The organism is Humitalea rosea (genome assembly GCF_003253705.1).
Taxonomy (GTDB): domain Bacteria; phylum Pseudomonadota; class Alphaproteobacteria; order Acetobacterales; family Acetobacteraceae; genus Humitalea; species Humitalea rosea.
Map to the genome: position 1 here is coordinate 55,681 of NZ_QKYU01000012.1, position 105,373 is coordinate 161,053.

The 105,373-nt window shown below is 69.8% G+C and carries 104 protein-coding genes, 1 tRNA gene and 1 riboswitch (1 of these 106 cut by a window edge); of the genes, 66 read left to right on the top strand and 39 right to left on the bottom strand.

The annotated features are described in order from the left end of the window. Together mmsB and C8P66_RS11770 are read left to right on the top strand one after the other, a co-directional pair. Positions 1 to 22 carry the end of a 3-hydroxyisobutyrate dehydrogenase gene (mmsB, locus tag C8P66_RS11765; RefSeq protein WP_111398462.1) on the top strand. It extends 848 nt beyond the left edge of the window, so only the last 22 of its 870 coding nucleotides appear in the window; its start codon lies off the left edge, out of view; the stop codon is at positions 20 to 22. Positions 23 to 74: 52 nt separating this feature from the next. Next, on the top strand, positions 75 to 1,412 hold the full coding sequence (locus C8P66_RS11770; protein WP_111398463.1) for an LLM class flavin-dependent oxidoreductase: 1,338 nt from the start codon (positions 75 to 77) through the stop codon (positions 1,410 to 1,412). Between the two features lie 25 nt (positions 1,413 to 1,437). Here C8P66_RS11770 and C8P66_RS11775 read toward each other — a convergent pair whose 3' ends face one another. The 3 genes from C8P66_RS11775 to tcuA are packed head-to-tail and all read right to left on the bottom strand — an operon-like array spanning position 1,438 to position 5,118. After that, positions 1,438 to 2,637 (bottom strand): alpha-hydroxy acid oxidase, encoded by a 1,200-nt coding sequence (locus C8P66_RS11775; RefSeq protein WP_111398464.1) that lies wholly within the window; start codon positions 2,635 to 2,637, stop codon positions 1,438 to 1,440. Next, positions 2,634 to 3,731 carry a tricarballylate utilization 4Fe-4S protein TcuB gene (gene tcuB / locus C8P66_RS11780; RefSeq protein ID WP_111398465.1) on the bottom strand — a complete coding sequence of 366 codons (1,098 nt, stop codon included), beginning with the start codon at positions 3,729 to 3,731 and terminating at the stop codon, positions 2,634 to 2,636. Before tcuB ends, C8P66_RS11775 begins: the two co-directional genes overlap by 4 nt. Continuing rightward, complete coding sequence (gene tcuA, locus C8P66_RS11785) at positions 3,718 to 5,118, bottom strand: FAD-dependent tricarballylate dehydrogenase TcuA (RefSeq protein WP_111398554.1); 1,401 nt, start codon at positions 5,116 to 5,118, stop codon at positions 3,718 to 3,720. The genes tcuB and tcuA overlap by 14 nt, the downstream gene beginning before the upstream one ends. Positions 5,119 to 5,238: 120 nt before the next feature. Between tcuA and C8P66_RS11790 the strand changes: the two genes are divergently transcribed. Further along, the gene (locus tag C8P66_RS11790) at positions 5,239 to 6,030 is read left to right on the top strand and encodes a class II aldolase/adducin family protein (RefSeq protein WP_211314123.1); all 792 of its coding nucleotides are present in this window, start codon (positions 5,239 to 5,241) and stop codon (positions 6,028 to 6,030) included. Continuing rightward, a complete protein-coding gene (locus tag C8P66_RS11795) occupies positions 6,020 to 6,508 on the top strand; it encodes an RNA pyrophosphohydrolase (protein WP_111398466.1) in 489 nt (162 codons plus the stop codon). Before C8P66_RS11790 ends, C8P66_RS11795 begins: the two co-directional genes overlap by 11 nt. Here the strand turns inward: C8P66_RS11795 and C8P66_RS11800 are convergent. Then, entirely contained in the window at positions 6,488 to 7,261 is a 774-nt protein-coding gene (locus C8P66_RS11800) for a 3'-5' exonuclease (RefSeq protein ID WP_111398467.1), read from the bottom strand. The genes C8P66_RS11795 and C8P66_RS11800 overlap by 21 nt on opposite strands. Before the next feature lie 45 nt (positions 7,262 to 7,306). Between C8P66_RS11800 and C8P66_RS11805 the strand changes: the two genes are divergently transcribed. From C8P66_RS11805 to acs, 3 genes are all read left to right on the top strand, one after another. Continuing rightward, positions 7,307 to 7,660 (top strand): DUF423 domain-containing protein, encoded by a 354-nt coding sequence (locus tag C8P66_RS11805; protein ID WP_111398468.1) that lies wholly within the window; start codon positions 7,307 to 7,309, stop codon positions 7,658 to 7,660. Continuing rightward, positions 7,657 to 8,580 (top strand): SAM-dependent methyltransferase, encoded by a 924-nt coding sequence (locus C8P66_RS11810; RefSeq protein WP_245903472.1) that lies wholly within the window; start codon positions 7,657 to 7,659, stop codon positions 8,578 to 8,580. Before C8P66_RS11805 ends, C8P66_RS11810 begins: the two co-directional genes overlap by 4 nt. A gap of 75 nt (positions 8,581 to 8,655) precedes the next feature. Continuing rightward, positions 8,656 to 10,587 (top strand): acetate--CoA ligase, encoded by a 1,932-nt coding sequence (gene acs, locus C8P66_RS11815; protein ID WP_111398469.1) that lies wholly within the window; start codon positions 8,656 to 8,658, stop codon positions 10,585 to 10,587. Positions 10,588 to 10,600: 13 nt separating this feature from the next. Here the strand turns inward: acs and C8P66_RS11820 are convergent, their stop codons facing one another. From C8P66_RS11820 to lipB, 6 genes are all read right to left on the bottom strand, one after another. Further along, positions 10,601 to 13,870, bottom strand: a complete 3,270-nt coding sequence (locus tag C8P66_RS11820) for a tetratricopeptide repeat protein (protein WP_111398470.1) — start codon at positions 13,868 to 13,870, stop codon at positions 10,601 to 10,603. A 275-nt stretch (positions 13,871 to 14,145) separates the two neighbouring features. Further along, positions 14,146 to 14,946, bottom strand: a complete 801-nt coding sequence (locus C8P66_RS11825; protein ID WP_111398471.1) for a carbohydrate ABC transporter permease — start codon at positions 14,944 to 14,946, stop codon at positions 14,146 to 14,148. Then, the gene (locus tag C8P66_RS11830) at positions 14,943 to 15,818 is read right to left on the bottom strand and encodes a carbohydrate ABC transporter permease (protein WP_111398472.1); all 876 of its coding nucleotides are present in this window, start codon (positions 15,816 to 15,818) and stop codon (positions 14,943 to 14,945) included. The genes C8P66_RS11825 and C8P66_RS11830 overlap by 4 nt, the downstream gene beginning before the upstream one ends. A 10-nt stretch (positions 15,819 to 15,828) precedes the next feature. Further along, on the bottom strand, positions 15,829 to 17,112 hold the full coding sequence (locus C8P66_RS11835) for an ABC transporter substrate-binding protein (protein WP_111398473.1): 1,284 nt from the start codon (positions 17,110 to 17,112) through the stop codon (positions 15,829 to 15,831). Continuing rightward, a complete protein-coding gene (locus tag C8P66_RS11840) occupies positions 17,109 to 18,236 on the bottom strand; it encodes an ABC transporter ATP-binding protein (RefSeq protein ID WP_111398474.1) in 1,128 nt (375 codons plus the stop codon). The genes C8P66_RS11835 and C8P66_RS11840 overlap by 4 nt, the downstream gene beginning before the upstream one ends. A 62-nt stretch (positions 18,237 to 18,298) precedes the next feature. Next, positions 18,299 to 18,958, bottom strand: a complete 660-nt coding sequence (gene lipB, locus C8P66_RS11845) for a lipoyl(octanoyl) transferase LipB (protein ID WP_408882092.1) — start codon at positions 18,956 to 18,958, stop codon at positions 18,299 to 18,301. A gap of 23 nt (positions 18,959 to 18,981) precedes the next feature. Between lipB and C8P66_RS11850 the strand changes: the two genes are divergently transcribed. The 9 genes from C8P66_RS11850 (at position 18,982) to C8P66_RS11890 (ending at position 27,842) form a co-directional block, all read left to right on the top strand. Next, positions 18,982 to 19,067, top strand: a tRNA-Leu gene (locus tag C8P66_RS11850). Positions 19,068 to 19,344: 277 nt separating this feature from the next. Further along, positions 19,345 to 20,652, top strand: a complete 1,308-nt coding sequence (locus C8P66_RS11855; RefSeq protein ID WP_158537222.1) for a pilus assembly protein TadG-related protein — start codon at positions 19,345 to 19,347, stop codon at positions 20,650 to 20,652. Then, positions 20,649 to 21,098: a TadE/TadG family type IV pilus assembly protein gene (locus C8P66_RS11860; protein WP_111398477.1), complete on the top strand. Its 450-nt coding sequence runs from the start codon at positions 20,649 to 20,651 to the stop codon at positions 21,096 to 21,098. Before C8P66_RS11855 ends, C8P66_RS11860 begins: the two co-directional genes overlap by 4 nt. A 74-nt stretch (positions 21,099 to 21,172) precedes the next feature. Beyond that, the gene (locus C8P66_RS11865) at positions 21,173 to 23,440 is read left to right on the top strand and encodes an NADP-dependent malic enzyme (RefSeq protein ID WP_111398478.1); all 2,268 of its coding nucleotides are present in this window, start codon (positions 21,173 to 21,175) and stop codon (positions 23,438 to 23,440) included. A 50-nt stretch (positions 23,441 to 23,490) separates the two neighbouring features. Then, the gene (locus tag C8P66_RS11870; protein ID WP_111398557.1) at positions 23,491 to 24,189 is read left to right on the top strand and encodes a vWA domain-containing protein; all 699 of its coding nucleotides are present in this window, start codon (positions 23,491 to 23,493) and stop codon (positions 24,187 to 24,189) included. Continuing rightward, positions 24,189 to 24,863 carry a J domain-containing protein gene (locus C8P66_RS11875; RefSeq protein WP_111398479.1) on the top strand — a complete coding sequence of 225 codons (675 nt, stop codon included), beginning with the start codon at positions 24,189 to 24,191 and terminating at the stop codon, positions 24,861 to 24,863. The genes C8P66_RS11870 and C8P66_RS11875 overlap by 1 nt, the downstream gene beginning before the upstream one ends. Positions 24,864 to 24,932: 69 nt before the next feature. Further along, positions 24,933 to 25,808 carry a UTP--glucose-1-phosphate uridylyltransferase GalU gene (gene galU, locus C8P66_RS11880; RefSeq protein ID WP_111398480.1) on the top strand — a complete coding sequence of 292 codons (876 nt, stop codon included), beginning with the start codon at positions 24,933 to 24,935 and terminating at the stop codon, positions 25,806 to 25,808. A gap of 54 nt (positions 25,809 to 25,862) precedes the next feature. After that, positions 25,863 to 27,275, top strand: a complete 1,413-nt coding sequence (pgmG, locus tag C8P66_RS11885) for a phosphoglucomutase/phosphomannomutase PgmG (RefSeq protein ID WP_111398481.1) — start codon at positions 25,863 to 25,865, stop codon at positions 27,273 to 27,275. Next, entirely contained in the window at positions 27,276 to 27,842 is a 567-nt protein-coding gene (locus tag C8P66_RS11890; RefSeq protein ID WP_111398482.1) for a GNAT family N-acetyltransferase, read from the top strand. 119 nt (positions 27,843 to 27,961) lie between these two features. On the opposite strand, the gene C8P66_RS24365 is transcribed toward C8P66_RS11890, so the two are convergent. From C8P66_RS24365 to xylF, 7 genes are all read right to left on the bottom strand, one after another. After that, the gene (locus tag C8P66_RS24365; protein WP_111398483.1) at positions 27,962 to 30,283 is read right to left on the bottom strand and encodes a methyl-accepting chemotaxis protein; all 2,322 of its coding nucleotides are present in this window, start codon (positions 30,281 to 30,283) and stop codon (positions 27,962 to 27,964) included. A gap of 65 nt (positions 30,284 to 30,348) precedes the next feature. Next, positions 30,349 to 31,164 carry an ABC transporter permease gene (locus C8P66_RS11900; RefSeq protein ID WP_342768014.1) on the bottom strand — a complete coding sequence of 272 codons (816 nt, stop codon included), beginning with the start codon at positions 31,162 to 31,164 and terminating at the stop codon, positions 30,349 to 30,351. Then, positions 31,161 to 31,913: an ABC transporter ATP-binding protein gene (locus C8P66_RS11905; RefSeq protein ID WP_245903450.1), complete on the bottom strand. Its 753-nt coding sequence runs from the start codon at positions 31,911 to 31,913 to the stop codon at positions 31,161 to 31,163. The genes C8P66_RS11900 and C8P66_RS11905 overlap by 4 nt, the downstream gene beginning before the upstream one ends. 43 nt (positions 31,914 to 31,956) lie before the next feature. Then, positions 31,957 to 32,691, bottom strand: a complete 735-nt coding sequence (locus C8P66_RS11910) for an SDR family NAD(P)-dependent oxidoreductase (RefSeq protein ID WP_111398485.1) — start codon at positions 32,689 to 32,691, stop codon at positions 31,957 to 31,959. Further along, on the bottom strand, positions 32,688 to 33,446 hold the full coding sequence (locus C8P66_RS11915) for an ATP-binding cassette domain-containing protein (protein WP_111398559.1): 759 nt from the start codon (positions 33,444 to 33,446) through the stop codon (positions 32,688 to 32,690). Before C8P66_RS11915 ends, C8P66_RS11910 begins: the two co-directional genes overlap by 4 nt. Further along, a complete protein-coding gene (locus C8P66_RS11920) occupies positions 33,443 to 34,642 on the bottom strand; it encodes a sugar ABC transporter permease (protein ID WP_245903451.1) in 1,200 nt (399 codons plus the stop codon). The genes C8P66_RS11915 and C8P66_RS11920 overlap by 4 nt, the downstream gene beginning before the upstream one ends. Before the next feature lie 8 nt (positions 34,643 to 34,650). Continuing rightward, positions 34,651 to 35,703: a D-xylose ABC transporter substrate-binding protein gene (xylF, locus tag C8P66_RS11925; RefSeq protein ID WP_245903453.1), complete on the bottom strand. Its 1,053-nt coding sequence runs from the start codon at positions 35,701 to 35,703 to the stop codon at positions 34,651 to 34,653. 180 nt (positions 35,704 to 35,883) lie between these two features. Between xylF and C8P66_RS11930 the strand changes: the two genes are divergently transcribed. Genes C8P66_RS11930 through C8P66_RS11940 form a run of 3 tightly spaced genes read left to right on the top strand, consistent with a single transcriptional unit; the run spans position 35,884 to position 37,999 of the window. After that, complete coding sequence (locus C8P66_RS11930; protein ID WP_158537223.1) at positions 35,884 to 36,828, top strand: cation diffusion facilitator family transporter; 945 nt, start codon at positions 35,884 to 35,886, stop codon at positions 36,826 to 36,828. Positions 36,829 to 36,880: 52 nt separating this feature from the next. Then, the gene (locus C8P66_RS11935; protein ID WP_111398487.1) at positions 36,881 to 37,519 is read left to right on the top strand and encodes a histidine phosphatase family protein; all 639 of its coding nucleotides are present in this window, start codon (positions 36,881 to 36,883) and stop codon (positions 37,517 to 37,519) included. A gap of 9 nt (positions 37,520 to 37,528) precedes the next feature. Then, positions 37,529 to 37,999: a P-loop NTPase family protein gene (locus C8P66_RS11940; RefSeq protein WP_111398488.1), complete on the top strand. Its 471-nt coding sequence runs from the start codon at positions 37,529 to 37,531 to the stop codon at positions 37,997 to 37,999. An 84-nt stretch (positions 38,000 to 38,083) separates the two neighbouring features. On the opposite strand, the gene C8P66_RS11945 is transcribed toward C8P66_RS11940, so the two are convergent. The 5 genes from C8P66_RS11945 to C8P66_RS11965 all read right to left on the bottom strand — a co-directional run bounded on the left by C8P66_RS11945 (position 38,084) and on the right by C8P66_RS11965 (position 42,627). After that, positions 38,084 to 38,899 carry a chromate resistance protein ChrB domain-containing protein gene (locus C8P66_RS11945; RefSeq protein WP_111398489.1) on the bottom strand — a complete coding sequence of 272 codons (816 nt, stop codon included), beginning with the start codon at positions 38,897 to 38,899 and terminating at the stop codon, positions 38,084 to 38,086. Positions 38,900 to 39,027: 128 nt separating this feature from the next. Beyond that, positions 39,028 to 39,855, bottom strand: coding sequence for an aldo/keto reductase (locus tag C8P66_RS11950; protein WP_111398490.1), 828 nt, complete (start codon positions 39,853 to 39,855; stop codon positions 39,028 to 39,030). A gap of 11 nt (positions 39,856 to 39,866) precedes the next feature. Then, on the bottom strand, positions 39,867 to 40,907 hold the full coding sequence (locus C8P66_RS11955; RefSeq protein WP_111398491.1) for a WD40 repeat domain-containing protein: 1,041 nt from the start codon (positions 40,905 to 40,907) through the stop codon (positions 39,867 to 39,869). Beyond that, positions 40,907 to 41,911 carry a CobW family GTP-binding protein gene (locus tag C8P66_RS11960; protein ID WP_111398492.1) on the bottom strand — a complete coding sequence of 335 codons (1,005 nt, stop codon included), beginning with the start codon at positions 41,909 to 41,911 and terminating at the stop codon, positions 40,907 to 40,909. The genes C8P66_RS11955 and C8P66_RS11960 overlap by 1 nt, the downstream gene beginning before the upstream one ends. A 98-nt stretch (positions 41,912 to 42,009) precedes the next feature. Beyond that, a complete protein-coding gene (locus C8P66_RS11965; protein ID WP_111398493.1) occupies positions 42,010 to 42,627 on the bottom strand; it encodes a Tat pathway signal protein in 618 nt (205 codons plus the stop codon). 597 nt (positions 42,628 to 43,224) lie between these two features. Further along, positions 43,225 to 43,328: riboswitch (TPP riboswitch) on the top strand. 114 nt (positions 43,329 to 43,442) lie between these two features. Here C8P66_RS11965 and C8P66_RS11975 point away from each other — a divergent pair. Further along, entirely contained in the window at positions 43,443 to 45,008 is a 1,566-nt protein-coding gene (locus C8P66_RS11975; protein WP_111398494.1) for an ABC transporter substrate-binding protein, read from the top strand. Positions 45,009 to 46,001: 993 nt separating this feature from the next. Here C8P66_RS11975 and C8P66_RS11980 read toward each other — a convergent pair. Beyond that, on the bottom strand, positions 46,002 to 46,661 hold the full coding sequence (locus tag C8P66_RS11980) for a YqgE/AlgH family protein (protein ID WP_111398495.1): 660 nt from the start codon (positions 46,659 to 46,661) through the stop codon (positions 46,002 to 46,004). 101 nt (positions 46,662 to 46,762) lie between these two features. On the opposite strand from C8P66_RS11980, the gene C8P66_RS11985 reads away from it, so the two are divergent. The 4 genes from C8P66_RS11985 to C8P66_RS12000 all read left to right on the top strand — a co-directional run bounded on the left by C8P66_RS11985 (position 46,763) and on the right by C8P66_RS12000 (position 49,488). Continuing rightward, positions 46,763 to 47,245, top strand: coding sequence for a peroxiredoxin (locus C8P66_RS11985; protein ID WP_111398496.1), 483 nt, complete (start codon positions 46,763 to 46,765; stop codon positions 47,243 to 47,245). An 8-nt stretch (positions 47,246 to 47,253) separates the two neighbouring features. Beyond that, positions 47,254 to 47,520, top strand: coding sequence for a hypothetical protein (locus C8P66_RS11990; protein WP_111398497.1), 267 nt, complete (start codon positions 47,254 to 47,256; stop codon positions 47,518 to 47,520). A gap of 112 nt (positions 47,521 to 47,632) precedes the next feature. Then, on the top strand, positions 47,633 to 48,022 hold the full coding sequence (locus tag C8P66_RS11995; RefSeq protein ID WP_158537224.1) for a response regulator: 390 nt from the start codon (positions 47,633 to 47,635) through the stop codon (positions 48,020 to 48,022). Continuing rightward, complete coding sequence (locus tag C8P66_RS12000) at positions 48,019 to 49,488, top strand: sensor histidine kinase (protein WP_111398499.1); 1,470 nt, start codon at positions 48,019 to 48,021, stop codon at positions 49,486 to 49,488. The genes C8P66_RS11995 and C8P66_RS12000 overlap by 4 nt, the downstream gene beginning before the upstream one ends. Before the next feature lie 7 nt (positions 49,489 to 49,495). On the opposite strand, the gene aroB is transcribed toward C8P66_RS12000, so the two are convergent. After that, a complete protein-coding gene (gene aroB / locus C8P66_RS12005) occupies positions 49,496 to 51,214 on the bottom strand; it encodes a 3-dehydroquinate synthase (RefSeq protein ID WP_245903455.1) in 1,719 nt (572 codons plus the stop codon). Positions 51,215 to 51,266: 52 nt separating this feature from the next. On the opposite strand from aroB, the gene C8P66_RS24000 reads away from it, so the two are divergent. Both C8P66_RS24000 and C8P66_RS12010 read left to right on the top strand, forming a co-directional pair. Beyond that, entirely contained in the window at positions 51,267 to 51,413 is a 147-nt protein-coding gene (locus C8P66_RS24000) for a hypothetical protein (protein WP_170141574.1), read from the top strand. A gap of 5 nt (positions 51,414 to 51,418) precedes the next feature. Continuing rightward, positions 51,419 to 52,321, top strand: a complete 903-nt coding sequence (locus C8P66_RS12010; protein ID WP_111398501.1) for a tyrosine recombinase — start codon at positions 51,419 to 51,421, stop codon at positions 52,319 to 52,321. Between the two features lie 176 nt (positions 52,322 to 52,497). Here the strand turns inward: C8P66_RS12010 and C8P66_RS12015 are convergent, their stop codons facing one another. After that, positions 52,498 to 52,920: a ketosteroid isomerase-related protein gene (locus tag C8P66_RS12015; RefSeq protein WP_111398502.1), complete on the bottom strand. Its 423-nt coding sequence runs from the start codon at positions 52,918 to 52,920 to the stop codon at positions 52,498 to 52,500. Between the two features lie 75 nt (positions 52,921 to 52,995). Between C8P66_RS12015 and C8P66_RS12020 the strand changes: the two genes are divergently transcribed. The 10 genes from C8P66_RS12020 to hisD all read left to right on the top strand — a co-directional run bounded on the left by C8P66_RS12020 (position 52,996) and on the right by hisD (position 64,353). Further along, the gene (locus tag C8P66_RS12020) at positions 52,996 to 53,877 is read left to right on the top strand and encodes a glycine--tRNA ligase subunit alpha (protein ID WP_111398503.1); all 882 of its coding nucleotides are present in this window, start codon (positions 52,996 to 52,998) and stop codon (positions 53,875 to 53,877) included. Beyond that, the gene (glyS, locus tag C8P66_RS12025; RefSeq protein ID WP_111398504.1) at positions 53,870 to 56,098 is read left to right on the top strand and encodes a glycine--tRNA ligase subunit beta; all 2,229 of its coding nucleotides are present in this window, start codon (positions 53,870 to 53,872) and stop codon (positions 56,096 to 56,098) included. Before C8P66_RS12020 ends, glyS begins: the two co-directional genes overlap by 8 nt. A 6-nt stretch (positions 56,099 to 56,104) precedes the next feature. Continuing rightward, the gene (gene ppdK, locus C8P66_RS12030) at positions 56,105 to 58,771 is read left to right on the top strand and encodes a pyruvate, phosphate dikinase (RefSeq protein ID WP_111398505.1); all 2,667 of its coding nucleotides are present in this window, start codon (positions 56,105 to 56,107) and stop codon (positions 58,769 to 58,771) included. Further along, on the top strand, positions 58,768 to 58,944 hold the full coding sequence (locus C8P66_RS23865; RefSeq protein WP_158537225.1) for a hypothetical protein: 177 nt from the start codon (positions 58,768 to 58,770) through the stop codon (positions 58,942 to 58,944). The genes ppdK and C8P66_RS23865 overlap by 4 nt, the downstream gene beginning before the upstream one ends. A 208-nt stretch (positions 58,945 to 59,152) precedes the next feature. Further along, on the top strand, positions 59,153 to 59,797 hold the full coding sequence (locus C8P66_RS23540) for a hypothetical protein (protein WP_146422831.1): 645 nt from the start codon (positions 59,153 to 59,155) through the stop codon (positions 59,795 to 59,797). Between the two features lie 142 nt (positions 59,798 to 59,939). Next, entirely contained in the window at positions 59,940 to 60,485 is a 546-nt protein-coding gene (locus C8P66_RS12035; protein ID WP_158537226.1) for a transposase, read from the top strand. A 72-nt stretch (positions 60,486 to 60,557) separates the two neighbouring features. Next, positions 60,558 to 61,112, top strand: coding sequence for a dCTP deaminase (gene dcd, locus C8P66_RS12040; protein ID WP_111398507.1), 555 nt, complete (start codon positions 60,558 to 60,560; stop codon positions 61,110 to 61,112). Next, on the top strand, positions 61,112 to 62,371 hold the full coding sequence (gene murA, locus C8P66_RS12045; protein WP_111398508.1) for a UDP-N-acetylglucosamine 1-carboxyvinyltransferase: 1,260 nt from the start codon (positions 61,112 to 61,114) through the stop codon (positions 62,369 to 62,371). Before dcd ends, murA begins: the two co-directional genes overlap by 1 nt. 3 nt (positions 62,372 to 62,374) lie before the next feature. Next, positions 62,375 to 63,067 carry an ATP phosphoribosyltransferase gene (gene hisG / locus C8P66_RS12050; protein ID WP_111398509.1) on the top strand — a complete coding sequence of 231 codons (693 nt, stop codon included), beginning with the start codon at positions 62,375 to 62,377 and terminating at the stop codon, positions 63,065 to 63,067. Further along, positions 63,064 to 64,353 (top strand): histidinol dehydrogenase, encoded by a 1,290-nt coding sequence (gene hisD, locus C8P66_RS12055; protein WP_111398510.1) that lies wholly within the window; start codon positions 63,064 to 63,066, stop codon positions 64,351 to 64,353. The genes hisG and hisD overlap by 4 nt, the downstream gene beginning before the upstream one ends. Here hisD and rsmI read toward each other — a convergent pair. After that, on the bottom strand, positions 64,350 to 65,246 hold the full coding sequence (gene rsmI, locus C8P66_RS12060) for a 16S rRNA (cytidine(1402)-2'-O)-methyltransferase (RefSeq protein ID WP_111398511.1): 897 nt from the start codon (positions 65,244 to 65,246) through the stop codon (positions 64,350 to 64,352). The two genes, hisD and rsmI, sit on opposite strands and share 4 nt — an antisense overlap. Positions 65,247 to 65,272: 26 nt before the next feature. Between rsmI and C8P66_RS12065 the strand changes: the two genes are divergently transcribed. The 4 genes from C8P66_RS12065 (at position 65,273) to C8P66_RS12080 (ending at position 69,098) form a co-directional block, all read left to right on the top strand. Beyond that, a complete protein-coding gene (locus tag C8P66_RS12065; RefSeq protein WP_111398512.1) occupies positions 65,273 to 66,403 on the top strand; it encodes a penicillin-binding protein activator in 1,131 nt (376 codons plus the stop codon). 17 nt (positions 66,404 to 66,420) lie between these two features. Beyond that, positions 66,421 to 67,800: an ATP-binding protein gene (locus tag C8P66_RS12070; protein WP_245903458.1), complete on the top strand. Its 1,380-nt coding sequence runs from the start codon at positions 66,421 to 66,423 to the stop codon at positions 67,798 to 67,800. An 81-nt stretch (positions 67,801 to 67,881) separates the two neighbouring features. Then, positions 67,882 to 68,454 carry an NADPH-dependent FMN reductase gene (locus C8P66_RS12075; RefSeq protein ID WP_111398514.1) on the top strand — a complete coding sequence of 191 codons (573 nt, stop codon included), beginning with the start codon at positions 67,882 to 67,884 and terminating at the stop codon, positions 68,452 to 68,454. Further along, positions 68,451 to 69,098, top strand: a complete 648-nt coding sequence (locus C8P66_RS12080; RefSeq protein ID WP_111398515.1) for a TetR/AcrR family transcriptional regulator — start codon at positions 68,451 to 68,453, stop codon at positions 69,096 to 69,098. Before C8P66_RS12075 ends, C8P66_RS12080 begins: the two co-directional genes overlap by 4 nt. Here the strand turns inward: C8P66_RS12080 and C8P66_RS12085 are convergent. Beyond that, positions 69,071 to 69,970 carry a hypothetical protein gene (locus C8P66_RS12085; RefSeq protein ID WP_146422835.1) on the bottom strand — a complete coding sequence of 300 codons (900 nt, stop codon included), beginning with the start codon at positions 69,968 to 69,970 and terminating at the stop codon, positions 69,071 to 69,073. The genes C8P66_RS12080 and C8P66_RS12085 overlap by 28 nt on opposite strands. Positions 69,971 to 70,332: 362 nt before the next feature. Between C8P66_RS12085 and C8P66_RS12090 the strand changes: the two genes are divergently transcribed. Genes C8P66_RS12090 through C8P66_RS12105 form a run of 4 tightly spaced genes read left to right on the top strand, consistent with a single transcriptional unit; the run spans position 70,333 to position 75,924 of the window. Then, positions 70,333 to 72,255 carry a polysaccharide biosynthesis protein gene (locus C8P66_RS12090; protein WP_111398517.1) on the top strand — a complete coding sequence of 641 codons (1,923 nt, stop codon included), beginning with the start codon at positions 70,333 to 70,335 and terminating at the stop codon, positions 72,253 to 72,255. After that, positions 72,233 to 73,618, top strand: coding sequence for a nucleotide sugar dehydrogenase (locus tag C8P66_RS12095; RefSeq protein ID WP_245903460.1), 1,386 nt, complete (start codon positions 72,233 to 72,235; stop codon positions 73,616 to 73,618). The genes C8P66_RS12090 and C8P66_RS12095 overlap by 23 nt, the downstream gene beginning before the upstream one ends. Positions 73,619 to 73,637: 19 nt before the next feature. Beyond that, positions 73,638 to 74,798, top strand: a complete 1,161-nt coding sequence (locus C8P66_RS12100) for a DegT/DnrJ/EryC1/StrS family aminotransferase (RefSeq protein ID WP_111398518.1) — start codon at positions 73,638 to 73,640, stop codon at positions 74,796 to 74,798. Between the two features lie 58 nt (positions 74,799 to 74,856). Next, positions 74,857 to 75,924, top strand: a complete 1,068-nt coding sequence (locus tag C8P66_RS12105; RefSeq protein ID WP_245903461.1) for a trypsin-like peptidase domain-containing protein — start codon at positions 74,857 to 74,859, stop codon at positions 75,922 to 75,924. Positions 75,925 to 75,933: 9 nt separating this feature from the next. Here C8P66_RS12105 and C8P66_RS12110 read toward each other — a convergent pair whose 3' ends face one another. The 5 genes from C8P66_RS12110 to C8P66_RS12130 all read right to left on the bottom strand — a co-directional run bounded on the left by C8P66_RS12110 (position 75,934) and on the right by C8P66_RS12130 (position 79,374). After that, complete coding sequence (locus tag C8P66_RS12110; protein WP_111398520.1) at positions 75,934 to 76,908, bottom strand: NAD-dependent epimerase/dehydratase family protein; 975 nt, start codon at positions 76,906 to 76,908, stop codon at positions 75,934 to 75,936. Between the two features lie 209 nt (positions 76,909 to 77,117). Continuing rightward, positions 77,118 to 77,447, bottom strand: a complete 330-nt coding sequence (locus C8P66_RS12115) for a hypothetical protein (protein ID WP_111398521.1) — start codon at positions 77,445 to 77,447, stop codon at positions 77,118 to 77,120. A 64-nt stretch (positions 77,448 to 77,511) separates the two neighbouring features. Next, the gene (locus C8P66_RS12120) at positions 77,512 to 78,360 is read right to left on the bottom strand and encodes an anti-sigma factor family protein (protein WP_146422837.1); all 849 of its coding nucleotides are present in this window, start codon (positions 78,358 to 78,360) and stop codon (positions 77,512 to 77,514) included. Further along, the gene (locus tag C8P66_RS12125) at positions 78,360 to 78,905 is read right to left on the bottom strand and encodes a sigma-70 family RNA polymerase sigma factor (protein ID WP_111398523.1); all 546 of its coding nucleotides are present in this window, start codon (positions 78,903 to 78,905) and stop codon (positions 78,360 to 78,362) included. Before C8P66_RS12125 ends, C8P66_RS12120 begins: the two co-directional genes overlap by 1 nt. A gap of 10 nt (positions 78,906 to 78,915) precedes the next feature. Continuing rightward, positions 78,916 to 79,374: a nuclear transport factor 2 family protein gene (locus C8P66_RS12130; protein WP_111398524.1), complete on the bottom strand. Its 459-nt coding sequence runs from the start codon at positions 79,372 to 79,374 to the stop codon at positions 78,916 to 78,918. Between the two features lie 208 nt (positions 79,375 to 79,582). Here C8P66_RS12130 and C8P66_RS12135 point away from each other — a divergent pair, with 208 nt between their 5' ends. Next, on the top strand, positions 79,583 to 80,020 hold the full coding sequence (locus C8P66_RS12135; protein ID WP_111398525.1) for a DUF305 domain-containing protein: 438 nt from the start codon (positions 79,583 to 79,585) through the stop codon (positions 80,018 to 80,020). A 10-nt stretch (positions 80,021 to 80,030) separates the two neighbouring features. Continuing rightward, positions 80,031 to 81,470 carry a YncE family protein gene (locus tag C8P66_RS12140; RefSeq protein ID WP_111398526.1) on the top strand — a complete coding sequence of 480 codons (1,440 nt, stop codon included), beginning with the start codon at positions 80,031 to 80,033 and terminating at the stop codon, positions 81,468 to 81,470. Between the two features lie 398 nt (positions 81,471 to 81,868). Here the strand turns inward: C8P66_RS12140 and C8P66_RS12145 are convergent, their stop codons facing one another. Further along, positions 81,869 to 82,168, bottom strand: a complete 300-nt coding sequence (locus C8P66_RS12145; RefSeq protein WP_158537227.1) for an integrase core domain-containing protein — start codon at positions 82,166 to 82,168, stop codon at positions 81,869 to 81,871. 166 nt (positions 82,169 to 82,334) lie between these two features. Continuing rightward, positions 82,335 to 83,327 (bottom strand): hydroxymethylbilane synthase, encoded by a 993-nt coding sequence (hemC, locus tag C8P66_RS12150; RefSeq protein ID WP_245903463.1) that lies wholly within the window; start codon positions 83,325 to 83,327, stop codon positions 82,335 to 82,337. 80 nt (positions 83,328 to 83,407) lie between these two features. Here hemC and tsaD point away from each other — a divergent pair, with 80 nt between their 5' ends. The 9 genes from tsaD to phoB all read left to right on the top strand — a co-directional run bounded on the left by tsaD (position 83,408) and on the right by phoB (position 91,771). Next, positions 83,408 to 84,451, top strand: a complete 1,044-nt coding sequence (tsaD, locus tag C8P66_RS12155) for a tRNA (adenosine(37)-N6)-threonylcarbamoyltransferase complex transferase subunit TsaD (protein ID WP_111398529.1) — start codon at positions 83,408 to 83,410, stop codon at positions 84,449 to 84,451. After that, positions 84,448 to 85,272, top strand: coding sequence for a 23S rRNA (adenine(2030)-N(6))-methyltransferase RlmJ (locus C8P66_RS12160; RefSeq protein ID WP_111398530.1), 825 nt, complete (start codon positions 84,448 to 84,450; stop codon positions 85,270 to 85,272). Before tsaD ends, C8P66_RS12160 begins: the two co-directional genes overlap by 4 nt. Then, positions 85,269 to 86,240: an NAD(P)H-dependent glycerol-3-phosphate dehydrogenase gene (locus C8P66_RS12165; protein WP_111398531.1), complete on the top strand. Its 972-nt coding sequence runs from the start codon at positions 85,269 to 85,271 to the stop codon at positions 86,238 to 86,240. Before C8P66_RS12160 ends, C8P66_RS12165 begins: the two co-directional genes overlap by 4 nt. Before the next feature lie 139 nt (positions 86,241 to 86,379). After that, complete coding sequence (gene pstS, locus C8P66_RS12170; RefSeq protein WP_111398532.1) at positions 86,380 to 87,426, top strand: phosphate ABC transporter substrate-binding protein PstS; 1,047 nt, start codon at positions 86,380 to 86,382, stop codon at positions 87,424 to 87,426. A gap of 80 nt (positions 87,427 to 87,506) precedes the next feature. Further along, positions 87,507 to 88,490, top strand: coding sequence for a phosphate ABC transporter permease subunit PstC (gene pstC, locus C8P66_RS12175; RefSeq protein WP_211314124.1), 984 nt, complete (start codon positions 87,507 to 87,509; stop codon positions 88,488 to 88,490). 16 nt (positions 88,491 to 88,506) lie between these two features. Then, the gene (pstA, locus tag C8P66_RS12180; RefSeq protein ID WP_111398533.1) at positions 88,507 to 89,403 is read left to right on the top strand and encodes a phosphate ABC transporter permease PstA; all 897 of its coding nucleotides are present in this window, start codon (positions 88,507 to 88,509) and stop codon (positions 89,401 to 89,403) included. Positions 89,404 to 89,519: 116 nt separating this feature from the next. Continuing rightward, a complete protein-coding gene (gene pstB / locus C8P66_RS12185; RefSeq protein ID WP_111398564.1) occupies positions 89,520 to 90,302 on the top strand; it encodes a phosphate ABC transporter ATP-binding protein PstB in 783 nt (260 codons plus the stop codon). A gap of 10 nt (positions 90,303 to 90,312) precedes the next feature. After that, positions 90,313 to 91,038, top strand: coding sequence for a phosphate signaling complex protein PhoU (gene phoU, locus C8P66_RS12190; protein WP_111398534.1), 726 nt, complete (start codon positions 90,313 to 90,315; stop codon positions 91,036 to 91,038). A gap of 16 nt (positions 91,039 to 91,054) precedes the next feature. Next, complete coding sequence (phoB, locus tag C8P66_RS12195) at positions 91,055 to 91,771, top strand: phosphate regulon transcriptional regulator PhoB (RefSeq protein WP_111398535.1); 717 nt, start codon at positions 91,055 to 91,057, stop codon at positions 91,769 to 91,771. A gap of 4 nt (positions 91,772 to 91,775) precedes the next feature. Here the strand turns inward: phoB and C8P66_RS12200 are convergent, their stop codons facing one another. The 3 genes from C8P66_RS12200 to C8P66_RS24710 are packed head-to-tail and all read right to left on the bottom strand — an operon-like array spanning position 91,776 to position 92,922. Continuing rightward, positions 91,776 to 92,360 (bottom strand): nitrile hydratase subunit alpha, encoded by a 585-nt coding sequence (locus C8P66_RS12200; protein ID WP_111398536.1) that lies wholly within the window; start codon positions 92,358 to 92,360, stop codon positions 91,776 to 91,778. Continuing rightward, the gene (locus tag C8P66_RS24705) at positions 92,357 to 92,638 is read right to left on the bottom strand and encodes an SH3-like domain-containing protein (RefSeq protein WP_281271347.1); all 282 of its coding nucleotides are present in this window, start codon (positions 92,636 to 92,638) and stop codon (positions 92,357 to 92,359) included. The genes C8P66_RS12200 and C8P66_RS24705 overlap by 4 nt, the downstream gene beginning before the upstream one ends. Further along, the gene (locus tag C8P66_RS24710; RefSeq protein WP_111398538.1) at positions 92,635 to 92,922 is read right to left on the bottom strand and encodes an SH3-like domain-containing protein; all 288 of its coding nucleotides are present in this window, start codon (positions 92,920 to 92,922) and stop codon (positions 92,635 to 92,637) included. The genes C8P66_RS24705 and C8P66_RS24710 overlap by 4 nt, the downstream gene beginning before the upstream one ends. Before the next feature lie 51 nt (positions 92,923 to 92,973). Here C8P66_RS24710 and C8P66_RS12215 point away from each other — a divergent pair, with 51 nt between their 5' ends. The 9 genes from C8P66_RS12215 to C8P66_RS12250 all read left to right on the top strand — a co-directional run bounded on the left by C8P66_RS12215 (position 92,974) and on the right by C8P66_RS12250 (position 99,294). Then, entirely contained in the window at positions 92,974 to 93,408 is a 435-nt protein-coding gene (locus C8P66_RS12215; protein WP_111398539.1) for a GFA family protein, read from the top strand. A 96-nt stretch (positions 93,409 to 93,504) separates the two neighbouring features. Beyond that, positions 93,505 to 94,089: a CDP-diacylglycerol--glycerol-3-phosphate 3-phosphatidyltransferase gene (gene pgsA / locus C8P66_RS12220; RefSeq protein WP_111398540.1), complete on the top strand. Its 585-nt coding sequence runs from the start codon at positions 93,505 to 93,507 to the stop codon at positions 94,087 to 94,089. A gap of 99 nt (positions 94,090 to 94,188) precedes the next feature. Continuing rightward, positions 94,189 to 94,710, top strand: a complete 522-nt coding sequence (locus C8P66_RS12225) for a hypothetical protein (protein WP_111398541.1) — start codon at positions 94,189 to 94,191, stop codon at positions 94,708 to 94,710. A gap of 4 nt (positions 94,711 to 94,714) precedes the next feature. After that, positions 94,715 to 94,966 carry a molybdopterin converting factor subunit 1 gene (gene moaD / locus C8P66_RS12230; protein ID WP_111398542.1) on the top strand — a complete coding sequence of 84 codons (252 nt, stop codon included), beginning with the start codon at positions 94,715 to 94,717 and terminating at the stop codon, positions 94,964 to 94,966. A gap of 1 nt (position 94,967) precedes the next feature. After that, entirely contained in the window at positions 94,968 to 95,444 is a 477-nt protein-coding gene (locus tag C8P66_RS12235; protein WP_111398543.1) for a molybdenum cofactor biosynthesis protein MoaE, read from the top strand. Further along, entirely contained in the window at positions 95,441 to 96,766 is a 1,326-nt protein-coding gene (locus C8P66_RS12240) for a hypothetical protein (RefSeq protein WP_245903466.1), read from the top strand. Before C8P66_RS12235 ends, C8P66_RS12240 begins: the two co-directional genes overlap by 4 nt. Then, complete coding sequence (locus C8P66_RS12245; RefSeq protein ID WP_245903468.1) at positions 96,766 to 98,088, top strand: hypothetical protein; 1,323 nt, start codon at positions 96,766 to 96,768, stop codon at positions 98,086 to 98,088. The genes C8P66_RS12240 and C8P66_RS12245 overlap by 1 nt, the downstream gene beginning before the upstream one ends. Positions 98,089 to 98,160: 72 nt before the next feature. Continuing rightward, the gene (locus C8P66_RS23870) at positions 98,161 to 98,310 is read left to right on the top strand and encodes a hypothetical protein (RefSeq protein ID WP_158537228.1); all 150 of its coding nucleotides are present in this window, start codon (positions 98,161 to 98,163) and stop codon (positions 98,308 to 98,310) included. 33 nt (positions 98,311 to 98,343) lie between these two features. Further along, positions 98,344 to 99,294: a class I SAM-dependent methyltransferase gene (locus tag C8P66_RS12250; RefSeq protein ID WP_111398544.1), complete on the top strand. Its 951-nt coding sequence runs from the start codon at positions 98,344 to 98,346 to the stop codon at positions 99,292 to 99,294. Between the two features lie 5 nt (positions 99,295 to 99,299). On the opposite strand, the gene C8P66_RS12255 is transcribed toward C8P66_RS12250, so the two are convergent. Continuing rightward, positions 99,300 to 102,188 carry a caspase family protein gene (locus C8P66_RS12255; protein WP_158537229.1) on the bottom strand — a complete coding sequence of 963 codons (2,889 nt, stop codon included), beginning with the start codon at positions 102,186 to 102,188 and terminating at the stop codon, positions 99,300 to 99,302. Positions 102,189 to 102,192: 4 nt separating this feature from the next. Further along, positions 102,193 to 103,179, bottom strand: coding sequence for a YMGG-like glycine zipper-containing protein (locus tag C8P66_RS12260; RefSeq protein WP_158537230.1), 987 nt, complete (start codon positions 103,177 to 103,179; stop codon positions 102,193 to 102,195). Positions 103,180 to 103,422: 243 nt separating this feature from the next. On the opposite strand from C8P66_RS12260, the gene C8P66_RS12265 reads away from it, so the two are divergent. Both C8P66_RS12265 and C8P66_RS12270 read left to right on the top strand, forming a co-directional pair. After that, the gene (locus C8P66_RS12265; RefSeq protein ID WP_111398547.1) at positions 103,423 to 104,538 is read left to right on the top strand and encodes a branched-chain amino acid ABC transporter substrate-binding protein; all 1,116 of its coding nucleotides are present in this window, start codon (positions 103,423 to 103,425) and stop codon (positions 104,536 to 104,538) included. Positions 104,539 to 104,600: 62 nt separating this feature from the next. Next, positions 104,601 to 105,284 (top strand): dienelactone hydrolase family protein, encoded by a 684-nt coding sequence (locus tag C8P66_RS12270; RefSeq protein WP_111398548.1) that lies wholly within the window; start codon positions 104,601 to 104,603, stop codon positions 105,282 to 105,284. Positions 105,285 to 105,373: the final 89 nt, after the last annotated feature.

A 105,373-nucleotide genomic window follows, 5' to 3' on the forward strand; every position in this document is an offset into this window, starting at 1 on the left:
CATGCTGCGCGGGGCGGCTTGACGCGGCCCGCCGGCGGGGGCCTTCCTTTTCGCAAACCAAGGGTGCCGCAGCCATGAGTGCAGGGGTTTCGGATCGACAGTTGCGGCTGGGCGTCTTCGTGCAGGCCGCCGGGCATCACGTCGCCGGCTGGCGCCATCCGGAGGCCATCCCTGGCGGGCCCGACCTCGCGCTGATGCGGCACATCGCCACGGCGGCCGAGCGCGGAAAATTCGACATGTTCTTCCTCGCCGATAATTTCGCGACGGGCTACGCGGAGCACCCCTCCTCGATCGGCAAGTTCGAGCCGCTGACGGTGCTCTCGGTGCTCTCGGCCCACACGACGCATCTGGGCCTCGCCGCCACCGCCTCGACGACCTATTCCGAGCCGTACCACATTGCCCGCGCCTTCTCCTCGCTGGACCATCTGTCCGGCGGGCGGGCCGCCTGGAATGTCGTCACCACCTCCTATCCGAAGAATGGCGCGGTCTTCGGCCGCCAGCACCCGTCGCATGCCGACCGCTATGCGATCGCCGAAGAATTCGTCGAGGCCTGCTTCCAGCTCTGGGATTCCTGGGACGACGACGCCTTCGTCATGGACAAGGTGCGTGGCACCTTCGTGCGGCCGGGTTCGCTGCATGCCCCCGACTTCCACGGCAAATATTTCACCGTCACGGGCGGGCTGAACCTCCCGCGCTGCCCCCAGGGCCATCCGGTGATCATCCAGGCCGGCAGTTCCGCGACGGGCCAGGCGCTTGCCGCCCGCACAGCCGAGGTGGTGTTCACCGCCCAGAACAGCCTGGGCGACGCGCAGGACTTCTATCGCGGCCTGAAGGCGCAGCTTGCGCAGCACGGGCGACGCGAGGAGTCGCTGAAGATCATGCCCGGCTTCATGCCGGTCATCGGGCGGGATGAGGCGGAGGCCAAGGCGCTCTTCGCCGAGCTGAACCGAAACTTGGACATGAAGCAGGCCAATACCGTGCTCTCCGACCGGCTGGGGACCGACATGTCCCGCTTCGACCTCGACGGGCCGGTGCCGGACCTGCCGGAGAGCGACCACCTCAAGAGCCGCGCCCTGCTGCTGTTGGAAATGGCGCGACGTGAGGGGCTGACGCTGCGTGACCTCTGCTACCGCGTCGCTGCCGCGCGCGGCCATCTGATGGTGGTCGGCACGCCGGTGCAGGTGGCGGACACAATGGAGCTTTGGTTCCGCGAGGGCGCGGCCGACGGCTTCAACATCATGCCGCCCTTCTTCCCGGGCCAGTTCGACGCCTTCGTCGATCAGGTCGTGCCGATCCTGCAGGAACGCGGGCTGTTCCGCCGGGACTACGAGGGGACGATGCTGCGCGACAATCTCGGCCTCGCGCGGCCGGCAAGCCGCTACGCGACGCAGATGGAGAGCGCGGGAGAGTAATCGCCTCCGACCGCGCGCGAAGGTCTCACACCGCCGGGCGCAACAAATGCGGCCCGAGGTCATCCAAGGTCGGCGCCCCCAGCAGTGCCATGCCGCGCCGGACTTCCTCGGCCAGCAGGCTGATGGCATGGGCCACCCCAGGCTGGCCGCCGATGGCGGCGGCATAGATCATCGGCCGCCCGACCCAGACGAATTTCGCGCCCAGCGCCAGCGCCTTCAGCACATCCGTCCCGCGCCGGACGCCGCCATCCAGCATCACCGGCATCTCCCCGGCGGCGGCGACGATCTCGGGCAGCACCTGCAACGGGGCCACCGAGAAATCGAGCTGCCGCCCGCCATGGTTGGAGACGATGATGCCATCCGCGCCCTCATCCGCCGCGCGGCGGGCGTCCTCGGCGGCCAGGATGCCCTTGACCACGATCTTGCCCGGCCAGCGCCGCCGCATCATCGCGAAATGCGCCCAAGTCAGCCGGTCGCGCGCACCCAGGGCGCGGACGAAATTGCGCGAGACCAGCGGCACGCCGCGCACCGCATCCATGTTCTCGATATGCGGCATGCCATGGGTCATCAGCGTGCGGGCGAAGGTGCCGAGCAGCCAGCGCGGACGGATCGCACTGTCCCAGGCCAGGCGCGGCGTCGGCTTCAACGGCATGGAGAAACCGCTGCGGACATTGTTCTCGCGGTTCGGCAGCACCGCGGTATCGGCGGTCAGCACCAGCGTCTTGAAGCCGGCGGCGGCGGCGCGGTCCACGACCGGCAGGATGCGGTCCTCCTCGCCGGGCAGATAGGCCTGGAACCAGGCATCCGGATTGGCGGCGACGAGATCCTCCATGCGTATCAGCGAAGCGCCGGAGACGATCATCGGGATGCCGGCGTCGCGCGCGGCCTCCGTCAGCACCATGTCGCCGCGATAGGCCGCGAGCGCGCTGGCCCCCATCGGCGAGATGCCGAAGGGCTGGGCGCAGGCCTGGCCCATCAGCATCGTCGCACCCGACCGCGCCCCGGTATCCACCAGCACCCGCGGCACGAAGGCATGGGCGGCGAAGGAGGCGCGGTTGGCGCGGACGGAGGAATCCGTCTCGGTGCCGCCCTGGATATAGCCGAAGATCGGGCGCGGCAGATGCCGGCGCGCCGCCTCCTCGAAATCCTCCAGCGACAGGATCTTGCCGAGGCGCCCGCGCGTCGCCGGCGGCCGCGAGGCGGCGAAGGGACCGGTGTTGCTCATGCCGTCTTCGCCTGCCGCTTTTCCATCGCGTTTCGGATCAGCGCCGCGCCGCGATAGGCGCCATGCACCATCTTGCTGTAGGGCAGCACCAGGAAGAAGGCCAAGACGAAGCCGAGGTGGATCACCAGCAGCACCCCCATCGCCCCGGTGTGCCGCAATCCCAGCAGCACCAGCCCGGTCATCGCCACCATCCACAGCAGCATCAGCAGCGCGTATTCGCCGCCGAGCACCGATTTCGCGATGGGCCCCGGATCGGCGACGATTTTCATCCAGGTGAGGCCGGTGGCCCCGATCACCATCCCGATCCCGCCCAGAGTGCCGAGCAGCACCGGCAGGCTCCAGAAGCCATAGGGCGCCTGCCAGCCGAGGAAGTGATCGTAGATCGTGGCCACGCTGGTCGCGGCGAAGCAGAGCCCGAAGCCGTAGAACAACGCATGATGCAGGTGCCGCTTGCCCTGGCTGAAGCGTTCGCCGATGTCGTTGCAGCCATGCCCGCCGCCGCCGAGGTTGGCCAGGGTCAGGATGTCGATGGTGCCTTCGGCGATCGGCGCGGGGGCGGGGCTGCCGCCCCCGGTGTCCTTCCAGAATTTGGCGACGCCGACGCCCATGGCGACCAGCGCGAAGACGAAGCTCAAGCCCGCGATCGCCGCCATCAGCCCCCAGGGGATGATGCGGTAGAAGGCGCCGGGGCCGGAGTGCTGGCCATAGAAGACCGCCGGGTCCTTCCAGGCCATGGTCCCCAGCAGCAGCACGATCACCGACAAGGCCGCGACCAGCGAGACGATGGTGCCGTTGCGCTGGAACACCGCGCCCATCGGCTGCGGCCAGGCGTAGTCGGCGTAGGAGTCCTGCCGCAGCCGGGCGAAGGTCTCCGGCACATTGACGCCGAAGGCATGCGGCGGCGCGTATTGGCAGGCGTGGTAGCAGCCCTTGCAGCCATGGCAGAGGTTCGCGAGGTAGGAGAGGTCGCCCGCCGAAAAATCCCGCCGCAGCGCCATCGCCGGGAAGACGGCGCAATAGCCCTCGCAGTAGCGGCAGGCGTTGCAAACCGCCATCTGCCGCCGGGCTTCGCCGACCGCTTCAGTTTCGCGCATACTTGGCTGCTCCCTCGCCGGCCAGACGGCCAAACACTGTTCCGATGGTCATGCCGAAGCCGGCCAGATAGCCCTGGCCCAGGATATTGCCGGCCATCACCTCGCCCGAGGCGAAGAGGTTCACCGAGGGCTTGCCGTCCGCCATCTGCACCCGCGCCTGATGGTCCACCTTCAGCCCGAGGTAGGTGAAGGTGATCCCTGGCCTGAGCGGGAAGCCGTAGAAGGGGGGCGTGTCGATCAGCCGCGCCCAATGGCTTTTGGGCGGGGTCAGCCCCTCGGTCCGGCAGTCGTCCAGCACCATGCCCTGGAAGGTACCGCCCGGGACCACCGAGGCGTTGAAGGCGCGCACCGTCTCGGCGGCGCGCGTGGGGTCGAGCCCCATGGCGACGGCGAGACCCTCGATCGTATCCGCCTTCAACGGCGGGAAGACGGACGGCAAAAAATTCTTCACCGCCTTGCTGTCGGTCATCGCGAAGGCGACCTGCCCCGGCTGCTGCGCGATCAGCCGGCCCCAGATGGCGTAGCGCTTGGGCCAGACATCCTCGCCCTCATCGTAAAAACGGTTGCCGTCGCGATCGACGACGACGCTGAAGGGCACGCAATCGAGCCGCATCGCCAGCCCGCCGTCGAATTGCGGCGCGCGGGCGTCATTGGCGACGGCATGGAACTGGGTGGGGTCGCCGACCGGGGCGGCGCCGCGGGCCAGAAGGTCCTTCAGCACGCGGCCTTGCGCATAGGGGGTGCCGCGGATCTGGAAATTGTCGGCGGCCTCGCCCCAATATTCCTTCAGCCAGGCGACATTGGCCTGGAACCCGCCGGAGGAGACCACCACCGCCTTGGCCCGCACCGTCTGCGGCCAGCCGCGGCACGACACCTCGGCGCCGCGGACGAAGCCATCCTCCAGCAGCAGGGACTGCACCTCGGTATCGTAGAACACCTCGACGCCCAGGCGCTGCGCCGTCGCATACATCGCATTCACCAGCGCCTTGCCGCCGCCGAGGAAGAAGGCGTTGGTGCGCGACAGGCTCAAGGTCCCGCTCAGCGAGGGCTGGAACACGACGCCGCAAGAGGCGAGGAAGCCCGGCGCGTGCTCCGAGGCACGGATGGTCGCACGCGCCATGCTCTCATCGGTCTTGCCGGCGGTGACGCGCAGCAGATCGTCCCAGTATTCGTCTTCCAGGTAGGACTCAGTCAGCACCTGGGTCGGCTGCGGATGCAGCGCGCGCAGGTTGCGGGTGTGGCGGCTGTTGCCGCCGCGCATGTCGCGCGGCGCATGTTCCAGCAACAGCACGCTGGCGCCCGCCTGGCGGGCCGTGATCGCCGCCGAGAGTGCCGCATTGCCGCCACCGACCACCAAGACATCATAGACCCGATCGGTCGCGATCATTTCCGCCATACGGTCTCCCCTTGCTGTCACAACATGCCGTCAAGTTTCACAAGCCGCCATCCCCAGGCTTGGCGATGCCCGATGCGGCGTGGCATTCTTGGGGAAACCGGAGACGCCGCCATGCTCGACCGCCCCACCCCCGTCCTTTCCATCGCCTCGATGAAGGAGAAGGTCACCCCCGCCGAATGGCAGGCGCGGATCGACCTCGCGGCCTGCTACCGCCTGCTCGCGCTGTATGGCATGGCCGACATGGGTGCCAACCATGTGTCCGTCCGCTGCCCGGGCGAGGACACCTTCCTCATCAACCCCTATGGCATGATGTATGAGGAGATCACCGCCTCCTCCCTCATCAAGATCGACCACACCGGCCGGATCGTGGACAAGACCGACTTCGGTGGCTTCGACTTCGGCGTGAACCGCGCGGGCTTCGTGATCCACAGCGCCGTGCACCAGGCCAAGCACGATCTGGCCTGCGTGATCCACACCCATACCTGGCCGGGCATGGCCGTCTCCTCGCTGGAGATCGGGCTGCTGCCGCTGACCCAGACCGCCATGCGTTTCGCGAAGATCGCCTATCATGATTACGCGGGCGTGGTGCTGGACCTGGAGATGCAGGCGCAGCTGGTCGCCGACCTTGGCGACTGCAACGCGATGATCCTGTACAATCACGGGCTGCTGACCGTGGGCCACACGATCCCCGAGGCGTTCAACGCGATGCACCGGCTGGAACTGTCCTGCAAGGCGCAGCTTGCCGCCATGGCCTGCAACACCCCGCTGCGCCATGCCAAGCCCGAAGTCGTCGAGGCGACCTACAACAACTACCAGCCCAAGACCCGCCGCCCCTATGGCGTGCAGGAATGGCCGGCGCTGCTGCGCCAGCTCGACCGGGTCGATCCCTCCTATGCCACCTGAACTGCCCTACCGCCCCAATGTCGGGGCGGTGTTGTTCAACCGCGCCGGCCTCGTCTTCGTGGGCCGGCGCGCCCCCCGGGACCATACCGACCAGGGCGCCGGGGCCTGGCAATTCCCGCAAGGCGGGCTGGACAAGGGCGAGGACCCCCGCGCCGCCATCTTGCGTGAGCTGGCGGAGGAGATCGGCACCGACCGTGCCGAGATCATCGGCGAGGTGCCGGGCTGGCTGAGCTACGACCTGCCACCGGCGCTGGTGGGCGTGGCCTGGAAGGGCAAATGGCGCGGCCAGACCCAGAAATGGTTCGCGCTGCGGTTTTTGGGCGAGGATGCCGACATCAAGCTGGATGCCGAGACCCCGGCCGAGTTCGACGCCTGGGCCTGGGTGAAGCTGGCCGAGACCCCGGCCATGGCGGCGGGCTTCAAGCGGCCGATCTATGAGCGGGTGGCGGAAGAGTTCTCACCCCTCGCGGCCGAGTAGGGCGGCGAGCGGCGGGTCGTTCGCTTCCGGCAGATCATGCAGCAGCTCGGCCGAGGTTTCGGCATCCGCGGCGGAAAGCCCGCCGCAGGCGACCGCCCAGGCCAGGAACACCCGATACAGCGCCAGCACATCCGAGCCGCAATAGGCGGCGATCCCCGCCCAGTCGCCGGCCGCGACCCGCCCCTCCACCTGCAACCCATCCATCCCCTCGGGCTTGGCCGAGGCGCCGACCACGGCCGCGGCCTCGGCCAGCGACGGGCGGGGGCTGGCGCCGAAATCCGCCAGCAGGTCGCATAGATCCAGATGCCGCGGCGAATACCGCCGCGTGTAGTGGTCGCCCTGGAACACCGCCGGCGCCGGCAGCCCCAGCGCCATGCAGCGCCAGCGCAGCACCGGCAGGTCAAAGCCCCGCGTGTTGAAGCCGACCAGCACCGGCCGCTCCCGCAAGCCCGCGATGAAGCGGCGCAGCAGTTCGGCCTCCGGCATGTCCCCGGTATGGCGGACGGAGAAGCGGGCGGGGCGGAACGGGCCTTCCGGGTCGTCGCGCTCCACCATCAGCAGCCCGATGCAAACCACGCGATGCAGCGGCGCCTTCACGAAGGCGGAGCCCGGCGCTGCGCCTGCGCGGGCGTAGCGCGCATCCAGCGCCTCGCGCAGCGCCGCGTCATCCAGCGCGCCCGCCGGGTCCAGCAGGCGCCGCGCGGCGGCGAGGTCCGGCACGGTCTCGAAGTCGAACACGCAGAGGCGATCCATGGCGGCAAACTGGCACGCCCCGCGCCGCTGCCCTATGGGGTGTCCATGTCACGCATCTGGTTCTTGCTGGGCGCCCTCGCGGGCCTCTCGGCCGTTGGCTTGTCGGCCTATGCCGCGCATGGGCTGGCCGAGGCCGCGCGCCCGGCCGTCGGCCAGGCCCTGAACATGCAGGGCTGGCACGCGCTGGCGCTGCTGGCGGTGGGGTTCCTGGCCGAACGGCGGGTGGGGCGGGCGGTGAGCTTCGCCGGCCTCGCCTTCGCGGTCGGGATGGCGATGTTCTGCGGCGCGGTCTGGTATGGCGCGCTGACCGGCGAGTCGGCCGGGCGCATCGCGCCGATCGGCGGGATGCTGCTGATGGCCGGCTGGGTCGCCTTCGGCCTCGCCGCGTGGCGGCGATGATGGGGGCGGCGATGATCGGCGCGGCCTACCTCGCCGCCACCGGCTACGAGCAGCCGCTGGCCGAGGAACTCGCGCGGCGCGGCCGCACCATCACCGCCTGGCATGGGCGCCTGGCACTTTCGCCCGAGCCGCCGATGGCCTCCATCTGGGCGCTGGAGGTCTGGACCGATCCGGTGGACATCCCCATCGCCAGCATCAAGACCGCGGCGATGGCCCTGCGCGGCATGCAGCGTAACTGGGCGCTGTATCCGCTGCTGCACCACCGCCGCGCCGCGCTGATCCATGAGGCGCTGCCGCCGGTGAAGGCCCGGCCGCTGACCTTCCCCGAAGCCGCGCCCACGGGGCATCTCGGCGGCTGGACCCTGCTCGCGACCGACCGGCTGCTGGCCAGCCCGACCAAGACCAGCCCCTTCGTGAACGGGGAGGTGGTCTTCGTCGAGGACCGGCTCGGCCCGCCCTCCCGCGCCTATCTGAAACTGTGGGAAGCGCTGACCCGGATCGGCCGCTGGCCGATGGTGGGCGAAAGCTGCCTCGACCTCGGCGCCTCCCCCGGCGGCTGGACCTGGGCGCTGGCCAAGCTCGGCGCGCGCGTGGTGGCGGTGGACAAGGCGCCGCTGGACCACCAGATCGCCGCCATGCCCGGGGTCAGCGAACGGCAGGAAAGCGCCTTTGGCCTCGACCCGCGCACCGAGCCGCCGGTGGATTGGTTGTTCAGCGACATCATTTGTTACCCGGAGCGATTGCTGACCCTGGTGCAGGCCTGGATCGCCGCCGGAACCGCGCGAAATATCGTCTGCACCATCAAATTCCAGGGTGAAACCGATTTCGCGGCCCTGGATGCCTTCGCGGCGATCCCTGGAGCGGTGATTTTCCACGGCGCGCATAACAAGCATGAGGCGATGTTCACCCGCCTTGGGTGACGCCCATGTTGACGCGGCGCCCCCTCGCGTGCGGAATCCCGCCAATGCCTTGAATGCCTTGGGGGGAAAGTTGCGATGTCAGACGATCTGATCGCCGTGAAGCCGGCCGTCGCTGCCGGCACGCATGTCGATGCGGCCCGGCACGCCGCGATGACGGCCGAAGCCATCGCCGATCCCAATGGCTTCTGGCGCCGAGAGGCCGGGCGCATCGCGTGGATGACCACCCCGACCCAGATCAAGGACGTGGATTTCACCGGCGACGTCCATATCCGCTGGTATGCGGATGGGGTGCTGAACGCCTCGGTCTCCTGCCTGGACCGGCATCTCGCGACCCGCGGCGACCAGGTGGCGATCATCTGGGAGGGCGATGACCCCGCCAGCGATGCCAAGATCACCTATCGCGAATTGCACGCCCGGGTCTGCCGGCTGGCCAATGCGCTGCGCGCCCAGGGCGTGAAGAAGGGCGACCGGGTCACGATCTATCTGCCGATGATCGTGGAGGCCGCGGTCGCCATGCTCGCCTGCGCCCGCGTCGGCGCGGTGCATTCCATCGTCTTCGGCGGGTTTTCGCCGGACAGCCTCGCGACCCGCATCCAGGAAAGCGAGAGCACCATCCTGCTCACCGCCGACGAGGGCCGCCGCGGCGGCCGCAAGGTCGCGCTGAAGGCCAATGCGGATGAGGCGCTGAAGTCCTGCCCGACCATCACCTCGGTCATCGTCGCCCGCAACACCGGCGGCGCCGTCGAGATGCAGGATGGCCGGGATTACTGGTGGTCCGATGTCTGCGACAGCCAGCCCGCCGAATGCATGCCGGAGCCGATGAACGCCGAGGACCCGCTGTTCATCCTCTATACCAGCGGCAGCACCGGCAAGCCGAAGGGCGTGCTGCACACCACCGGCGGCTACATGGTCTGGGCCAGCTACACGCATGAGCTGGTGTTCGACTACCGCCCTGGTGAGGTTTACTGGTGCACTGCGGATGTCGGCTGGGTCACGGGGCATACCTATATCGTCTATGGGCCGCTGGCCAATGGCGCGACCACGCTGATGTTCGAAGGCGTGCCGAACTACCCCGATGTCGGGCGGTTCTGGCAGGTGGTGGACAAGCACAAGGTCAATATCTTCTACACCGCCCCCACCGCGATCCGCTCCCTGATGCGCGAGGGCGAGGCCCCGGTGCGCAAGCACAGCCGCGCCTCGCTGCGGATCCTGGGATCGGTCGGCGAGCCGATCAACCCGGAGGCCTGGCTCTGGTATTACCGCGTGGTCGGCGACGAGCGCTGCCCGGTGGTGGACACCTGGTGGCAGACCGAGACCGGCGGCATCCTGATCTCGCCCTTGCCTGGGGCGGTGGCCCAAAAACCGGGATCGGCGACCCTGCCGCTGCCAGGCGTGCTGCCGGCGCTGGTCGATGGCGAAGGCAAGCTGATGGAGGGCGCGGCCGAGGGCAACCTCGTCCTGCTGGACGCCTGGCCCGGCATGATGCGGACGGTCTATGGCGACCATGCCCGCTTCGTGCAGACCTATTTCAGCACCTTTCCGGGCATGTACTTCACCGGCGACGGCGCCCGGCGGGATGCCGATGGCTATTACTGGATCACCGGCCGCGTGGATGACGTGATCAATGTCGCAGGCCACCGCATGGGCACCGCCGAGATCGAAAGCGCGCTGGTCGCCCATACAAAGGTCGCCGAGGCCGCCGTCGTCGGCATGCCGCATGACATCAAGGGCCAGGGCATCTACGCCTATGTCACGCTCAAGACCGGGATCGAGCCGACCGACGCCTTGAAGAAGGAGTTGATCGCCTGGGTCCGCAAGGAGATCGGGCCGATTGCGACGCCGGATGCGATCCAATGGGCGCCCGGCCTGCCCAAGACCCGTTCGGGCAAGATCATGCGCCGCATCCTGCGCAAGATCGCGGCGAATGAGGTCGATGGGATCGGCGATACCAGCACGCTCGCCGATCCGACGGTGGTGACCGACCTGGTGGACAACCGGGTCGGGTAGCCGAAGCCGCCCGTCAGGCGGCTTCGGCCGGCTTCGGCATCGCGGCCGGGCTGTCGCCCCGCGCCAGTTCGACCGCCCGGGCCGCCGCGGCCCGCGCGGCATCGAGGTCGCCCATCGCCATAAACAGGTTGGACAGGTCGGTGTGCGTCCTCGGGTCCAGCGGGTCGAGCGCCAGCGCCTGATCGAGCCAACCCCGCGCCGCGGCGAAGTCCCGCCGGCGCGACTCGATATGGCCGCGTCGCCGCAGCAGCGCCGCATCCGGCACCGGGCTGCAGGCAATCGCGCCCTCGATGGCGGCCGCAGCCTCGTCCAGCCTGCCCTCGGTGATGCGAAGGTGAGACAGGTCGAGGTAGGTTCCGACATCCTCCGGCCAATCCGCCAGCACCTGTTCCAGCAACGCGCCCGCCCGGGCAGGATTGCCGCGCCGTGCCTCGATGGTGCTCAGGCGGCGCAGCAGGCGGGATGTGTTGCCCACGCCCCGGGCGATCGCGGCCTCCGCGGCCTCGGCGGCTCCCTCCAGATCGCCCTCGCCGATCCGCAGGCCGGCGAGCTCGTAATGGGGCCAGGGATTTTCAGGTGCGCTGACAATCGCCTCCTGCAGCGCGCGCTGGGCGGCGTCGATATTCCGCCGGCGCGTCTCGATGCCCGAAAGGCGCAGCAGGTAGGTGATGCGGCTAGGACCGCTGCTGCGCTCCAGGGCCGCCTCGCAGGCCTCCGCCGCGCCGTCCAGATCGTTCATCGCCAGCCGCGCGCCCGCCAGATCGAACAGCGTGGTCGCATCATCGGGATCGACGCTCAGCGCCTGGACCAGGAGCTGCTGCGCGGCCGCAAAGTCCTTGCGGCGCGTCTCGATATGGGCCCGGCGGCGCAGGACGCCGCCTGGGGCCACCGTGGTCAGGCTGTGCCCGATCCGCGCGGCTTCCGCGGCGGCGCCCAGGTCACCCTGTGCCATGCGCAGCCCCGCCAGATGCAGATGCGGCCCCGGATCCTCGGGCGCGAAAGCGATGGCCTGCTCGGCCATTTCCACGGCACGACCGGGATTGTTGCGCCGGGCCTCGATGGTGCTCAACTGGATGTGGAAATGGGGAAACGTGCTCGTATTGCGGGCAATCGCGGCCTCGGCGGCTTCACCGGCCTCGGCCAACGCGCCTTCCTCCAGCCGCAGCCCGGCGAGATCGAAGTAGAGCCACGGATCGTCCGGCGTGGCCGCGATCGCTTCCCGCAACAGGCCGTTCGCGACCGCGATATTGCCGCGGCGGCTCTCGATCCTCACCAGCATGCGCAGGGCCGAGGTCCGCGACACCGGGGTGGTCCGGGCCAGGGCCGCCTCGGCCGAGGTGGCGGCGCGACCGAAATCGCCCTTCGTCATCTGCAGTTTGGCCAGGTCGAGATGGGCGCGATAGTTTTCGGGATCGTCGGCAAGGGCGAGGCTCAGCATCGCTTCCGCCGCCACCAGGTCGCCGCGGCGGGAGTCGATGCTGGCCAGCCGCAGGTAGAAGGGCGCCAGCTTGCCGACATTCGCGGCCTTCGCCCGCTGCAGCGCGGCCTCCGCCTCGGCCCGGTCGGCGGCGATGCGTTCGGCCGCGACCGCCTGCGGGTTGATGTCGCCAATGCCGGCCGCGCCATAGCCGCCGGCCGGCTCGATGCCGAGCAGACGGGCCATCCGCTGGCGTGCGGCGGGCAGCAGCAGCTCGTAGTCGTCGACCATCAGGCTCAGGGCTTCCGGCGTCTGCACCCCGGCCAGCTCCTCCCGCGTCCAGCCCAGCTTCGGCTTGCCCAGGCCGAAGATGACGGCGCGCGTCAGGCGGCGGATCAGCGTCCATTCGGCGACGTGGTGCGAGAGCTGATCGATCGTGCCGGTATCGGCCGCGGCGCCGAATTCGGTGGCCAGCTCCGCCGCCAGCCGGGCAAAGGCCGCGTAGCGGATATTGACGAACATCTGCCGCGACAGCTGGTAGTAGCGCGCGGCGCGCCCGGCCAGGCCGCGCTCGGCCAGCTCGTCGTCATCCTCGACGGTGATGATCTCGGGCGGGGTCGGCAAATTGAGGCGCGGCGGCGCCGGCGGCCGGGGGGCGGGAGGCTTGGCGGCAGGGGCGGCCTTGGCCTCATCCGGCTTGGCCACCTCGGGCTTGGCGTCGTCGGGCTTGGGCTCATTCCGCGCGCCGCGCAGGCCCCGTATCTGCGGCACCAGATCGGCGACGCCGAGCTGGAGCATCAGCTGCTGCAGATCGGCCTTGATCTCCAGCAGATAGTCTTCCGAGTCCGGCTGCAGCGCGCCGATGATGCTCTTCAGCCAGGGCGGGATATTCATGCGCACCAGATCGCCGAAGTCGCCGAACTGCACCTGGCGCTGGTCGCCGTCGCGGAAGCGCAGGAACTGGCGGTAGACCTCCGGCCGCACCCCGAAATCGGGCGGCAGCTCGACCAGGACGGTGCAGAGGCGGGAGGCGAAGGTGAAGCCGTAGGCCGGCGATTCCAGCGCCCAGCGCCGCCCCTCGACCATGGCATAGACCTCGCCGTTCGAGAGCACCGCGCCGAGCCCGACCGGGTTCACCGGCAGCGACAGCGGCGGCGAGGCCGTCCCGCGGTAGCAATAGTGGATCACGATCCCCTCCTCCACCGGGACGCGTTCGAAGCGGTCGAACTGCTTCGCGCCGAGCGGGGGATCGAACAGGACGGTCTGGGGGCTGCCGGCAACGGCGCGGTCCACCTGGAGCGTGACGCCCCGGGGCAGGCGGAAGAAGCGCCGGCTCAGCGCCTGCATCAGCCAGTCGCGCGGCACCGCCGGATCGTCGCCATAGGGCGAGAGGATGGTGTTCTGCTCCTCGGCATTGCCGAGCAGCACCACCTCGGTCCAGTCGTGGTCGAGCCGGCGGCGGCCCTCGGCCCGGCACTCCTCGGTGACATCCAGCACCTCGGCGGCTTCGCCCTCGGCCGCGGCCTGCAGCAGCCGGCCATAGACGCCGCCACGCTGGCCAAGAATGATCTGCGCGACCAAGCCATGGCGGCAGGAGCGGTAGCGCAGGCCCAGCTTGTTGGAGGACAGCGAGGCGACCTTCGCGCCCATGCCGAAGTTGCCATCCAGCGCCTGGGTCTTGAAGAGCGACGACGACAGGTCCGACATCTGCAGCAGCTCCTCGGGGGAGAGCCCGCGGCCGGTGTTCCAGATGCTCAGCTTGGGCGTGCCGCCAATGCGGCTGGACGAAATTTGTACGAATGGTGCGGTATCGGTCGCGGAGGTGGCTGCTTCCAGCGCATTCACCACCAATTCACGCAACATCATTGTTTTCGGGCAGCGCTCGATTGTGGACGCCACCAAAAATGCCTCATCGGCAATGCGGAGGGGGACAATGTCGGTATTGGATGACATTTGAAACAATTCTCCGAACTGGATAGCACTCGAATGCGGCACGTTGCCGGCCCTTTTATGGCAGCCGGTGACATCCCATTTTGCACCGGGCGCAATAAGGCTGTGCCGGCTCTTGTAAAGCAAATCCTGTTCCAATGAAGCGCCTGATTGTCGACGGCTCGCGCAGCTGTGTTCGCGCCGGCACGAGTCTAGCGAATTCCCGCGCGCATGAACGACTGCACGAACTGCCGCTGGAACAGCAGGAAGCCGAGCAGCAGCGGTGCCGAGGTCATCAGCGTGGCCGCGCTGATGATGGACCAGTCGATGCCCTGATCGGTGGAGGCGAAGACCGACAGCCCCACCGTCAGCGGGCGCGTCTCCACCGTGTTGGTGATGACCAGCGGCCAAAGAAAGTTGTTCCAGTGGAACGACACCGAGGTCAACCCGTAGGCCAGATAGGTCGGCCGCGCCAAGGGCACATAGACCCGCATCAGGATGCGGAAGGTGCCGCAGCCCTCGACGCGGGCGGCATCATCCAGTTCCTTCGGCACCTGCTTGAAGGTCTGCCGCAACAGGAAGATGCCGAAGGCCGAGGCCATGTAGGGCAGCCCGATCGCCAGGATCGTGTCCACCAGCCCCAGCGCGCGCATGGTGCGGTAGTTCTCGACCAGCAGCACATCGGGCAGGATCATGAGTTGCAGCAGCACCAGCCCGAACAGCAGCCCGCTGCCGGGAAACTTCGCGCGGGCGAAGGCGAAGCCCGCCAGCGTGCAGAGCACCAACTGCGCCGCGAGCACGCTCGTCACCAGCAGGAAGGTGTTGAGGAAGTAGCGCCCGAACGGTGCCGCCGCCCAGGCCGCGGTGAAATTGTCGAAGGTCAGCGGCGCCAGCAGATCGAACCGCGTCGCATACATCGACGGATGCACCGCGGCCCAAAGCGCATAGGCCAGCGGCGCGATCCAGAGCAGGCCGAGCAGCCAGGCCGCCAGGGTTTCCAGCGTGCGGCTCATTGGTAATGCGTCCGGCGTTCGACCACCAGGAACTGCACGGCGGCGACCGTCGCCAGGATCGCCAGCAGCACCACGGTCATCGCCGAAGCCGAGGCGGTATCCCAGAAGCGAAACCCGAGTTCGTAGATATATGTCAGCAGCAATGCGGTCGCATTGTCCGGCCCGCCGCGCGTCATGACGATGATGTGGTCCACCAGACGGAAGGCGTTGATCACGGCATTGACCAGGATGAACAGCGTGGTCGGCCCCAGCAGCGGCAGCACCACGCGCCACAGAATTCGTGCGCGCGAGGCGCCTTCGACGGCCGCGGCCTCCAGCAGCACCGGCGGGATCGCCTGGAGTGCCGCGAGGTAGAAGATCATGAAGAAGCCGGCTTCCTTCCAGACGGCGACAACGATCATCGCGCCCAGCGCGGTCTCGTGCGAGCCGAGCCAGTTGGTCGGCCCCCAGCCGAAGAGGAATTGCGTCGCGCGATCCAGCAGCCCGTAGTCAGGCGTGAAGAAGAACAGCCAGAGGTTCGCCACCGCGATCATCGGCAGCACGGTCGGCGTGAAATAGGCCATGCGCAGCGCGGTGCGGCCCTTGAGCTTGCCGTTCACCCAAAGCGCCATCAGCAGCGCGAGCCCGACCGAGATCGGGATCGTCGCTACTGCATAAACAAGGTTGTTCCACAGCGCCTGCCAGAAGATCGGGTCCTCGGCGAGAAAGCGGAAGTTGTCGAGCCCCACGAAGCGCGCGGGCCGGTTGGCCCGCGGCGTCGAGAACAGCGCGTGCCACAGCGTGGCGACGGCCGGGTAATGCGTGAAGGCCACCAGCAACAGCAGCGCCGGGCTCAACATGAGCCAGGCGTGCAGGGTCGTGCGGTCCTTCATCGCGGTTGCGTCAGTTATAGGGACGCAGGATGCGGGTCGCCTCGGCCTGGGCATCGGCCATCGCCGGCACCGCCGCCTTGCGCCCCGTCAGCGCCGCCTGAAGCTGATCGTTCAGCGCCTTGGTCACGCGCTGGTTCTCATGCGTCGAGAGTTCGGCGACGGCATCAGGCAACTGGTCGCGCGCCTCGGCCGCGGCGGGGAAATCGGCGACATAGGCGCGCATCGCCGAAGTCTCCCAGGCGGCCGGGGTGACGGCGACATACCCCGTCTCGATGCCCCAATTCGCCGCGCGGTCCGGCGTGGTCAGGAAACGGGCGAATTTCGCCGCCGCCTCGCGCTGCGCCGGGCTCGCGGATTTGAACACATAGAGGTTGCCACCGCCGGTCGGGCTGCCGCGACGGCGGCCGGCCGGCAGCTTGGCGACACCGAAGGGGAAGGGCGCGTTGCGGCGCACGTTGGTGAGGTTGCCCGTCGTGGTCCACATGATCGCCGTCTTGCGCTCGAAGAAGTCGCGCGGGGTGGTGCCCCATTCGACGATGCCCGGCGGGTGCACCATGTGCTTCTGCGACAGGTCCATCCAGTATTGCAGCGCCTCGGCGACCTTGGGATCGCTGTAGGCGACGCGGGTGCCCTCGGCATTCATCAGCCGCACGTCGTTCTGCGTGGTCAGCGCCTGGAACAGCCAATAGGGAAAGCCGGAGGAGGGGATCTGGAGGCCCCACTGCGTCACCTGGCCACCCTCGCGCTTCGTCAGTTTTTGGGCGAAGGCGAGCTGTTCGGCCCAGTCCTGCGGCGCCTTGTCGGCGTCGAGGCCGGCGGCGCTGAACGCTTCCTTGTTCCAGAACTGCACGATGGTCGAACGCTGGAACGGGATGCCCCAGGTCTTGCCCGCGGTGCGGCTGTTTTCCAGAAAGCTCGGGTAGAAGCTGTCGAGCCAGGGGGCGTCGCTGCCGGGCAGGTCGTCCCAGGCGACGATCGCCTCCTCGTCGATCAGGGTGAAGATGTCCACGGCCAGCAGGCAGGCCATCTGCGGCGCATCGCCGCCGCGCATCGAGGTCAGCGTCTTGGTCAGCGTGTCCTGGTAGGAGCCGGCATAGACCGGCTTGATGCGGATGCCCGGGTTTTCGCGGCTGAAGGCCTCGGCATAGCCGTCGATCAGCTTGGTGATCGGACCACCCACCGCGACCGGGTAGTTGAAGGTGATCTCGACCGGCGCCTGGGCCTGCACGGCAGGTGCGGCCAGGAAGGGCGCGCTGGCCAGGGTGGCCAAGGCGGTGCGGCGGGTCAGGCTCATGGCGTGTCGATCCTCTCGGGGTGAAGGCTTTGCTGGGCCGCGCGGAAAAAATCCGGCAGGCGCCGGCCGGTCGCGGCGTCGAAAAGATGCTGGGGCGGCGGCAGCCGCAGCCGCAGCGGAGTGCCCGCGGCCATCGCGTGGTGCCCGGGCACCCGGGCCTGCACCATCTGCCCGGCGGTGCCGAGGGCGCAGCTCAGCACCGTCTCCGCGCCCAAAAATTCCACCGCCAGCACCGCCGCCGGCAGGCCGTGGCCATCGGTCGGCACCACCTCCTCCGGCCGCACGCCGAGCAGGCCGCCCGCCGCCTCGGCCGGGGCCACCGCATGGCCGGGCAGGCCGGCGATGACGGCACCGCCCTGCCCTGCCTCCAGCCGCAGCAGCGACATCGGCGGCGTGCCGATGAAGGAGGCCGCGAAGACCGTGGCGGGGCGGGCGTAGAGTTCGGCCGGGGTGGCGTCCTGTTCGATCCGGCCCTCGCGCATCAGCACGACCTGGTCGGCCATGCTCATGGCCTCGGCCTGATCGTGGGTGACATAGACCATGGTCAGGCCGAGCCGCTGTTGCAGCGCGCGAATCTCGCGCCGCATCTCGGCGCGCAGCTTGGCGTCGAGGTTGGAGAGCGGTTCATCCATCAGGCAGATCGGCGCCTCGGCCACCACCGCGCGGGCCAGCGCCACGCGCTGCTGCTGCCCGCCGGAGAGCTGGCTCGGCCGGCGGGCCAGCAGGGCGCCAAGGCCCAGCATGTCCGCCGCACGCGCCAGCCGGGCCTCACGCTCGCCCCGCGCGGTGCCGCGCGCGCGCAGGCCAAAGACGATGTTCTCGGCGACGGAGAGATGCGGGAACAGCGCGTAGGACTGGAACACCATGGCGATGCCGCGCGCCGCCGGCGGCAGCCCCGCGACATCCCGCCCGCCGAGGAACAGCCGCCCGGCGGCCGGCGCCTCCAGCCCCGCCATCACCCGCAGCAAGGTCGATTTGCCGCAGCCGGAGGGGCCGAGCAGGACGAGGAAGGTGCCGGCGGGGGCCGAAAGCGTCACATCGGCCAAGGCCCGGGTAGAGCCAAAGCTCTTGGCGACCCCATCCAGGCGAATGGCGCCCCTGCTGTCCTGCTGCGTCGAAATCATGCGCGCCGCCTTAACCGGGCAGCACGTCGCTCCGATGACAACAGGGTTTCAGATGCGTGACATCAACCCGTCCCGAAGACCTTGCCCCAGGCATCGCGCAGCGCCGCATCCAGCGCCGGCATATCCGCCGTGATGCCCAGGTCGGCGAGGCTGGTCACCCCATGCTGGCTGATCCCGCAGGGCACGATGCCCGAGAAATGCCCGAGGTCCGGCGCCAGATTCACCGCGACTCCATGCCAGGCGACCCAGCGGGTCACCCGCACGCCGATCGCCGCGACCTTGTCCTCCCGCCCGCCGCCGCGATCGACCCAGAGGCCGATCCGCCCCTCCCGCCGCTCCGCGGTCACGCCGAGGCTGGCCAAGGCGGTGATGACCCAGCCCTCCAGCGCATGGACATAGGCGCGGATGTCGCGCGGCGGGATCGCGCGATCCTCCCGCGTCAGGTCCAGCATCACATAGGCGGTGCGCTGGCCGGGGCCGTGATAGGTCCATTGCCCGCCCCGCCCGGCGGCGAACACCGGGAATCGGGGGTCCAGCATGCCCTCGGGCGTGGCGGAGGTGCCGCTGGTGTAGGTGGGGGGGTGTTCGACCAGCCAGACGAGGTCGCAGGCCGTCCCGGCCCGGAGTCCGGCCACCCGCGCGGCCATCGCCGCCAGCGCCTGCGGATATGGCAGCAGCCCCGGTGCGGTTATCCACGCAGGGCCAGTTGAACCCGCGCGCATCATAGGATAAGTCCCCGGCCTCTGCGGTCGTGGCGGAATGGTAGACGCGCCAGCTTGAGGTGCTGGTAGGGGCAACCCTGTGGAAGTTCGAATCTTCTCGACCGCACCAGTACTTTACCTCTGAGTATCGGGGCCTGCCCGGAAACGGTGGCCCGCCAAGCGTGGTGGCACCGTTTTCCGTCGATGGCCATGGCCGGACGGCCCGCTTCCCGCATCGCTGATCCGCGAATCGGCCGGGCCGGCTCATCCAGCCCGCTCATCCAGCTATGAACGGCCAAATACAACTTCCGGTGGCAATTTTTACCGGCGCGACACATATATGTCCGCTGATGTCGCACAATTTCCTTAACCCATACCTGCTGCTCGCCGCTGGAAAGCTAGGCAAGGTGAAGGCCGCCCTGGCCCGGCGCCTGCCGCCGCGCGCCGTCGCGGCCCTGCGGAGCCGGCGCGGCGCCACGGCCGCGCTGTTCGCGGTCAGCGGCACCGCGCTGATCGCGATGGCCGGCTTGGCGACGGAGGGCAGCGGCTACTACCTCGCCTCCCGCGACGCGCAGAACAGCGCCGATGTCGCGGCGATGGCGGCGGCCTCGGCCTACCAGTTCCGCGGTCGCCCGGCGGCGCTCGGCGCGGCATCGGAGGTTTCGGTCCGCAACGGGCTGAATGCGGCGATGGTCACGGTCCGCAACCCGCCGACCACAGGTAGCCTCGTCGGCAATAGCAATGCCTTCGAGGTGCTGATCGCCAAGCCCTATCACTTCAACCTGGCCCGCCCCTTCGTCACCAATGGGCAGTTGCAGGTGAATGCGCGGGCCGTGTCGGTGCTGCAGGCGACGACGCCGGCCTGCATCCTCTCGCTCACCGGGCCGCTGACGATCCAGAACTCCAGCTCCTTCCAGGCGCCGGGCTGCGCCATCGGCTCCAATGCGGCGGGCGCCTCGGTGTCCATCCCGCAGTCGAATTCGACGGTGGTGGCGCGGGCGGTGATGAGCCTCGGCACCTGCTCCGGGTGCAGCAACACCCGCTGGAGCTTCACCGAGGGCTACCAGGAACACGCCCCCCCGCTGACCAACCCGTATGCGAGCCTGGATACCAAGCCCTATACGACCGCGACCGGCGCCTCCTGCCTGAACACCGCGCAGCTCAACGTGAATGGGCCGATCGCGCCGACCGGAACCAACAAGGCCTATTGCGGCCCGGTCAACGTCTCCAACACCTCGGCCGTCACCTTCACCCCCGGGACCTATGTCTTCCAGAATGCGTCGCTGACGGTCGGCAGCATCACCAGCTTCACCTGCAACGGCTGCACCTTCATCTTCCGCGGGACCTCGCCCGGCAATCTCAGCATCAGCAACATGTCGACCGCCAACCTCACGGCGCCGTCGAGCAACAGCAGCGATGCGGATTACAACGGCATCCTGTTCCACCGCACGACCGGCGGCACCATGGGCACCTCGGGCGCGCCGAACCTGAACCTGCAGAGCGTCTCGACCTTCAACCTCGCGGGCGGCATCTACTTCCCCGGCTCCTATGTCCGCATCGGCAATGTCAGCTCCAGCAGCACGGCCAATTGCCTGGCGCTGGTCGCGGGGACGGTGGATATCGGCAACCTCAGCAGTTTCCGCTTCGATGTCTCCGGCTGCCACAACTACGGCACCAACATCCCCGCCGCGCGCATCGCGCGGCTGGTGGAATGAAGATGATCCGCCTCGGCCGCAAAGGCATCGCCGCCACCGAATTCGCGCTGGTCGCGCCGGTGCTGCTGCTGCTGTTCGTGACGATGTACGACATCGGCAATGCGATGTGGCGGACCACGCGGCTGGAGCTGGCGGCGCGGGCCGGGGCGCAATATGCCTTCGCCAAGCCGCTGGACAATACCGGCATCACCAGCACGGTGATGAACCAGCTCTCGGGCTGGAGCGGGGTCACCGTCGGCTCCACCGCCATGGTCTGCAAATGCGACAACGGCGCCGCCGCGAACTGCGTCACCGGCACCTGCACCACGGGCGGCGTGACGCAGGCGCCGATCGGATATGTCTCGATCACCGTCACCCAGCCCTATACCTTCGTCTCGCCGATCAGCGCGGCGCTGCTGCCGCAGTTTGCCACGCTAAGGGGCAATGTGGAGCTGCGGGTACACTGAGCAGCCCTGCCGCCCCGCACGTTGCCTTGGGCGCCATAGCCGCCCATCTTGGGCGCTCGACCTAGGGGGCCAGTATGGACGAGGATTTCCGCAAGGCGGCGCTTGACTACCATCGCCTGCCGCGGCCCGGGAAGCTGTCGCTGGAACCGACCAAGCGCATGGCGACCCAGCGGGACCTCGGGCTTGCCTATTCCCCCGGTGTCGCCGCCGCCTGCGATGCCATCGTCGCCGACCCCGAGGCGGTGTGGGACTACACGACCCGCGGCAACCTCGTCGCCGTCATCACCAATGGCACGGCGGTGCTCGGCCTCGGTGCCATCGGCGCGCTGGCGAGCAAGCCGGTGATGGAGGGCAAGGCCGTCCTCATGAAGAAATTCGCGGGGATCGATTCCATCGACCTCGAGGTCGAGGAACGCGACCCCCAAAAATTCATCAACGTCGTCGCCCCGCTGGAGCCGACCTTCGGCGCCATCATCCTGGAAGACATCAAGGCGCCCGAGTGCTTCATCATCGAGGCCGAGCTGCGCGCCCGGATGAAGATCCCGGTGTTCCACGACGACCAGCACGGCACCGCGATCACCGTCGCCGCCGCCATCGTCAACGGGCTGGTGCTGCAAGGCAAGATCCTGGCCGATGTGAAGCTGGTCAACACCGGCGGCGGGGCGGCGGCGCTGGCCTGCCTCGACCTGCTGCTCAGCATGGGGCTGCGGCGGGAGAATGTGACCGTCTGCGACATCAAGGGCGTGGTCTATGAGGGCCGCACCGAGCTGATGGACCCGTGGAAGGCCAAATACGCCCGCGCCACCAATGAACGCACGCTGGAGGATGCGCTGCCCGGTGCGGATATCTTCCTCGGCCTGTCCGCGCCCCGGGTGCTGAAGCCCGAATGGCTGCACCTGCTGGCGCCGAAGCCGCTGGTGCTGGCGCTGGCCAATCCCGAGCCGGAAATCCTGCCGGAAGCCGTGCGCGCCGCCCGCCCCGATGCGATCGTGGCGACCGGCCGGTCGGACTATCCCAACCAGGTGAACAACGTCCTCTGCTTCCCCTTCATCTTCCGGGGCGCCTTGGACGTGCGCGCGACCACGATCAACGAGGCGATGAAGATCGCGGCCGTCGAGGCCATCGCCGGCCTGGCGCGGAAGGAGGCCTCCGAGGCGGTGGCCTCGGCCTATGGCGGCAACGCCCCGGTGTTCGGGCCGGATTACATCATCCCCAAGCCCTTCGACCCCCGGCTGATCCTGGAGGTCGCCCCCGCCGTCGCCCGTGCGGCGGCGGCGACCGGCGTCGCGCGCAAGCCGATCGAGGATTTCGCCGCCTATCGCAGCGAGCTGGAGCGCTTCGTCTTCCGCTCCGGCAACCTCATGCGCCCGGTGTTCGAGGCCGCCCGCCGCCAGCCCCGCCGCGTCTGCTACAGCGAGGGCGAGGATGAGCGGACCCTGCGCGCCGTGCAGACCGTGCTGGATGAGGGGATCGCCGAACCGGTGCTGCTCGGCCGCCGCGCGGTGATCGAGGCCAATGCCGCCGCCATGGGGCTGCGGATGGATTTTTCGGAAAGCGTCCGCATCCTGGACCCGGCGCAGGATGCCGAGGTGTTTGGGCCGCTGGCCAAGCTCTACGCCCAGAAGGTCGGGCGGCGCGGCATTCCGCCCGATGCGGCGCAGCGCGCCGTCGCCTCCCGCCCCACGGTTGCGGCGGCGCTGCTGCTGGAAACCGGGCAGGTGGATGCGGCGATCTGCGGCGGCACCGGCGATTGGATGCGGCATTGGTACCAGGCGCATGACGTGATCGGCCAGGCCGAGGGCGTCAGCCGGGTCTATGCGCTCTCCGCGCTGATCCTGCCGCAGGGGCACCTGTTCTTCGTGGACACGCATCTGGTGCTGGACCCGACCGCCGAGCAGATCGCGGAGATGACCCTGCTCGCGGCCCAGGCGGTGCGCGGCTTCGGGCTGGTGCCCAAGGCGGCGCTGCTGTCGCATTCGTCGTTTGGGGCCTCGGGCGCGCCTTCGGCCAAGAAGATGCGGGTGGCGCTGGAGCTTCTGCGCGCGGCCGCCCCGGAGCTGGAGGTGGATGGCGAGATGCACGCCGATGCCGCCCTGGTCCAGGCGATCCGCGACAAGGCGGTGCCCGACAGCCGCCTGACCGAGACCGCGAACCTGCTGGTGATGCCGGGGCTGGATGCGGCGAACATCAGCCTGAACCTGCTGAAGGCGGCCAGCGACGGGCTGCTGGTGGGCCCGATCCTGCTGGGGATGCGCAAATCCATCCATGTGCTGGTGCCGAGCGTGACGGCGCGCGGGATTGCCAATGTAACGGCGCTGGCTGTGGCGCAGGCAGCGGGGTGATCGGCGGGGCCCGCGTGGACATCGCGCGGCCCCGCCCCCACATCGTCCCCATGGCCCAACCACCAGCAAAAACCGGCAATGCGGACGTCGCGGCCTTCCTCGCCCAGGTCGCCGCGATGCCGGCGGTCCGCACCGCGGGCGTGCCCGGCCGCCTGCTCTTCGCGATGGACGCGACGGCCAGCCGCCAGCCGAGCTGGGACCAGGCCTGCCACCTCCAGGCCGGGATGTTCCAGGCCGCGGCCACGGTGGGCAGTCTCGCCGTCTCGCTCGCCTATTACCGCGGCTATGGCGAATTCGCCGCGACCCCCTTCCTGACCGACGCGGCCGAGGTGACGCGGCGGATGACCGGCGTGCGCTGCCTCGCGGGGCGGACCCAGATCCTGCGCGTGCTGAACCACGCTTTGGCCGAAACCAGGCGCAGCCGCATCCATGCCCTGGTGTTCGTGGGCGATGCGGTGGAGGAGGAGGCGGACCTGCTCTGCCATACCGCCGGCGGGCTCGGGATGCATGGCACGCCGGTCTTCATCTTCCACGAGGGCGGCGCCCCCGCCCCGGCCGCGGTGTTGCGCCAGATCGCGCGGCTTTCGGGCGGCGCCTATGCCCCCTTCGACGCCGGGAGTGCGGCGGCGTTGCAGGAGCTGCTGCGCGCCGTCGCCGTCTTCGCGGCCGGGGGGCGTGCGGCGCTGGCGGCACTGCCCGGGCCGCAGGCGCGGCGCATCGCGGGCCAGCTCCCGGCGCCGAAGCGCTGATGGGCGCGCTCGCGCTCGGGGCCCTGGCTTTGCTGGGCGTGGCGCTGCTGCTGCGCGGCTTCGCCTCGGCCCCCATCGCCGCCATCAAGCGCGCGGCGGCCTGGAGCCTTGGCATCATTGGCGTGCTGCTGGTGGCGCTGCTGCTGGTGACGGGGCGCGGCGGGCAGGCGATCGGGGCGCTGATCTTCTTCGGGCCGCTGCTCTGGCGGTCCTGGAACTCCTGGCAGGCGCGGCGACGCTTCGCCGCCGGCGGCGGGGATACCACCAGCGTCGATACCGCGACCCTCGCCATGCGCCTCGACCACGCGACCGGGACCATGGCCGGGGAGGTGACGCGCGGCCCGCAGGCTGGGCGCTCCCTCGCCGAGCTGGGGCAGGAGGAACTGCTGGCGCTGCTGACCGAATGCCGCACCGCCGACCCCGACAGCGTGCCGCTGCTGGAGGCTTGGGCCGACCGCGCCTTCCCCGGCTGGCGCGAACACACCGCGCCGGGCGAGGAGGCGATGGACCGCGCCGACGCGCTGGCGGTGCTGGGGCTGGAGGAGAGCGCGGGCCCCGCCGAGATCAAGGCGGCGCACCGCCGGCTGATGGCCACGGCGCATCCGGATCGCGGCGGCAGCGACTGGCTGGCGGCGCGGATCAACCGCGCGCGTGATCTTCTTCTGCGGGATTAGGCGGCGCGCCTTGCCGTTACCGGGGGCTACGTGGCACTCCTTCGGTTACGTAGCCTGGGGAAAAACGCCGTGTCGATCAAGCCGCTCAGGAAAGCCGTCCTCCCCGTCGCGGGGCTTGGCACCCGCTTTCTCCCCGCCACCAAGCAGATGCCCAAGGAAATGCTGCCGGTGGTGGATAAGCCACTGATCCAATACGCGGTCGAGGAAGCCCGCGCGGCGGGGATCGAGCAGTTCTGCTTCGTCACCGGCCGCGGCAAGACCATGCTCGTGGAGCAGTTCGACGTCGCCTATGAGCTGGAACGCACCCTGCAGGAACGCGGCAAGGAGAAGGAGCGGGCGATGCTCCACGCCCAGGCGCTGCCCCCTGGCTCCATCACCTCCACCCGCCAGCAATCCGCACTCGGCCTCGGCCATGCCATCTGGTGCGCGCGGCATTTCATCGGCGACGAGCCCTTCGCCATCCTGCTGCCCGACGATCTGATGCAATGCGAGGTGTCCTGCACCAAGCAGCTCGCGGACGCCTATTACGCGACCGGCGGCAATGTCGTGGCCGTCGAGAAGGTGCCGCATGAGATCGTCAATCGCTACGGCGTGATCGATCCGGGCGAGGTCCATGGCAACCTCGTCGAGATCAAGGGCCTGGTCGAGAAGCCGCCGATCGACGAGGCGCCCTCCGACCTCACCGTCATCGGCCGCTATGTGCTGATGCCCGAGGTGATCGCGCATCTGTCGAAGATGGAGCGCGGTGCCGGCAACGAGATCCAGCTCACCGACAGCATGGCCAAGCTGATCGGCCACCAGCCGTTCCACGGCGTGCTGTATGAGGGCAAGCGCTACGATTGCGGCGACAAGCTCGGCTGGCTGGAGGCGCAGATCGGCTTCGCTTTGGCCCGGCCGGAGCTCGCCGATGGCGTGCGCGCCTTCCTGAAAAACTACTGCCCGTAAAACTCCGCAGGGCCTGCGCCGTTCGCGACCTGACCGCCGTTTGAAGGAACTTCCATGCCGAGCTTCAGCCATAGCTTCCACGCGACCTCGCTGCGGGAATACGACATCCGCGGGATTGTCGGCAAAACCCTGTCGGCCGCGGATACCTTCGCGATCGGCCGCGTGTTCGGCACCATCGTCGCGCGCAACGGCGGCTCGCATGTGGTGACGGGGCGGGATGGGCGGCTGTCCTCGCCGATGCTGGAGGATGCGCTGATCGCGGGGCTCATCGCCTCGGGCATGAAGGTCAGCAGCGTGGGATGCGGCCCGACGCCGCTGCTCTACTACGCCTCCTACGCGCTCAAGGCCGATGGCGCGGCGATGATCACCGGCAGCCACAACCCGCCCGACTACAATGGCTGCAAGATGATGCTGGGCAAGAAGCCCTTCTTCGGCACGCAGATCCAGGACCTTGGCCGCATGGCCGCCGAGGGCGATGTGGTCGAGGCCGCACCCGGTTCGTCCGAGACGGTCGATCTGCGCGACGCCTACATCACCCGCATGCTCCAGGACTACGACGGCGGCACCCGCGCGCTGAAGGTGGTCTGGGACCCCGGCAATGGCTCGGGTGCCGAGATCACCCAGATGATGACCAGGCGCCTGCCCGGCGAGCACATCATCATCAATGGCGACATCGACGGCACCTTCCCCAACCACCACCCCGACCCGACCGTGCTCAAGAACCTGGAGCAGATGATCGCCAAGGTGAAGGAGACCGGGGCCGACCTCGGCATCGCCTTTGACGGCGACGCCGACCGCATCGGCATCGTGGACAATGAGGGCGTGATGTTCTTCGGCGACCAGTTGCTGGTCGTCCTCGCCCGCGACGTGCTGAAGAGCCACCCCGGTGCGACCATCATCGCCGATGTGAAGGCGAGCCAATTGCTGTTCGACGAGGTCGCCAAGGCCGGCGGCGTGCCCTTGATGTGGAAGACCGGGCATTCGCTGATCAAGGCCAAGATGGCCGAGACCGGCGCGCCGCTCGCCGGCGAGATGTCGGGCCACGTCTTCTTCGCCGACAAATGGTACGGCTTCGACGACGCGCCCTATTCGGCCATCCGCCTGCTCGGGATCGTGGCGCGGATGACGGGGAAGCTCTCGGACGTGCGCCACGCCTTCCCGGTGCTGATCAACACGCCGGAACTGCGCTTCGACTGCCCCGACGACCGCAAGTTCGATGTGGTGGCCGAGGTGAAGGCGCGTCTGGCCACCGCCGGCGCCAAGGTGCAGGACGTCGATGGCGTGCGGGTGCTGTCGGAGGATGGCTGGTGGCTGCTGCGCGCCTCCAACACCCAGGCGGTGCTGGTGGCCCGCGCCGAGGCTGGCTCCGAGGTTGGGCTGGATCGGCTGAAGGCGCAGATCGCCGAACAGGTCGTCGCCAGCGGGCTGGTTGCCCCCGATTTCTCGGGCGAGAACGCCGGGCACTAGATGGCGCCGCGCGTAACTGTGCTGGAAGGGCCGCGGGTGGTGCTGCGGCCCCTCGCGGAGCCCGACCGCGCCGCCTTCGCCGCGATCAATGGCGACCCCGAGGTGATGCGCCATTTCGCGAGCACGATGACGCGGGAGGAGAGCGACGCCTTCCAGGACCGCATCGCCGCGCATTTCGCCGAGCATGGCTACGGTTTCTGGGCCATCGAGGATCGCGCGAGCGGCGCGCTGGCCGGGCTCTGCGGCTTGATGACCATCCCCTGGCAGGCGCGCTTCACCCCGGCGGTGGAAATCGGCTGGCGCTTGGCCCCCGCGTTCCAGCGCCAGGGCCTTGCCGAGGAGGCCGCACGGCTGTCGTTGGCGGCGGGGTTTGGCGCCCTGCGGCTGCCGGACATCATCGCCTTCACCACCCCCTCCAATGCCCGGTCCTGGGGGCTGATGGAGCGGCTTGGCATGACCCCGGATGGCGATTTCGACCATCCGAGGCTGCCCGAAGGCCACCCGCTGCGGCGGCATCTGCTCTATCGCCTGACGCGCGCGGCCTGGGTCGCGCGCGCCTTCGCATAGGGGGGGTCGCATTTTCCGAGTCGTCGGGTGAACCCACCCGACTTGAAAATGCTCTGATATAGGAGTCGTCGCATTTTCCGAGTCGTCGGGTGAACCCACCCGACTTGAAAATGCTCTGATCAGGCCGCCCGCACCGATTTGAGGAAATCGCCCGACCGCGCCTTCAAGGTGGCGGAGGAAGAGATCAGCATATCCGCCGCCGTCAGCAGGCTGTCCGCCGAGGCCCCGGTCGCTTCCGCCGCCCCCCGCACCGCCTGGATGCGGCTCGTCACCGTGACGGTGCCTTCCGCGACCTGGGCGGCGCTGCGGGCGATTTCATGCGTCGCGGCGCCCTGTTCCTCGACCGCGGCGGCGATGGCCGTCGCGATGCCGCTGGTGCGCTCGACCGTGGCGCCGATCGCGCGGATCGCCGTCACCGCCTCGGTCGTCGCATGCTGCATGGCACTGATTTGCGCACCGATCTCCTCGGTCGCCTTGGCGGTCTGCGCGGCGAGGTTCTTCACCTCGGAGGCGACGACGGCGAAGCCCTTGCCGGCCTCGCCGGCCCGCGCCGCCTCGATCGTCGCATTCAGCGCCAGCAGGTTGGTCTGGCCCGCGATGCCCGCGATCATCCGCACCACATCGCCGATCCGCCCGGCACTCTCGGCCAGGCCCCGCACCGTCTCATCGGTGCTGCGGGCCTCGGCCACCGCCTGGTTGGCGACGGCGGCGGCGTCGCTGACCTGGCGGGTGATCTCGGCGATGGAGCTTGCCATCTCCTCCGCCGCCGCCGCCACGGCCTGCACATCGGCCTGGGCGCGGCTGGACGCCTCGGCGACCGCCGCGGCCTCGATGCCCGAGGTCGCTGCCGCCTCCCGCAAGGCACGCGCCGCGGTCTGGGTCTGGTAGGCTTGGCTTGCCACCGCATCGACCACGCCGCCGACCTCCAGCTCGAAGGTATCGGCGAGGCGCACCTGCTCCGTCACCACCGTCCAGGCCAGCATCGGCCCGACATAGGCGCCGGCGGCATCAGTGATCGCCGAGACCGACAGGTCCAGCGTTTCCTTGCCCAGCGGGATCCGGGCGCGATGCGGCAGGTTCGCCATATCGGCCAGCATCGCGCGCTGCTGCGCGGGGTCGCGGTGGAAGACGTCGATGCTCTGGCCGAGCAGGCCGTCCGCCTTGAACCCCATCACATCCTCGACCCGCTTCATGATCGCGATACTCTCGGCATTCATCGCGACGATGCGGAACGCGTCCTTCGGATCGGCCAGCATCACGCCGACCGGAAGCTGTTCCAGCATCTGGCCGCGCTTGAAGGCCTCGGCCGCGGTCTGGCGCAGGCTTTCCAGCGCCTCGGCGATCCGCCCGATCTCATCCTTGCGGCCACGGTCGGGCACGATGAGGGCGGTATTGCCCTCCGCGATGCCGCGCATGCTGGCGGCGAGGCGCCGCAGCGGCGAGCCGAGGGAGCGCGCGATCAGCGTGCCCGAGACCAGCAACATCACGACAATGGCGCCGCCGAAGCCGAGCACCGTCCAGCGCGTCGAGGCGATGGTGTCCGCCACCTTGGCCTGGCTCTGCGCGACGCCATCGGCCACGGCGGCCGTCATCCGGGTGATGATGGCGGTGAAGCGCTGTTCGGCCGCAACCTGCAGCTCCTGCCGCGTCTGGGTCATCGCGGCGCTGGCCGCGATGACCTCATCCGCCGCCGTCACGATGCCATCGGCATTGGCGGTGACGCGGGTCAGGTCGGTTTGCAGGCGGGCCTGTTCCAACAGGGAGCGCAGGCCGCGCAGATGCACCCGCTGCTGCGCCGCCCCGCGCCGCACGCGGCGAAGCTGGTCGGGATCGCCGGTGACCAGGAAGCGCTGCGCGCCGAGGCGGACATCGTTCAGCGCGTTGTGAAAGGTCAGCATGCGCTGACGCACCTCCTCCGCCCCATCGTAGCCGCGCAGGTCGAATTCGATGCTGCTCTGCACCGCCTCGAACACCTGGTCGTAGTCATTGGAGCGCGGGAAGAAGCGTTCGTCCCGCGCGGTCAGCAGCGTTTGCCGTGCCGTCGCGACCGCGGTGATGCCGGCGTCATAGGCATCGATCGCGATCAATGCCTCGGCCACACCGTCGCGCGCGGGCCCGGGCCGCATCAGCGCGCCGCTGGCCTGGATATCGGCGCGGGCCTGCCTCACGGCCTCACCAGCGGTGGCGCTCAGCGCGGAGATGCCCTCCGACGTCTGTGCCAGCGCGATATCGCTGAGCATGCCGGGAATGGTCCGCATGCTCGCATTGGCCGATTGCATGTGGTCATCGGCCATCATGCTGCGGCCCAGGGCATCCTGTTCCGCGGCCAGCCCTTCGAGGCCAAGTTCGGTGACGATGGTCAGCCCGGCCAGGAGCAGCAGGGTCAACAGGGCCGAGGCAGTCAGTTTTCGTCCAACCGCCAGATTGTCGAGGAAGCGCATGTCGGTTCGGTTCCACTCGTCAGGAAGCCGCACCCTGCGCCCCTGGGGCTTAACCGGTCGTTACGCTATTCGCCCATTCCCAGCAGCGCCCCGCGTTGCCGCGCCGCACGTAGCTGGCCCATGAAGATCGCCGCCCCCGCGCCGAGCCAGACAAGGTCCAGCCCAAAGGCGGCACCCAGATGGCCCCAGGCGATGCGCCCCTCCAGCAAGGCCGCGCGCATGCCCTCGAACACATGCGTGGCGGGGACCATCAGCGCGATCTCGCGCATGCCATGCGGCAGGATCGAGACCGGGTAGAACACCGCCGAAAGCGGTGCGAGGCCGAACAGCACCGACCAGGCCAGCGCCTCGGCCCCCGCGCCATGCCGCAGGATCATCGCCGTCACGCCCAGCGCCACCGCCCAGCCCATGGCGACGAGGGCGACGAAGAACAGCACCACCACCGGCCCCATGGCGAACAGGCCGAAGCCATAGAACGCCCAGGCGAGCCCCACCGCCGGCAGCACGCCGACCAGCATCCGCGCGACGCTCATCGCCATCAGCGCCGCCACAAGCTCGGCCGGTCGCAGCGGGCTGACGAAGAGATGGCCGAGGTTGCGCGACCAGATCTCCTCCAGGAAGGAGATCGCGAAGCCCATCTGGGAGCGCAGCGCGACCTCCCACAGCAGCACGCCGCCGAGCAGCACGCCCGCCGCGACCGAGCCGAAATTGCCCTGCACCCCGGCGAGATAGGCGGTGACGAAGCCCCAGACGATCATCTGCAAGGTCGGCCAATAGGCCAGCTCCAGCACCCGCGGCCAGGAGCGGCGGTAGAGCGACAGATGCCGGTACACCAGCCCCCAGATGCGGCGCCCGGAAGCCTGTATTCCAGAGGCCTTCACGCCGCGCGCCCCGGGGCCATGCGGTCGCGGGCGATGTCGAGGAAGACCTGCTCCATGTCGTCGCGCCCGTATTTGCGCAGGAGCCCGGCCGGGCTGTCGCTGTCCACCACGCGGCCCTGCTTCAGCATCAGCACATGGCTGCACAGGCGCTCCACCTCGGCCATGTTGTGGCTGGCGAGCAGGATCGCGGCCCCGGTCTCGGCGCTGTAGGTTTCGAGCAACCCGCGCACCCAGTCGCCGGTGTCGGGGTCGAGGCTCGCGGTCGGCTCATCCAGCAGCAGCAGGTCGGGGGTGTTGATCAGCGCCTTGGCGATGGCGACGCGGGTCTTCTGGCCGGCCGAGAGGCTGCCCGCGGGGCGGTCGATGAACTCGCCCATCTGGAAGCGTTCGGTCAGTTCCTCGATGCGTCGTGCCGCGCGCGGCACATTGTAGAGGTGGCCATAGACGGTGAGGTTTTCGCGCACGCTCAGCCGGTGTGGCAGCGAGACATAGGGCGAGGAGAAATTCATCCGCGCCAGCGCCGCGAAGCGATCCGTCGCCATGTCATGCCCGAGCACGGTGACGCGGCCCGCGCTTGGGATCAACAGGCCGAGCAGCATGGCGATGGTCGTGGTCTTGCCCGCGCCATTGCCGCCAAGCAGCCCCCAGGTGGCGCCGCGCGGCATGGTGAAGGAGAGGTCCTCCACCGCCGCGGGCGCGTCATCGGCATAGCGCTTGGTCAGCGCGTCACACTCTATGGCAGGGGGCATGCGGGGTCTCATAGGGGAGGCAACGCACGGCCGCCAGCTTGGTTCAGATGCTGCCGCCATCCACGACGAAGCTCTGCGCGGTCACCATCCGGCTGTCGTCGGCGGCGAGCCACAGCGCCATGCGCGCCACATCCGGCGCGCGCAGTTTTTCCGGGATGCATTGGCGCTTCATGGTTTCCGCCACGCTTTCCGGCGTGGCCCAGAGCGCTTCCTGCCGCTCCGTGAAAATCCAACCGGGGATGATCTCGTTCACCCGGATGCCGTAGCCGCCAAGGTCGCGCGCAAGCCCGCGCGTCAGCCCGCGCACCGCGGATTTGGCGGCGGTATAGGCCGGCATGCCGCCCTGGCTCAGCAGCCAGGAGACCGAGCCCATGTTGATGATGGAGCCGGCGCGGGCCGCCTTCATCGCCGGGGCCACCGCCTGTGCCGCGAAGAACTGGTGGCGCAGATTGGTCGCCATGCGCTCGTCCCAGAACTCGGGCTCGACGGTCTCCAGCGCGTGGCGATCGTCCCGCGCCGCATTGTTCACCAGCACGGCGACATCGCCGACCGCCGCGACGGCCGCCCGCAGCGCCGCGATGTCGCGCAGGTCGCAGGCCAGGAACCGCGCGCCGGTCCGCGCCGCCAGATCCTTGCCGGCCGTCACGTCGAAATCGAGGAAGGCGGTATCGGCGCCCTGGCCGCAGAAATGCTCCACCACGCTGGCGCCGATGCCGGTCGCCCCGCCGGTGACCAGCACCGCGCGGCCGCGCAGGCTGGGATACATCGCGCAGCTCATACCCGCGCTGCTCTTGTCTGAACTGGCATCCGGCCAGCGATGATCATCCCCAACACATCGTCCTGCGTCACGTCCTCGGTCCTCACATGCCCGACCGGCCGCCCGGTCTTCATCACCGTCAAACGCCCGCACAGGGAAAAGACGTCATGCAAATCGTGACTGACGATGATGAGGCCCATGCCTTCCGATTGCAGCCGGCGGACCAGATCGCCGACCATCGCGGTCTCGGCGGGACCGAGGGCGGCCGTCGGCTCGTCCATCACCAGCACCCGGGCCTGGAACTGGATGGCGCGGGCGATGGCCACCACCTGGCGCTGCCCGCCCGAGAGGCTGCCGACCGGGACGTGGTGGTTGGTGAAATTCGGGTTCAGCCGCGCCAGCACGTTTCGGCCGGCATGTTCCATCGCGGCCTGGTCCAGCGCGCCGCCCCATTTCACGATCTCCCGGCCGAGGAAGATGTTGGCGACGGCATCGAGATTGTCGGCCAGCGCCAGGGTCTGGTGGATGGTCTCGATCCCGAGTTTGCGGGCGTCGCGCGGGTTGCGTATCTCGACGCGCTGCCCGTCCAGCAGGATCTCGCCGCGATCGGCCGGATAGGCGCCGCAGAGCACCTTCACCAGCGTGGATTTGCCGGCGCCATTGTGGCCGAGCAGGCCCAGCACCTCGCCCGCTTCCAGCCAAAGCTCGGCCCCATCCAGTGCGGCGACGCCGCCGAATTGCTTGTGGATGTCGTGCATCTCGACCAGCGTCGTCATGCCTCGCCCCCCCGCGCGCCGCCCGCCCGCCGGCGCCACAGCGCATCCGCCCAGACCGCGACGATCAGCACCACGCCGATGATGACGTTGCGCAAGGCCGAGGGCAGGCCGAGCAGCACCATCCCATTGTCCAAGCTCTGCATGATGACAGCACCCAGCACCGCGCCGACCACGGTGCCGGAGCCGCCGGCCAGCGAGGTGCCGCCGATCACCGCGGCCGCGATGACCGAAAGCTCGGCCAGCTCGCCGGTGGAATTGGCCCCGGCATTCAGCCGCGCGGTCGCGACGGCCCCTGCCAGTGCCGCCAAAAACCCCATCAGCGCGAAGACGGCGACGATGATGCGCGCACTCGGCACGCCGGCCAGCCGCGCCGCCTCCGGATTGCCGCCGATGGCATAGACGTAGCGCCCGAAGCGCCGCGTGCGCGCCAGCCACTCCAGCACGCAGGCGACCCCGATCAGCACCAGCACGGGGATGGAGATGCCCTGGGCAATATCGGTGCGCGGGCGGTTGTAGCTGTTCATCACCGCGACGAAGCCGAGGATCAGCCCCGACATCAGCAGGATCGTCACCGCCTCCGCCCAGAGCGGCCGAGGGGTGAAGCCGAAGCGCTGCCGCCGCGCCCGCGCCGAAAGCCGCAGCCAGGCCAGCGCCGCCACCCCCAAGGCCCCCAGCACCCAGGAGGCCGCAGCACCGATCGAGCCCTGGAACCCGCCGCCCAGCAGTTGGAAGGTCGGGTCCATCGGCGCGACCGTGCGGCCGGAGGTCAGCAGCCAGGCGACCCCGCGGAAGATCAGCAGCCCCGCCAGGGTCACGACGAAGGCGGGGATGGCGAGCCAGGCGTTCAGCGCCCCCTGCGCCGCCCCGATCGCCGCCCCCACCCCGAGCCCGATCGCCAGGGTCAGCCACGGATTCCACCAGGTGCCGGGGGCAAACACCTCCACCTGCAACACCGCGATCACCATGCCCGCGCAGCCGGCGATGGAGCCCACCGACAGGTCGATCCGCCGCGTCACGATGACCAGCACCATGCCGCAGGCCATGATCCCGACGACGGCCGTCTGCGAGGCGAGGTTCCATAAATTGCGCGGCGTCAGGAAGATGCCGTCGGTCAGCACATGCAGCCCGAGCCAGATCGCCGCCAGCGTGCCGAGCAGCGCCGCCAGCCGGGCATCGATGCCGAGCGTGCCCAGCAAGCCGGGTTTCATCCCCGGCAGGCAGCCGGGGCGTCGGTGCCCGAGACCCCGCGGCACAGCCGCTCCTTGGTGATCCAGCTTGCCTCCACGACGAGGTTGAGCGTCGCGGCGGTGATCGGCACCGGGGTCAGCAGGATGGAATCGAGCGACATGCCGCCCGGCGAACGCCATTTCGCGGCACCGTTCACCCCCGCCGGGGCGGTGCCGCCGGCCATGGCCACGGCGATCTCCGCCGCGCGGGCGCCCAGCACCCGGCTGTCCTTCCAGACCGAGACGGTCTGGGTGCCGAGCGCGATGCGGTTCAGCGCCGCATGGTCCGCATCCTGCCCCGAGACCGGCACCCGGCCCGCCATGCCCTGCGCCGTCAGCGCGGCGATGGCGCCCCCCGCGGTGCCGTCATTGGCGGCCAGCACGGCGTCCACGGCATTGTTCTGCGCGGTCAGGATCTGCTCCATGTTCCGCTGCGCGACCTCGGGCCGCCAGCCGTCGGTGTATTGCTCGGCGACGATGCGGATGGCGCCGGAGTCCACGCCGGGCTTCAGAACCTCGCGCTGCCCCTGGGCCAGGAAATCGGCGTTGGGGTCGGAGGAGGAGCCCTTGATCATCACGTAATTGCCGCGCGGCTTCAGCTTCAGCACCTCGCGCGCCTGCATCCGCCCGACCTCGACATTGTCGAAGGTGAGGTAGAACACCCCCGGCATCTCGATCAGCCGGTCATAGGCGGCGACGGGGATGCCCTCGGCCTGGGCGCGGCGGATGGCGGGCTGGATCGCCTGGGCATCCTGCGCCAGCACGATCAGCGCGCCGACGCCGCGCGTCAGCAGCGCATCGACATCGGCGATCTGCTTGCCATTGTTGGCCTGGGCATCGGCGGAGATGTATTCGGCGCCGAGGCGCGTGAGGGCGGCGCGGATCGCCGCCTCATCCGTGCGCCAGCGTTCCTCCTGGAAATTGGACCAGGAGACACCGACCGTGAGGGGACGGCGCTGCGCCCGCGCCCCGCCCGCCACCAGCCCGACGCCGAGCGCCGCCTGGCCGAGAACCCGCCTGCCGAACATCATCGTCCGCTCCCATGGATCGCCCGTTTTCCGGCTTGCGGAGAAGGCTATGCCTCGCCCCCTCGCCGCAGCAAGCATCTTCGCGTCGTGTGGCGGCCACAACCATTGCGAGAAACCCCGAGACAATCGCGTGACGCGTTTCTATCGTTGCGCATGCCCGACCAGACCGTAGCCCCCACGAGCGTGCCCACCGGTCCCCTGCAAACCGGCCACCTGCAAACCGGCCACCTGCCGCCCGAGGCGCGAGCACGCGAATCCTCGATGCTGCTCGGCATCGGCTTCGACCTCTGCATCTTCTTTCCCTACATCATCGTCTCGGTCTGGGGCGGGTCGCTGACCATGCTGGCCGAGACGGTGCGCGGCGGGCTGCTGCTGGCGCTGGAGGTCGTGGTCTTCATCCTGCTGCGCCGGATCCAACGCGGGCAGATGAGCGAGTACGAATTCGGCTCCGGCAAGGTCGAGCAATTCGCCAATCTGCTGGTCGGCGCCGCCATGGCGCTGGGCGCGGTCTGGCTGGCGAGCAAGGCGCTCGGGCGGCTGCTGGCCCCGGCGGCGGAGGTCGCGGCGCATCCGGCCATGGGCATGGCGGTCAGCGCGGCGCTGGCGGCGGTCAATGTCGTGGTCAATGCGCTCGCCGCCGTCTCGCTCTGGCGCGCCGGGCGGGACGGCACCTCGATGATCATGATCGGGCAGATCAAGAGCCGCTTCGCCAAGGTCTTCGCCTCGGTGGTGGTGCTGCTGGCCATCGTCGTCGCCGCGATCGACGAGGGGCAGGTGGCCAGCGTCTATGCCGACCTCGGCGGCACCGCCTTCGTGGTGCTGGTGATGCTGGCGGTGGCGGTGTCGCTGTGGCGCGCCTCGCTGCCCGACCTGCTCGACCGCAGCCTGGGCGAGGAACGCCAGGCCGCCATCAACCGCGTGCTGGTGGCGCATTTCGAGGCCTATGACGCGCTGCTCGCGGTGCGGTCGCGGCAATCGGGCAAGGCGATCCATGTGCATATCGAGCTGGGCCTGGACCCCGACCTGCCCCTGGTCCGGGCCGATGCGCTGAGCCGGTCGATCGCGGCGGCGATCGAGGCCGAGATGCCCGGTGCCGAGGTCGTCGTCATTCCGCGCTGCCGGGCCTGAGGTGCCGCCGTCGCATCTGGCCTCGGCCCTGGTTCCCGCCTAAGTCCCCCGCATGTCCGGCACACGCTTCTTCCTCATCCGCCACGCGCTGGTGGAACCCTCGGCCCGTGCCGTCCTCTATGGCGACATGGACGTGCCGCTCTGCGGCCTGTCGCTGCTGGCCGATGCCGCCGCCTATCGCTGGCTGGCGGGGCGGCTGCCGGCCGAGGCCAATTGGGTGGTCACCCCCCTCTCGCGCACCCATGCGACGGCGGCGGCGATCTTCGCCTCCGACGCCGGGCTTGCGCCCCAGCCCCTGGCGGTCGAGGAGCATCTGCGCGAGCAGACCTTGGGCGAATGGCAGGGGCTGCCGCATGACGAGGCGGCGCGGCGCATGCTGCGCCCCGCGCATCCCTTCTGGCCGCATGGCGCGGATGAGCGGCCGCCGGGGGGTGAGAGCCTCGCCGATGTGGTGCTGCGCGTCGGCGCGGTGATGGAGCGCCTGGCCGAAACCCATGCCGGGAAGGATGTGGTGATCGTCGCCCATGGCGGCAGCATCCGCGGCGCCGTCGCGCATGCGACCGGCATCACCCCGCATCAGGTGCTGCAATTCTCGATCCGCAACCTCTCGCTGACCCGGCTGGAAAAGCGCGGCCCGGATTGGCGGGTCTGGGCGGTGAACGAGGAAAGCGGGCTCGCCTCGGTCAGCTGAGCGCCGGGCATGCGCTGCCTGATCATCGGCAACAGCGGTGCGGGGAAAAGCTGGCTGGCGGCGCGGCTGGGCGGGCCGGTGACCGGGCTGGACGATATCCATTGGGAGCCGGGCGGGTATGACCGCGCCCGCGACAAGGACACGGCGATCGCGATGGTCCGCGCCGCCGCGGCCGCCGAGAGCTGGGTGATCGAGGGCGTCTTCGGCTGGCTGGCGCGCGAGGCGATGCCACGCGCGACGCGGTTGGTCTGGCTGGACCTGTCGGTCGCGGACTGCCTCGCCAATCTCCACCGGCGCGGCGCGCGTGGGGCGCCGGAAAGCTTCGAGGCGCTGCTGGCCTGGGCGGCGGATTACCCGTGGCGCGAGGGCTCCAGCGCCCGCGGCGGCCATGCGCGGCTCCTTGCCGAATGCAGGGCCGAGACCTGCGTGCTGAGGTCGCGGGCGGAGGTCGATGCCTTCCTCAGCCCGACCTTGGGGTAGAGCGGCGCTGAAAAAGGGCTGCTGTCTGGGAAAAGACCGAGAGGCTTCGTGGGAAGGCAAGCCCTTCTGGTTTTCAGCGCCCTGCTAAGCGGGCGGCTGCAACGCCGGCCAGGCAGGGACAGCCCGCACCACATCGCGCGACCAGCGGTAGAAGGCGTCATAGAGGCTGATCGCCGCATCGAGCTGCGACAGGTCATCGCGGTACATCCGCGAAAATCCCAGCGAGGCGGCCAGCAGCCCCGCCGCCTCAGGCACCTCGTCGAAGCTGCCGGACCCGGCACGGCGCACGATGTCCGCCATCCGCTCCAGCGTCTCCGACTCCAGGCCGAACTCATCCAGCATGGTGTCGAAGGTGCAGTCCCGGCCGCGATGACCCCAGAACACGCCTTCGATGTCGAAGGGCGTGGCACCGAAGCGGCGGGCGACCTGCTCGACCTCGGCGGGGGCGAGGAAGAGGAACACCGCCTCGGGGTCCACGAAGCGGCGGATCAGCCAGGGGCAGGCGACCCGGTCGATCTTCGGTTCGGCTTGCGTGACCCAAAGGGTCCGGCCCCAGGTGTCGCGGGGCGGCATATGGTCGGGCCGGACCAGCGGCCCGCCGGCATCGTCCCAGGCCTGGAAGCCACCCTCCAGCACCGTGGCGCTCGCGCCGGCCTGGCAGAGGGCCGCGGCGACACCCTCGCTGATCCTCATCCCATGCTGGCAGGCGACCACCACGGCCCGGCCGGCGTAATTCGGGGCCCATTCGGCGACGGTGGCATGGTCGCGGCAGCGGCTGGCGGGTAGCAGGCGCGGGTCGATGGCCCGGTCATCCTCGGCGCGGACATCGAGGAGGACCGGCGCCTCGGGCGTGCCGATCAGGCGCAGCAGGTGCGGAACGGTGGTGGTAAGCGCGGGCACGGCATCCCCTCAATATTGGAAGTCCGCACGCGATGCCTGGGCCGCCGGATGAAGGGAAGATCGCTCCGCCCCCCATTTCCATGAGGCTGGCGAACCGCACCCACACGGTCAAGGACAGACTGCGGTCCTCAGGCCGCCCAATCCGGGTGGAAGGCCGGGTTCACCACCCGCCGGTCCTTCGGCAGGGCGGCGATGGCGGCCAGATCATCCTCGGTCAGCAAAGGCGCCACGTCGATCGCGGCAAGGTTGGCGGCCTGGCTCTCGCGGCGTCCGGCCTTGGGGATCGGCACCACCCCCTCCTGCCGCAGCAGCCAGGCCAGGGCGACCTGCCCGGCGGTGACGCCAAGCCGCTCACCGATCGCCATCATCACCGGGTCCTGCGCCATCCGCCCCTGGGCCAGCGGCGAATAGGCGGTCAGCGCCATGCCGGCGGGGCGGGTGATCTCCAGCAGCCGCGACTGGTCCAGCATCGCATGGTACTCGACCTGCAGGCAGGCGAGCGGCGCGCCATGCGCCAGCGCCTTCCGCAGCAGCCCGGCGGGGAAGTTGGCGACGCCGATGGCGCGGACCAGCCCCTCCTCCTTCAGCGCCACCAGCGTGTCGAGCGCGGCGCCGAGGTCCATGCCCTTGGCCGGCCAATGGATCAGGTACAGGTCCAGGTAATCGAGCCCCAGCCGGCGCAGCGACATCCCGCAGCAGGTGCGGATCGCATCGGGGGCGAGGTTGGTCCACCACACCTTGGAGGTGACGAAGGCCTCGGCCCGCGGCAGGCCGGAGGCGGCCAGCGCCATGCCGACCATTTCCTCATTGCCATACATCTCGGCGGTGTCGAGGTGGCGGTAGCCCAGCCCGATCGCCGATTCCACCGCGGCCTGACCCGAAGCGCCCGCCAGACGCCAGGTCCCGAGGCCGAGACGCGGGATGGAAATGCGGTCCGTCGTGTACTTCGGGATCATGCGGAACTCCGTTACTGCCGGGACAGGTTCACCACGCCACAGAAGCCCCATTCGGTGCCGAAGGCGAGATGGGTGCCGCTGGGATTCCAGGCCAAGGCCGAAATCGGCCCGCGCCCGGGGGCCGCGACCGGCACCACCTTGCCCGAGGTGACCTCGACCATCAGCACCAGACCGTCGTTGAAGCCGGCGGCCACCACCTCATGCTTCGGGTGGCAGGCGACGCGGGAAACCAGCGCCTCATCCCCCCCGGCGAGTTCCGTCGGCGCCTTGCCCATCGGCCCGCCGCCGAAGAAGGGCCAGAGCACCACCGCCTCGGACCCCGCCGTGGCCAGGAACCGGCCGCTCTGGGTGAAGCCCATGCTGCGCGTCTTGCCCGGGTAGCCGGACATGCGCATGTGCTGCCCATCCTCCAGCCGCCAGCCGTGCAGCGAGGCTTCCTGCATCGCCGTCACCACATGCGTGCCATCGGGGTGGATGGCGACGCCGATGTGGCTGCCCTTCCATTCCAGCAGCCGGGGCTTGTCCTCCTTGGCCGCGACGTACCAGAGGCTTGCCCCATTGTAGTGCGAGGCGACGATGCGCTTGCCCTTGCCGTCCAGCGCCACGCCGGTGACGGTGGAGGGGTGGGCCAGGCTCTTGAGCAGCCTGCCCTTGCCATCCAGCACATGCACGGCGCGGCCGATGGCGGCCAGCCGCACGCCGGCGGGATGCGCGGCCAGGTTCTCCACCCATTTCATCGCGCCATAGCTGCCAAGCTCGGTGCCGGTGCCATCCGGGGCGGTGCGCAGCAGCCGCCCGTCATCGCCCCCGGTCAGATAGCCATCGGCGCAATCGGCGACGAGCGCGCGGGTCGAGCCCTCATGCGCGGCGATGCCCTGCCATTCGGCCTCCGGGGCCGCCACCTCGGCGATGTGCAGGCTGCCGTCGCCCAATGCGAAGGCGGCGGTGCCCCCGGTACGGCAGAAGGCAGCCCCCATGACCCAGGCTTCCAGGTTCCGCGACACGCCGCGCGTTTGCAGCAGCGCATCGGCCTCGTTCAGGCTCGTGCTCATCAGGCGGCGCAGGCCTCGAAGCCGCGACGCAGGCGCGGGCGGTTCAGGTCGCGGCCGATGAAGACGATCTTGCTCTTGCGCGCCTCGCCCGGCTTCCAGGGGGTGATGAAATCGCCGTCCGCGATCATGTGCACGGCCTGGAAGGCGAAGCGCCGGTCCTCGCCCGCATAGGCCAGGATGCCCTTGGTCCGCAGCAGGTCCTGGCCCTTGGTCGCCAGCAGGTCGCTGATCCAGGCGTTGAATTTTTCCGGGTCGATCGGCTTGTCGGTCTCGAAGGAGAGGCTCTGGATCTCCTCGTCATGGCTGTGGTTGTCCTCGCCCGAGAGGAACTCCGGCTCATGCTCCAGGATGCGGGCGAGGTTGAAGGCGTCGCGCCCGATCACCTGGTCCAGCGGCACCTGGGATTTTTCGGACCGGATGAGCTGCGCCCAGGGGTTGATGGTGCGGATACGGGCCTCGACGGCATCGGCCTCGGCGGGCGTCACCAGATCCATCTTGTTCAGCACGATGAGGTCGGCGAAGGCGAGCTGCTCGGCGGCCTCCTTGCTGTCGGCGAGGCGGGCCAGCAGGTTCTTGGCATCGGCCACGGTGACGATGGCATCGAGCCGGGTCGCCCGCTTCACATCCTCATCGACGAAAAAGGTCTGCGCGACGGGCGCCGGATCGGCGAGGCCAGTGGTCTCGACGATGATGCCGTCCAACTGACCGCGCCGCTGCACGAGGCCGGAGAGGATGCGGATGAGGTCCCCGCGCACGGTGCAGCAGATGCAGCCGTTGTTCATCTCGAACACTTCCTCGTCGGCATCCACGACGAGGTCGTTGTCCACCCCAAGCTCCCCGAACTCGTTGATCACCACCGCGAATTTCTTGCCGTGGTTCTCGGTCAGGATGCGGTTCAGCAGCGTGGTCTTGCCGGCGCCGAGGTAGCCCGTCAGCACGGTGACCGGGACGGGGGGGCGATCATGCGACGCGGCAGGGGAAACGGGGGGGACGGGTTGTGACATCGCGGGCCTCCGGGCATTCCGCGCTATATGGGCCGTCCGCCCCCGGCTGGCCACGCCCCCTCGGGGGGGCAGGGCTGCACCGGTGGCGGGAAGGGCGGCTAGCGGAAGCCGTATTGCGTCACGCTGCAGGTGTCGATGCCGCGGCGCTCCTGGGCGGCGCCGTTCATGAACACGACCCGCATATCCGCGGTGCAACTGCCGTTGGGCGGCAGCGCAATCCATATAGTCCCCCCGGGGTTCAGCAGATTGGCACCCAGCCGGTCCTGCCCCCAGACGCTTTGCGAGGAGGACGAGACGTAGAGCTCGCGGATCGTCGTCCCGGTCCGGTTCACGAAGGTGAAGGACGGGTTGCGATCGACCGCGACCTGCTTGCCGCCCGGCGCGATCGCCGCCCCCGCCCCGCCGCCGAAGGTGATGGTGGTGATCTGGCAGGCATCGACGCCCATGCGCCGATCCTCCCCACCGCCCTGGTAGGTGACCCGCACATCGATCCGGCAGTCGTAGGTATTGGGTGTGACCCAAACCCGCTGGCCCGGGTTCAGCACCCCGGCGCCGAGAATATCGCCGCCCCAGTCGCTGATCACGCTGGGCGAGACGAAGGCCGACATGATGACCTGGCCGGTATTGTTCTGTAGCCAAAACCTGTTCCGCTGCTGTGCCTCTGCCGGAGCGCAGAAGCCGAGCAGGACCGCGAGGACGGCGAGCCAGACGCGCATGGGGCGTATTCCTTCTGGATGTCGGACCATCGCCGCCACGCTAGCAAAGCTGGAATGGACGGCAAGTGACGGGAGGGAGAGCACCCGCCCCGCCCGATTCGGAACGATTCGGCCCTGTAGTGGTGGCGAGCCTTCCGACCCACCAGGGCTGGAGTCGTTCCCTGACGCGATTCGTTCTCGCGACTCGGCGCATGGCATTGATTTATATAACGGCGTTCCTTGCGAATCGGGCCGGAACGAATCACGGAACGTTCCGGGGGCCGAAGCGGGAACCTGCGGACCCAGGCGGTGCGGCCCCTGAGCGCAACGATACTCCCTGGGGGGCCTGTTCCTGCGGCGGCGGTGAGGCAAGCCTCCAACCGCGTCACCGCCGCGATCCGCACCTCCGAGGAGGCGCTGCCACCCTGGTTCACCGCCCAGGGCAAGACCGTGCAGACCCCGGACCGCGCCGCCTTCCGCACCGCCGCGGGGCCGCTGCACCATGACGCCTCGGCCGGCGCGGGCTGGAACCGGGAGCAACGACCGCCTCCAGGCGATCACCGCCTGACGGCGCGGCAACGAGGCTTGCGCGCCCGCCCCGGCGGACGCACAAACCTCGCGGACATCGGGGGGAGCCCATACCGGGCTGAGAGGCGGGCAACCGCGACCCCTGGAACCTGCTCCGGTTCGGACCGGCGAAGGGATCGGTGCGCCTTACCCGGCCAACCGTACGTCCGCCCCCCCGTCCGCGTGACGGGGCCGGCGGCGCACGGCTGCACGGTCGCCCCCTCCCCCCGCCTGCCACCAGACCCGGCGTGGGAGGAGATTTTAGGCCCATGCATCGTCGTAGCCTGTTCGCCGCCGCCCTCGCGGCGCCGCTCGCCGCCCCGGCCCTGGCGCAACCCGCCGCGTCCCGCGTGCTGCGCTTCATGCCGCAGGCGGGGCTGGTCGGGCTGGACCCGATCACCCAGCCCACCACGATCAGCACGACGCATGGCTATTGCGTGTTCGACACGCTCTACGGTGTCGATGCGGCGCTGCGGCCGCGGCCCCAGATGGCCGAAGGGCATCAGCTTTCGGCCGATGGGCTGCTCTGGACCATCCGCCTGCGCGACGGCTTGCGCTTCCATGATGGCGAGCCGGTCCGCGCCCGGGATTGCGCCGCCAGCCTGCGCCGCTGGGCCGCGCGCGACGCTTTTGGTCGCATCCTGGCCGAGGCCGTGGCCGAATGGGGTGCTGCGGATGACCGGACCCTGGCGATCCGGCTGCACCGCCCCTTCCCGGCGCTGCTGGATGCGCTGGCCAAGCCGGTGGCGACGCCGGCCTTCATCATGCCCGAGCGGCTGGCCGCGACCCCACCCGAGCGCGCGATCACCGAGTTGGTCGGCTCTGGCCCCTGGCGCTGGCTGCCGGATGAATTCGTGCCGGCCTCCCATGCGGGCTACGCGAAGAACGAGCATTACATTCCCCGCGACGAGCCGGCGGAAAGCGCCTCGGGCGGCAAGCGGGTGCATTTCGACCGGCTGGAATTCGTCTGGATCCCCGATCCCGGCACCGCCGTCGCGGCCCTGCGCCAGCATGAGGTCGATTGGGTGGAATATCCGCTGCCCGATCTGCTGCCGGTGCTGGCGCGCGACCGCGGGATCACCACCCAGGTCTATGACCCCAACGGCTTCCTGGGCTTCCTGCGCTTCAACCATCTGCATCCGCCCTTCGACCAGGTGGCGGTGCGGCGCGTGGTGCGCGACCTGATCGGCCAGTCGCAGATGGACTACATGGCCGCCGTGGCCCTGCCGGGCGATGGCAAGGAATGCCATGCGCTCTACGCCTGTGGCCTGCCGGGCGTGGTCGAGGCGCCAATGCCGCCGCCGATCCAGGACCCCGCCGCCGCGTTGCGCGCCGCCGGCTACAAGGGCGAGAAGGTCACCATCATCAACCCGACCGATTTCGCCGCGATCGTGCCGCAGGGCCGGATCACGGCGGAAGCCCTGCGCCGGGCCGGCATGGACATCGACCTCATCGAGGCCGACTGGCCCACCATCGTCGCCCGCCGCGCCAACAAGGCCGCCCCGGCCCAGGGCGGCTGGAACATCTTCCACACCAATCTGCCCGCCGCCGGCACCGCCAACCCGGCGGTCAACCCGATCATCCGCGCCAATGGGGAGGCCGCCTGGTTCGGCTGGCCGAGCGATGCGGCGACCGAGGCGGGGGTGGCGGAATGGCTGTCCGCGCCGGATGCGGCGGCGCAGGCGGCGGCCTTCGCCAAGGTGCAGCGGATCGGCTGGGATGCGGTGCCCTTCGCGCCGACCGGGCAATTCGTGCTGCGGACGGCCTTTCGCAGCGACCTTACGGGCGTGCTGCAAGGGCCGAACCCGATGCTGTGGAATCTGCGGCGGGGGTAGGTTTGAGGCCGTTTGCTCTCGTCTGCGCGCTCAAGGGTTAACCCTCGAGAGCAGCGCGCGCTGAGGCGCCCTTTTTGGCCGCGGAAGCTGCTGTGAACAGGTTGATAGGGATCCGCGGAACTGGCGCTCGCTGGCTCCGCCCTCCCGGCAACCACGGAGTCCACCATGAGCCTTCCTCAAAGAGCGACCGCGGCCGGCCGATCGCTAGGCGTTCTGACCGACACGTCGTCGTTCAATCGCTTCCCACTCTGGAACTTGCCCGACTGTGCTGGCCATCTTGGGCTGGCTTCACCGTTCATTCTTACATTGAGGTATATGGCCAGAGTAGCCATGACTCCTTGCGGCCCCGCTGTTCCCAGGGATACAGTGAAAAAGGAACCGGGACAGTGATTCCCTCGTATTCCTTTGCGCCTGGCGCAGATAGATGCGGGACGGTCATTCTCCTTTCTGCCGCAGGCAACAGGGAGCGTAGCGCCAATCGTCCGGCAGCAGGACAGACGGGCAAGAACATAGCTGTTGCGCTGCGTGAGTTACGCATTGCGCTTCCACAGGTATTCCCCGAAACTGATCTGGAGTTCTATCGTATAGTCAATGCGAGTTCAGACGTACATTTTCGGCGGCTCACCGAACGTACAGAGGCAACTGATGCCGAGATCCGGAATCCAGCCAATCTGGCAAGGGTGAGAGATGCCGTGGGATCCCCGCGCTACTTGGTAATCCTTGGTAGGAAGGCGTGGGTAGCAGCGGAATGGGCTCAGCTTCCCGGCGAGCGGCTGAGTGCCTGCCATCCCGCCCACGGTGGCATTAACAGAAAGTACACATCAACGGGCCGCACCCCCTCCGAGCGAAATCATGAGCGGATTTCGCTTTGGGGGGGGGATTTAATTCAAAGCCTGAGCCCCAGTTGCAGGTAGCAAGCGCCACTCGCCCTGGGCCAAGTTGTCGTTTTCGCGCTTATCCCCGGTCGGGCGATTCTTCCAGGGCTGAAGAGCCTCAGGCCCGCCCCGCCGCCCCCGAGAGCAGCAGCGGGTCCACCCGCAGCTTGCGCAGGGCGCGGCGCCACTTCGCCTCATGGTCCGGGTCGAACAGCAGCGCCTCATCGGGCGACACGCTCAGCCAGGCATTCTGCTGGATCTCATTCTCAAGCTGCCCCGGCCCCCAGCCGGCGTAGCCGAGCGCCAGAACACCCTCGCGCGGGCCACCGCCCTCGGCGATGGCTTTCAGGATATCGACGCTGGCGGTCAGCGCGTAATCGCCGCCGACATGCAGGCTGCCTTCGCTGGACCAGTCGGCGGTGTGCAGCACGAAGCCGCGCGCCCCCTCCACCGGGCCGCCGGCCAGCAGGCGGATGCGCCGCGCGGGCGGCGTCGGCGCCACATCGAGCTGCTTGAGCAGATCCTCGAAGGAGGGAGTCTCCAGCGGCTTGTTCATCACGATGCCCATCGCCCCATCGGGCGAATGCGCGCAGAGGCAGATGATCGCCTGCGCGAAGCGCGGGTCCTGCATCCCCGGCATGGCGATCAGCAGCTGACCCCCGAGGTAGCCGCCACCGGCCTGCCCCGCCCGTGTTCCACTGCCGTCGCCGGACGCCGTCTTCCGGGCCGCGGCCCGGAAGTCTTCCGGAATCTCACCTGTGCGTGCTCGTCGTCCCATGGGCCTAAGTGTGGACACCCGCCGCCGCCGCCGCAAGCGGGGTGACAGTTCTGCGGACTCATCATACAATTCGTCCTGATTTTCACACGGAGTTCTGCCCCATGGCGATTCAGCCCGGCGATGCCATACCCGTCATGAGCATCCAGCAGGCGACGCCCGAAGGGCCGCAGGCGCTTGATACGGCAGCGTTTTTTGCCGGCCGCACGGTGGTGCTCTTCGGCGTCCCCGGTGCCTTCACCCCGACCTGCTCGGCCAAGCATCTGCCCGGCTTCGTCACCCATGCGGCGGCGCTGAAGGCCAAGGGCGTGAACGCGATCGCCTGCATGGCGGTGAATGACTCCTTCGTGATGTCGGCCTGGGCCAAGGATCAGGGCATCACCGACGAGGTGACGATGATCGCCGATGGCTCGGCGCTGTTCACCAAGGCGCTCGGCCTGGAGTTGGACCTGACGGCCCGCGGGCTTGGCGTCCGCTGCCAGCGCTTCGGCCTGATCGCCAAGGATGGGAAGGTCACCCACATCGGCGTCGAAGCCCCCGGCGGCTTCGAGGTCAGCACAGCCGAAGCCATGCTGGCCGCACTTTGAGTCGCCATATGGATCCCCTGTCGCTGAGCCTATTCGCGTGGCAGGCCTCGATGGTCTTCGCCCTGCGCTCCGCGTCGCTCGCCTTCGACCCGATGACCGCGAGCAGCCGTCTGGCGGATATGGCGGCGGAGAAGCACACCGCCTTCACCGCGGGCTGGTTCGACGCGGCGGCGGCGATGGCCTCCGGCGCCCGGCCGGACCAGGTGGCGGCAGCCGCGATAGCGCCCTCCCGCCGTCAGGTCGCGGCGAATGCACGGCATCTGACCCGGAGCTGAACCAATCAGGGCGTAAGGGGCGCTGTTGTATTATTGCGACAGCTCTCGCCATAAGAGTACTTGCAGGGGCCTTCAGGCAACTTTGACGCGTCTACCGTGTTGACCTTTCCTGATGTCCATGTCGCAAGGAAAATCTCGTGTGTCGGATGACCCGTTCCTGATTGTCGAAGACGACGTCGTGGTTTCGCTCGACCTTGAGTACATTGTCGCACGGCGGTTCCATGGTCCTGTCGTTGCCGTCTCCAGCGTGGCACAGGCACGCGCCCGGGTATCCGGGCCGATCCGGGCGGCCTTGCTCGACATCGACGTGCGCGACGGCACCACTTTGGCCCTGGCCGAGGATCTCCGCTTGCGCGGGGTGCCGTTCGCCTTCGTCTCGGGCAGCGAGCCCGGGAGTCTGCCGGCGCGGCTGCGCCATATCCCCTTTGTGTCGAAGCCCTATGCACCGGATGCGGTAACCCGGGCGCTGGGTGAAATTCTCCGGGCGCCAGTCACCTCGTGAGGCAATACCTCGCCGATCCAGGGCGTCTCGCCGCGCTGGACGCCTTCAATATCCTGGACACCCCCCGCGAAGGGGCCTTCGACGACGCCGTGCACCTTGCCAGGACGATCTGCGGCACCGCGGTCGCGGCCGTGAACCTGCTGGCGGCGGATCGGCAGTGGTTCAAGGCGGAGGCAGGCCTGGGCGTGCGCGAGACGCCGCTGGATGGCTCGATCTGCGGCGTGGCCGCCATGTTGGCGCCCGGTCTGACGGTGGTGCCGGACACGCTGGCCGACCCCCGCTTCGCGGACTCCCCCCTGCTCGGCACCCCGCCCTTGCGCTTCTACGCCGGCGCGGTGCTGCAAACCGCCGAGGGCTTCCGGATCGGCACCCTCTGCGTGCTGGACCCAACCCCCCGCCCCGAGGGGCTGACCGAGGCGCAGACCTCCGGGCTGACCGCCCTCGCCCGCCAGGTCATGGCGCAGCTGGAGCTGCGCCGCGCGCTCGCCGCCGTCGGTGTCGGGGCGCGCAGCTTCCGCGCCATCGCCGAAACCGTGCCGCAGATGATCTGGTCGGCGCGGCCGGATGGGCACGTCGATTACTTCAACCGCCGCTGGCATGAATTCACCGGCGGCGCGCCCGGCGCGGCCGATGGCGATGGCTGGGCGGTCTCGATCCACCCGGAGGACCTCCCGGCGACACATCTGGCCTGGAACGCGGCGGTGGCGACGGGGGAGCCCTATTTCGCCGAATACCGCGTGCGCCGCCACGATGGCGCCTGGCGCTGGTTCATCGCCCGCGCGACCCCGGTGCGGGATGCCGAGGGGCGGATCGAGCGCTGGTTCGGCACCAGTACCGATGTCGATGACCTCAAGCAGGCCGAGGCCGCGCGCGAATTGCTGGCGCGCGAGCTGAACCACCGGATGCGGAATATCTTCACGCTGATCGGCGGCCTCGTGTCCATCACCTCCCGCAGCTTCGCCGAAGCCACCGATTATGCCGATGCGCTGCGCGTGCGGATCAGCGCCCTGGCCCGCGCCCATGAATTCGTCACCCCGGTCGAGGCCGATGCCGCCGCGCAGGGCGGGCTGCCGGGGCTGTTGGAAGTGCTTCTCGCGCCCTACCCGGGCACCGCGGGGGCCGATATCGTGATCGATGTGCCGGACCTGCCCGTCGGCCCCCGCGCCGCGACGGCGCTGGCGCTGATCCTGCATGAGCAGGCGACCAATGCGTTGAAATACGGCGGCCTGTCGCGGCCGGGCGGCCGGGTCGCGGTGACGGCCCGGGCAGAGGGCGACCGGCTGCTGCTGGTCTGGCGCGAAACCGGCGGCCCCGCGATCGATGGGCCGCCGAGCCGGTCAGGCTTCGGCACCATGCTGGCGGCGCGCTCGGCCGAGGGCCACCTCAACGGCAAGATCACCCATGACTGGCAGCCCGAGGGGCTGGTCGCCACGCTCTCGGTGCCGCTGGCGATCCTGGACAGCTGAAGCCGGTTCAGGCGCCGCAGCCGGCGTCCCGCAGCAGGCTTTCCACCGCGTCTTCCGGGACATCGCTGCTGGTGAAGGCCTGCCCCGGCCCACGCAGCAGGATGAAGCGCATCTTGCCCTCGCGCGCCTTCTTGTCGCTGCGCATCCGCGCCATCAGCCGCTCGGTCGAGAACGGCCGGGGCATGTCCACGATCCGCGCCCGCAGCCCGACCGAGGCCACATGCCGCGCGACCCGCGCCGGCAGCCCCGCCTCGGCATGGCCGAGCCGGGTGGAGAGCGCGGCCGCCAGCACCAGCCCGATCGCCACCGCCTCGCCATGCAGCAGGCTGCCGTCGTAGCCGCATTCGGCCTCGATCGCATGGCCGAAGGTATGGCCGAGGTTGAGCAGCGCGCGGCCGCCATCGGGCGCCTCCTCCCGCTCATCCGCCGCGACCACGGCGCCCTTGAGCTTGCAGGAGGCGAGCACCGCATGGCGCAGCGCCGCAGGGTCGCCGGCGATGGCGGCGGGGCCATTCGCCTCGCACCAGTCCCAGAGCGGGCCGTCCAGCAGCCCGTGCTTGGCAACCTCGGCCCAGCCCGCGCGCAGTTCGCGCGCAGGCAGGGTCGCGAGCGTCGCGGTATCGGCCAGCACCAGCTTCGGCTGGTGGAAGGCGCCGACCAGGTTCTTGCCGGATTTGAGGTTGATGCCGGTCTTGCCGCCGACGCTGCTGTCCACCTGGGCCAGCAGCGTCGTCGGCACCTGCACGAAGGCCAGGCCCCGCAGCGTGGTCGCGGCGACGAAGCCCGCCAGATCCCCGACCACCCCGCCGCCGAGGGCGATCACCGTGGTCCGCCGGTCCGCCCCCGCGGCCAGCACCCGCTCGGTCACCTCGGCGTAGGAGGGGAAGGATTTGGTGGCCTCCCCGGGCGGCACCACGATTTCGGCGAGGATCGTGAGCCCGCCCTCCTCCAGCCCCGCGCGCAGCGAGAGCCCGTGGCGGCTCGCGACATTGGCATCGGCGATGACGACGACCCGCCTGCTCGGCAGCAGCGGCGCCAGCAGCGCCCCGGCCCGGGCCAGCAGATTGCCGCCGACCAGTATGTCGTAGGGCTGGGAGAGCGGCACCGTCAGCCGCTCCGCCTCGGCATGGTTGCCGATCGCGGCCATGACGCGGCGGGTGGTGGTTTCGGGCGGTTCGTCGGTGCAGTCCACGATCAGCTCGGCCTCGGTATAGATGGGGTGGCGGGCCGTGATCAGCCCGTCCAGGACGGCCGCGGGATCGCGGCCATGGAACATCGGGCGGTGGTCCCGCCCGGCGACGCGGCGCAGCAGGGTCGGCGCCCGCGCGCGCAGCCAGACGCTCATGGCGCCCGAGGCCGTCACCGCGCGGCGGGTGGCCGGGTCCATGAAGGCCCCGCCCCCGGTCGCCAGCACCAGCGGCGGGCCGGCCAGCAGCCGGGCGATCACCCGGCGCTCGCCGTCGCGGAAATGCGGCTCGCCGTAGCGCGCGAAGATTTCGGTGATCGGAAGCCCCGCGGCGGCCTCGATCTCCACATCCGCGTCGCGGAACGGCAGGCCCATGCGGGCCGCCAGGCGCCGCCCGATCGCCGACTTTCCCGCGCCCGGCAGGCCGATCAGGACAATACTCCGCTCCTGCGCCACGGGCTCGCCCGGGCGGTGGGGGCGGGCCGTCTCGGGGGCGCGTTCGGGGCGATCCGGGGCCGTGAGGTCGAGGTTGCGTGACACGGTGGCGAAGGCTAGCACACAGCAACCCCCCGCACAGGATGCCTCTCCCCTCATGTTTCGCCGCCCCGTGCTTTCGATCCTGCTGGTGATGATCCTCGTGATCCTGGCCGGGCTCCTGGCCGTTGGCGCCTTTCCGCCGAGCGTGGTGCCGCAGCCGGTCGAGCGCGCGATCCCCAACGAGCGATTCGGCACCCGCTGACGCCCATGCCCGGCGGCCGCCACGTCGAGGCGTTTCTGGAAATGCTGGCCGCCGAACGCGGCGCCGCGCGCAACACCATCGCCGCCTATGCCGCCGACCTCGCCGATTTCGCGCCCAATGCCGGAGGCCCCGTGCATCAGGCGCGGCCGGAGGCGCTGTCGGCCTATCTACGCGGGCTGTCGGACCAGGGGCTGGCCCCGCGCACGGCACAGCGCCGCCTCTCCGCCCTGCGGCAATTCTTCGGCTTCCTGGCGCGGCAAGGGGTGCGGGAGGATGACCCGACCCTGCTGCTGGCAACTCCCAAGATCCCGGCCAGCCTGCCCAAGCCCTTGGCCGAGGCCGAGGTCACGCAATTGATCGAGGGCGCGGCCCGCCTGCCCGAACCGCGCGGCGCGCGGGCGGTGGCGATGCTGGAGCTGCTCTATTCCTCCGGCCTGCGCGCGAGCGAGGCGGTGACCCTGCCCGCCGCCGCGTTGCGGGCGGGCTCCGTGCTGGTCACGGTGCGGGGCAAGGGCGGGCGGGACCGGCTGGTGCCGATCTCGGACCGCGCGCGCCAGGCGGTGGCGGCGGCGCTGGGGGCGCCCGAGCCGAATCGGCGCTGGCTGTTCCCCTCGCGCGGGGCCTCAGGGCATCTGACCCGCCAGGGGCTGGGCGTGCTGCTGAAGGATGCGGCGCTGGCCGCCGGGATCGACCCCGGGCGGGTCAGCCCGCATGTGCTGCGCCATTCCTTCGCCAGCCATTTGCTGGCCCATGGCGCCGATCTGCGCAGCCTGCAGATGCTGCTGGGCCATGCCGATATCGCCACGACGCAGATCTACACGAAGGTGCTGGAGGAGCGGCTGCGGGCGCTGGTCGAGGCGCACCACCCGCTGGCCGGCCGCACAAAAGAAGACCCCCGCCTCCCGTGAGGGAAGCGGGGGCAAGGTGCCATGGCCGGCAAGGGAGAGTCCTGGAGGCTGCAACCGGCCACGGAGTCTGGGGGGAGAGAGGCGCAGCCCCAGGGTATGTCTGGAGTGTCAACGCCAAGTCTTGACGAAAGGTTTCGCTGCGCCGCGAAAAAATCGGGCGAAGGCGTCACTTATCTTTACGGCGCGCCGGGGACGCCCCGCTCCACCTGCCGCTTCCAGTCGTTGACGTCATAGCAGGTGGTGACCCGGGCGATCCGACCGTCGCGGATCTCGAGGAAGGCCCCGGCGGGCAGCACATAGCCCTGGCCATGGGCAGGCGGCATGCCGGCATCGGCAATGAGATAGGTGCCGGTCACGGTGAATTCCGCCGCGGCCCGGGTGCCGGTCGCATCCACCATCACCACCATGCCGGTCAACTGCTCGCGATAGGCGCGCCCCATCCAGCCGAGGAAGGACGCGAAGGCGGCACGGCCGGTCTCGCGGCCGCCCTGGTTGATGTCATGCACCACATCCTCGGTCAGCAGCGCCAGCATCCCCGGCCAATCGGCGCGGTTGAAGGCGTCGTAGTAGCGGCGGACCAGGGTTTCAGTGGCGTGCATCGGGGGGCGCTTCCTTGCCGGGGCTTCGGGCCCGCGCTTATGGTGCGGCCCCTTGCGAGAGCCCAGCCAAAAAGCATGACCGACCGCCCTCCCTCCTTCCAGGAGATCATTTTCCGCCTTTCCGCCTTCTGGGCGGCGCAGGGCTGCGTGATCCTCCAGCCCTACGACATGGAGATGGGGGCCGGGACCTTCCATCCGGCGACAACGCTGCGCGCGCTCGGTCCGCAGCCCTGGCGCGCGGCCTATGTGCAGCCCTCGCGGCGGCCCTCGGATGGGCGCTACGGCGAGAACCCCAACCGCTTGCAGCACTATTACCAGTATCAGGTCATCCTGAAGCCCAGCCCGGCCGATCCCCAAGGGCTGCTGCTGGACTCCTATCGCGCGCTCGGGCTGGACCCGATGCTGCATGATTTCCGCTTCGTCGAGGATGACTGGGAAAGCCCGACCCTCGGGGCCTGGGGCCTCGGCTGGGAGGTCTGGTGCGACGGGATGGAGGTGACGCAGTTCACCTATTTCCAGCAGGTCGGCGGCATCGCGGTGGAAAAGCCCTGCGCCGAGCTGACCTACGGGCTGGAACGCCTGGCGATGTACATCCAGGGCGTCGAGAATGTGTACGACCTGGATTACAACGGCGCCGGCGTCACCTACGGCGATGTCTTCCTGCGCGCCGAACAGGAGTTCAGCGCCCATAATTTCGAGGCTGCCGACATCGCCATGCTGTTCCGCCATTTCGAGGATGCGGAGGCGGAATGCGCGGCCCTGCTCGACCGCAAGCTGGCTCTGCCGGCCTATGACCAGTGCATCAAGGCCTCGCATCGCTTCAACCTGCTGGATGCGCGGGGGGCGATCAGCGTGACCGAGCGCGCGGCCTATATCGGCCGGGTGCGGGCGCTGTCGCGGCGCTGTTGCGAGGCCTGGATCGCGCCGCAGGAAAACGCCCCGGCGACCCATGCCTGAGTTTCTTCTCGAACTCTTCTCCGAAGAGATTCCCGCCCGCATGCAGCCGCGCGCGGCCGATGACCTGAAGCGCCTGCTGACCGAGGCGCTGGCCCCCGCCGGGCTGAAGCTGGCCGAGGTGCAGCTGTTCCACGGCCCCCGCCGCATCGCGCTTACGGCCGAACTGCCCGCCGGCACCGCCGCGGAGACGCGGGAGGAACGCGGCCCCCGCCAGGGCGCCCCACCCGCCGCGATCGAGGCTTTTTTGCGCTCCAAGGCAGGACTGCCGCCGGAGCAGGTCGCGCGCGCCGCCGCAGCCCTGGCGGCGGGCGAGGATTTCGCCGAGGCGGGGGTTGCCGCGGGCTTCGCCGATACCGGCAAGGGCGTGTTCCTGCTCGCCCGGCTGGACCGGCCGGGGCGGCCGACCGCCGAGCTTCTGGCCGGCGCCCTGCCCGGGCTGCTGCGCCGCTTCCCCTGGCCGAAGTCGATGCGCTGGGGCGGGAGTTCCGCCTTCACCTGGGTGCGGCCGCTGAAGCGCATCCTCTGCGTCTTCGACGGCCGCGTGGTGCCCTTCGACCTGCGCCACGGCGAGGATGACGGGCATGGCCTGGCCTCGGGCGAACTGACCGAGGGCCATCGCATCATGTTCCCCGGCGCCTTCCCCGCGACCAATGCGGTGGATTGGCAGCGCGGGCTGCGGATGCGGAACGTGGTCGCCGATGCCGCCGAGCGGCTGGCGCTGGTGCGCGACGGCATCACCACCTTGGCCGCGGCCGAGGGGCTGGTGATGGTGCCGGATGAACCGCTGCTGGCGGAGATCGCGGGGCTGGTGGAATGGCCGGTGCCGCTGCTGGCGCGGATCGACGACGCCTTCATGGACCTGCCACCCGAGGTGATGCGGACGACCATGCGGGCCAACCAGAAATACGTCTCGCTGCGGGAGGCCGATGGCCGGCCCGCGGCGCGCTTCGCTTTGGTCGCCAATATCGCGGCCAAGGATGGCGGGGCGGCGATCGCGGCGGGCAATGAGCGGGTGCTGCGGGCGCGGCTGTCCGATGCGCGCTTCTTCTGGGACCAGGACCGCAAACAGCGGCTGGAAAGCCGGTTGCCCAAGCTCGATACCGTGGTGTTCCACGCCAGGCTCGGCACCCAGGGGCAGCGCGTGGCGCGGCTGGCGCGGCTGGCGCGCTGGCTGGCACCACATGTCGGGGCCGATCCCGCGCTGGCCGCACGGGCGGCGAAGCTGGCCAAGGCCGATCTCGGCACCGGCATGGTCGGGGAATTCCCCGAATTGCAGGGGCTGATGGGCCGCTACTACGCGATCCATGACGGCGAGGTGCCGGCGGTGGCCGATGCCATCGCCGAGCATTACCGCCCCGCCGGGCCCGGCGATGCGGTGCCGGTGCATCCGGTCAGCATCGCCGCGGCATTGGCGGATAAGCTGGACCAGTTGGCGGGCTTCTTCGCCGTCGATGAACGCCCGACCGGCAGTGGCGACCCCTATGCGCTGCGCCGCGCGGCCTTGGGCGTCATCCGCATCATCCGCGAGAACGCGCTGCGGCTGCCGCTGACCGATGCGCTGGCCGAGGCCTTCTTCGGCTTCCCCCAGGCGGTCGGCATGACGAGCGACCCCGAATTCGGCATGGCGGTCGCGGCCGAGGTGATGGCAACCGGCTGGGAGCCCGCACGCGACTCCGCCCAGCCGACGATGGTCGCCGCCTTCGCCACCGGGGTGCTGCGCTTCCTGACCGAGCGCCTGCGCGTCACGTTGCGGGCCGAGGGCGCGCGGCACGACATCCTCTCGGCGGTGATGGAGCGGGACGACGACCTGCTGCGCCTGCTGGCCCGGGCCGAGGCGCTGGGCGACACGCTGGACTCGGCCGAGGGCGCGGATCTGCTCGCGGCCTATCGGCGCGCGCAGAACATCCTGCGGATCGAGACCAAGAAGGACGGCCCGCATGACGGCCCGGTCGAGGATGTGCTGCTCTACCAGACCGAGGAGCGGGCGCTCTCCACGGCCATCGACGAGGCCCGGCCGGTCCTGGATGCGGCGCTGACGGCGGAGGATTTCCCCGCCGCCATGGCTGCTCTCGCGACCTTGCGGACGCCGCTCGATGCTTTCTTCACCGCCGTGGTGGTCAATGACCCGGATGCCGCGTTACGACGCAACCGCCTGGCGCTGCTGTCGCGGCTGACCACGGCGATGGATCGCGTCGCAGACCTCTCAAAGATCGAAGGGTAAGCCACTATGAGCAACCAATGGGTCTATGCCTTCGGCGCCGGCCGCAACGAGGGCGGTGCCACGATGCGCAACCTGCTCGGCGGCAAGGGGGCCAATCTGGCCGAGATGGCCAGCATCGGCCTGCCCGTGCCCCCCGGCTTCACCATCACGACCGAGGTCTGCACCGCCTTCTACGACAATGGCCGCAAATATCCGGCCGATCTGGAAGCCCAGGTCGAGGCCGGGCTGAAGCACATCGAGGCCGCCGTCGGCGTCAAATTCGGCGACAACCACCACCCGCTGCTGGTCTCGGTCCGCTCCGGCGCCCGCGTCTCCATGCCGGGGATGATGGATACGGTCCTGAACCTCGGGCTGAATGATTCCACGGTGGAGGGCCTGGCCGAGGCCTCGGGCGATGCCCGCTTCGCCTGGGACAGCTACCGCCGCTTCATCCAGATGTATGGCTCGGTGGTGCTGGGCGTGGACCATCACCGTTTCGAGGAGATCATCGAAGGGCTGAAGCTGGACGAGGGCTTCACGGAGGACACCCAGTTGACCGCCCAGGACTGGCACCGCATCGTCCATGGCTACAAGGAGATGGTGGCGCAGGAGACGGGCAAGCCCTTCCCGCAATCCCCGCATGAACAGCTCTGGGGCGCGATCGGCGCCGTGTTCGGTTCCTGGATGAACCCGCGCGCCAATACCTATCGCCGTCTGAACGACATCCCCGCCAACTGGGGCACCGCCGTCAACGTCCAGGCGATGGTCTTCGGCAACATGGGCGAGGATTGCGCCACCGGCGTCTGCTTCACCCGCGATCCCTCGACCGGCGAGGACATCTTCTACGGCGAGTATCTGATCAACGCCCAGGGCGAGGATGTCGTCGCCGGCATCCGCACCCCCCAGCCCATGGCCCAGCTCAAGGCCAAGCCCGGCGAGGTCAGCATGGAAGTGGCCATGCCGAACGCCTATGCCGAGTTGGTCGAGGTCCGCGCCAAGCTGGAAAAGCACTACGCGGACATGCAGGACATCGAGTTCACGGTGCAGCAGAACAAGCTGTACATGCTCCAGACCCGCACCGGTAAGCGCACCGCCGCAGCCTCCCTCAAGATCGCCGTGGACATGGCCGAGGAAGGGCTGATCGACCGCACCGAGGCCGTCCGCCGCGTGAACCCCGGCGCCCTGGACCAGCTCCTGCACCCGACGCTGGACCCCAAGGCCAAGCGCAAGCTGCTCTCCAAGGGCCTGCCCGCGAGCCCCGGTGCCGCCTCCGGCATCGTGGTGTTCAACGCCGATGAGGCCGAGGCCCGCGCCGCCAAGGGCGAGGCCGTCATCCTCGTCCGCATCGAGACCAGCCCCGAGGACATCCACGGCATGCACGCCGCCCGCGGCATCCTGACCACCCGCGGCGGCATGACCAGCCACGCCGCCGTGGTCGCCCGCGGCATGGGCCGCCCCTGCGTCGCCGGCGCCGGCGGCGTGCAGGTGGACTACCACGCCCAGGCGCTCGCCGCCGGCGGCCAGATCATCCGCGGCGGTGAGACCATCACCCTCGATGGTGCCACCGGCGAGATCTTCGTCGGCCATGTCGCGATGATCGAACCCCAGCTTTCGGGCGACTTCTCGACCCTGATGGGCTGGGCCGACGAGGTCCGCCGCCTGAAGATCCGCGCCAACGCCGAAACGCCCCTGGATGCCGACACCGCCCGCCGCTTCGGCGCCGAGGGCATCGGCCTCTGCCGCACCGAGCACATGTTCTTCGACCCCGCCCGCATCGGCGCCGTGCGCCAGATGATCATGAGCGAGACCGAGGGCGGCCGCCGCGACGCCCTCTCCAAGCTGCTGCCCTTCCAGCGCGAGGATTTCGCCGCCCTGTTCCGCATCATGGCCGGGCTGCCCGTCACCATCCGCCTGCTCGACCCGCCGCTGCATGAATTCCTGCCGCACAAGGACGAGGAGATGGCCGAGGTCGCCGAATCCCTCGGCGCGGACCTCGCCACCATGCAGCGCCGCGCGGCGGAGCTGGCGGAAGCCAACCCCATGCTCGGCCATCGCGGCTGCCGCCTCGGGATCACCTACCCCGAGATCTACGCCATGCAGTCCCGCGCGATCTTCGAGGCCGCGATCCTGGTCGGCGAGGAAACCGGCAACCCCGTGGTCCCCGAGATCATGATCCCCCTCGTCGGCATCAAGCGTGAGCTGGACATCACCCGCGCCCAGGTCATCCAGGTCGCCGAGGAAGTCTTCGCCGAACGCGGCACCCGCGTGGAATACTTGGTCGGCACCATGATCGAGCTGCCCCGCGCCTGCCTGACCGCCGACAAGATCGCTGGCGCCGCGGACTTCTTCAGCTTCGGCACCAACGATTTGACCCAGACCGTCTTCGGCCTGTCGCGCGACGATGCGGGCAAGTTCCTGCCCTACTACGTCGAGAAGGACATCCTGCCGAAAGACCCGTTCGTCTCCATCGACGTCGAGGGCGTCGGTGCGCTGATCGCCATGGCCGCCGAGAAGGGGCGCAGCGTGAAGCCGGGCCTCAAGCTCGGCATCTGCGGCGAGCACGGCGGCGACCCGGCCAGCATCCAGTTCTGCGAGACGGCGGGGCTGGATTACGTCTCCTGCTCGCCCTACCGCGTGCCGGTGGCGCGCCTCGCGGCGGCACAGGCGGCGCTGAACAACGTCAAGAGCACATGAACAAGGACGGGGGCGCTGCCCCCGAGCCCCCGCCGGGGGGCGAGGCGCCCCCCGGACCCCGCCCCAGCCAAAAGGCCAAGCGGGAGGCGAAGCTGGCGGCGGCGCTGCGGGAGAACCTCAAGCGCCGCAAGGCACAGGCGCGGGAACGACAGGACGAGACCAAGCCGCGTTAGGCACGGGATGGACGCCGCGCGAGATCGTCATGACCGGCCGGGCGATCCAGGGCGCCAAATTCGTCGGCACCCCCGATAGGGTCGCGGGGCAAATGGCCGAGGTGATGGAAGACATCGGCGGAGCAGTAAAAGATGCTCCATCTTAACAATTCTATGGCAATATGGACTCATTCTCGGTCGAAGATTATATTCCAATAGAGGTCCCAAAATGCCCCAACCCTTTATATATCAAAATAATAATAACGACGTTCTAATTCATGGAGTACATGCTTTAGAGCAAAGACCCGCGCTTTCTATCGGCATTGCAAAAATATGCACGCAATGGAGCTGGCTAGAACAAAATTTGGCGATCCTCTTTGTGAATGCTCTTGCAGGCGCTCAAGGCGCAGCATTAGCAATTTACAATACATTTGTAGATAGAAGACTTAAATCTGAAGCATTCAAGGCCGTGATTGCTGCGAGAAAATCGGATGAGCTAAATCAGAAGTCGGGTGCATTATTTATAAATGTAGATAAGTTGGCAAAAAGAAGAAATTACATAATACACGGCGCTTGGTCGGCGCTAGAAAGAAGGCCAAATTCCCTTTTGTTGTGGGGCCAGACAGAACGTGCGAACCGACTATTTGAAATTGATAACGATTTACGTGAGCGGCAAGATAATAATCTTGCCCGATCTAGAGGTGAACTCGCAGATTCAGAGTGGAACGAAAAAAGAAAGATTCACACCATTTCTGTAAAGCCATTGCATTTCACGGAATATACTGCGGCCGATTTCGACCAACTTTTATTGGATATCCGCAAATCCGATGCGCAAATCGCTGAGATCAGTAATCTTCTTAGATTGCCTTTGTAATACCCCCCACAAGTAGCAATGCGCCGCAGCACGAAAGGGATCGAAATTCCTTGACATTTCCGATGAAATAGGCTATTTATCCTAGATCCTCACCGAGCCCCCCATGCCCCCTCACCGCACCCCACCCCGCCCTGCCGGCCCCATGACCGACCTCGAGTGGAACGCCCTCGCCCCCTACATCCTCTGGCATGGCGCCGGCCGCCCCGTCGCCAACCTGCGCGCCCGCATCGACGGCATGTTCTGGATCGCCGCCACCGGAAAGCCGTGGAAGGACCTGCCAAAAACCCACGGCACCCCCGACACCGTCTCCCGCCATTTCCGCCGCCTCACGCAGCGCCACCTCTGGCAGCGCCTGCTGCATGCCTTGGCGGACCCGAAAGTCCCCGCAGCGCTGAAGTCGCTTGAGCCTTGGATCTGCCGCGCCTGCCACCGCGCCGTGCGTCTGGCGGGGATGAGCCTGATCACCACAGCCCGGCGTCTCGGCTTCTTTTCCGCCTTGCGCGGCCCCTCCTGGATGGTGCCCGACCTGGATTTGTCCGAAACCATCCGCCGCGTCACGGATTACTGGCTGGATCGTGTCCTGCGGGACCGCGCTTCGGTCCCCCGCGGCATTTTCGCCTTGTGTGGGCGGCTTCTGGCCACCGCCGGGGGGCGTCGCTACGTCCCTCGCTGCCTATGGCCTGCCTGATGCGCGCCCACCACGGTTGCCCCGCCCCCCGCATCGTCGTATCCGACGCGCCCGATCCACCGGAGAGTCCCTTTGCCGATCCTGCCCGATACCTGGATCCGCCGCATGGCGACGGAACACGGCATGATCGAGCCTTTCGCCGATCGCCAGCACCGTGACGGCACCATTTCCTGGGGCCTGTCCTCCTTCGGCTATGACGCGCGCATCGCCGATGAGTTCAAGATCTTCACGAATGTGGACAACGCCCTGGTGGACCCCAAGCGGTTCGACGACACGAGCTTCGTCACCCGTCGCGGCCCGACCTGCATTATCCCGCCAAATTCATTCGTGCTCGGCCACACCATCGAATACTTCCGCATCCCCCGCGATGTGCTGGTGATCTGCCTGGGCAAAAGCACCTATGCCCGCTGCGGGCTGATCGTGAATGTCACGCCGCTGGAACCGGAATGGGAGGGCCAGGTGACGATCGAGATCAGCAACACCACGCCTTTGCCCGCCCGCATCTATGCCAATGAAGGCATCTGCCAGTTCCTGTTCCTGCGTGGTGAAACCGCCCCCGAAATCTCCTACGCCGACCGCAAGGGCAAGTATCAAGGCCAGCGCGGCGTGGCATTGCCGAGGCTCTGATGGATCGCATCCGCATCCGGGGTGGGCGCCAGCTTTCCGGCACCATCCCCATCTCCGGCGCCAAGAACGCCGCTTTGCCGCTGATGGCCGCCGCCTTGTTGCTGGACGGCCCGCTGGTGCTGACCAACGCGCCGGACCTGGCCGACATCGGCACCATGGGGGCGCTGCTGCGCCAGCACGGGCTGGTGGTGGAGCATGACAAGGTGGCGCGGACCATCACCCTCTCGGGTGCCGCGACCAATCTTGAGGCACCTTATGATCTGGTGCGGAAGATGCGCGCCTCCGTGCTGGTGCTGGGGCCGCTGGTCGCGCGCTATGGCCAGGCGAAGGTCTCGCTGCCCGGCGGTTGCGCCATCGGCACGCGGCCGGTCGACCTGCACTTGTCGGGGCTGGAGAGCCTGGGGGCGACCATCTCCCTCGACAGCGGCTACATCAACGCCACGGCCAAGGACGGGCTGCATGGCGCCAAGATCATCTTCCCCCAGGTCAGCGTCGGCGCCACCGAGAACCTGATGATGGCCGCGACCCTGGCGACCGGCGAAACCACGCTGGTGAACGCGGCGCGGGAGCCGGAAATCATCGACCTGGCCGCCTGCCTCATCGCCATGGGCGCGCGGATCGAGGGCGCGGGCTCTGACCGCATCCGCATCCAGGGCAAGGCGCCGCTGGGCGCCGCCACCCATGCCATCGTGCCCGACCGCATCGAGGCCGGCACCTACGCCTGCGCCGCCGCCATCACGGGCGGCGAGGTGGTGCTGGGCGGGGCCCGGCTGGAGCACCTCGGCGCCGTGGCCCGGGTGATGCGGGAAGCGGGCGTGGAGGTCACCGAAATCCCCGAGGGGCTGCGCGTCTCCCGCCTGAACGGCCTGCACGGCGCCGATGTGATGACCGAGCCCTTCCCCGGCTTCGCCACCGACATGCAGGCGCAGTTCATGTCGCTGATGGCGGTGGCCGAGGGCGCCTCGATGGTCACCGAGACGATCTTCGAGAACCGCTTCATGCACGTCCCGGAGTTGACCCGGATGGGCGCCAGGATCGTGATCCACGGCGCCTCGGCGATCGTGCGCGGCGTGCCGCAGCTTTCGGGCGCCCAGGTGATGGCGACGGATCTGCGCGCCTCGGTCTCGCTGATCCTGGCGGGGCTGGCGGCGCGCGGGGATACCGTGGTCAGCCGCGTGTATCACCTGGACCGCGGCTACGAGCATGTGGAGCGCAAACTCGCCGCCGTGGGTGCCGATATCGAACGTTTGCCGGGCTGACCGATGGATCTGCCGATCAACGAACGCAGCCTGCGGATGGAGGCTCAGACCCCCTTGGTGCTGGCCCTGCCCAAGGGCCGCATCCTCAAGGAGCTTGGGCCCCTGCTGGCCCGCGCCGGCATCTTCCCCGCCGCCGACTTCGACGATGAGGACAGCCGCCGCCTGCGGTTCGAGACCAACGACCCTGGTCTGGACGTGGTGCGTGTGCGCCCCTTCGATGTCGCGACCTTCGTCGCCCATGGCGGCGCGCAGATCGGCGTCGCCGGCGGCGATGTGCTGATGGAGGCCGACAGCCCCGAGGTTTACGCCCCCCTCGACCTCGGCATCGGCCGCTGCCGGGTGTCGGTGGCCGAGCCCGCCGCGACGGCGGGGCGGGATGACCCGAGCCGCTGGTCGCGCGTCACCGTGGCGACGAAATACCCCAACATCGCCCAGCGCCATTTCGCCGCGCGCGGCGTGCAGGCGGAGATCGTGCACCTCAACGGGGCCATGGAGCTGGCGCCGGGGCTCGGCCTCGCCCGGCTGATCGTGGATCTGGTGCAGACCGGATCGACCCTGGCCGCCAACGGGCTGGTGGAGACCGAGGTGATCGCCCAGGTCACCTCCCGCCTCGTGGTCAACCGCACCGCGCTGAAGACCCGGCCGGAGGCGATCGCCGCCCTGATCGCCCGTTTCCGGGCGGCGCTGCCGGCATGAAGCGGCTCGACACCAGCGAGGAAGGTTTTGCCGGGGATTTCGCCGCCCTGCTGGATCAGGCGCGGGAGACCACCGCCCGCGTGGATGGCGTCGTCGCCGGCATCATCGCCGAGGTCCGGGCCGGGGGCGATGCCGCGCTGATCGACCTCACCGCCCGCTTCGACCGCTGGCGCCCGGCGGATGCCTGCGCCCTGCGCGTCACCGCCGCCGAGATCGACGCCGCCATCGCCGCCTGCGACGCCGAGGACCTGGCCGCGCTGGATATGGCCGCCGCCCGGATCGAGCTGTTCCACCGCGCCCAGATGCCGCGCGACATCGAGATCGACGATCCCCTGGGCCTCACCCTCGGGATGCGCTGGGGTGCCTTGGATGCGGTCGGGCTCTACGTGCCGGGCGGCAAGGCGGCCTACCCGTCCTCGGTGCTGATGAACGCGATCCCCGCGCGGGTCGCGGGCGTGGGCCGGATCGCCATGTGCGTGCCGACGCCGGATGCGGTGCTGAACCCGCTGGTGCTGGCCGCCGCCCGCCGCGCCGGGGTCGCCGAGGTCTTCCGCATCGGCGGCGCCCAGGCCGTGGCCGCGATGGCCTATGGCACCGCGACCATCGCCCCGGTGGACCGCATCGCCGGTCCCGGCAACGCCTATGTGGCCGAGGCCAAGCGCCAGGTGTTCGGCCGCGTCGGCATCGATTCCATCGCCGGGCCGTCCGAGGTCGTGATCCTCGCCGATGCCGCCAACGACCCGCGCCATGTCGCCCTCGATCTGATGGCCCAGGCCGAGCATGACGAGGCCGCCCAGGCCATCCTCATCACCGATGACGCGGATTTCGCGGACGCCGTCGCCGCCGCGGTGGCCGAGGCGCTGACCACCCTGCCGCGCGCCAATATCGCCGCCGCCTCCTGGAACGCGCATGGCGCGATCCTGCTGGTGCGCGACTGGGAGGAGGCCGCCGCCCTGACCGACCGTCTGGCGCCCGAGCATCTGCAGGTCATGGTCCCCGACCCGCGCGCGCTCTTCGCCCGCATCCGCCATGCCGGCGCGGCCTTCCTCGGCCGGCATTGCCCCGAGGCGCTGGGCGATTACGTCGCCGGGCCGAACCATGTGCTGCCGACCGGGCGCAGCGCGCGGTTTTCGTCCGGGCTGTCGGTGTTCGACTTCCTCAAGCGCACCACCTGGGTCGAGGCGACCCCCGCCGGCATCGCCGCCATCGGCCCCGCCGCCGTGCGCCTGGCGACAGCCGAGGGGCTGACGGCGCATGCGGCCTCGGTCGCGGCGCGGCTGGGCTAAGCCTCGCCCGCCAGGACCAGCGCCCGCGCATAGACCTGGCGGCGCGGCAGGCCCGTCGCCTCCGCCACCGCCGCCGCCGCGTCCCGCAGGCTGAGCCTGGCCATCGCGGTGCGCAGCGCGGTGTCCAGGTCCTCCTCCGCCGTGGCGGGTTCCTCGGGCGCGGGGGCGACGACGACGACCATCTCCCCGCGCGCGGCATGGGTCGCGTAATGCGCGGCCAGATCGGGCAGCGTGCCGCGCCGCACCTCCTCGAATTTCTTGGTCAGTTCGCGGGCGACCGCGGCCTCGCGCGGCCCAAAAACCTCGGCCATGGCGGCGAGGCTTTCTGCCACGCGATGCGGCGCCTCGTAGAAGATCAGCGTCGCGGTCAGCCCGGCGCGTTCGGCGGCGCGCAGCCGGGCGAGCTCGGCCAGCCGCGGCCCGTCGCGCGGTGGCAGGAAGCCGTGGAACAGATGCGGGTTCGGCGGCAGCCCCGAGAGCACCAGCGCCGTCAGCGCCGCATTCGGCCCCGGCACCGCCGTCACCGGCAGCCCCGCCGCGATCACCGCCCGCACCAGCCGGTAGCCGGGGTCGGACATCAGCGGCATCCCGGCATCGGAGACCAGGGCCAGCCGCTGCCCGACCAGCATCCGTTCAACAAGTCGCGGTGTCGTGCCGATTTCATTGTGGTCGTGCAGGGCAACCAGTGTCGCCGACACCCCTTCCCGTGCCAGAAGGGGAGCGGTTACACGCGTATCCTCGCACAGCACCACATCCGCCCCCCGCAGGGCGGCGACGGCGCGGGGCGAGAGGTCACCAAGATTGCCGATGGGGGTGGCGACCAGCGTCAGCCCCCCGGTGACAGGAGGTTCGATTGCCGGTCCAACACGCTCGTCCTCGTTTTCGGCTGACACGCTGGCGGTTCCTCCTCGCCCTGCTTGTGCTGCCGGCCGCCTGCGCGCCGCAACCCCCTCGTCCCGCCTTCGTCGGCGCGGTTCCGGGCGCGGCCCTGGCGCCCGAGGCGCCCCGCGCCCGCGTCGCCTTGCTGTTCCCGATGACGGGGCCCAATGCGGCCCTGGGTGCTGCGATGCTGAACGCGGCGCAGCTGGCGCTGTTCGAGCACGGCAATGCGGACATCGAATTCGTCACCCAGGACACCGGCGGCACACCCGCCGGCGCGGCCCAGGCGGCGCGGACCGCCATCGCCGATGGCTCTCGCATCGTCGCCGGCCCGCTGACCGCGGCCGAAACCGCCGCCGCCGCCATCCCGGCCCGCGCCGCGCGGATGCCGTTGCTCGCCATGACCAATGATGCGGCACAGGCGACACCGGGCGTCTGGCCGCTCGGCGTCACCCCCGCCCAGCAGGTCCGCCGGGTGTTCGAGGTGGGCATGAGCCAGGGCATCCGCCGCTTCGCCCTGGCCGGGCCGCAGGGTGCCTTCACCCAGCAGCTGGCGCTCGCGCTGCGCGCCGCCGCCAGCCAGCAGGGGCTGCCGCAGCCGGCGGTGGTGCTCTACCCCGGGGCGGCCAGCCCCATGCTGGCGGCGCGCGACCTCGCGCGGCAGCTCGGCGCGGCCAGCGAGGGCGAAGGCCCGCTCGGGCTGATCCTGGCCGAGGGCGGCGAGCGCGCCCGCGCCTTCGCCGCGGCCCTGCCCGAGGCCGGGCTGCCGATCCCGCCGCTGCGCCTGCTCGGCACCGCGAGCTGGGGCAATGATTCGGTGGTCGCCGCCGAGCCGGTGCTGGACGGCGCGCTCTACCCCGGGCCGGACGCGACGGCACGGATCCGCTTCGAGGCGCGCTACCGCGCCGCCTTCGGTGCCTCCCCGCCGCGCATCGCCGCCATCGCCTATGACGCGGCCGGCCTCGCGGCCCAGGCGGCGCGCGGCAGCGATGCGTCGCGGCTCGGCTATGCGCTGGTGCCGGTCGGCACGGTGTTCGAGGGCGCGGATGGCGAGCTGCGGCTGCTCCCGGATGGCACGGTGCAGCGGGCGCTCTCGGTCTATGCGGTCACGCCGGGCGGCCCGGCGCGGATGATCGAACCGGCGGTGCTGCCCGGCCTGCCGGCCTCCTGACCGGAGACATGCCCGAGATGCGCGGTCGGCCCAAACCCGGCCGGGTCTTTTCCGCGGCCATGCTGATCGGCGGCCCGCCGGCCGGCGTGCTGCTCGCCCTGAGCCTGCTGGACCTGCTGGCCCCCGCGCCGGCGATGCTGGCCATCGCCGCCTGTGCCGCCGCCGCCCTCGGCGTCGCGCGGCTATGGCTGGGCAATCTCGCCGCGCTGGCCGCGGCGGTGGAGCGGGCGGCGGCGGGCGACGGGCGCCTGCCGGAACCGGCCGGGCCGCTGCTGCCGGCGGTGGCCGAGGTCGCCGATGGCGTCGCCCGGCTGGCCCGCACCCTGGCCGAACGCGGCGGGCTGGTCGCGCGGCTGACCGCCGCCGATGCGGCGATCGTCGAGGCGCTGCCCGATCCGCTGCTGGTGCTCTCGGCCGCGCGTGAGCCGCTGCGCGCCAATGCCGCGGCGCGGAGCCTGTTCGGCGGGCTGATCTCCAGCAAGACCGGGGGCGAGATCGCCGCCCTGCTGCGCCACCCGACGCTGGCCGAGGCGGTGGAACGCGCCAGCGCCTCCGGCGAGGTCCAGCGCGTCGATCTGGTGCTGCCGCTGCCGGTGCCGCGCGATCTTTCCGTCCAGGTCACGCCGCTCGACCCGCCGCTTGCGGATGGCGGGCAGTTGCTGGTGCTGCTGGCCGATCGGACGCGGGAACGCGCGGTGGATCGGATGCGGGCGGATTTCGTCACCAACGCCAGCCATGAGCTGCGCACGCCGCTCGCCAGCCTGCTCGGCTTCATCGAGACCCTGCGCGGCCCGGCCGAGGATGATCCGGTCGCGACCAAGCGCTTCCTTGGGATCATGGCCGAACAGGCGGAGCGGATGCGGCGGCTGATCGATGATCTGCTCGGCCTGTCGCGCATCGAATTGTCGGAACACCAGCCGCCATCGGGGCTGGCCGATATCAGCGACATCGCCATCGCCGAGGCGGAGGCGATGACCCCGCTGCTCGCCGCCCGCAAGGTGACCCTGCTGCGGGAGGTCACGCAGGGCTGCATCGCCCGCCCCGCCGATGCCGAGCAGATCGCCCAGGTCGTCCGCAACCTGATGGAGAACGCCATCCGCCATGGCCGCATGGGCGGGCAGGTCATCCTCAAGGTGGAGCAGGTGGCCAGCCCCCGCCCGGGCGTGATGCTCAGCATCGCCGATGACGGGCCGGGCATCGCCCGCGAACACATCCCCCGGCTGACCGAGCGCTTCTACCGCGTGGACAGCGGGCGATCTCGGGCGGCGGGGGGCACCGGGCTCGGGCTCGCCATCGTCAAGCACATCGTCAACCGGCACCGCGGCCAGTTGCTGATCGAGAGCGAGCCGGGCGAAGGCGCGGTGTTCAAGGTCTGGCTGCCGGGGGAGGTCGCCTGAGCGGGCGGTGAGTTGAATACCATACCGTACAGTACTATTTGGGTGCCACGGACCCTTCCCTTTTTGGAGAACACCCCTGGCATGACCCAGCCTTACCGCCTCCTCGGCCTCTGCGGCAGCCTCCGCCGCGCCTCCGGCAACAGGGCCGTCCTGCTCGCCCTGCGGGCGGCGCTCGCGCCCCGGGCCGAGCTCACGATTTTTCCGCTCGATGAGATTCCTCCCTATAATGAGGATGACGATGTCGCCCCGCCACCGCCCGCGGTCGCGGCGCTGCGCCAGGCCCTGGCCGATAGCGATGGCGCGATCATCGCCTCGCCCGAGTACAACCACGGCATGTCCGGGGTGTTGAAGAATGCGCTGGACTGGGCCTCGCGCCCCTATGGCCAATCGCATCTGACCGGCCTGCCGGTGCTGACCCTGACCGCCTCCCCGGCCTTCACCGGCGGGGTGCGGGCGCAGCAGCAGGTGAACGAGACATTGGCCGCGGTGCAGGCCCGGATCGTGCGCCGGCCGCAGCTTGTCATCGGCGGCATCCACGAGAAGCTCGGCGAGGGCGTGCTGACCGACGCCGCGACCTTGCGCTTCGTCCTCGCCGGGGTGGAGGATCTGCTGGCCGAGGTGGACCACCTGCAACACCGCCACGCATTGGCATGAGTGCCGAGGCGGCGGCGCGGCGGCCGGTGCGCCGGACCCGGCGAGGCGACGAGAAATCCGAGCAGATCCGCCTCGCCGCCGCCGAGATGTTCCTGGAACGCGGCTTCGACGGGGTGAGCCTCGATGAGATCGTCAAGGCGGTCGGCGGCTCCAAGGCCAATGTCTATACGCATTTCGGCAATAAGGAGGGGCTGTTCGCCGCCGTGGTCGAGGGGCTGTGCGAGGGCTTCCTCGCCTCCGTCGTCGCCATCGATGCGAGCGGGCTCAGCCCGGAGGAGGGCTTGGCGCGGCTCGCCCGGGCGCTGGTCGAGACGCTGTTGCAGGACCGGCATCTCGCCTTCCACCGCCTGATGATCGCGGAATCGGGCCGGTTTCCAGCCCTGGGCCGCGTCTGGTTCGAGAGCGGGCCGGAAACCTCGCGCCGGGCGCTGGCCCGGTTTGTCGCGGCGCAGCAGCGGGCGGGGCGCCTGGATGCCGGCGATCCGCACCGGGCGGCGACGCTCTTCCACGACATGGTCACCTTCAACCTGCTGGTCCGCGCCATGCTGGGCGACCGGCCGTCGGAGGGGGAGATCGGGCAGACGATCGACGCGGCGGTGGCCGTGTTCCTGCGTGGCTACGCCGGCCGGTCGATCATCCCGTAAACCATCCGCCCGTTCGCGCCGTAGAACACGCGCTTGCGGATGCCCGGCCCATCCGGAACCTGGTCGAGCAGGGTCCGCATGTCCTGCCCATCGAGCAAAGGCGGGCACCAACCCATGTAAGCGTCCATATAGCCGGCCTCGGGCAAGTCCTTGGTCAGGCAGGCGATGAGCATGCGCCCGCCGGAGCGGAGCGAACGGAACATCGCCGAGGCGAGGCGGTGCACCGTCTCGCCATCGATCTGTTGCGTCAGCCCGGTCGCATAGGCGAGGTCGAAGCTGCCGTGGGTCATCGGCCGTGCCAACAGCCGGGCCAGCCCGCCATGCACCGCGACCAGGCCGGGGAGGTCGGCATGGGACTCGGCCATCTCGTCCACGGTCTCGGCATCCTCATCCATCGCGACCCAGCGGCCGATGGACTGGGCATCGAGTGCGAGCGAGGCCTCCCGCAGATGGCCGGCGGTGGCGGAGAGGACATGTGCGTCATCGACACGCTCGGCGGTCTGGTCGATCAGGCTGGCCAGCAGCGCGTGGCATTCCCGCACCGCTTCCGAGGCGCTGAGCGAAAGGGTCCAGTTCAGGATGGCGCGTCCGCGAGGGGTCGCGGCTTCCAGCACCTCGGACACGCTTTCATGGCGTTGCAGGTAATCGATCAGGCGGGCATCGCCGGAATAGCCGCGCGGGCGGGCCAGGCTGTGGTTCGCGGCCGGGCATTCACGCGCGATGGCCAGGATGGGATGATCGCGCAGCATCGCGCGCCCAGCCTCGCCAAAGCTTCGCAGCACGCGGGCGCTGGTTTCCAGCAGCCGGGGCCAGGCCATGAAAACACCCACCGCGTCCGTGGCCTCGGCGGCCACGCTGTCAAGCTCCGCCATGATGGCGGTCCGCGTTGGGTCCCGCTGATCCATGCACATGCCCCCTTGTATAACAATCTGGCCATGCCTCGAAAATCTTTGCATGGTCAAAACTGGTGATCGATTGGCATGCCAAGAGAGATCATTTGACGCGGTCATTGCAGACGCATTGAAAATTGGACTTTTCCCCCAAAATATAAATACAGATGATTTCTTTCTGGTCATTCTTGCTGTTATTTTGACGTTATCAATTAAAATATGGACCTTTCGAGGGTGTGAGTCGCACCGCACGCATGGCGGCCATTCGATACCCGGCGCGGGCATGGCGCCGGTGGTGCCCTAATGCTTTTGCGCCGCCGCCCGGCTGGGGCTATGCGAGGCGCATGGCAGCCTCGCCCCGTATCTTGCTGAACCTTGGGCTTGATGCCGTGCTGGGTGCCCTTGCGGTGCCGGTCGCGGCCTGGCTCGCCTCCCCCGGTGCCGCGCTCGGCGCGGCGCCCGCCCATGCGGCCGCCGCGGTGGCGGCAGGGGCCGCCCTGCTGCTGCTGGCCGGGCTGCCATTCGGCCTGCCACGCCAGTATTGGCGCTATGCCGGCCCCAAGGAGATGCTCGCCGTGGCCGGGGCCGCGGCGATCGCGGCCGGGCTCTTCGCGGCCGGGGCGGCGGCGATCGGCCTGCCCCCTTCGCCCAACGCCGCCTTCCCCGCCATCCATGCTCTGGTGCTGGCCGCCCTGCTTGCGGGCGCGCGCGGCGCGGCGCGGCGCCGCCATGTCCGGCCCGAGACCGCCGGCACGCCCACCGCCCTTCTGGTCGGCAATGGCGATGCCGCGGACCTGTTCATGCGCGCGCTGGACCGCCAGCGGGCACCGGAGTTCCGCGTGCTCGGCATCCTGGCCCGCCATGCCCGCCAGGCCGGGCGGCGCATCCAGGGGCAGGCGATCCTGGGCACGGTGGAGGAGGCCGAATCGGTGCTGGAACAGCTCCGCGCCGCCGGCCGCACCCCCTCGCTGATCGTGCTCGCCGATCCCGATTTGCAGGGCGAGGCGCTGGAGCGGTTGCTGGATGCGGCCGATCGCCAGGGCGTCGCCCTGCGCCGCGCGCCGCGCCCGACGGCCCTCGACCCCGCCGCGCGGCCGGGTGAAAGCGGCAGCCGGCGGATCGAACTGCGCCCCGTGGCCATCGAGGATCTGCTCGACCGCCCGCAGGTGCCGCTGGACCGCGAGGGCATGGCGCGCCTCATCCAGGGCCGGCGGGTGCTGGTCACCGGGGCGGGCGGGACCATCGGCGGTGAGCTGGCGCGGCAGGTGGCGGCGCTCGGCCCGGCCTCGCTGACCTTGCTCGACCATGGCGAATACGCGCTCTACCAGATCGACCTGGAGCTGGCCGAGACCCATCCCGCCGTCACGCGCCGCGCCGTCCTCGCCGATGTGCGGGACGCGGCGCGGATGTCGCGGCTGATCGCCGAGATCCGCCCCGACCTCGTCTTCCATGCCGCGGCGCTCAAGCATGTGCCGATGGTCGAGAACGACCCGCTGGAGGGCTTGCAGACCAATGCCCAGGGCACCCGCATCGTCGCCGATGCGGCGCGGGCGGCGGGCTGCCGGGTGATGGTCTTCATCTCCACCGACAAGGCGGTGAACCCGACCAGCGTGATGGGCGCCTCCAAGCGCCTCGCCGAGATGTATTGCCAGGGGCTGGATGTCGCCGCGCGGCAGTCGGGCCACGGCATGCGCTGCGTCACCGTGCGCTTCGGCAATGTGCTTGGTTCCACCGGCAGCGTGGTGCCGCTGTTCCGCCGCCAGTTGGAACGCGGCGGGCCGCTGACCGTCACCCACCCCGACATGCGCCGCTATTTCATGACGGTGCGGGAGGCGGTGGGCCTCGTGCTCCAGGCCAGCGTCGTCGGCGCGGAGGACGCCGAGGACCGCCCGCCCGAGCTGCGCGACGGCGGCATCTTCGTGCTCGACATGGGCCAGCCCGTAAAAATCGTGGATCTGGCGCGGCGGATGATCCGCCTCGCCGGGCTGCGGCCGGAGGAGGATGTGGACATCCGCTTCACCGGCCTGCGCCCGGGCGAAAAGCTGTTCGAGGAGATGTTCCACGGCCAGGAGCCGCCGCGCCCGACGCGCTTCTCCGGGCTGATGGTCGCGACCCCGCGCACCGCCGACCCCGCCCTGATCGGCCGCGCCATCGATGAGGTTTCGGCCGCCGCCCGCGCCGGGCAGACCGAGGTCGCGCTGGCGCAGCTTGGCCGGCTGGTCCCGGAATTCGACCACAATGCCGATGGCGTCGCCCCGCATGGGTGAGGCCGCGGCGCTGATCGCCCGGATCACGGCACGGCAGGCGCGGATCGGGGTGATCGGGCTCGGCTATGCCGGGCTGCCGCTGGCGCTGCGCTATGCCGAGCGGGGGTTTCCGGTCTCCGGCTTCGACATCGACCCGGGCAAGGTCACGGCCATCCGGGCAGGCCGCAGCCCCGTGCATGGCATCGCCGACAGCGCCATCGCCGCCGCCGGGATCGCGGGGTTCGACATGGGCGCGGGCGCGGCCATCGCCGCCTGCGACGCGCTGCTGATCTGCGTGCCGACCCCCATCGGCGCGCATAAGGAGCCGGACCTCTCCGCGGTGCGCGACACGCTGGCGGCCCTGGTGCCGCATCTGCGCCCCGGCCAGGCGATCGCGCTGGAAAGCACCACCTACCCCGGCACCACCGAGGAGCTGGTGATCCCCGCCCTGGCCGCCGCCGGGCTGGAGCCGGGCGTGACCGGCTTCGCCCTCTACAGCCCCGAACGCGAGGACCCCGGCAACCCCGAGGGCACCGTCGCCCGCGTGCCCAAGCTGGTGGCCGGCGCCACCGCCGCCTGCCTCGCGGTGGCCGTGGCACTCTATGAGCCGGTGGCGGGCCAGGTCGTGCCGGTCTCCTCGCTGGCGGTCGCGGAGATGGCCAAGCTCTACGAGAACGTCTTCCGCGCGGTGAACATCGGGCTGGTGAACGAGTTGAAGCGACTCTGCCACGGCATGGCGCTGGATGTGCATGAGGTGATCGACGCCGCCGCGACCAAGCCCTTCGGCTTCATGCCCTTCCGCCCCGGGCCGGGGCTCGGCGGGCACTGCATCCCGGTCGATCCCTATTATCTGGCCTGGAAGGCGCGCGGCCTCGGCCTGCCCTCGGATTTCATCGAGTTGGCGGGCCGGGTGAATGAGGCGATGCCGGGCTATGTCGTGGATCGCCTCCGCGATGCGCTGGATGCCCGCGGGCGGACGCTGCATGGCGCGCGGCTGCTGATCCTGGGCCTCGCCTACAAGCCCGGCGTGCCGGACACGCGCGAAAGCCCCTCGGTCGAGATTTTCCGCCTGCTGGAGGCCCGTGGTGCGATCCTCGCCTACCATGACCCGCTGGTGCCGCGCTTTCCCCTGACCCGGCGCCTGGGCGGCATCGCCCCGGACCTCGCGAGCGAGCCGCTGACCCCCGAGTTCCTGGCGGCACAGGATGCGGTGCTGCTGGTGACGCCGCAGCCGGGCATGGATCTGGACGCCGTGCTGCGCCACGCCAGCCTGATCGTGGACACGCGCGGCGTGTTGCGCGGTGTTGCATTGCAGCACGACACATCGGGTGATTTGGGCGCGGCCCCCGGTCAGGCGTATCGAGCCACCATCATCCAAGCCTGAACGGACGGACCGAACCTCCATGACTGTGACCACCCGGCCCATCGGGCTGTTCGACATGGCCGCGCAGCAGGCGCTGATCCGCGCCGATATCGACCGCCGCATCGCCAGCGTGCTGGACAGCGGCCGCTTCGTGAACGGCCCCGAGGTGGGTGAGCTGGAAGCAGCCCTGGCCGGCTTTTCCGGCGCCGCGCATGCGGTCGGCGTCTCCTCCGGCACCGACGCCTTGCAGATCGCGATGATGGCCGAGGGCATCGGCCGCGGCGACGCGGTCTTCCTGCCCGCCTTCACCTATACCGCGACGGCCGAGGTGCCGCTGGTGCTGGGCGCGACCCCGATCTTCGTCGATGTGGAGGAGGCGAGTTTCAACATCGACCTCGCCGACCTCAGGCGCCGCATCGCGCTGGTCGAGGCCGAGGGCCGGCTGCGCCCCCGCGCCGTGATCGGCGTCGATCTGTTCGGCCGCCCCGCCGATTGGCCGGCGATCGAGGCGCTCTGCGCCGAGAAGGGCATGTTCGCGCTGGATGACGCCGCCCAGGCCTTCGGCGCCTCGCTCGGCAACAAGCGGCTCGGCCGCTGGGCGGGCGCGACCGCGCTCTCCTTCTACCCGACCAAGACGCTGGGCTGTTACGGCGACGGCGGCGCGCTGCTGACCGAGGATGCGGATCGCGCGGCGCTCTACCGCCAGCTTCGCACCCATGGTGAGGGCGGCAGCCGGTATGAGGTGCTGCGCACCGGCATGAACGGGCGGCTGGACACGCTGCAGGCCGCCATCCTGCTCTCCAAGATGACGCTGTTCGAAAGCGAGCTGGCCGCCCGCCGCGCCATCGCCGCGCGCTATGCCGAGGGCCTGGGCACCGCCGTGGGCGTGCCGAGCGAGATGGCCGGCGCCGAACATGCCTGGGGCATCTACTCCATCCTGCTGAAGGATGCGGCCGAGCGGGACCGGGTGCGCGCCGCCCTCTCCGCCGAGACCATCTCCAGCGGCATCTATTACCCCAAGCCCCTGCATCATCAGCCGGCCTATGCGCCGGGCCATGCGGCCTCGCTGGCGGCGCCGCCGGCGCTGCCGGTGGCGGAATCGCTCTGTGACCGTATTCTTGCGCTGCCGATGCATCCCTATCTGCGGATGGGCGATGTCGATCGCATCGCCGAGGCGGTGGTGGCGGCGGTCGGCCGTTGAACGGGCGGATGTAACGCCCAACTGTGACGCGACCGGAGCCTCATATATGTCCAGCCTGATGTCGCGTCGCTTGGCGCTCGTCTTCGCCCTTGCCCTCGCCCTCGCCTCCCCCGCCTGCGCCCAACGGGTCGCCGTGGGGGGCGTGCCGCTGCCGGATTTCGCCGATGTGGCGGAGCGGGTGCTGCCGGCCGTGGTGAACATCGCGGTGCAGGGCGAGGCAGGGCAAATCCCCCCCGAACTGCGCGGCACGCCCTTCGAGCGCCAGTTCCGCGACCGTCGCGGACGCCAGCAGATGAGCGGCGCGGGCTCGGGCTTCATCATCGAGGCAAGCGGCTATGTGGTCACCAACAACCATGTCGTCGGCAGCAGCTCCCGCGTCGTGGTGTCCTTGCAGGACGGGACGGAGCTGCCGGCGCGGGTCGTCGGCACCGATGACCTGACCGATCTGGCGCTGCTCAAGGTCGAATCCCGGACCAGCCTGCCGGTGGTGCCCTGGGGCATCAGCGCCGCGGCGCGGGTCGGCTCCTGGGTGCTGGCGGCGGGCAATCCCTTCGGCCTCGGCGGCACGGTGACCTCGGGCATCGTCTCCGCCCGCGGGCGCGACATCGGCACCGGCCCCTTCGATGATTTCATCCAGACCGATGCCGCCATCAACCCGGGCAATTCCGGCGGGCCGCTGTTCAATGCGGCCGGCGAGGTGATCGGGATCAATACCGCGATCTACTCGCCCTCCGGCGCCTCGGCCGGGATCGGCTTCGCCACGCCCTCGGATCTGGCGCGGGGCGTGATCGAGCAGCTGCGCCGCGACGGGCGGGTGGAGCGCGGCTGGCTCGGTGTCGCGGTGCAGGACCAGGCGCCGGACTCCGGGGCTGCCACCCCCTCCCGCGTGCGGCGCGGCGTGCTGGTGCAGGGCGTGGAACGCGGCAGCCCCGCCGCCCGCGCCGGGCTGCGCCAGGGCGATCTGGTGACCGGGCTGAACGGCGAGTCGCTGGAAACCAGCCGCGCGCTGATCCGCGGCATCGCCGGCACCCCGCCGGGGCAGAGCGTGCGCGTCACTTTGCTGCGCGACGGGCGGCAGCAGGAGCTTGCGGTGCAGGTCGGGCGCCGGCCGCCCGGAGCGAACTGACGCGGACGGTCAGGGATTGGCCGCCCGCCAGGCGACCAGCGCCGCCGCCCCGGCCGCCAGCCCAAACCGCGGCCGCCACCCCGTCGCCGCCTCCATCCGGGCCAGGGCCATCGGCGGGCGGTCCTTCGGCTGGCGGGTAAGGGTGTTCGCGGTCTCGCCCGGCCCCGCCAGACGCCAGCGGAACCCCGGCAGATGCGGCGCCACGGCATTGCACCAGTCGCCCAGGGTGGCGGCGGTGCCGCTGCCGATGTTGAAGACGCCGCGCGCCCCGGGCGTATCCAGCAGCGCCACCAAGCCGGTGGCGACATCCGTCGCGTAAACATGGTCGCCGGTGGCCAAAGCGTTCAGCAGCACCTCCTCCCCGGCCCCGGCGAGGGCCAGGGATTGCAGCATGGGGCTCAGCGTGTCGCGCACCCCGGTCGCCCATTCCCAGGGGCCATAGACCATCCCCAGGCGCGGCGTGGCGATGCTCACGCCCGGGTCGAGCGCCGCCATGCGCAGCAGCGCCAGCTCCGAGGCCTGCTTGCTGATGGCGTAGAGCCCCTGCGGGCTGGCCGGCGTCGTCACCTCATCCAGCAGCGGCGTGCCGGAAGGGGGCACGCCATAGACGGCGACGGAGGAGGGCGCCACGATCCGCGCCACCCCCGCCTTCCGCGCCGCGCGGAAGACGCAGGCCGCCCCCCGGATATTCACGTCGAGGATGGTCTCGGGGTCGGCGCGCTCGCGGTCCTCGCCGGCGGTGACGGCGGCGGCATGCAGCACGGCGGCGATCGGGGTGGCGGCGAAAATTGCGTCCAGGGCCGCGGCATCGCGGACATCGCCCTCGACCACCTGCAACCGCCCAGGCAGCGTCGCGAAATGCGCCAGGGCTTTGGCGGGCGGCGGCTGGCGGTCGAAGGCGACGACATCGCGGCCGGCGCCGAGCAGCGCCTCGATGACATTCAGGGCGACGAACCCGGCCGAGCCGGTGATCAGGATGGTCATGGCCAGGAGGCTGCCATGGCGCGCGGGCGGCGGCTATTGGGCGCGATCGCTTGCGGGGGGCTGTTCGCCCTCCCGCCAGGGAATCGAGTTCCCTGGACCCCTATTTTTATCGGGGGAAGTGCAGAAACACCTTGTTTCTGCTGGGGTGATCGAGGGGTGGTCCTTGCTATACCGCCAGTAGGGTCATCAAGAAATTCTCGGATTTTCTCTCAGTAATTTTGGCTCGATTCCTTTTTCTCGTGCCAAATCTGGAATTTGGGATCGTCCGTCATTAGTACGATGAAGACAGCCTTTACGTCCGTCGCTTGGTCATACTCCCGCGTCGATCGGTATTTGGAAAGCGTGATTGAGTAGACGAGCCGCTTGCGGAGGTACGACAGTGTTTGGTGAAGCCAATGTGGCGCGGCCCATAGGATCTCCCCATCATTGTGGTGGTGGTACCGACGCTGACCTTCCAGGATCATCAACGGACGGCAGAACACCGTGCGCGGCGCCTGCGGCGCATCCTGATCCATCCCGACGCAGGAGAGGCCGGCCAAGGCCGATGCCTGCCTGCTACGGTCCCTCCAGATGCGGCGGATCTGGCCGCAGCTCTCTGCCTGCCTAAAGGCTCTGCCCAGGCGCCCCAGCCGGGGCAGAGGGCAGCGTCAGGAGCTGACGCTGCACGGCTGCGGCCACGCCCAGCAGGGAGGGGCGGCTGATCCCCTGGCCAAGCACGGCGTAGCCGAAGCCTTGCTCCACCCACCAGAAGCCCGCGATGCCCTGGGCCGCGTCATCCGTGAAGCGAAAGGCGGTCTCGCCCCCGGCGGCACGGTCGGCGCGGAGATAGACGGTCAGCCGTGCCCCGGCGTCGTCCTGGTACATCAATTGGGCGGCCGGGGTGCCGCCGGCGCCGGGCAGCAGCCTGCCGCCCATCAGGCGGTAGCCCTGCCCGGTCAGGTCCGGTGCCGAGACCGGCCGGGCCAGGCGGTTGGACAGCCAGCGCAGCAACTGGTCCTCCTGCCGGGAGGCAACCTCGACGGGGCGCCCGAGATCGGCCGCGAAGACATGGTGCGCGGCGATGGCCTCCGCCACCATCGGCCGCGTCGGCCCCGAAACGGGCGCAGCACCGGGCAGCGGCATTGGCCACAGCCCGTGCCCGACCCAGCCGAAGCCGCTGCCCAGCGCCAACCAGGCACAAACCGCCGCAACCTGCCGCCATTGCCGGGACCGCGCCCGCCGCCGGCCGGCCTGGAGGTTGGCGATACGCAGCCGGGCGGGAACCGGCGCATCGTGGCGCGACCGCAGCGCGTCCCGCAGGCTCGCCAACTCCGCAGCCATGGCGCGATAGCGCCCCGCGGCCTCCGGGTTGGCGGCCATCCACGCCTCGACCTCCTGCATGCGGCTGGGCGCCAGCCGCCCATCGATCCAGGCTTGAAGGTCGTCCTCGCCGATTGGCATGGCTTCACCCATCACTTCACCCTCCGCAGCGCGGGGCGCGCTGGCGCGTTCTCACCCTCGATCAGCCGATGCAGGCGCTCCCGCCCGCGACTCAGCCGCGACATCACCGTGCCCAGCGGCACCCCCAGCAGCCGCGCAGCCTCCTCGTAGGAGAAGCCCTCGACGCCGACGAGGAGCAGGACGGAGCGCTGCTCCTCCGGCAGGGCGGCGAGCCCGGCCAGGGCATCCTGCCAGATCAGATGCCCCTCGGCCGCACCGCCCGCGGCGTCATCCGCGATGCCGTGCCCGGCATCATCCTCGATCGGCACGGCATTGCCCCGCCGCGCGACGCTGCGGCGGCCGTTCCGGAACAGGTTGTGCAGGATGGTGAAGAGCCAGGCCCGCAGGTCACCATCGGCCCGGTGCAGGTGCCAGCGGGAGAGCGCCCGCTCCAGGCAGTCCTGCACCAAATCGTCGGCCGCGGCGCCGTCCCGCAGCAGGGCCCAGGCGAAGCGCCGCAACGCCGGGATGTGGCGCTCGATCTGCCCGGCGTCGACGCCGGCGCTTCGCCAGAACATCGCGCCCTCCTCAGCCCGGCAGGTTCGGATCGATCTGCCAGACCTCGCTGGCCAGCTTGCCGTCCCGGAAGACCATGACGTAGCGCACCTTGACCGTGGCGCGGCCAGTGAAGATCACATCGGCCACCACGGTCTGCCCGCGCGGGTTCGCGCTCTCCAGCACGCTGCCGACGCGCGCCTGCATCATGCCCTGGGCCCGGGCGAATTTGCCCCAGACCTCGGCGAGCGCTGAGGCGCCAGTATAGCGGCCGTCCAGCGGGCCACCCACCCATTCCAGCACGGCGTCCCCGGCGTAGCCGGCCTGGATGGCGGCGCTGTCGCCGGCCGCGATCGCGGCGATGCGGCGATGTGCCATGTCGGCAGGGGGGCCTGCCTGGGCGGGAGACGGTATGGCGGCGCAGCCGGCGGTGGCCAGGACGACGCCGAGAGCCAGGACACCGGCGGCACGGCGGGATTGAGCGAGAAGCATGAAGACCCTCCTGAGAACGTGAATGCAGGGAAGACACCTTCCCGCGCCGCTTATTCCGGGGCGCCGAAGAAATTCCTCGGCAAGGACGGCCGCCCAGCGACGCGCCCCGATCGGATGAGGCCAGGGCGCCGGACCATTCCGCATGCGGTCGGGAATAGGCCAGCCCCCGCGGTGTCTCCCTTCCACACACCACGCCGAAGGAGATGCCATGACCAAACCCTGGAGACCCAAGACCCATCTTATTGGCCCGGGCCTGCTGCTGCTGGTGGCGGCCGTCGCCTCCGGCCCCGCGCCGGCGCATGAGGGCCATCACCATGCGGCGGCGAAGGCCGCGGCTTCCGTCGCGGAGAGCGGCTTCCTCGCCGAGAACGAGGCGGCCATGACGAAGATGATGGACGCCATGAGCGTGCCGCCGAGCGGCGACCTCGACCGCGACTTCGTGGCGATGATGGCGCCGCATCACGGCGGCGCCATCGACATGGCCGTCATCTATCTCCACCACGGCCACAACGAGCAGCTCAAGCGCCTGGCGCAGGAGATCATCGTGACCCAGCAACAGGAGATCGCGGCCATGCAGCTCGCCCTTGGCGAACCGCCGCCGCCCTCTTCCGCCGCGCCGACCCAGCCTTCCCCTGCCGCAAGATAGGATCGCCACCATGAAGCGTCTTCTCCTCGCCACCGCCTGCCTCGGCGGAAGCCTTCTTACGGGCGTCGCCTTCGCCGGCCAGGCGCCGGGTGCTGCCGATGCGCCGGACGTCGCGGTGTCGCATCGCGACCGCGTCTATGCGGCGGAGCAGTTCTCCAACACCGTCTCCGTCACCGACCCCGCGAGCAACACGCTGCTCGGCGTGATCCGTCTGGGCGATCCGCAGCCCGGCAATCTCAGCCCGCTCTATCGCGGCCAGGTGCTGGTGCACGGCATGGGCTTCTCGCCCGATCACCGCACCCTCGCCGTGGTGTCGATCGGCAGCAACTCCGTCACCTTCATCGATACGGCGACGAATGCGGTGAAGCACACGACCTATGTCGGCCGCTCCCCGCATGAGGCGTTCTTCACGCCGGACGGGTCCGAGGTTTGGGTGACGGTGCGCGGCGAGGATTACGTGGCCGTGCTCGACGCGCAGACCTTCGCGGAGAAGATGCGCATCCGCGTGCCTGCCGGCCCGGGCATGACGATCTTCTCGCCTGATGGCGCCTACGGCTATGTCTGCTCCTCCTTTAATCCGGAAACGGTGGTGATCGCGACGGCGAGCCACGAGATCGTCGGCCGCGTGCGGCAGGAAAGCCCTTTCTGCCCGAATATCGCGGCGACGCCGGACGGTACGCAGGTCTGGCTGACGCTGAAGGATGTGGGCCGCACCATGGTCTTCAACGCGCGCCCGCCCTTCAACGTCCTCCGCAGCTTCGACACGGGGCCGATCACGAACCACGTCAATTTCGCGCGCACGCCGCGGGGCACCTTCGCCTATCTGACCATCGGCGGGCTGAACGAGGTGAAGGTGCTGCGGACGGACGACTTCTCCACCATCGCCACCATTCCCGTGGGCAAGCTGCCGCATGGGCTGTGGCCCTCGGGCGACGGCAGCCGGATCTATGTCGGGTTGGAGAATGCGGATGCGCTTGCCGTGATCGACACGATGACCAACACGGTGGTCGGCAACGTGCCGATCGGCCAGGCGCCGCAGGCCCTGACCTATGTCGCCAATGCCGTGCCGGAGGGTGATGGGCGCGCCAATCTGCAGCCGCTCGGCCTGGCCGGGCAGGCAGCGCAACTCGGCCTTGGCGCGCCGGGCCGGACGGGAACGCCGACGAACGTCTCGCTCTTCGACCAGGGGCTGACCCAGGTGCTGCAGGCCTCGGTGACCGGGTTGGAGCCACGCACGGGCTATCTTCTGGCCCTGTCATCCCGCCGGGACGGCAGTGGTGCATTGGAGCCGCTCGCCACTTTCATGACCAACCCCGCCGGGGCCGCAATCGTGAACACGGTGGGACCGATCCGGCAATTGCTTGGCAGCGGGGAGGCGCCGCGGCGTTACCTGGTCGTGGCGGCGGGCGGGACGGGTGGTCCCGGGGCCCCGGTGCAGGTTCAGCAGTGACACGGCGCGGCGGGGGGGCTCGGCCGGTGCCGTAGGGGGAGATATCTGCGGTCAGGTCGCAGGGCCGCTCGTCGCCACCGCTTTGTCCGAGAATCAACATGTGCTCACGATCCTTTGCGGACTCTTCGGCCCAAGGCGCTTCCCACTCTGTAACGTGGAATTTTGGCGTCAAGGGCGGGATCGTGAGCGCGTGCTGTCGGCATTCCACAGCCCCGGGGCGGTCTGGTTGGTCATCGCCCCCACTGGATCGCCGTGGTCCGCAAGGCTGGTGTCCTGACCGGCTTGGGCGTGGCTGCTGGCACCCTGGACCCAGGCGACGCTCCTTAGCAAAAGGCAAAGGCCAGGATCGACACTGCTGTTGGCGTTATCCATGTCATTCTCGGGGTCCGGTTCGCGATCTAGCTGTCATTGCCAATGACGTTGTCCCTGTTGATGCGGCTGAGCGGAGGCTTTCCCTTGAGGGCTGAGTGCGGCTTGGCCGTGTTGTAGACATGCAGCCAGGGATGCATGGCGCGGGCGCGTTCGGCTGAGGTCTGGAAAGGCGTGGCGCAGGCCCATTCGCGGATGCTGGTTTGGATGAAGCGTTCGGCCTTGCCGTTGGTCTTTGGCGTGTAGGGCCGGGTGCGCGACACGCCGGGGACGGGTGACAATCCCGAGGTTCTTGCAGCAGCCCGGGCGCTGACCGAGCGGGTGATCATCCGCCCCTTTAAGCGCGGCAAGCCGCCCGACATCACCGTCGAAGGGCATCTCGCCCGGATGCTGGCAGCGGCACAGCCGGACCTGCCGAGCCACGCCGCCAGTGCTATCGCCGCTGCGGCTCAACTGGCGGTGAAGGAAAGACAGGGGGGCAAAGCCCCTCGGTCTTCAACCAAAGATATCCGCCGGGCTGTCGGCCCGCAGGCTGTCGCCCAGCTCCTGCCCGATCCGCGCCGCATCCGCGACCGCCCCGCGCAGCGAGCGTTTCAGCAGGAAGCTTCCATCCGCCCGCGCCACCAGCCCGGTCAGATGCAGCGTGCCATCCGGCAGCAGCCGGGCATGGCCGCCGATGGGCGTGCGGCAGGAGCCGTCGAGGGCCGCCAGCAGCGCCCGTTCGGCGCGGGAGACGGCGGCGGCCTCGGTGTCCTCGATGCCGCTCAGCAATTCGTGCAGCTCGGTATCGGTGGCGCGGCAGGTGACGCCGACGATGCCCTGGCCGGCGGAGGGGACGCAGGCCTCCGGGTCCAGCACCAAGGCGACCTCGTGTTCCAGGCCGAGGCGGCGCAGCCCGGCCAAGGCGAGCAAGGTGGCATCGAAGCCGCCGTCGCGGACCCGGCTCAGGCGCTTCTGCACATTGCCGCGGATCACGCCCACGGTCAGGTCCGGGCGGGCGGCCAGCACCTGGGCCTGGCGGCGCAGGCTGGCGGTGCCGAGCGTCGCGCCCTCGGGCAGGCAGGCGAAGGGGTCGGCGGGATCGGGCGTGCCGCAGCCGCCGCCCAGGATCAGCGCATCCCGCGCATCCTCCCGCTTCAGCGTGCAGCAGAGCACGATGCCGGGGGGCATCTCGGTTTCCAGGTCCTTCAGGCTATGGACCGCGAAATCCACCCGCCCATCCAGCAGCGCCTCATGGATTTCCTTGGCGAACAGGCCCTTGCCGCCGATATCGGCCAGCCGGCGGTCCTGGATGCGATCGCCGGAGGTGGTGATCACATGCTCCTCGAAAGCCCCGGCATTGCGCAGGACCGGGCAGAAGCCGGTGACGATCTCCAGGAAATGCCGCGTCTGCCACAGCGCCAAGGGCGAGGCGCGGGTGCCCACGCGCAGGGGCAGGCCCCGGCCGTGGCTTGGCCGGTGCAGGGGGCGCGCATGGGTGGGGGGCATCGCGGGATAGCCATCTGACATGCGCGCGTCATAGAACCCGCATCGTGACACGGATAGATGGACAGATGGGCGGAGAAGGCATGGCTTTCCCGCCCTCAGCGGTTGGGCCGGTTCTCGGTATCGAAAGCAGTTGCGATGAAACCGCGGCCGCGATCCTGGCCCCGGACGGCACCATCCTGGCCGAGGTGGTGCGATCCCAGCTCGTGGAGCACGCGCGCTTCGGCGGCGTGGTGCCCGAAATCGCCGCCCGCGCGCATCTGGCGCATCTGCCGGCCCTGGTCGCGCATGTGCTGGGGCAGGCTGGGCTGACCGCCCGCGACCTCGGCGCCATTGCCGCGACCAGCGGGCCGGGGCTGATCGGCGGGCTGGCGGTCGGGGCCAGTTTTGGCAAGGGGATGGCGCTGGCCTGCCGCCTGCCCTTTGTCGCGGTGAACCATCTGGAGGCGCATGCGCTGACCCCGCGCCTGCCGGCGCTCGGGCTGCCGGTGGCCTTTCCCTATCTGCTGCTGCTGCTTTCCGGCGGGCATTGCCAATGCGTGGCGGTGCTGGGGGTCGGGCGCTACCTGCGCCTTGGCACCACGCTGGATGACGCGGTGGGCGAGGCCTTCGACAAATCCGCCAAGCTGCTGGGGCTGCCCTGGCCAGGCGGGCCGGCACTGGAGCGGCTGGCGGCCAGCGGGGATGCCGCCCGCGCGCCGCTGCCCCGGCCGCTCTACGGGCGCGCCGGCTGCGATTTTTCCTTCTCGGGCCTCAAGACCGCCGTGGCTCAGAAAGCCGCGCGCATCACCTGCGAGCAGGACCGCGCCGATCTGGCCGCCGGCTTCCAGGCGGCGGTCGCGGCGGTGCTGGCCGACCGTGCCCGGCATGCGCTGGCCATGGCGCCGGGCACCACCGCGCTGGTCGTGGCCGGCGGGGTCGCCGCCAATGCCGGGGTGCGGACGGCGCTGGCCGCGGTCGCGGCCGCGGCCGGGCTGCCGCTGGTCGCCCCCCCGATCCGGCTTTGCACCGACAATGCGGTGATGGTCGCCTGGGCCGGGATCGAACGCCTGCGCCTCGGCTGGCAGGATTCTGTCGGCCACGCCCCCCGGCCCCGCTGGCCGTTGATGGAGATGACCCCCGCGTGAACTATCGCCACGCCTTCCATGCCGGCAACTTCGCCGACTGCATGAAGCACGCCCTGTTGGGCGAGATCCTGACCGCTTTGACCCGCAAGCCCGCGCCCTTCGCGGTGCTGGACACCCATGCGGGGCGCGGCAGCTACGATCTGTCCTCCGAGGAAGCCATCCGCACCGGGGAATGGCAGGACGGGATCGGCCGGCTGCTTGGCGTGCAGGAGGGTCCGCTGATCCCCTGGCTCGCCGCCATGCGCGCCGCCGGTGTGCCGGAGACCTACCCGGGATCGCCCGCGCAGATCCTGGCGGCGCTGCGGGAGGGGGACCGGCTGGTGTGCTGCGAGGCGCATCCGGAGGAGTATGCGGCCCTGGTCGCCTGGTCCGGGCGGGACCCGCACATCTCGCTGCATCGCCGCGACGCCTGGGAGGGCCTGCGCGCGCTGACCCCCTTCCCCGAACGGCGCGGGCTGGTGCTGATCGACCCGCCCTTCGAGCAGCCCGGCGAGTTCGAGCGGTTGGAGGCGGGCCTGGCCCTGGTCAACCACCGCTTCCGCGCCGCCATCCAGGCTGCCTGGTATCCGGTGAAGCACCGCACCCCGGTGCGGCAGTTTCATCAGGCCTTGCGCGACGGGCCGGTGCGCGACGTGCTGGACTGCCAGCTCTGGCTGCGGGAGCCGACCGATGCGGATCGCCTCAATGGCTGCGGGCTGGTGGTGGTGAACCCGCCCTGGGGCTTTGCCGAGAAGGCCGAGGCGATCCTCGGCGCCCTGCTGCCGCTGCTGTCGGACGATCCGGGCCGTGGTTTCGCGGTGACGGAGCTTGTCCCCGAATGATCGCCATCATCGGCGCCGGGGCCTGGGGGACGGCGCTGGCGATCCAGGCGCATCGCGCGGGGCGCCGGGTCACGCTCTGGGTGCGCGACCCGGCGCGGGCGGCGGCGATGCAGGCCAGCCGGTGCAACGACCGTCTGCCCGGCATCGCCCTGCCCGCGGCGCTGCGCCTGACCGCGGATGCCGCCGAGGCCATGGCGGGGGCGTCCCTGGTGGTGCTGGTGGTGCCCACCCAGGCGCTGGCGGCGGTCCTGTCACATTTGCCGCCCACGGCCGCCCCCTTCCTGCTGGCGGCGAAGGGGGTGGAGCAATCCAGCCTGCGCCTGCCCGATGAGATCGTGGCGGCGCTGCGCCCCGGCAGCCGCACCGGCATCCTCTCCGGCCCCACTTTCGCGGCCGAGGTCGCCGCCGGCCTGCCCGCCGCCGCCGTGGTGGCGAGCCGGGATGCGGCCTTGCGCGACCAGGTGCCGGCGCTGCTGGGCTCGGCCAATTTCCGCCTCTACGCGGGGGATGACACCGTGGGCGTCGAGGTCGGGGGGGCTGCCAAGAACGTCATCGCCATCGCCGCCGGGGCGGTGATCGGCGCGGGGCTGGGGGAGAACGCCCGCGCAGCACTGGTCACCCGCGGCCTTGCGGAGATCGCCCGGCTGGCCATCGCGCTGGGCGGGCGGGCGGAGACGGTGGCCGGGCTTTCGGGGCTGGGCGATCTGCTGCTGACCTGCACCGGGGCGGCCAGCCGCAACTTCAGCTTCGGCCTGGCGCTGGGCGCGGGGCAGTCAGCGCAGGCCGTGCTCTCCGCGCGAAAAAGTGTCACAGAAGGGGTCGCGACCGCGCCCGCGCTGGTGGCCCGCGCGCGGGCGGCGGGTGTGGAAATGCCGATCGCCGAGGCCGTGGCGCGCGTGCTGGCCGGCCGGGAGAGCCTGGCGGCGGCCGTGGAGCGGCTGATGGGCCGGCCGCGACGGGCAGAATAAGACTGGATCACACGCTAAAGTTGTCGATAACGCTGTCATATTAGCTTCATCATATTGCAATCGAGAGGTCGTTTAGGGCGCCTAGAAGGCGCGGGTCGCGCATCCCTCGCGTGCCGAACTGAAAAGGGAGACCCCCATCATGCTCATCACCCGCCGCAGCGCGCTGTTCACCGGCGCCGCCGCCCTTATCACCCCCAGCTTCGCCCTGGCCCAGGGCGCCACCATCACCGGTGCCGGCGCATCCTTCCCCGCGCCCCTGTACCAGAAGTGGGCCGAGGCCGCGAAAGGCGCGACCGGGATCACCGTGAACTACCAATCGGTCGGCTCGGGCGCCGGCCAGGCCCAGATCCGCAACCGCACCGTCGATTTCGGCGCGACGGATGCCCCGATGGACCCGGCGCAGCTCGACGCGGGCAAGTTCCTCCAGTTCCCGACCGTGATGGGCTCGATCGTCGCGATCGTGAACCTGCCGGGCGTGGCCGACAACCAGTTGAAGATGACTGGTGAGGTCCTGGCCGACATCTACCTCGGCAAGATCACCAAGTGGAACGACGCGCGCATCGTCGAGATGAACGCCGGCGTCACCCTGCCCAACACCGCCATCGCGCCGGTCTATCGCGCCGACGGTTCGGGCACGACCTTCGTGTGGGTCTCCTACCTCTCCGCCGTGTCCTCCGAGTTCAAGGAGAAGGTTGGCGTGGGCACCTCCGTGCGCTGGCCGACCGGCAACGGCGCCCGTGGCAATGAGGGTGTGGCCGCCACCGTCCGCAACACCCGCGGCGCGATCGGCTATGTCGAGAACGCCTATGCGACCCAGAACCAGCTGGTCTCGACGCAGATCCGCAACAAGGCCGGCCAGTTCGTCACCCCGAACGCGGAAAGCTTCCTCGCTGCCGCCTCGAACGCCGACTGGTCGGTGCCGCACTTCGCCGCCTCCGTCGTCGATACCCAGGGCGAGAAGTCCTGGCCGATCGTGACGCCGACCTTCGTCGTCGTGCCGAAGGAGCCGACCGATGCGGCCCGCGCGCTGAACACGCTGAAGTTCTTCGACTGGGCCTACACCTCCGGTGACGCCCTGTCGCAGCAGCTTGAGTACATCCCGCTGCCGGCCGCGGTTAAGGCCTCGGTGCGCGAAGCCTGGAAGGTCATCAAGGCCCCCGGCGGCGCGACCATCTGGACCGCCTGAACCCGAACCGGCGGGGCGGCGGCATGATGCCGCCGCCCTGCCATCTTCCCTGACCCTTAGCCGGCCGGAGCGGAAATCCCTTGTCGCACGCCACCGCCATTCCGAGCGCGATATCCGCGCCGCCCCCGACCGCCCGTCGCAAGGGCAGCACCTCGTTCGGCGACGCGGTCTTCGCAGGCGCCTGCACCGCGGCCGGCGTCTTCGTGCTGTTGCTGCTGGGCGGCATCATCATCGAGCTGTTCATCGGCGGCTGGCCCGCCTTCCGCACCTTCGGCGCGGGCTTCGTGACCGGCACCATCTGGAACCCGGTGGATGAGGTCTTCGGCGCCGGCGTCTCGATCTACGGCACCATCGTCACCGCCTTGCTGGCGCTGATGCTCGCCGTGCCGCTCGCCTTCGGCGTCGCCTTTTACCTGACCGAGCTGGCGCCCCCCTGGCTGCGCCGCCCCGTCGGCACCGCGGTCGAGCTGCTCGCCGCCGTCCCCTCGATCATCTACGGCATGTGGGGCTTCTTCCTGCTCGCGCCGATCATGGCGCAGACCGTGCAGCCCTGGATGATCGACACCATCGGCGAATTGCCGATCATCGGCGCGCTGTTCCAGGGCCCGGCCTTCGGCACCGGCATCTTCACCGCCTCCCTCGTGCTCGCGATCATGGTGCTGCCCTTCATCGCCGCCACGATGCGCGACGTGTTCCAGCAGGTCCCGCAGGTCTACAAGGAAAGCGCCTACGGCCTCGGCGCCACCACCTGGGAGGTCGTGCGCGGCGTGGTGCTGCCCTATACCCGGGTTTCGGTCGCCGGCGGCATCATGCTCGGCCTCGGCCGCGCGCTCGGCGAGACGATGGCCGTGACCTTCGTCATCGGCAATGCCAACCGCATCTCCACCTCGCTGTTCGGCTCGGGCAACACCATCGCCTCGATCGTGGCGCTGGAGTTCGGCGAGAGCGAGCTTGGCAGCCTGAAGCTTTCGGCGCTGCTCGCACTCGGCTTCATCCTCTTCGTCATATCCTTCCTGGTGCTTGCCGCGTCGCGCTTCCTGCTGCGTCCCAAGATCGGCTCGTGAGAAAAGGCGTCCCATCATGAGCGCTTCCACACTCTCCCACACCGGGCCCGGGCATTCCGCGCGCGACCCGAAGACCGCCGCGGCCCTCGGCCGTCGCCGCAAGCGCGTGGACATGCTGGTCCGCGCGCTCTGCACCGGGGCCACGGTCATCGCGATCGCCTTCCTGATCTCGATCCTTGGGCTGCTGACCTATCGCGGCTTCGCGGCGATCGACCTCACCTTGTTCACCACCAGCACGCGCCCGCCTGGTTCGGGCGGCGGGTTGCTCAACGCGATCGTCGGCAGCCTGATCCAGGTCTCCATCGCGACCGTGGTGGGCACGCCGATCGGCATGCTGGTCGGCACCTACCTCGCCGAATACGCCCGCGCCTCGACGCTCGGCAACATCGTGCGCTTCGTGTCGGACATCCTGCTCTCGGCGCCCTCGATCCTGATCGGCCTGTTCGTCTATCAGCTTCTGGTGGTGCCCTTCGGCGGCTTCTCCGGCTGGGCGGGTGTGGTCGCGCTCTCCATCATCATCATCCCCGTCGTCGTCCGCACCACCGAGGACATGCTGCGCCTGATCCCCGACACGCTGCGCGAAGCGGTGGCGGGCCTCGGCGCGCCGAAGTGGAAGATGATCGTGCTGGTCTGCTGGCGTTCGGCGATCAGCGGCATCCTGACCGGCATCCTGCTCGGCATCGCCCGCATCGCCGGCGAAACCGCGCCGCTGCTGTTCACCTCGCTTGGCAACAACGCCTTCACGACCGATCTGAGCCGCCCGTTCCCGAGCCTGCCGCTGAGCATCTACGCCTATGCCGGCTCGCCGTATGAGGATTGGATCGCGCTGGCCTGGGCAGGTGCGCTGCTCACCACCGCCCTGGTGCTCGGCCTCAACATCCTCGCGCGTGCTGTCCTGAAGGTGCGCATATGAACACCCCCCTGCAGCCTGACCCCACCGCGGAGTCGAAGGATCAGACCATGACCGGAAGCATGACCGAGGGCACCACGACGTCCAGGACGGCCGAAGCCTCCGCCACCTTCGGTGGCATGGCGGCACGATCGGAGGAGAAGCTGAATGCCTCGCGCATCTCGATCCGCGGGCTCGATTTCTACTACGGCGCGAACAAGGCGCTGAAGCAGATCAACTTCGAGATCCCCGACCGCCAGGTGACCGGCATGATCGGCCCCTCCGGCTGTGGTAAATCGACACTGCTGCGGGTACTGAACCGGATGTACAGCCTCTACCCCGGCCAGCGGGCGACCGGCGAAGTGCTGATGGATGGCAAGAACACGATCGATGCCAGCGTCGATCTGAACGAGCTGCGCGCCAAGATCGGCATGGTTTTCCAGAAGCCGACCCCCTTCCCCATGACCATTTACGAGAACATCGCCTTCGGCGTGCGCCTGCACGAGCAGCTGAACAAGGCGCAGATGGATGAGCGGGTGGAATGGGCGCTGACCCGCGCCGCCCTCTGGACCGAGGCGAAGGACCGCCTCGGCTCCTCGGCCATGGGTCTTTCGGGCGGGCAGCAGCAGCGGCTCTGCATCGCGCGCACGATCGCGGTGAAGCCCGAGGTGATCCTGTTCGACGAGCCGACCTCGGCGCTCGATCCGATCAGCACGCTGAAGATCGAGGAGCTGATCGACGAGTTGAAGCGCGACTTCACCATCGCCATCGTCACCCACAACATGCAGCAGGCCGCGCGTTGTGCCGACCAGGTCGCCTTCTTCTATCTGGGCGAGTTGGTCGAGGTGTCGCCGGCGGCCCAGATGTTCACGGCCCCGAAGCACCCGAAGACCCAGGAATACATCACTGGCCGGTTCGGCTGAGGAGGGCGTCATGCCGCAAGACCAGTCGGAGCATATCGTGAGATCCTATGACGAGCAGCTCAAGCGGCTGCGTGAACTTGTCGTCCGCATGGGTGGGCTTGCCGAACGCCAGCTTGCCGATGCCGCGACCGCGCTGGTGCGCCGCGACGCCGAGATGGCCGGCTCCATCGTCGGCCGCGATGCCGAGATCGATGCGCTGGAACGCGAAATCGAGGCCTTCTGCATCCGCCTGCTGGCGCTGCGCCAGCCGGTCGCGCAGGATCTGCGCTTCATCGTCGCCTGCCTGAAGGTCGCGCATAACCTGGAACGGATCGGCGACTACGCCCGCAACGCCGCCAAACGCACGATCGTCCTGGCCAGCCAGCCGCATGTCGGCAGCATGAACGGCTTCCAGTGGCTCGCCCGCCTGGTGCAGCAGAACCTGAAGGATGCGATCGACGCGCTCGTCAACAACGACGCTGCCGCGGCCGAACGCGTCTGGGCCAATGATGCGCCGGTGGACGACATCTACAATGGCATCTTCCGCGAGATGCTGACGCATATGATGGAAGATGCGCGCAACATCACCGCCGCCACCCACATGATGTTCATCGCCAAGAACTTCGAGCGGATCGGCGACCACGCGACCAATATCGCGGAGACGGTGCATTACGCCGTGCTGGGCGACAGCCTGCCGGACGACCGCCCCAAATCCGACAGCAGCGCCTATGCCGTCGTTCGTCCGCCGAACGCCTGAACCGGAACGGATCTCCATGCCCGACGTCTTCGCCGGGAACGGCAAACCAACCATCCTTGTCGTCGAGGATGAAGCGCCGCTCCTGACCTTGCTGCGCTACAACCTCGAAAAGCAGGGTTTTCGGGTCGAGGAAGCCGCCGATGGGCAGGAAGCCCTGCTGCGCGTGTCCGAGACCAAGCCCGATCTGGTGCTGCTCGACTGGATGCTGCCGGCCCTGTCGGGGCTGGAAGTCTGCCGCCAGCTCCGCCGCCGCCCGGCGACGCGCGAATTGCCGATCATCATGGTGACCGCGCGGACCGAGGACCAGGACGCCGTGCGCGCGCTGGACACCGGGGCCGATGACTACATCGCCAAGCCCTTCGCGATGGAGGGGCTGCTGGCCCGCATCCGCGCGCTGCTGCGCCGGTCGGGCACCGTGGTCGCCAAGGGCACGCTCGCCTATCGCGATCTGACCATGGACCAGGACGCGCACCGGGTGACGCGCAATGCCCGCGCGCTGCATCTGGGGCCGACCGAGTATCGGCTGCTGGAATTCTTCCTGCAGCACCCCGGCCGGGTGTTCACCCGCGAGCAGTTGCTCGATGCCGTCTGGGGCCGCGACATCCATGTCGAGCCGCGTACCGTGGACGTGCATATCCGCCGGCTACGCAAGGCGGTGAACGGCACGACCGAGGCCGATCTGATCCGCACCGTCCGCGCCGCCGGCTACGCGCTGGACGCCGATCCGGGCTGACCCGTCAAACCGGCACCGGCAAGGCCACGCCCACCAGCACATCCCGCGTCACGATCCCCGCCAGCCGTTCGGCGCCCCAGCCAAGGGTCTCCGGCGGCTGTTCGGGCAGCACCATCCAGCGGTAATCCGCGGTGCTGTCCACGACGCGGACGCGGGTGCCCTCGGGCAGCACCGTCCCCCATTCGGCCAGCACCCCACGCGGATCGCGCACCGCGCGGGCGCGATAGGCGGCTGTCTTGTACCAATGCGGCGGGTAGCCGAGCACCGCGCGCGGGTAGCAGGAACACAGCGTGCAGACGACGAGGTGATGCAGCCCCGGCGCATCGGCCAGCACGCCGAGCGGCGGGCTGCCCACCATGGTCACCCCCATGTCCTCCGCCGCCGCGCGGCCATCGGCCAGCAGCAGCGCGCGATAGCCGGCATCGGTCCAGGCGCGGGCGACCATGGCGGCGCCGATCGCGGGGCTGGCGCGGTCGGTGATGGCGATCCGGGCCTCGACCTCGCCGGGTTCCAGCAGGCCGCGCGCGGCAAGTGCTGCCTCGAAGCGCGCCAGAAGATCGACCATGGCGGGGCGGGGTGGCGGGCTCATGCGGGTTCCAGCCAATGTTCGAAGAGTTCGATGAGGATATCATCCCCCGCTGTCCCCTCGGCGAAGAGCGGGGGCTGGGCGAAGGCGACATGGTACAGCGCCCGCACCGGAGCGGGGCGGCCGAAGGCGAGGTCCTCGGGGTTCGGGAAATTGCCGAGGTGGCGCGCCACCATGCCCATCCGGCCGCGGACGTAATGCGGGGTACGGATGTGGCAGGGGCCGCGGCGTTCCGGCCAGTCGTCCCGCACGCGCACTTCGGTGCCTGGGCTGAGGGTCACGAGAATTCCTCCTCCACCAGGCCCTTCTCGGCCATCAGCCGGGTGATGCTGAGCAGCCATTTTTCGTAGTAGCTCAGGTCGAAATACTGCTCGGGCGGGAGTGACTCGATCCCCCGGCGCAACTCATCGACCGTCATCAGCCCCTTGGCGGCCAGGATCTGGCGAATCGCATCGACGCGCTTGCCGAAGCCGTCCGGCGGCGCCTCGTCGCGCTCCACGGCCACGCAGCGGAATCGCGGGTCGCCGCCGATGTCATGCGTCGCGGGGGTGGGGGTCTCGTTCATGGGGTATAGTTTGGGCCCAGGCGGGCCAGGCTCGCAACGGGAGAAGATCGGATGAGCGACAGCACGATCCATTCGGGCGGATGCAATTGCGGCGCGCTGCGCCTGGAAGCCCGGGGCGCGCCCAAGCGGGTGGGGCTCTGCCACTGCCAGACCTGCCGGCGGCAGAGCGGCAGCGCCTATTCGGCCTTCGTGGTCTGGGACCGCGATCGGGTCACCATCAGCGGCCCCGCCCATATGTGGCGCGCCGCCACCGAGCAGCGCCATTTCTGCCCGAACTGCGGCGCCCCGGTCTTCGCGCTGGATGGCGGGCCGGAGATCGAGGTGCGGCTCGGCTGCCTCGATGCCGCGCCGAGCGGGCTGGTGCCCGGCTACGAGCTTTGGGTCGGGCGGCGCGAGCACTGGGCCGTGCCGGTCGAACATGCCGCGCAATATCCGCGCAATCGCGACGATGGGGGCTCGCCACCCTTGTCCGATCCGGTCCAATAGACGGGTGCTGCCGTCGATTCGGCGAACGCGGCATTTCCTCCCTGGCGCCGCCCCGGCTACAAGCAGCCAGGGCCAAGGCTGGAGACCAGCAACCGCGTGCCGACCGACCTTCCCAACCTGCTGACCTTGTCGCGCATCGCGGCGATTCCGCTTCTGGTGGCCTTCGCGATGCTGCGTCTGCCCTGGGCGGATATGGCCGCCTGCGTCGTCTTCTCGATCGCCGCGATCACCGATTACTTCGACGGCAAGCTCGCCCGCGACCGCCAGCAGACCAGCGACTTCGGCCGCATGCTGGACCCGATCGCCGACAAGCTGCTGGTCGGCGCCGCGCTGATGCTGCTGGCCGGCACCAACCGGCTGTCGATCCTGGGGCTGATCCCGGCCATCGTGATCATGCTGCGGGAGATCCTGGTCTCCGGCCTGCGTGAATATCTCGCGGCACTCCGGGTCGGGCTGCCGGTGACGCCGCTCGCGAAATGGAAGACCGGCGTGCAGATGGGCGCGCTCGGCGTGCTGCTCGCGGGCGACAGCGGGGCGCCGCTGGTCGGGCTCGGCTGGCTGCCGATCGCGGGGATCGGCGAGGCCGGGCTCTGGGTCGCCGCCGCGCTGACCTTGCTGACGGGGTGGGATTATCTGACCGCCGGGCTGCGCCATGCGAACCTGCCGGCCGCGCGGCCCTGAAACATCGGCCCTTCGCGTGGCCGCCCCATGCCTATCCCTTGGCGAGCGCCCCGACAGGTCGCATCTTCCCCTCGAAGTACCGCGACGGAGAGTTCCCCCATGACACGCACCCTCACATTGGCCCTCGCGGTCCTCTCGCTCTCGGCCTGTTCGGGCGGGGATGAGTTCGCCCCCTGGGGCCCGCGCGGCGTGATGGCGCCGGAAGGCAGCCTCACCGTCTCGCGCATCACCGGCGGCCCCGCGACCGAGCCGCCGCTGCTGCCCGAGCCCGGCAATGTCTGGCCGGTGGAGGAAGCGCCCCGCGCCACGCTGATGAACCCCGACCAGCAGGATCGCGCGGTGTCGCCGCGCGTCGGCTCCTCCAGCCCGCCGCCGCCCTTGCCCGAGGCGCGGCCGCTGAGCCGCACCTCCCCCCCGGTGCCGCCCATCGCCAACAGCCCCCCCGCGCCGCGGACCGAAGGCCGGGTGCTGCCCGGCGGCGGCGTGATCACCGAGGGCCCGCCGGGGGCGCAGACCTACATCACCCCCGGCGGCGGCACCGGCGTCGCCGTGCCGCAGGGCCCGACCACCATCCTGCTCGGGCCGGATGGCCAGGTCCGCACGGTGCCGACGCCGCGTTGACGCCATGCAGATCCTCTATTTCGCCTGGCTGCGCCAACGCACCGGCGTCGCGGAAGAAACCGTCTCCCCGCCGCCCGAGGTGACCACCATCGGCGCGCTGATCGCCTGGCTGGCGCAGCGCGGCCCCGGCCACGCCGCCGCCTTCGCCGATCCGGCCCAGGTGCGCGCGGCGCTGGACCAGGAGATGTGCGGCCCCGACACGCCCTTGGGGGCCGCGCGCGAGGTCGCCTTCTTCCCCCCCGTCACCGGCGGCTGAGATGTCCGCGACCGTCCGCGTCCAGGACGCGCCCTTCGATCTGGCGGCCGAGACCGCGCTGCTGACCGCCGGGCGCGGGGATGTGGGCGCCGTCGCCTCCTTCATCGGGCTGTGCCGGGGGGATGACGGGCTGGCGGCGATGACGCTGGAGCACTGGCCCACCGTCACCCAGGCCGCCATCGCCATCATCGCCGCCGAGGCCATGGAGCGCTGGCCGCTGACCGGCTGCACCGTGGTGCATCGCTACGGGCGGATGCTGCCGGGCGACCCCATCGTGCTGGTGCTGGCCGCCAGCGGCCACCGGCTGGCGGCACTGGAGGCGGTGGCCTTCCTGATGGACTGGCTGAAGACCAAGGCGCCGTTCTGGAAGCGCGAGGAGTTTGCCGACGGCAGCGATCGCTGGGTCGCGGCCAAGGCCGAGGATGAGGCCGCCGCCGCCCGTTGGCGGGGGGGTGAGGGGGTGAGGGGGCGGGGATGAAGACGCTCGCCGTCCTGCTGGGCGGGCTGTTTCTTCTCTGGCCGGCGGCGCTGAACGGCTATCCGCTGGTCTTCACCGATACCGGCGGCTTCCTGCACCAGACGCTCGGGCCGCTGATGATCTGGGACAAGCCCTGGATCTACGGCCCGCTGCTGCATCTGTTCCATTGGCGCGTGACGCTCTGGGCGCCGCTGCTGGCCCAGGGGGTGCTCGTCTCCTGGCTGCTGTGGCTCGCGCTGCGGGCGCTGGGGCGGGCGAGCCCGCTGCGGCACCTCGGGATCTGCGCCGCCTTGGCGGTGCTGACCACGGCGCCCTGGTCCACGGCCCTGCTGATGCCCGACATCCTGGTGGTGGCGGTGGTGCTGCCGGCGCTGCTGCTTGGGCTCGGCTGGGAGGGGCTGTCGCGGGCGGAGCGGGTGGGGGTGTTCCTGGCCGCGTTGCTGGGGACGGCGAGCCACCTCTCCTTCCTGCCGCTCGCGGCCGGGCTTGTGGTGGTCGTGGCGCTGCTGGCGCGGTGGTGGCCAGGAGCACGGGCCTCGGGCGCGCTGGTGCGGACCGCGCTGCCCTTGCTCGGCGCGCTGGCGTTGCTGCTCGGCACCAACCGGATCGGGCATGGCGTCTGGTCGGTCTCGCCGCATGGCAGCACCTTCCTGCTGGCCCGGCTGATCGCGGATGGGCCGGCGGCGCGCACCATCGCGGCGCGCTGCCCCGAGGCCGGGTGGTACCTCTGCGCCTGGGCCGGGCGGCTGCCGGCGGATTCGGATGACTTCCTCTGGCGCGAGTACAGCCCGATGAACCGGGACGCGGCCGGCCATGCGCGCTTCCTCGGCGGCGCGCTGCTCTCGCCCGAGGCGCGCATCATCGTCGGCGAAACCCTGGCCCGCGAGCCCGGAGCGGTGCTGCTGGCGGTGCTGGGCAATGGGCTGCGGCAGCTTGGGATGGTCCGGGCCGGGGATACGCTGATGGCGACGGATCTGGATATCGCGCTGCGGCCGCGTCTGCTGGATATCCCCGGCGACCTTGCCACCTATGACGCCGGGTTGCAGGCGCAAGGGCGGCTGCCGGCGGTGGCCGAACCCTTCTTCTGGCCATATCTGCCGGTGCTGCTGCTGACGTTGCCGCTGCTCGGCTTCGGCGTGGCCGCGGCCTGGCGCCTGGGGGACCGGCGGCCGGCGTGCCTCGCCGTGATCGTGCTGGCGGCGCTGCTGGGCAATGCGCTGGCGACCGGCGGGCTGTCCAAGCCGCATCACCGCTACCAGGCGCGGATCGTCTGGCTGCTGCCCTTCGCCGCCCTCGTCGCCGTGCTGCCCAGGCGCGGCTGATGCCGGCGATCATCCTGGGCGCGCTGCTGCTGCTTTGGCCGGCGGGGCTGAACCGCTACCCGCTGGTCTTCATCGATACCGTGTCCTTCCTGGCGCAGACGATCGTCCCCCGCATGGCCTGGGACAAGCCCATGGCCTATGGCCCCTTCCTGCATCTCGGGCATTGGGGCGTCTCGCTCTGGGGGGCGGCGCTGTTGCAGGCGCTGGTGGTGTCCTGGCTGCTGTGGCGGGTCCAGGCGGCGGCACTCGGGCGCGTCACGGTCCGCAGCCATCTGGTGCTGGTGGCGGGGCTGGCGGTGCTGACCTCGCTGCCCTGGTTCACCTCCACGCTGATGCCCGACGTGATGGCCGGGGTGGTGGTGCTCACGCTCTGGCTGCTGGGTTTCGCGGGGCCGGGGCGGCGTTGGGCGGTGGGGGCGCTGGCCAGCCTCGCGATCGCCGTGCACCTCTCGCATCTGGTGATCGCGGCGGCGGTGCTCGTCGTGGTGGTGCTGGTGACCCGGCGCATCGGGCCCATCCTGCGCGTCGCGGCGCCGCTGGCGGTGGCGCTGGTCTTCCTGGTGGTGTCGAACGGCATCGGCCATGGGCGCTACGTCGTCTCGCCCTATGGCGCGACCTTCGCGCTGGCGCGGTTGCAGGCCGATGGCCCGGCCGCGGTGCTGCTGCGGGACCGCTGCCCCGAGGCCGGCTGGTACCTCTGCGCCTTCACCGACCGGCTGCCGATGGACAGCGACCAATTCCTCTGGGACCCGCGCTCCCCGGTCGCGATGGATGCGGAGGGGCGGCCGCGCAGCATGGGCACCGTGCTGATCGCCGCCGAGGCCGCCGAGATCGTCGCCGCGACCATCGCCGCCTACCCCTGGGACGTGCTGCGCCACGCGCTGGAGAACACGGCGGAGCAACTCACCTTGTTCCGGGTCGGGGATACGCTGGGGGCGGATTACCTGCGGGTCTCGGCGCGGATGATGGTGGAGGCGGGGTTCCCCCGCGAATTGCCGAGCTTCGATGTGGCCTTGCAGATGCGCGGCGAGTTGGCGGCGGCGGCGCTGCCCTTTCTATGGCCGCATGTGCCGGTGGTGCTGATCTCGCTGCTGCTGGCGCTGTGGCTGAGCCGGCGGCGGGAGGTCGGCGCGTTGCTCGCCTGTGTGCTGATCGGGCTGCTGGCCAATGCCGCCGCGACCGGGGCGCTGTCCAAGCCGCATCATCGCTACCAGGCGCGCATCATCTGGCTGCTGCCCTTGGTCGCGGGGCTCGCGCTGGCGCAGCGCCGGGCGGATGCGGCGCCGGTCATCGACAAGGACTACGGCGCTATTCGGCCATGATTTCCGGCGCGCCAGAAACCTCGACCTCGACGGCTCCACAGAAATAGGTCCCGGTGTAGGATGGTGTCATGAATGATCCCCTCGGCACTGACCCTATCCGGAGCGGCGGAAATCACCATCGAACAGGCCTTCCTGCCGTCGGGACGGCCTTCGGAACAGCAACAATCAATCAATTCCAGCACAATCCGCCAGGGGCTCGCCCGCGCGCTGTGTTGGACTTGACATAGGCTCGCCTCGCCGGGCGCGGGAGATGACATGGTCACGAAGGAACAGGTACAGGCCGCGTTTCATCTCATCCTTGGGCGAGAGATGCATGATGAGGCCATCATCAACCGCTTCATCGCGAACTACAAAGACGTCGCCGCCCTGCTCCGCGGTTTCCTGAACAGCGAGGAATTCCAGATCTATCTGGCGCGGGAGGCGGCGGGTTCGACCAAATTCGTGCACCCGACCGTGGCACAATCGGTGGACACCCATGCCACCGAGGCTGAACTGAAGCGGATGGTGAAGCATATCGAGGAGTCCTGGGCGATGCTCGGGGCCTCCGAACCGCACTGGTCCGTGCTGACGGCCGCGCGCTACAAAGCCGATCAGATCGACGCCAATGCCGATGAGTTCTTCAACTCCGGCAAGTCCAGCATCAGCGAGATCAAGACCACCTTCGCCCGGAACAATCTCGACCTGGCCAGGCTGCGGAGCTGCTTCGAGCTTGGCTGCGGCGTGGGGCGGGTCTCGATCTGGCTGGCCGAAGTGTTCGACCATGTGACCGCGGCCGATATCTCACCGGCGCATCTGGCCATCGCGCGCGAGACCGCGAAGAAATACGGCCGAGACAACATCGACTTCCTGCATGTGGACCATCTGAAGCGGCTGGAGACGATCACGCCCTTCGACTTCTTCTTCTCGGTGCTGGTGTTCCAGCACAACCCGCCGCCGGTGATCCGCCAGCTCCTTACCGCCATCCTCAGCCGCATGCGGCCCGCCGGGGTCGCGCTGTTCCAGATCCCCTCGGCGATCCGGAATTACGCGTTCAGCAGCGCGACCTACCCCGCCAACCCGGCCGGCGCGATGGAAATGCACGCCTTCCCGGAGCGCGAGTTCTTCAAGCTGGTTGCCGAGCAGGGCTGCGACGTCATCGAATTCCGCACCGACCTGCATACCAACGTGAACATGCTGTCGCACACCGTGGTGCTGCAGAAGGCATAAGCGCGCTACCGCGCCATCGCCCCCATCGGGAAGGAGCGCAGGTCCCGCCGCGCGGTGCGGAACACCGCATCCTGCTGGTGGTGCTTCTCGGCGGCGAGCTGCGGCACCCGCCGGGTGACCCATTCGCCCAAGGCGAGCGCCGAGATCCGGCCATCGCCATCCATTGCCGCACGCCCGCTCATCGCCTCGCGCACCGCGACGGCGAAGACGCCGTTGCGGTCATCGTAGGAATCCAGCGCCTCCTGCACGCTGGTGCTGGCGGCGAGCAGGAAGCGCCCGGTCTCATTGCCGAGGGCGGCGAGGCTGTCGATGGTCACCTGCCCGGCATGGCAGGTGTCGATGAACAGGAACCCGTCGCGCGCCCGGATGCGGGCCAGGGCCGCGACCAGCGTGCCCTCGTCGAGCGCCGAGCGGCGCAGCGAGGGCCAGTCGGCGATGCTCGCGGTTTCCTGCGGCAGGAACAGGAAGTGCCGGTCGGGTTCGGACCGCACCCCATGCCCCGCGAGGTAGAGGACGAAGGTATCCTCCGGCCGGGTGATCTGCGCCGCATTGGCCAGCGCGGCCAGGATATTGGCGCGGGTCGCATCGGCATCGGTCAGCACGGTGGACACGACGTCGGAGAACACCCCCGCGGCCCGGCTCTTCAGCACATCGGCGACGGCATGGGCATCGGCGACGGCGTAGCGCAGCCTCAGCTCCGGCAGCGCATAGGCATCCACCCCGACCGCGACCAGGATCAACCGCCCCTGCCCGGCCGGCGCCCGGACCGCGCCCGCCCGGCGCAGGTCGAAGCCCGGCCCCTCGGCGAACAGCGACCGGTCATCGGCGTAGAGCCGGGCCGAGACATGGTTTGGCCCGGGGTCCAGCGGCACCTCGACCGAGGTCTGCCCGGCCACCGCCGCCGCGCGCACGGCGATGCGGTCGTTCACCATGATGTCGAGCGGACCCAGGCCCAGCCCGCGATCCGCGGTCGCATAGGTCACGCGCAGCCCGGTCGCGCCCTCCGGCAATTCGCTGCCGCCCCAGCCCAGCGGCACGCAGCCCGCGGCGGTCACGGCACAGGCCTCGCCGGGGCTGAGGGTCGGCAGCCGGCCGATCCGTGCCCGCACCTCGCCGAGATCGGCCATCCGCGCCTCGGCGGGCGCGGCATCGCCGCGCAGCCGCGCGCGAAGCTCCGTGGGGGCGTAAAGCGCGCGATAGGCCTGCCGAAAACTCGCCCATTCCGGGGTCTGGTTGCGGCCATTGTTCAGATGCACGCCGACCAGCTCCTGCCCGCCCTCGGCGGCGTGGTCGAACAGCCCCTCGGGCGTCCAGACCACCCAGCGGCGGCCATCGGCATGCACGAACAGCGCCCCGCGCTCCGCCAGCCGGTCGGTCGCCTCGAACCAGCGGATGGTGCCATCGCCCAGGGCGACCACGGCGATGCCGTTCAGCGCCACCACGCCCCAGACCGCGCCGGGCATCGGTACCTGATCCAGCATCCGGCCGGAGGCGTCGAACAGCCGCAGATGCGTGTCGGTGCCGAGCAGGAAGCTCTGCTCATTGGGCAGGATCGCAAGGCTGCGGCTGTATTCGCCGGGGCCGAGCGGCAGCGGGCGGCCGTTGAGCTTCGGCCGGTCCTGGTTGCGCCAATCGGTGATCCTGAGCCGCGCCGACTCCTGCCGCGCGCCATAGACCTCGGGGGCGACGCCCTGGGTCAGCCGCCCGGCCTGGGCATCGAAGACCATCGGGGCGGCATCGGGGCGCAGCAGGAAACGCACCCGCTGCCCATCGGCGCTGGCCGCGAGCACCGCGGCGGTGTTGCGGAAATCCGCGGCCGGCGAGCTGACCGCGATGGCGACGCTGCCATCGCCCGCGAGCCGCCCCCAGCCCGGATCGGCGGTGGCGAAAACCATGCCGCCGCCGGGCACCGCCAGCAGCTGGATGATGGCATCGCGCGCCACCGGAATGTCCCGCGCCGGCCCCAGGCCGAAATCCGACCAGCGCCGGATGACGAAGCCGGGTGCGCCCGGCGCCACCGCCGCCACGCCATGGGCATAGCCCCCGGCATGCAGCTGCACGCCCCCCTGCCCATCACCGGCCCAGGCGACGGCGGGCGTGCCCTCCCCGCTCAGCCCCGCCATATCGGGGACCAGCACGGTATGCAGATCGGCGGCGGCCAGGATCTCGACCCGCAGCCGGTCCTCGAAGCCCACCGCCAGCAGCGCGCCATCGGGCGACCAGGCGATGCCATAGGGGCGCCCGCCCGGAACCGGGGCGCGTTCGGCGATGCGCCGCCCGTTCGGGGCATAGAGGCGGATCTTGCCATCCGCCGAGCTGGCGGCGAGCCGGCCCGCCGCGTCGAAGGCGACCATGCGCGCGGGGCCGTCCCAGCCCACCGAATCCTCGGACAACAGCCGGCCGTCGCGCGCATCCCAGATGCGGATGCCGGCCCGCCCGCCGAGGGCGCCGGCGAGCCGTGCGCCATCGGCCGAGACCGCCAGATGCTGCACCGGCGCCGGCAGCCCCGGCAGCCGCGCCAACAGCCGCCCGGTCGCGGTATCGAACAGATAGACGGCATAGACCCCGTCCCATTCCCGCCCGGTCAGCCCGCCGGCAAAGACCTTGCTGCCATCGGGGGTGAGGGCCACGGCGGAAAGCTCGCCTTCCTCGCCCTCCCCGATCGGGGGGCGCAGCACCGCCAGCGGCGTGCCCTCGGGCAATGCCCAAAGCCGCAGGGTCTTGTCATCCGACACCGTCGCCAGCACCCGGCCAGAGGCATCGGTCGCCATCCGGCGCACGGGGGCGGTATGGGCGGCCGCCTCCACCCGCAGGATCGGCGCCTGCGGCGGCTCCTGCGCCGCTGCCACCCGTGGCAGCAGCAGCGTGGCGAGGAGGAGGAGCGCCCGGATCAAGGACTTAACCGGCAGTGAGTTCAAATCCGCCGGACTGCGCGAGGCGTTCGGCATTGCCGACCGTCTGCGCGAAATTGTCACGGCGGGCGACGTTGGTGGCGGCGAGGCTGCGGACATCGCTCGCGGCCGTCGGGGTCGCATCCGGCAGGCGCGTCGGAGTCTGCAACGCCTCGACCGGCGCATAGCCGCGCAGGCCGGAGGAGGTTTCGACCAGCGCATAGCCGCCGCTCGCCGGGCTCACCTGCACCACCTCGCGCGGGGACAGCTGCGCGATCTCGACGCTGGCGCCGGTGGGCGAGAGCTTCACCGGCACCGCGCGCCGCGCCGTCGCGCGGATCGGCTGGGCGCGGCCGACCAGGGCGCCGGCCAGCGAGGCCTTGCCGCCCGGCACCACATTGTCGATGGCGGTGTCGAATTCGGCGCCACGGGTGCCGATCTGCGTGTTGATCTGCTGCGCAAGGGCGATATCCCGCTGGGCGCGGCCACGGATCTCGGCCATCCGGGCGAGGCCGGTCGGGCGATCCACCCGCCCTTCCAGCACGGCCTGACGGATGGTCTGGGCGGAGCGGTAGCGGCAATCCATCAGCTGGTCGAAGGCGACCTGGGTGCGGACCAGCTCGATATTCTCCTTCTCCAGGTCACTGCCGACCTGGGCCGTGACCGCGGCCTGATCGCCCGCCTGGCGCTGCACGGCCGAGAAATAGCCGACCGCGGCCCCGCCGGCACCGCCGATCGCCGCCCCCAGCAAGGCGCCACGCCAGTTGCCGCTGGCGAGCCCGCCGATCGCGGCCCCGGCCAGGGCGCCGACGGCGGCACCGCGCAGGATATCCTCGGCGAAGAAATTGCCCGTGCTGTCCAGCGCCACGACCTGGGTGCGGCAGGCATCGGTCCCGTCGTCAGCCCCGATACGCCCCGCGCGCGTGGTCACACAGCCTGTCAGCAGGAGGGAGGCGGTCAGCAGGGCGGTGGCGCGGTAGAGGGGGCGGGGCATTGAGCATGTCCTTCTTCGACCAGACATTTGTAACCAGCCCGGAAACACTAGCGTCAGCAAACTTGCAACGCCAAGCGCGCTCCCCGACGACCGGCAACATTATTCCGTCAGCAGTGATCCGTCAGTTCGAATTTACCGGAGCCTACGGCGGCCCTCACGACCAAGACTGGCCCCCGACCGGCGCCCTGGTCTAGGCTCATTCCGCAACCGGTGCGCCCGACACACCGATGGGAGACAGTCGCGATGACCATTCAACGCAGACCGCTGATCGCCGCCACGGCGCTTGCCGCCCTGGGCATGGCCCGCCACGCCGCGGCGCAGTCCGGCACCATCCGCATTGCCAGCGCGGGACCGATGACCGGCTCCAACGCGGCCTTCGGCGGGCAGATGAAGGCCGGCGCCGAACAGGCCGTGGCCGATATCAACGCCGCCGGCGGCGTGCTCGGGCAGCAGCTTGCGCTGGAAATCGGGGATGACGCCTGCGATCCGCGCCAGGCTGTCTCCGTCGCCAACCAGTTGGCCGGGCGCGGCGTGAAGTTCGTGGCCGGGCATTTCTGCTCCGGCTCCTCCATCCCCGCGCGCGATGTCTATGCCGAGGAAGGCGTGCTGCAGATCAGCCCCGCCAGCACCAACCCGGCCTTCACCGAACAGGGCAAGTGGAACACCTTCCGCGTTTGCGGGCGGGACGACCAGCAGGGCCAGGTCGCCGGCGCCTATATCGCGCGGCACTTCGCCGGCAAGAAGATCGCGATCCTGCACGACAACTCCGCCTATGGCCGCGGCCTGGCGGAAGAGACCAAGAAGGCGCTGAACGCGGCCGGCATGACCGAGACGCTGTTCTCCGCCTATACCGCCGGCGAGCGCGACTACAGCGCGCTGGTCAGCCGGATGAAGCAGGCGGGGATCGAGGTCGTCTATGTCGGCGGCTATCACACCGAATCCGGGCTGATCGTGCGTCAGGCCAAGGAGCAGTCGCTCGACATCACGCTGATCGGCGGCGATGCGCTGGTGACCAATGAATTCTGGCAGATCGCGGGCACCGCCGGCGAAGGCACGCTGATGACCTTCGCCTCCGACCCGCGCAAGCGGGCGACGGCGGCCGAGGTGATCCAGCGCTTCCGGGCCAAGAACATCGATCCGGAAGGCTATGTGCTCTACTCCTACGCCGCCGTGCAGGTCTTCGCCGCCGCGGCCACCAAGGTCGGCGCCGTCGATCCGCGCAGGATCGCGACGGCGCTGAAGGCGGATGGCCCTTGGCAGACGGTGCTCGGTCCGATCTCCTTCACCGCCAAGGGCGATGTGACCGTGCCGGACTACGTCTTCTACATCTGGCGCAACGGCGCCTACGCCGAGGTCTGAGCCCCCTTTTCGCCCCCGTTCGGCTTGGCCGGGCGGGGGTTCGCTTCTCAGGATAACGCCCCATGATGATCGATGCCCTCGACGGCAGCGGCAGCTTCGCCGCCTATGTCGCCACGCCCAAGACGCCGCGCGGCGGCACCGTGGTGCTGATCCAGGAAATTTTTGGCGTGAACCATGCCATGCGCGCGCTCTGCGACTGGGTCGCGGATATGGGGTTCCATGCCATCGCGCCGGACCTGTTCTGGCGCATCGAGCCGGGCATCGACATCACCGATAGCACCGAGGCGGAATGGAAGCGCGCCTTCGAACTGTTCAACCTGTTCGACCAGAAGAAGGGGGTCGAGGATCTGACCGCGACCCTGGCCGCGGCGCGCAAGCTCGGCGATGGCCGGGCCGGCACCATGGGTTTTTGTCTGGGCGGCAGGCTCGCGGCGATGATGGCGATCGGCTCGGATGCCGATTGCAACATCTCCTATTACGGCGTCGGGCTGGAAGGCATGGCCGATGACTTCGCCAAGGTGAAGGCGCCTTTGCTGATGCATATCGCGGAGAAGGACAGGTTCGTGCCGCCGGAAGCGCAGGCCAAGATCCTGGCGGCGGTGAAGGGGCTGCCGAACATCGCGGCGCATGTCTATCCGGGCGTGGACCATGCCTTCGCGCGCATGGGCGGGCATTCCTGGGACGGGCTGGCGGCGACCATCGCCAATGGGCGGACGGCGGAGTTGCTGGCGCGCGTGCTGGGCTAAGCGACTGTCTTGCTGGTCAATGGTCGTTCTGCCTTTTGATGCTTGCCGGGATCCCGGTTCGGTTCAAGGCGGGCGCTGCGCGCCCCCGC

Excerpts from the sequence above, each read along its gene's own strand:
- C8P66_RS11770 (WP_111398463.1), top strand. The coding sequence starts at position 75 with ATGAGTGCAGGGGTTTCGGATCGACAGTTGCGGCTGGGCGTCTTCGTG.
- C8P66_RS11775 (WP_111398464.1), bottom strand. The coding sequence starts at position 2,637 with ATGAGCAACACCGGTCCCTTCGCCGCCTCGCGGCCGCCGGCGACGCGC.
- tcuB (WP_111398465.1), bottom strand. The coding sequence starts at position 3,731 with ATGCGCGAAACTGAAGCGGTCGGCGAAGCCCGGCGGCAGATGGCGGTT.
- tcuA (WP_111398554.1), bottom strand. The coding sequence starts at position 5,118 with ATGATCGCGACCGATCGGGTCTATGATGTCTTGGTGGTCGGTGGCGGC.
- C8P66_RS11790 (WP_211314123.1), top strand. The coding sequence starts at position 5,239 with ATGCTCGACCGCCCCACCCCCGTCCTTTCCATCGCCTCGATGAAGGAG.
- C8P66_RS11795 (WP_111398466.1), top strand. The coding sequence starts at position 6,020 with ATGCCACCTGAACTGCCCTACCGCCCCAATGTCGGGGCGGTGTTGTTC.
- C8P66_RS11800 (WP_111398467.1), bottom strand. The coding sequence starts at position 7,261 with ATGGATCGCCTCTGCGTGTTCGACTTCGAGACCGTGCCGGACCTCGCC.
- C8P66_RS11805 (WP_111398468.1), top strand. The coding sequence starts at position 7,307 with ATGTCACGCATCTGGTTCTTGCTGGGCGCCCTCGCGGGCCTCTCGGCC.
- C8P66_RS11810 (WP_245903472.1), top strand. The coding sequence starts at position 7,657 with ATGATGGGGGCGGCGATGATCGGCGCGGCCTACCTCGCCGCCACCGGC.
- acs (WP_111398469.1), top strand. The coding sequence starts at position 8,656 with ATGTCAGACGATCTGATCGCCGTGAAGCCGGCCGTCGCTGCCGGCACG.
- C8P66_RS11820 (WP_111398470.1), bottom strand. The coding sequence starts at position 13,870 with ATGATGTTGCGTGAATTGGTGGTGAATGCGCTGGAAGCAGCCACCTCC.
- C8P66_RS11825 (WP_111398471.1), bottom strand. The coding sequence starts at position 14,946 with ATGAGCCGCACGCTGGAAACCCTGGCGGCCTGGCTGCTCGGCCTGCTC.
- C8P66_RS11830 (WP_111398472.1), bottom strand. The coding sequence starts at position 15,818 with ATGAAGGACCGCACGACCCTGCACGCCTGGCTCATGTTGAGCCCGGCG.
- C8P66_RS11835 (WP_111398473.1), bottom strand. The coding sequence starts at position 17,112 with ATGAGCCTGACCCGCCGCACCGCCTTGGCCACCCTGGCCAGCGCGCCC.
- C8P66_RS11840 (WP_111398474.1), bottom strand. The coding sequence starts at position 18,236 with ATGATTTCGACGCAGCAGGACAGCAGGGGCGCCATTCGCCTGGATGGG.
- lipB (WP_408882092.1), bottom strand. The coding sequence starts at position 18,958 with ATGCGCGCGGGTTCAACTGGCCCTGCGTGGATAACCGCACCGGGGCTG.
- C8P66_RS11860 (WP_111398477.1), top strand. The coding sequence starts at position 20,649 with ATGAAGATGATCCGCCTCGGCCGCAAAGGCATCGCCGCCACCGAATTC.
- C8P66_RS11865 (WP_111398478.1), top strand. The coding sequence starts at position 21,173 with ATGGACGAGGATTTCCGCAAGGCGGCGCTTGACTACCATCGCCTGCCG.
- C8P66_RS11870 (WP_111398557.1), top strand. The coding sequence starts at position 23,491 with ATGGCCCAACCACCAGCAAAAACCGGCAATGCGGACGTCGCGGCCTTC.
- C8P66_RS11875 (WP_111398479.1), top strand. The coding sequence starts at position 24,189 with ATGGGCGCGCTCGCGCTCGGGGCCCTGGCTTTGCTGGGCGTGGCGCTG.
- pgmG (WP_111398481.1), top strand. The coding sequence starts at position 25,863 with ATGCCGAGCTTCAGCCATAGCTTCCACGCGACCTCGCTGCGGGAATAC.
- C8P66_RS11890 (WP_111398482.1), top strand. The coding sequence starts at position 27,276 with ATGGCGCCGCGCGTAACTGTGCTGGAAGGGCCGCGGGTGGTGCTGCGG.
- C8P66_RS24365 (WP_111398483.1), bottom strand. The coding sequence starts at position 30,283 with ATGCGCTTCCTCGACAATCTGGCGGTTGGACGAAAACTGACTGCCTCG.
- C8P66_RS11905 (WP_245903450.1), bottom strand. The coding sequence starts at position 31,913 with ATGCCCCCTGCCATAGAGTGTGACGCGCTGACCAAGCGCTATGCCGAT.
- C8P66_RS11910 (WP_111398485.1), bottom strand. The coding sequence starts at position 32,691 with ATGAGCTGCGCGATGTATCCCAGCCTGCGCGGCCGCGCGGTGCTGGTC.
- C8P66_RS11915 (WP_111398559.1), bottom strand. The coding sequence starts at position 33,446 with ATGACGACGCTGGTCGAGATGCACGACATCCACAAGCAATTCGGCGGC.
- xylF (WP_245903453.1), bottom strand. The coding sequence starts at position 35,703 with ATGATGTTCGGCAGGCGGGTTCTCGGCCAGGCGGCGCTCGGCGTCGGG.
- C8P66_RS11935 (WP_111398487.1), top strand. The coding sequence starts at position 36,881 with ATGTCCGGCACACGCTTCTTCCTCATCCGCCACGCGCTGGTGGAACCC.
- C8P66_RS11940 (WP_111398488.1), top strand. The coding sequence starts at position 37,529 with ATGCGCTGCCTGATCATCGGCAACAGCGGTGCGGGGAAAAGCTGGCTG.
- C8P66_RS11950 (WP_111398490.1), bottom strand. The coding sequence starts at position 39,855 with ATGATCCCGAAGTACACGACGGACCGCATTTCCATCCCGCGTCTCGGC.
- C8P66_RS11955 (WP_111398491.1), bottom strand. The coding sequence starts at position 40,907 with ATGAGCACGAGCCTGAACGAGGCCGATGCGCTGCTGCAAACGCGCGGC.
- C8P66_RS11960 (WP_111398492.1), bottom strand. The coding sequence starts at position 41,911 with ATGTCACAACCCGTCCCCCCCGTTTCCCCTGCCGCGTCGCATGATCGC.
- C8P66_RS11965 (WP_111398493.1), bottom strand. The coding sequence starts at position 42,627 with ATGCGCGTCTGGCTCGCCGTCCTCGCGGTCCTGCTCGGCTTCTGCGCT.
- C8P66_RS11975 (WP_111398494.1), top strand. The coding sequence starts at position 43,443 with ATGCATCGTCGTAGCCTGTTCGCCGCCGCCCTCGCGGCGCCGCTCGCC.
- C8P66_RS11980 (WP_111398495.1), bottom strand. The coding sequence starts at position 46,661 with ATGGGACGACGAGCACGCACAGGTGAGATTCCGGAAGACTTCCGGGCC.
- C8P66_RS11985 (WP_111398496.1), top strand. The coding sequence starts at position 46,763 with ATGGCGATTCAGCCCGGCGATGCCATACCCGTCATGAGCATCCAGCAG.
- C8P66_RS11990 (WP_111398497.1), top strand. The coding sequence starts at position 47,254 with ATGGATCCCCTGTCGCTGAGCCTATTCGCGTGGCAGGCCTCGATGGTC.
- C8P66_RS11995 (WP_158537224.1), top strand. The coding sequence starts at position 47,633 with ATGTCCATGTCGCAAGGAAAATCTCGTGTGTCGGATGACCCGTTCCTG.
- C8P66_RS24000 (WP_170141574.1), top strand. The coding sequence starts at position 51,267 with ATGTTTCGCCGCCCCGTGCTTTCGATCCTGCTGGTGATGATCCTCGTG.
- C8P66_RS12010 (WP_111398501.1), top strand. The coding sequence starts at position 51,419 with ATGCCCGGCGGCCGCCACGTCGAGGCGTTTCTGGAAATGCTGGCCGCC.
- C8P66_RS12015 (WP_111398502.1), bottom strand. The coding sequence starts at position 52,920 with ATGCACGCCACTGAAACCCTGGTCCGCCGCTACTACGACGCCTTCAAC.
- C8P66_RS12020 (WP_111398503.1), top strand. The coding sequence starts at position 52,996 with ATGACCGACCGCCCTCCCTCCTTCCAGGAGATCATTTTCCGCCTTTCC.
- glyS (WP_111398504.1), top strand. The coding sequence starts at position 53,870 with ATGCCTGAGTTTCTTCTCGAACTCTTCTCCGAAGAGATTCCCGCCCGC.
- ppdK (WP_111398505.1), top strand. The coding sequence starts at position 56,105 with ATGAGCAACCAATGGGTCTATGCCTTCGGCGCCGGCCGCAACGAGGGC.
- C8P66_RS23865 (WP_158537225.1), top strand. The coding sequence starts at position 58,768 with ATGAACAAGGACGGGGGCGCTGCCCCCGAGCCCCCGCCGGGGGGCGAG.
- C8P66_RS23540 (WP_146422831.1), top strand. The coding sequence starts at position 59,153 with ATGCCCCAACCCTTTATATATCAAAATAATAATAACGACGTTCTAATT.
- C8P66_RS12035 (WP_158537226.1), top strand. The coding sequence starts at position 59,940 with ATGACCGACCTCGAGTGGAACGCCCTCGCCCCCTACATCCTCTGGCAT.
- murA (WP_111398508.1), top strand. The coding sequence starts at position 61,112 with ATGGATCGCATCCGCATCCGGGGTGGGCGCCAGCTTTCCGGCACCATC.
- hisG (WP_111398509.1), top strand. The coding sequence starts at position 62,375 with ATGGATCTGCCGATCAACGAACGCAGCCTGCGGATGGAGGCTCAGACC.
- hisD (WP_111398510.1), top strand. The coding sequence starts at position 63,064 with ATGAAGCGGCTCGACACCAGCGAGGAAGGTTTTGCCGGGGATTTCGCC.
- C8P66_RS12070 (WP_245903458.1), top strand. The coding sequence starts at position 66,421 with ATGCGCGGTCGGCCCAAACCCGGCCGGGTCTTTTCCGCGGCCATGCTG.
- C8P66_RS12075 (WP_111398514.1), top strand. The coding sequence starts at position 67,882 with ATGACCCAGCCTTACCGCCTCCTCGGCCTCTGCGGCAGCCTCCGCCGC.
- C8P66_RS12080 (WP_111398515.1), top strand. The coding sequence starts at position 68,451 with ATGAGTGCCGAGGCGGCGGCGCGGCGGCCGGTGCGCCGGACCCGGCGA.
- C8P66_RS12085 (WP_146422835.1), bottom strand. The coding sequence starts at position 69,970 with ATGGCGGAGCTTGACAGCGTGGCCGCCGAGGCCACGGACGCGGTGGGT.
- C8P66_RS12090 (WP_111398517.1), top strand. The coding sequence starts at position 70,333 with ATGGCAGCCTCGCCCCGTATCTTGCTGAACCTTGGGCTTGATGCCGTG.
- C8P66_RS12095 (WP_245903460.1), top strand. The coding sequence starts at position 72,233 with ATGGCGTCGCCCCGCATGGGTGAGGCCGCGGCGCTGATCGCCCGGATC.
- C8P66_RS12100 (WP_111398518.1), top strand. The coding sequence starts at position 73,638 with ATGACTGTGACCACCCGGCCCATCGGGCTGTTCGACATGGCCGCGCAG.
- C8P66_RS12105 (WP_245903461.1), top strand. The coding sequence starts at position 74,857 with ATGTCGCGTCGCTTGGCGCTCGTCTTCGCCCTTGCCCTCGCCCTCGCC.
- C8P66_RS12110 (WP_111398520.1), bottom strand. The coding sequence starts at position 76,908 with ATGACCATCCTGATCACCGGCTCGGCCGGGTTCGTCGCCCTGAATGTC.
- C8P66_RS12120 (WP_146422837.1), bottom strand. The coding sequence starts at position 78,360 with ATGGGTGAAGCCATGCCAATCGGCGAGGACGACCTTCAAGCCTGGATC.
- C8P66_RS12125 (WP_111398523.1), bottom strand. The coding sequence starts at position 78,905 with ATGTTCTGGCGAAGCGCCGGCGTCGACGCCGGGCAGATCGAGCGCCAC.
- C8P66_RS12130 (WP_111398524.1), bottom strand. The coding sequence starts at position 79,374 with ATGCTTCTCGCTCAATCCCGCCGTGCCGCCGGTGTCCTGGCTCTCGGC.
- C8P66_RS12135 (WP_111398525.1), top strand. The coding sequence starts at position 79,583 with ATGACCAAACCCTGGAGACCCAAGACCCATCTTATTGGCCCGGGCCTG.
- C8P66_RS12140 (WP_111398526.1), top strand. The coding sequence starts at position 80,031 with ATGAAGCGTCTTCTCCTCGCCACCGCCTGCCTCGGCGGAAGCCTTCTT.
- C8P66_RS12145 (WP_158537227.1), bottom strand. The coding sequence starts at position 82,168 with ATGATCACCCGCTCGGTCAGCGCCCGGGCTGCTGCAAGAACCTCGGGA.
- hemC (WP_245903463.1), bottom strand. The coding sequence starts at position 83,327 with ATGCCCCCCACCCATGCGCGCCCCCTGCACCGGCCAAGCCACGGCCGG.
- tsaD (WP_111398529.1), top strand. The coding sequence starts at position 83,408 with ATGGCTTTCCCGCCCTCAGCGGTTGGGCCGGTTCTCGGTATCGAAAGC.
- C8P66_RS12165 (WP_111398531.1), top strand. The coding sequence starts at position 85,269 with ATGATCGCCATCATCGGCGCCGGGGCCTGGGGGACGGCGCTGGCGATC.
- pstS (WP_111398532.1), top strand. The coding sequence starts at position 86,380 with ATGCTCATCACCCGCCGCAGCGCGCTGTTCACCGGCGCCGCCGCCCTT.
- pstA (WP_111398533.1), top strand. The coding sequence starts at position 88,507 with ATGAGCGCTTCCACACTCTCCCACACCGGGCCCGGGCATTCCGCGCGC.
- pstB (WP_111398564.1), top strand. The coding sequence starts at position 89,520 with ATGGCGGCACGATCGGAGGAGAAGCTGAATGCCTCGCGCATCTCGATC.
- phoU (WP_111398534.1), top strand. The coding sequence starts at position 90,313 with ATGCCGCAAGACCAGTCGGAGCATATCGTGAGATCCTATGACGAGCAG.
- phoB (WP_111398535.1), top strand. The coding sequence starts at position 91,055 with ATGCCCGACGTCTTCGCCGGGAACGGCAAACCAACCATCCTTGTCGTC.
- C8P66_RS12200 (WP_111398536.1), bottom strand. The coding sequence starts at position 92,360 with ATGAGCCCGCCACCCCGCCCCGCCATGGTCGATCTTCTGGCGCGCTTC.
- C8P66_RS24710 (WP_111398538.1), bottom strand. The coding sequence starts at position 92,922 with ATGAACGAGACCCCCACCCCCGCGACGCATGACATCGGCGGCGACCCG.
- C8P66_RS12215 (WP_111398539.1), top strand. The coding sequence starts at position 92,974 with ATGAGCGACAGCACGATCCATTCGGGCGGATGCAATTGCGGCGCGCTG.
- C8P66_RS12225 (WP_111398541.1), top strand. The coding sequence starts at position 94,189 with ATGACACGCACCCTCACATTGGCCCTCGCGGTCCTCTCGCTCTCGGCC.
- moaD (WP_111398542.1), top strand. The coding sequence starts at position 94,715 with ATGCAGATCCTCTATTTCGCCTGGCTGCGCCAACGCACCGGCGTCGCG.
- C8P66_RS12235 (WP_111398543.1), top strand. The coding sequence starts at position 94,968 with ATGTCCGCGACCGTCCGCGTCCAGGACGCGCCCTTCGATCTGGCGGCC.
- C8P66_RS12240 (WP_245903466.1), top strand. The coding sequence starts at position 95,441 with ATGAAGACGCTCGCCGTCCTGCTGGGCGGGCTGTTTCTTCTCTGGCCG.
- C8P66_RS12245 (WP_245903468.1), top strand. The coding sequence starts at position 96,766 with ATGCCGGCGATCATCCTGGGCGCGCTGCTGCTGCTTTGGCCGGCGGGG.
- C8P66_RS23870 (WP_158537228.1), top strand. The coding sequence starts at position 98,161 with ATGATCCCCTCGGCACTGACCCTATCCGGAGCGGCGGAAATCACCATC.
- C8P66_RS12250 (WP_111398544.1), top strand. The coding sequence starts at position 98,344 with ATGGTCACGAAGGAACAGGTACAGGCCGCGTTTCATCTCATCCTTGGG.
- C8P66_RS12260 (WP_158537230.1), bottom strand. The coding sequence starts at position 103,179 with ATGCCCCGCCCCCTCTACCGCGCCACCGCCCTGCTGACCGCCTCCCTC.
- C8P66_RS12265 (WP_111398547.1), top strand. The coding sequence starts at position 103,423 with ATGACCATTCAACGCAGACCGCTGATCGCCGCCACGGCGCTTGCCGCC.
- C8P66_RS12270 (WP_111398548.1), top strand. The coding sequence starts at position 104,601 with ATGATGATCGATGCCCTCGACGGCAGCGGCAGCTTCGCCGCCTATGTC.